Here is a 115,343-nt window from a genome sequence, read left to right as displayed (position 1 = left end):
ATACCTTCTTCTAACAAAGATTTTAAAATTCGGTTATTCTTTCTTAATCGATTATTAATATTTCTTACAATCTCTACTTTGTCTCGGTTCAGATTGTTGTTATAAGAATTTCGACAAAAGTCATTGCAAAACTTTTTGTCTTTGCGACCAAAAAGTGTTTGGTTACATTGAAGACATGTATTCATAAGATAGATTTTAGGTGTTGTTACTACAAATATATAAAAAAAGTACATCAATTTACAAATAATTAATCTTATATTGCTTTTACGCCAAATCAAAGTATTAATTATTTGTTAAATGTTTTGAAAGTTATTTATTATTTTTGCTTAAATTATATTGATTTTGAAATTTTTAAACAAATTACCTGATCCTTTTATCCTTTTTTTATTTATAGCTATTTTAGTTGCTTACATATACCCAAATATTAGTTTGTGGTCGTACAGCAATATTAACCTTAATACAATAATAGATATAGGTATTATTTTAGTTTTCTTTTTTTATGGGTTAAAATTAAATTGGAAAGATTTTTTCAAGGACTTGTCCAACTGGAAAATGCATTTATTAATCCAGTCTATAACGTTTATATTTTTTCCAATACTTGTTCTTTGTTTCTATCCACTCATTAAGAACTATCCTGCATATTTCACACTTTATGTCGCTATTTTTTATCTTGCGGCTTTGCCAAGTACTGTTTCTTCATCTGTAGTAATGGTTTCTATTGCAAAAGGAAATATACCCAGTGCCATTTTTAATGCGAGTATCTCTGGTTTAATCGGTATTATTATCACACCGCTTTGGATGAGTTTATTTTTATCAAAAAGTGATGGAGAATTTGATTTATTAGGAATTTTTTTAGATTTGGTTCTAAAAATTATTTTACCTGTTATTATTGGTGCTTTATCTCAACCTTTTTTGGGTAATTTCTATCATAAATACAAAAAACAATTTTCTAACTTAGATAAGTTAACCATCATTTTAATTGTCTACAATAGTTTTAGTCACACATTTTTAGATGGAATTTTTGACAAATTAGGCTTGATTCCTCTTTTAATTGTTTTCGTTGTAGTGGTTACTTTATTTTTTATGTTTTTTAATTTTTCTAAATGGATCGCACTAAAAATGAATTTTAATCGAGAAGATGATATTACAATTCAATTTTGTGCAACCAAAAAATCGTTGGTTCATGGCTCGGTAATTGCTGCAGTTATTTTTTCTGGTGACATCGGTATATACTTGATTCCAATTATGCTTTACCATACTTTTCAATTAATTTATATTAGTTTTATAGCCAATCAATATGCAAAAGAAGTTGAATAAAACCATCATTTCGTTTTTAGTATTAATTGCACAAATTATTCTCTTTTCTGTACTATTCTTATCTGATAATTTCATTGATTTTATCGTTCAAAGGATAACATTCCCCCTATCTGCTTTTGTAGCTAAAATGACCAATTCTGTTCAATTACCATTAGGTGATATTTTTTATTTAATGATTGGTATTCTTGGTTTCTTTCTTATACTCAGAGTGATTAGAAGTTTTTTTTACAAAAATCGTGAAACTTCAAAATCTATTTATCATCTATTGATTTTTGTAAATAGCTTCTATTTTATTTACATATTCGCTTGGGGAGTTATGTATAAAAAAGACACATTAACTTTTCATCAAAAAGAAATTGCAATTCAACCAAAAATTCTAAAAGAAATTTATTGTATCGAATTAGACAAAGCAATTATTGCCCGTAATAAAATAGAACACAATGATTCTACAACAACCATTCAGTTTAAATCTAATCTCAATGATTATAATGAAGAATTTTACTCACTACAATCTTCTATAAAAGATTTGAAATGGTTGAAAAATTATCGATTGTTAGAAAATGTTCATTTCAAATTATCTTGGATTTCGAAAATGCAAAATTATATGGGGATTTTAGGCTATTACAATCCTTTTACAGTTGAAGCAAACCTGAATCGTTACAATACAAATCTAAAACAACCTGCTACTCTTTTTCACGAATATGGTCATCAAATGGGATTTGCATCAGAAAGTGAAGCAAATTTTTTAGCTTATTATTTAGGCTCAAAATCGAAGAATCCCGAAATTAATTATTCTATTTATTATAAAAGTATTTATACGCTTTTGGGTGCAATTTACAAGTCTGATCCTTATTTTGTAAAAATGGAATTGAATAATATGTATCCAAAAATCAAGCTTGATCGTCAAGCAGAATTAAATCATTATTTAAAATATGAAGGAAAAGCAAGTGATACGTTTTCAGAATTAAATAATCAATTCTTAAAAGCAAATAATCAAGAAGGAACAATAAGTTACAACAAGTATGTAGAATTGATTTACATTTTATACCAAACAAAAAAGCGAAATCAATATACACTGCCCCCAAAAAGTTAGACACTTTTGGGGGCATTTTTTATGACAAGAAAAGTAAAATATGGTGTAGCATTTAAGTTACGCTGTGTGAAAGAAGTTTTAGAAAAACATCGAACAATACGTTCAATTAGTAAAAAAGAAAATATACATGCTTCTTTATTAAAGAAATGGGTTTCTGATTATCATAATCAAGGAATTTCAGGTATAGAACCTAAAAAAAACCAAACGTATAGCGTTGAATTTAAGTTGAAAGTTATTAAGTCTATAACCAAACAGTTTCTTAGTTTGCGTGAAGCCAGAGTTAAATTTAATATTCCAAGTGAATCGGTTATTATAAAATGGCAAAAAGATTTTGCTACCTTTGGAATAGACGGATTAAAACCCAAACCAAAAGGCCGTCCCAAGACTATGAGCACATCTAAAGGTAGACCTAAAAAATCGAAACAACCGTTAACAAGAGAAGAAGAACTATTGTTGGAGATTGAACGTTTACGTTGTGAAAATGCACTCTTAAAAAAGTTCAATGCCTTAATTCAAGCCGAGGAAGAAAAACAAAAGAAACTTGGACACAAGCCATAAATGAATTAAGGCCAGAATTTCATCTAAATTTACTTTTAGATTGTACACATATGGCTAGAAGCAGCTTTTACTATCATATTTCACGTAGTAAAACAGATAAATACGAGGAATTAAAACTTAAGATAAAATCCATTTATCATCAGCATAAAGGGCGATATGGCTATCGACGAATTACCGATGAATTAAGAAAATCAGGAACTATCATCAATCATAAAACTGTTCTTAAACTGATGAATAGCTTAGGATTAAAGAGTTTGATTCGAAGAAAAAAATACAAATCTTACAAAGGAGAACAAGGAAAGATTGCACCAAACATCTTGCAAAGAGCATTTAAGGCTGATAAACCCAACCAAAAATGGGTAACAGATGTTACCGAGTTTAAAGTAAAAGATAAAAAACTATATTTATCACCAATAATGGATCTGTACAATCAAGAAATTATCAGCTATGAGTTAAGCGAACGACCTGTTTTTAATCAAGTAACTCAAATGCTTAAAAAGGCATTTAAAATAACGAAAGACACTAAAGATTTGATATTACATTCAGATCAAGGATGGCAATATCAAATGAAACAATATCAGGCTTTATTAAATGAAAAAGGAATCATACAAAGTATGAGTAGAAAAGGAAATTGCTTAGATAATGCTATTATCGAGAATTTCTTCGGAATACTGAAATCGGAACTATTTTATTTACAAAAATTTAATTCTATTGAAGAGCTAAAAAAAGAAATAAAACAATACATTTACTATTACAATAACGATAGAATAAAATCGAACTTAAATAAAATGAGCCCGATACAATATCGAACTCATTTTTATAATTATTAATTTTTAATCTGTCCAAACTTTTGGGTGCAGTCTAATAAGATTTCGCTTTTTGTTTATTAATTAGAATTTATTTCCAAATATATTTTTCACCTAAACTCAAAGTAGATTTGATTACATAGTTTCCTTCATTATTCTTCTCTGTCAAAACCAAAATTGGATAATATTCACCCGCAGGAACTAACTTTGTGATGTTAGTTGTAAAATCAAGATTACTTAATTTTGTTAAAGCGGCAACCGGAGTAATATCAAAATTAAGCAATTCAAATCCATCTATTTTTTTTGCATCTGTAATATTTTGTTTTGAAAAATAGACTAATAATTTCAAGTCATTTGTTGGTTTAGAATCTAAATTCTGAATAGAATTATTAATACCATCAACTGTAACCATTAATGTATTAAAATCAATTTCTAATTTCCAAACACCAGCTAATTTTACTTTTTTGTTTGCATTTTCAATAGCTAATGAACTCTCTACGGGAATATAAATATCTGATAAAGTTGCGTCAATATTTTTTGTAGAAGCTAATGTATTTTTCTCCGTTAATTGTGGTAAACTAGCATCATCAATTACTTTATCAATCATAATATCATTCGATTGTAATGATATTTTATTATTTAAAATCTTGTAGTTTAAAACATTGCTTGTTTCTCTCTCTTTCAATAATAAAATTGGTGTATAATCTCCATCTGCTAATTTCTGGATATCTGCTGCTTTAAAAGTTACATTTACATTATTAAAACTTGTTCCATTCCCTTCCAGAGTTCCTAATTGGGCATTTGTTGTGATTTTGTTAGGTAAATCATACAAATCCAACGAAGATTTTGAAGGAACAAAATATAAATCAAAAAATAAAGTTTGACTAGTTTTATCTGAATAGTTAGTCAATTTTCCGCCAGAAATTTTGTAATTAGAAGTAGTTACATCATTTGAAATATTCCAAACTCCATCAAAAGAATAATCTTTATTAATAGTCGTTGGAAGATTTGTAATGTTAATGTTTTCCTGTTGAGCAGAAACAAAGCTACTCGACATTATGGCTGCACTAAAAAATAATTTAGTAAAAATATTCATAGGTTATACTTTAAGCTTTCCTACAAAAATAAGAATTATATTTACAAAAAAGTGCTTAAAATCGGATATTTTTAAAATAAAAAGATATCTATTAATTTTGATTCTTTAATTTTGTGGTGAATTAAAGAATTATGACTAAAATTTACCCAAAAGACACTGATCAGTTTGATGATTTCGTTCACAAAGAAACAACAACATTTGAAGAGTTAACTGTTTTTGATCGCAATAATTTAGCACCAATATCTATTAATGATCAATTTGGCTTAATCGATAAAACTGGAAATGTAATTATTCCTTTTGAGTACCAGAAATTAGTTCTCACAACGGTTAATGCATATAGTGCTCAGAAAAACGAAAAATGGGGATTTATAACCAAGTCTAACCAAGTTTTGATTCCGTTTGAGTATGAATTATCAAGTGATTTTATTGAGAATATTTGTGCTGTAAAAAAAGACGGAAAATGGGGATTTATTGATTTATTGAATCAAGTAATTATTCCGTTTGAATATGATGGTTGTACCGATTTTAGAGCTGGTTTGGCTGGAGTAGAAAAAGATGGAAAATGGGGAATGATTGACAAAAACAATCAATTAATTATTGATTTTCAATACGAATATTTAACACCTGTTGATCAAAATTTTGCAACTTTTGGAGAATCAACTTCTTTGAAAATTGAACGTCCTGATGTGTTGGCTTATTTTCCTTATTTTTTATCCAAAGAAAATTATTTGATGCATTTTGGTTTAATTTCGACTACAAATGAAAAAATTTTAGAACCGATTTCTGAATTGCCTATTTTAGAAAGTTTCGAAAATCAACCTGTTGTTCGTCAAAATTATCAATTAGGGTATCTGAAAGATGGAAAAGATTTTGTAAAATTTGATCAATTTAAGATAGATCCTTATGAAGAAAAAATATTAACACAATTAGGTGTTATGAAATAAAAAAAATGCGACCTTTCTTACACTGCCCCCAAAAAGTTAGACACTTTTGGGGGCATTTTTTATGGCAAGAAAAGTAAAATATGATGTAACATACAAGTTGCGATGTGTCAAAGAAGTTTTAAAAAAACATCATTCAGTTCATTCTATATCACATCAAGAAGGTATTTCAGGAAGTTTATTGCGTAAGTGGATTACTGATTATCATAATCAAGGAGCTTTAGGTTTAGAACCTAAGAAAAACCAAACGTATAGCGTTGAATTTAAGCTAAAAGTTATTAAGTCTATAACCAAACAGTTTCTTAGTTTGCGTGAAGCCAGAGTTAAATTTAATATTCCAAGTGAATCGGTTATTATAAAATGGCAAAAAGATTTTGCTACCTTTGGAATAGACGGATTAAAACCCAAACCAAAAGGCCGTCCCAAGACTATGAGCACATCTAAAGGTAGACCTAAAAAATCGAAACAACCGTTAACAAGAGAAGAAGAACTATTGTTGGAGATTGAACGTTTACGTTGTGAAAATGCACTCTTAAAAAAGTTCAATGCCTTAATTCAAGCCGAGGAAGAAAAACAAAAGAAACTTGGACGCAAGCCATAAATGAATTAAGGCCAGAATTTCATCTAAATTTACTTTTAGATTGTACACATATGGCTAGAAGCAGCTTTTACTATCATATTTCACGTAGTAAAACAGATAAATACGAGGAATTAAAACTTAAGATAAAATCCATTTATCATCAGCATAAAGGGCGATATGGCTATCGACGAATTACCGATGAATTAAGAAAATCAGGAACTATCATCAATCATAAAACTGTTCTTAAACTGATGAATAGCTTAGGATTAAAGAGTTTGATTCGAAGAAAAAAATACAAATCTTACAAAGGAGAACAAGGAAAGATTGCACCAAACATCTTGCAAAGAGCATTTAAGGCTGATAAACCCAACCAAAAATGGGTAACAGATGTTACCGAGTTTAAAGTAAAAGATAAAAAACTATATTTATCACCGATAATGGATCTGTACAATCAAGAAATTATCAGCTATGAGTTAAGCGAACGACCTGTTTTTAATCAAGTAACTCAAATGCTTAAAAAGGCATTTAAAATAACGAAAGACACTAAAGATTTGATATTACATTCAGATCAAGGATGGCAATATCAAATGAAACAATATCAGGCTTTATTAAATGAAAAAGGAATCATACAAAGTATGAGTAGAAAAGGAAATTGCTTAGATAATGCTATTATCGAGAATTTCTTCGGAATACTGAAATCGGAACTATTTTATTTACAAAAATTTAATTCTATTGAAGAGCTAAAAAAAGAAATAAAACAATACATTTACTATTACAATAACGATAGAATAAAATCGAACTTAAATAAAATGAGCCCGATACAATATCGAACTCATTTTTATAATTATTAATTTTTAATCTGTCCAAACTTTTGGGTGCAGTCTAGCTTTTTGCTCGGCTTTTTTTATTTCATAATTTAAACTATTTTAATGACTACCTTCTGATTCTAATTCATCAATATTGATTCCTTGTTTTGTTAAAAATCCTTTTACCATAATTGCGAACAAAATAAGGTAGGCAAAACAAAATAATGGGATAATATACGAATTATGAATTCCAATAATATCAGATAATTTTCCTTGAATTGGCGGGATAATTCCACCTCCTAAAATCATCATTACTAAAAAAGCAGATCCTTGCGCAGTATATTTTCCTAATCCTACAATTGATAAACTGAAAATTGCTGGCCACATAATAGAACATGCTAATCCTCCTGCTAAGAAAGCATAGATAGCTGTCATACCTGTAGAAAATAATCCAATAATCATTGCTACTGCTCCAAATATTGCGAAAATTAATAATGTACGAGCTGGTTTATCTTTTGATAAAAAGAATGCGACAATTTGTAAAGCAATACAGATAATATAATAATACAAATGCGACATATCGAAACCAGCCATTGTATTAACACCAATAATAATTGAATAAGCGATTAATGGAACAATAATTAATAACAATTGTTTTTTTGATTTAGTCAAATTGAAGGCACTAATTGCACCTGCCCAACGACCAATCATCATACTTCCCCAATACATCGTCACGTAAGGTGTAATTTGTGAAGAACTTAGGCTACCAAACTCTTTCAATGTTAATAATTCACCTAAATTAGAACCAATTGCGACCTCTACTCCAACATAAAGAAAAAGGGCTAACATTCCTAAAATTAATTGAGGATATTTCATCGCTCCCCAGCCTTCTGCCTTTTTTGAAGCGCTGAAATAAGCATACAATAATCCTACAACTACGACTGCTAAAGCACCAAATAACCATGACATACGATACATTTCTAATGGTTCTTTGATTGTTGCAATTTCTGCTTTATATTGATTGACTAATTCTACATTTTGATTAGCTTCAATTAATCTGCTTAATTCTTCAATTTTTAAAGCCTCATCACTTTTATAACTCAAAAATACTGGTAAAAACATTACAAACAATAAAATTGTCATTACAATTAATGTTGTTAATGCTTTGTTAGATTTTTCCATTGGTTCGTTATTGATACCATCTGGAACTTTTTTTGAGAAAAAGAAAATTCCTGCTGCAATAACAAACAATAATCCAACACCAATGTATAGATATTCTACTTTTGTAAGTGGTAAACTTTTTATCGCGTCATCCGAAACATGTTCAAAAGTACCAAACAATGCAAAACCAATTACTAACGGACCAATTGTTGTTCCAAAGGAATTGATTCCTCCACCTAAATTTACACGTGAAGTTCCTGTTTTAGGATCTCCCAAAAGAACAGCAAAAGGGTTGGCCGCTGTTTGTTGCAAAGAAAAGCCTAACGCTACAATAAATAACCCCACTAACATTGCTGTATATACATTAATTTGAACCGCAATAATCATTGCGCCAGCTCCTATTGCAGAAAACAAAAGTCCGTAAACAATACTTCTTTTATATCCCCATTGCCCAACAAGATCTTTACCTTTTACAACGCCAAAAATATACAAAAGCAAAGCACCTACATAATACGCAGTATAAAATGCAAAGTCGATTAATTGTGATTGAAATTGATCTAAATTGAAATAATTTTTACAAAAAGGAATAAAAATATTGTTACCTGCGGCAATAAAACCCCAGAAAAAAAAGACGATTATCAGTGTATAGAGCGCTGGATAATTCGTTTTGATTTGGTTATTTTCCATTATTACGTTTCTTTATAAGTGCTAAATTTATAATTATTCTTTAACAAAAAATTAAAAAATAGTCGAAAATGAAAAACATTTAATTGAAGTGTTTATAACAAATTAAAAACCAATAAAAAAGACCGTTTTACAAAAAACGGTCTTTACTATAATTTTTATTCTTAGAAATGTTTATTTATAGGCTACATCAAAAACTTCAGCAAAATGTTTTTTCGTAAACGCTTTTACTTCGTTCATATCTACCTGATGACCGAGCTCTCTTTCTAATGACGCAACGGCTTTATCTTGGATTCCACATGGAACAATATATTCAAAATAACGCATATCTGTATTCACATTAAGAGCAAAACCATGCATCGTAACCCAACGAGAAGCTTTAACTCCCATTGCACAAATTTTGCGCGCATAAGGTCGACCAACGTCTAACCAAACACCTGTTTCTCCTTGAGAACGAACACCTTTTAAACCATATTCTGCAATTGTTTTGATGATTACTTCTTCCAAATTGCGCATATACAAATGAATGTCGGGTTTAAAATTTTCTAAATCCATAATCGGATACCCAACCAATTGTTGCGGTCCATGATACGTAATATCGCCACCACGATTCGTTTTAACAAATGTTGCTTGAATTTCATTTAACTTATCGCTCGACGCCAACATATTTTCTAAATGACCACTTTTCCCAAGTGTATAAACATGCGGATGTTCTACGAAAAGCAAATGATTTTTGGTATTCTTAAAATCAGTTCCTCCCTCCTTTTCTTGTGCTCTGTTGTATTGTTTTGCGGCTATATTTTCGGCTAAAAGACTTTCTTGATAATCCCATATTTCTTGGTAATTTCTGTTCATTCCCAAATCTTGGAACTCGACAATTTGTTTCATTTTACAATGTGTTTCGAAAATCAAATTTACGAAACTATGCGTTTAATAGGTAATTTTGGCTGATTTATTCTTACCCGAAATAATATCATTGAATGTAAAATTTAGTCGAATCGTTTTTTGGTCCAAGGAGAAATTGGCATCTTCAACTGTACTACTTACTATTTTAGTTGGCGCATGAATAATTAATTGATAATTAAACATATTATTATACACCATATTATCTCCCATTCCAGCATCAAAATTCGGCATTAAGCCACTGACTAAAGTCTTAAAATCTTCTTTATTAAATACAATTTCGGTACTGGTTGAATTTATATTCTTCTGATTATTTAAATAATTTGTATTGAATGGATTATCAATCGCTATAAACAAATTGAATAAAAACGTATTCAACTCTTCACTTTCTTTACTGATGACAGTTGATACTGAATTTAACTCGGTTGAATACGTTAATTCATTAAAATCAATATATACTTTATGCTGTTTAAATTTTTCATATAGTAATTTATTTTCCTCAAAATAAGCGATTGCATTACTCCTTTTATCATTCAAAAAATCTTCATCTTCAATCATTATTTTATGCAATGATTCAATTGTTAATCCTTTTTTTAAGTTCTCTACCACCTCTTTTTTTTCATTCAAAAGTGAATTGTAACCACCTTCATCTTGAATATATGATTTTAAATCATTGCCATTTAACGAATAATTATAATCAATTTTTCCATCTTCATAAATAACATATTCTTCTTTTATAGTGCACGATTGCAATCCTAAAGCTATTAAACCAACTAACAGTACTCTTTTCATTTATCTACATTTAATGCTCAAAAATATTAAAAATTAATCCTTAAAAACTCACTATTTACAATGGTTTTAAGAAATCAAGTTGGTTTTATGTAAATTTCTTTATCTTTGAAAATCTAAGAAATCGATACAATAAAATAATCAAATAAAAATGAAGAAACTATTCGTTAAAGGGTCTATTTTAATGGCTTTGTTTGCAAGTTTCAATGCGTTTGCACAACAAGGTGGAGGAATGTGGATTCCGACAGAATTGAATGAAAAGGAAATGAAAGACATGGGATTGAAAATCTCATCAAAAGACATTTTCAGTACTGGAGATAAAAGTATCAATAATGCAGTTGCGCATTTTGGTGGTGGTTGTACATCTGAAGTTATTTCTCCAAATGGTTTATTATTAACTAATCATCACTGTGGTTATGGAGAAATTCAAGCGCATTCATCTTTAGAAAATGATTATTTAACAGATGGTTTTTGGGCTAAAGAGTTGAAAGACGAATTACCAAACGAAGGGTTAACAGCGACTTTTATCATTGATATAAAAGATGTAACTACAGCTATTTTAAAAGGTGTGAATGAAAATATGTCTGAAGAAGAACGTAACAAAATCATCAAAAAAAATAGCGAAGATTTTAATGCAAAAAGCAAAAAAGAATCGTACCAAACAGTTTTCATTAAACCTTTCTATAAAGGAAATAAATACTACCAATTTACAACAGAAACGTTCAAAGACGTACGTTTAGTTGGTGCACCACCGTCGGCAATTGGTAAATATGGAAATGATACCGATAACTGGGTTTGGCCACGTCATACTGGAGATTTTGCTATGTTTAGAATCTATGCGGATAAAAACAATAAACCTGCAGAATATTCAGTAGACAATGTACCTTACAAACCAAAACATCACTTACCAATTAATATTTCGGGAATTAACGAAGGCGATTTCACGTTTGTTTATGGTTTTCCAGGTGTAACGGACGAATATTTACCAGCTTCTTCTATCGAACAAATCAAAGATGTTATCAATCCGGCACGTATTAATGTTCGTACAATTGCATTATCGCACATCGATAAAAAAATGCGAGAAGACAATGCAACTCGTATTGCGTATGCGTCTAAACAAGCACGTATTTCGAATGCACACAAAAAATGGATTGGTGAAGTTTTAGGGCTTAATCGTTCGAAAGCGGTAGAAAAACGTCAACAATACGAACAAGAATTTATGAATCGTATTGCTAAAAATTCGAAATTAAACGCTCAATATGCGAACATTATTTCTGAATTAAATGACGTGAATAAAGCAAATCAAGATTATAATTTAGCGAACATTATGTTCTCTGAGTCGTTTTTCTCAAATTCAGAAACGTTCAGAATGGCTTTAACGTTGAATAATATTTTGAATGCTGTAGGGCAAAAAAATTATGCTGAAACAAAAGCAAAAGCGTTGAATACGGTAGCGTCTATGCACAAGGATTATAATCCAGAATTAGACAAAACAATTTCTTCTGATTTGGCTGATAATTATTTCAAAGTAGTTCCACAAAAATTATTACCGAATACAACTGCAGCAAACATTAAAACTGCTTTAGGAAACTCGGTGATTAACGGAACGAAAAAAATGAATGGACAATCTCTTTTAGGTAATATCAAAGCTTTAGCTGAAAACGATGCTGAATTTATTAAAGCGCTAAAAGAAGATGCATTGATTAGTCAAGTTCGTATTGTTTTAGAATCGAATCAAACAAATGTAACGCCTACCTATTTAGCGAATCAAGATAAGATCAACAAATTGATGCGTACCTATATGAAAGCGCAAATGGATGTATTTACAGATAAAAAAATCTTCCCAGATGCGAATTCTACTTTACGTGTAACATATGGTAAAGTTGATGGTTATCAACCTCGTGATGCGGTTTATTACGAACCTGTAACACACATGGATGGCGTAATGGAAAAATATGTTCCTGGAGATTACGAATATGATTTACCAAAACAAATGGTTAGTTTATATGACAACAAAGACTATGGTAAATATGCTGATAAAGACGGTAAATTAGCTGTAAACTTTATCGCAACCAATCATACAACAGGAGGAAACTCTGGTTCTCCAGCATTAAATGCAAAAGGAGAATTAATCGGATTGAACTTTGACCGTGTTTGGGAAGGAACTATGTCAGATTTAAATTATGATCCAGAAATTTGTCGTAATATTATGGTTGACGCTCGTTATATTTTATGGGTAGTTGACAAATATGCAAATGCACAACGTTTGATTGATGAAATGACTATTATTGAAGAAAATAAAGAGACGAAGAAAAAATAATCATCTTTCATTATATACTGAAAACCACGTTTTTACAACGTGGTTTTTTTAATGAAATAAACTATACAATCAAATATTATCTAACAAAATAAAACTATATTTATAGAATCAATTTTATAATATTGTCAACATAAAATACTTTACATTATGGAAGTCATTAGAAAATGGCCTTTTTATTTAAAACTAACTTGCACATTATTGTCAATCATTTGTTTAACATTTATATCAATAATAGGTAAAGCGATTTTAGTTCCATTAATTTTAGGCTTCTTAATTTCGATATTACTATCGCCTATTTCTACTTTTTTCGAAAGATATTTGTTTCTTCCAAGAGCAATTTCAAGTATCATAACAACTCTATTATTTGCAGCATTTATATTAGGAATTTTCTATTTAATCGCCATACAAATGGCTGATATAGCGAATGAATGGCCTGTTTTTCAGATGCAGATAATTGAAGCTTTTATCGATTTACAGAAATGGATTCATCACACGTTTGGTATTAATTCGCATGCGCAAATAGAATATTTGACAAAAAATGTAAAAACCACTATCGAGACAAGTACAATTGTCATAGAAAAGGTACTTTCTATCGTGTCGTCAATGACTGTAACCGTTTTATTTACTTTTTTATACATCGTTTTCTTGCTTATTTATCGTGGACATTTGGTTAAATTCCTTTATTACGCTTTCAATTCGAATACGCACGATCAAGTATATAATGTGATTACATCTATTCAAAAAATGGTCAAACAATATTTAATTGGCTTATTCTTACAAATGCTAATAGTTTCAATTTTATCATTTATTTCATTTTCGATTCTTGGGCTCAAATATAAATTTGTATTGGCTATTTTAACAGGAGTACTTAACGTTGTTCCGTATGTTGGGATTATTATTTCATTAATCGTAACGCTTATCATCACCTTCGCAACAATGTCTACCTCAAAATTATTTTTTGTATTAATTGCTTTCATTGCAATTCACGCAATTGACGGAAATGTTGTGATGCCAAAAATTGTCGGATCTAAAGTAAAAATAAATTCACTAATTGTCATTATTGGTTTGGTTATTGGCGAAATGACTTGGGGAATTATGGGAATGTTGTTATCTATACCAATCCTTGCGTTGATGAAAATTGTTTTTGATAATGTGACCGAACTAAAACCTTGGGGCTATCTTTTGGGTGATGAAAATTCTACTGAAATTGATGAAGATTTGAATTCATTCTTAGCAAAAAAGAAAGCTCTTCGTTTGAAGAAAAAGCCTAAGAAACTGGACGAAACAATCGAATAGTTTTATTTCTATTTTACATAATTGTATAATTAACTTAATTAAGTTTACTAAAAAAGTCTATAACAAATTGTTATAGACTTTTTTGATATGTATTGATTTAGTCAATTTTATTTTAGATATTCTGCAAATATTTTTTTTCCAAGAAATAATATATTTTTAGGAATATGATAGAGAAAAATACACCGATTAAGGTTCCGAAAAATATATCACCTGTAAAATGTACACCAACATATACTCTACTGTAAGCAACCATTAATGCCCAAACAATTAAAACATACAATAACCATTTGTAATAGCGTCTTAAAATAATTCCCATAAAAATAGCAATCGCCATGTGATTAGAAGCATGAGCAGATGTAAAACCAAAACGACCTCTCCCCTCACAATCTATTGGACGGAATAAGCCTTGAATAGATTCTGTATAACATGGTCTATAACGTTGGAAAGAATTTTTTAGGATATTGGTAAATTGATCAGCACACGTTATCATTAACGCAACACAAATTCCGGCTAATAATGTCTTTTTCCATCCAAGTTTAATGTACAACAAAACAAGAAATATGACATAAAGCGGAATCCACGTTTTTTTATTGGTAACCAATAACCAAAACCAATCCCAACTTTCTGTACCTAAATTATTGAAATACAAAAATATTTGTACGTCCCAATCAAAAAAATCTTGTATCATTATCTACTTACTGATCCACCTAATCCTAATGCTTCATCGACAGTTTTTGGTTCCTTGATAATCGTAGGTTCTTCAACAACTGGTTCTACAGGTTCTTCTGCAATTGGTTCAGTTGAAGTTGGAGTTTCTATATCTTGAACTGGATCTACAGGCTTCATTGTTGGTGCATCTGTATCTCTCAAAGCTGTTTCGACAGTATTCTCTTGATGAATGGCATTGTGTAATTTATCAACTGGATTACTTAGCTCTTCAAACGATTTTTGGAAATCTTCCATTGGATTAATTTTTTGAAAAGTTTCTTTCACTTCTTTCAATGGATTTAATTCATTAATTGTATTTTGAATGTCCTTTGTTGGATCTACTTCCTGAACAGGATTCATAATTTCTTGTTTGATATCTTCTGAAGCTTCTTTCAGTTTTCGTACTGCAGCTCCCAAACCACGTGCAATTTCCGGAATTTTATCTGGTCCAAAAATTACCACGGCAACTACCATAATAATCACGACTTCTTGAAAGTCTAAAAACGCTGGGTATATTACTAAACTATTCACGAAACAAATGTATAAAATCTAAATGGAGTAAAAGAAAAAAAGCCATCAAATTTCTCTGATGGCTTTCTTAAAATTTATTTAAAATTGAATCTTATTTATTCATTTGACCTTTTTTCGTAAAGTCGTACAATAAAGGAGATGCAACGAAAATAGATGAGAAAGTACCAATTACGATACCGATCAATTTCGCAAACATAAATCCTTTGATTGATTCTCCACCAAATGCAAAGATGATTAATACGATTAAGAACGTTGATAAAGACGTATTGATTGTACGAGATAATGTTTCTGATGTAGAAATATTAATAATATTATACAATTTATGGTTTTTCTCAACTGTTAAGTTTTCACGAATACGATCCAAGATAATAATCGAGTCATTCATCGAATAACCAATTACTGTCAAAATCGCAGCAATAAAGGCTTGGTCAATCTCCATATTGAATGGTAAAACACCTTTAAATAAAGAGAAAACACCTAATACAATAATTACGTCATGCGCCAAAGCAATGATAGTTGATAATGAGAATTGCCAACGTTTGAACATGATGATTAAGTAGAAGAAAATTGCTACTAATGCTAAAGAAACTGCAATAAATGAAGCTCTTGTCGTATCATCAGCAATTGTAGGACCTACTTTTGCAGAAGACATTAAACCTATTGTCGCATTATCTTCTGAGAAATCTTTCTCAGACATATTTGCTGGTAAATAAGATTTAAGCCCTGTATATAATTTATCTTTTATTTCGTCATCTACATTAGTTCCATCCTCATCTGCTTTGTATGCAGTTGTAATCTTTACTTGATTTTGACCACCATATGTTTTTACTTGAGGTTGCATTTTTTCTCCGTCCAAAACAAAGACATCACCTAAACTTTCAGAAATTTGCTGAGGATCTACATGTTTATCAAAACGAACTGTATATGTACGTCCACCTTGGAATTCGATACCCATATCAAATCCTTTTGTGAAAATAGAAATCAATGCTACAGTAGTTAAAACAGCTGAAATCGCATACGAAATCTTTCTTGTTTTTAATAAGTCAACTTTGATATTTTGTAACCAATGCGCTGTAAAAGATGTATAGAAAGGAACTGATTTTCCTTTTGCTAAACGACCTTCTACAAAATAACGTGTAATAAAAATCGCTGTAAATGTAGAAGTAAAAATACCAATCATAAACGTTGTTGCGAAACCTACAACTGGACCTTTACCAAAGAAGAATAAAATTAAAGCTGTGATAAATGATGTTGAATTCGCATCAATAATTGCAGAGAAAGCACCTTTCCAAGAGTAAGCAAAATCTACTGCTTGTCGTAATGATTTTCCTTTTCTTAATTCTTCTTTTACACGTTCGTAAATTAAGATATTTGCGTCCATTCCTGTTACCAACGTCAAGATAATCCCGGCGATACCTGGTAAAGATAAAGTAGCTTTTAATGAAACTAAGAATCCTAATAAGAATAATAAGTTAACGATTAATGCTATGTTCGCATAGATACCTGCACGGCTGTAGTAGAACAACATCCAGATTAATACCAATGTAAACGCACAACCAAATGCAATCAAAGAACTGTTAATTGCTTCTTGTCCTAATGAAGGTCCTACAACCTCCGCTGAAACAATTTTAGATGAAGCTGGTAAAGAACCTGCTTGTAAAATATTTGCTAAATCTTTTGCTTCTTCTAACGTAAAGTTACCCGAAATTTGAGAGTTACCTCCTGTAATTTGGTTTTTAATATTCGGTGCAGAATACACCATATTATCTAACACAATTGCAACACCTTGTCCGTCACGATCAATTGCAGAAGGTTTTAATTCGTCCGTAATACGTGCCCATTCTTGTGCGCCTACTGGATTCATTTGCATCGAAACTACTGGTTCATTTGTAATAGAGCCTGGGTTACGATCTGCAGAAGCTGAAACTACTTTATCACCTTCAATTAATGGCTCTTGAGAACCATTTTTCCCTTTTAAAACATAAAATTCTAATAATTTAGGCGCTGATTTATCATTAGCTTGATTTCCTAAATTCATTGGCTTATTCGCCCAAGAATATTTATATCCTCTGATGTTTGCTGGTAAACCAGGCACAAAACTTTTGTCTTGTAACACACGATTTACAACAGCGGTATCTTTAACATTTACAACAAAACTCGCATTAGAACCTGTTGGTTGCATAACTTCAGCTAACGATTTAATCGTTTGTCCTTTGTCATTTTTTACATTGTACTTTTCTGTATTAACACCAGAAAAATATTGTAAAACTGTTGGATCTTGACGAACAACCTGCCAAAACTCTAATTTTGCTGTAGATTGTAATAATTTTTTTACACGGTCAGTATCAGAAACACCTGGTAATTCTACCAAGATACGTCCATCACCTTTATCTCCTAATCGTTGAACAACTGGTTCTACAACTCCAAATTGGTCGATACGAGACTTTATTACATCATATGCAGTGGCAACTTTAGCTTCGATATCTTTACGAATCACCTCTTTTACCTGATCGTCAGAAGCGTTATAAGCAATTTTATCTGCATTGTTTTTGTTACCAAACAAATCCGCAGCTGCATATTTTGTTCCTCCTTTTATTTTATCAAACTCTTGAAAAAATAATTCTACATAAGGTACGTTACCGTTTGTTTTTTGGGCTTTATCAGTAGCGTCCAAAGCTGCTGCCAACATTGGATTTTGACTTTTCGCTGATAAATTTAGTAATAAATCTCTTTCAGAAACTTGTAAAATTACGTTAATACCACCTTTCAAATCTAATCCTAAATTGATTTCATTGTTTTTGGCATACTCGTAATCGTACTTGATAATTCCTAAATCAAGAGGATGCTGAGCCAAGCTATCTAAAATTCTTGGTTCGTCTTCTGGCTTACTCGCCAAACGCGCAGCCTCATTCTCTACTTTAGTGGTGTACCAAGTATAACTTAGTTGTCTGATACACAAGAGACTTAAAATGATTGCAAATGCTGCAATGAGCCATCTTCCTCGCATAATGTTTAATTGATAAATAAATTTTGACGGACAAATATAATAGTCTTGAAAATACTTTCACAATTTTTTAAGAATAAATCGAAAATCAATGTCCGTATTTTGATCATCGTTATTCTAAAATTTAAAGTTCTTTTTGATATTTGTAGATATAAATCGATGCATTTTTCGAATCATCATCATTATCTTCGCACAAATACAAGGTATAGTTTTTTCGAGATTCTTTGTATAACGCTAATCCTTCGATTTTCTTATCGTCTGATATTTTTTGCCAACGTGTAACCTCCATAATCGCTAAATCCAACTCGCCAATAATAGAACCTTTTATTTCTCCATTAAACTGAGTTGTACTTTTAGATTCTACCGTTGCCGTAAACAATATTTTACCATCAACCATAATCGCATCAGAAAAAGTTGTGATTTCGTTATTTAATTTTGGTAATGTAATTGGAAAATAGTCAATTGGTTTATTTTTCAAATCATTTAAAGCACCTCCCACTCTATAAATTCCATTTGCAGCAGCAGGTCCATTTCCTCTGTTAAAAAAATAAGTACAATATCCATCTGTAATGATACCTTCGATGTTAAAATCTTTTTTAGATAATTTCGAAACACTTAAAAACTTTTCAAAAAGATCACGATACGTTTTATTTTCTACTTGCTTCGTTTTAAGATTATATGAAATCAAATCGAAACGATTTTCTTTTGATCCTGAACCTAATATATATAAATGATCATTGTATTTCGTAATTGCTTCAAAATCTGGTTTATCTTTTTTATGGCTTCCTTCAGACTTTACTTCAGGATTCAAATTTATTTTTTCAACTTCTTTTTTCTTCTTATCGTAGATAAATAGATGTGGATCATCATCAGAAATAGTATAAACATAGCGTTTATCTACAACCAATCCAGAGGCAGCTCCAAGCCCATTGATTACAATTAAGATCTTTAGAATGAAGTGATAAAATAGCATAGTGATGAGTTTATTTTCTTAGTGGTCTCAAAAGTAATCAAAGAATATCAGAAAGCTTGATAAATAAACGAATTTTTGCGAAAAAAGAACTTAACTTTGTACCACTTTTTTAAAGAAAATGAGGAGATGAAAAAAATTCTGAAAATTTACATTGACGCTTATAGTGGATTATCGAAGGAATCTTGGATGTTAGCCATCGTCATGTTGTTAAATCGGATGGGTTCGATGGTTTTACCTTTTTTAGGAATTTATTTGATTTCTGAACTTGATTTTAGTTTAGAACAATCTGGAATTGTTTTAAGTTGTTATGGAATTGGAGCAGTTTTAGGTTCATGGCTTGGCGGATGGATTACTGATAAAATTGGTAACTTCAAAGTACAAGCTTTAAGTTTATTTTTGAGTGCGCCCTTATTTTTAATCTTGCCTTATTTTTCAACGGTCTTATCGTTTTCAATCATCATGCTTATTTTAAGTACAATAAGCGAAATGTTTCGTCCAGCTAACTCGGTTGCCATTACACGTTATGCTAAAAAACAAAACATTACCCGTGCATTTTCTTTAAACCGTATGGCAATTAATTTAGGCTTTTCTATTGGACCATCGATGGGTGGATTCTTATCCAATTATTCGTACGATTTGCTCTTCTATTGTAATGCAGGAGCAGCACTTATCGCAGGAATTGTATTCGTTTCTTTTTTCTATGGTAGAAAAGAACGAAACATGGTAGAAGACGATGTAAAAGAAATCGAACAAAAAGAAGTGAAAGAACGTAATGCATATACCGACATGCCTTTTATTTTATTCAATATTATATGTTTATTATTTTCGGTTGCATTTTTCCAAATTCTAAATACACTTCCGCTCTTCTATAAAGATGTTGTTCAAATGACGCAATCAGAAATTGGACTATTAATGGGATTCAGTGGAATTATCATTGTGGTTTTTGAAATGTTATTGATCCATTATACCGAAAAAAAATACACCATTACTAAACTCTTGGTATTTGGTTCTTTTATAACCGCAATTAGTTATTCTATTTTCAGTTTCAATCATACCATCGGTATGCTATATGTAGCCATTTTTATGATGTCTATTGGTGAAATGTTGGTTTTACCCTTAATGTCTACCGTTACGGCTTTCCGAGCTCAAAGAAATAATCGTGGTGCTTATATGGGCTTAAATGGAATGTCGAATGCAGCTGCATTTATAATCTCTCCATTCCTCGGAACGCATATTGCAACATCGTACGGATTTGATGTTTTATGGATTTTAACTTCAGTTGTATTGATTGTTGTTGCAGTTGGGTATCACTTTTTAACAAAACCTCTTTTACCTAAAAATTTGCAATAAAATGTTTATCTTCGATAATTATTAGTTAGTTGAAATCACATGAAAGTATATACAAAAACAGGAGACAAAGGAACAACAGGTTTATATGGTGGAACTCGTGTCTCAAAAAATAGTTTAAAAATTGATTCATACGGAACAGTTGATGAATTAAATTCTTATTTAGGGTTAATCCGTTCTTATGAAATCGATCCTGCATTGGAGGAAGAAATTATAATTATCCAAAAAGATTTATTCAATCTTGGTGCAGAATTAGCTACACCAGTCGATAAATTATATTTAGCAAATGGTAAACCTCGTATTCCGAAAACTATTTCCGAAGAAGATATTGTACAATTAGAAGAATGGATTGATGATTTGGAAGGACAATTAGAACAATTGACACATTTTATTCTTCCAGGTGGAAACCAAGCTGCATCACACGCACATGTGGCACGTTGCATTTGTCGTCGCGCAGAACGTTTAACAGTTGGATTAGCTGAAGTAGAAGATATTCGTTCTGAATTACAAAAATATTTAAATCGTCTTTCTGATTATCTATTTGTATTAGGTCGTAAAATTGCCGCAGACAATAATCACGAAGAAGTAAAATGGATTCCAGGTGAATAACAAAGCACTTTTATTTCTGAATGGTGAAATTCCAACCATTTTTCCAACTGCTACAAATTATGATCTTATTTTTTGTACAGATGGAGCTTTTCATTATTTACAGCAATTAAATATAACGCCCGATGTTATTTCGGGCGATTTTGATTCAACACAGCACAATGATTTTCCTGCTGGAATTGAGGTTATATCGACACCAGAACAAAACGACACCGATTTTGCAAAAGCATTGCAAATCATTATTGATAAAGGATTTGAACATGTTGATGTTTTTGGTGCAAGTGGTCGACAACAAGACCATTTTATGGGAAATTTAAATGCTGCTTTTCGTTTTAAAAATCAAATCAATATTTTATTTTACGATAATTATAGCCATTATTTTTTCGCAGAAAAAGAAACAAAATTAGAAGGTTATTTTGGAAGAACAATTTCACTTCTACCCTTTCCTGAATGTAAAAATATAGTCACAAAAGGTTTAGAATATCCATTAAACAACGAAGATTTAAACTTACTTTCTCGTATTGGAACGCGCAATAAAGCTACAGAAGATTTAGTGACTATTGATTATTCTGAAGGAAATTTAGTCATTTTTATTATCAATCAAGATTTTCCTATTTTATTGGCATAACTTCACTATTAGTAGTGAATAATCGTTTTTTATTTTTTCGTATATTTACTGAAAACCATATTATTATGAATAAATTTTCAGTTATTGTCGCTTCTATTTTAGCCGTCGGATTAATTGCCGCAGCTTGTATTTTAGGAAATGCCTATAAATATAAATTCAAAACAACAGAATCCATTAATGTGACAGGAAATGCATTGAAAAACTTTGATGCTGATTTAGTCAAATGGCGAGCTACTTTTAGTCGAAAAGATTTTGATTTGAAAGTTGCATCGGATCAATTAAAAACTGATCAGGTCATTGTAAAAAACTTTCTCATTTCGCAAGGAATCAAACCAAATGAAATTGTATTTGAAGCGGTGAATATCACAAAAGATTTTCAATATGGAAGCGATTCTAATGGTAATTCTTTCAGTCAATTTACAGGCTACAATTTATCGCAAGACGCCACAATTGAGTCAAAAGAATTGGATAAAATTGAAAAAGCTTCGCGCGAAATCTCAAATTTAATTAGTCAAGGAATTGAATTAAGTTCTTCGAGTCCTAATTATTATTACTCAAAATTAGAAGATTTGAAATTAGAATTAATTGCACAGGCTTCTGAAAATGCGAAACAACGAGCTGAAAATATTGCTACAAAATCTGGATCGAGTTTAGGAAAATTAAAACAAGCCGATTTAGGAATTTTCCAGATTACAGGAAAAAATGACAATGAAGAATATTCGGCAGGTGGATCGTTTAATACAATTTCTCGACAAAAAACAGCTCAGATCACAGTGAGAGCGAGCTACAATTCGAAATAAAAAAAATCAGCAGTAATGGTTATTACTGCTGATTTTATAAGATATTTCACTAAATCATTTATTGATTAAGTAATAATTGTAAATATTAGTTCCAAAAATTCAATTATTTCTAATTGAATTTTCATAAGGTATGGGCATTCAAATTTAATCATTTGAAAGAAATATCATAAGAAAATATTAACATAAATAAATGTTAACACCATTAAAAACACTCTAATATATTGTTTTTTTTATAACGTTAACACTTATTTAAAATGATTTAAAAATCATATTTTAACTTTTTATTAAGATTTGTCAAATAATTTCATCTCTCCCAATAAAATTGTAAATTTGCAATATGCTAAACAACGATACAATTTGTGCATTGGCAACAGCCAATGGAATGGGCGCTATAGCGGTTATTCGTATTTCTGGACCAGAAGCAATTTCTAAAGTTGCTCAGATTTATCAATCAAAATTTAATGCTACTAAATCTTTGAATGAAGCTTCTTCTCATACTATACATTTGGGTTATGTGATGGACGGCGATACCATTGTTGATGAAGCGCTATTTTCTATTTTCAAAAATCCGCATTCTTATACAGGTGAAGATGTTGTCGAAATTTCGACACATGGCTCAATTTATATCCAACAAAAAGTATTAGAACTATTAAATAAAATTGGCATTCGTAATGCCAATCCAGGAGAATATACATTCCGCGCTTTTTGGAACGGCAAAATGGATTTAACACAAGCAGAAGCTGTGGCCGATTTGATTGCTTCGGACTCGAAAGCATCACACGAAATTGCCATCAAACAAATGCGTGGTGGTTTCTCGAATCAAATCAAAGATTTGAGAGAACAGATGATCAACTTTGCTGCTTTGATGGAATTGGAGTTGGATTTTTCTGAAGAAGACGTCGAATTTGCAGATCGATCGCAATTTTATAATTTATTAAACCAATTACAATCGATTCTTAAACGTTTAGCTGATTCTTTTGCATTTGGAAATGTGATTAAAAATGGAGTTCCTGTTGCTATTGTCGGAGCACCCAATGCAGGTAAATCTACTTTGTTGAATGCTTTATTAAACGAAGAACGTGCCATTGTTTCGGACATTGAAGGAACAACACGAGATACAATCGAGGAAACTATTTATATTGACGGTGTTGGATTTCGTTTCATTGATACCGCAGGGATTCGTGAAGCTGGTGACAGTATCGAACGTATTGGAATAGAAAAAACATTTGAAAAAATTGACAATGCAACAATTATCATTTATTTGTATGACGCGAATATTACAGCAGATAACCAAATTGCCAATCAATTAGATGATTTGCAACGACGTGGTAAAATTTTGTTTAATGTAGCGAATAAAATAGATGTAAACAATAACGAATCATCCATTTCTGATGCTATCAAACAGGAGTTTAAAGATGTTGTACATTTAGAAATTTCGGCAAAAGACCACTACAATATCGAGGCTTTAAAAGAAAATTTGATCCATCAAATCAAATTAAAAGGAAGCAATCAAGATGACACGATTGTAACCAATTCGCGTCACTTAGAAGCACTGCAAAATACACTTTCACAAATCGGAAAAATAAAACAAGGTATGGACATGGGACTTCCTGGCGATTTATTAGCCATGGATATTCGTGAAGCCTTAACTTATTTAGGTCATATTACAGGAGAAATAGATGTTGACCAAGATATTCTTGGGACGATATTTGGCAAGTTTTGCATTGGCAAATAATACTTATTAGAAATTATATAATATAGAAAAAGGTTTTCAATTTTTAATTGAGAACCTTTTTCATTTTTTGGTTTTACGATTTCATCTTAAAAGCAATCAAAAATTCGTCAAATGTAAGGAAGTCACTTTTTTCTTTTCCGATTAACTGCTTGGCTCTATTGAGTAAGCGTAGACTTTGCCTATACCCCTTTCCCGTAATAATTGATACATCTTTTGGATAAATCACCATTCTTTGTAATTCGTTATTTTTCATTTCTGTAATAATTAGTATTACCTCAATGAAACTTAAATGAATGTTGTTAAAATTTACATTAATAAATTAAGATTACCAAATCTTATTTCTAATCATACACTTAATCTTCGTCGAAGGGGTTGTTTTTCTTATGCAATAAATATGATGTTCCATAACTGCAAATTGCACCAACTATTCCCATACAAATCGTATAAACAAGTTGTTCCCATTGAATGGTCGCTACCAAACTTGTCACAGTTCCTCCTATTGTCCCAACAATTAGCGATGTATTACTATTATTCATCATCATTACTATAGTTTTTGTCGTTTACTGTTAATTGACTCACTGCTGATAAAACACCACCAGCAACTGTTAGGTAACCACCTATTGTTATAATTGTTGTTGGTAATGCAATAGGTGCAGCTATTAATACACCTCCAATTGCAGCTAAGGTTAATCCAACATTTCGTATTCGTTGGAACAATTTAGGTGTAGGTGCTGTAAAACGATTAAGAATTGTCATATTCTTTATTTTTAATCTTTACATTTACTTTTTGATTACGATCAAGTTTATCATTTACTAAAGCTTTAAGTTTTGTAAATGCTTTTCTTGATAACTCTCCTCTCCCTTCACCTGTTAATTTTGTTACAGGAGCAATACATCCCTTCAATTCTGTTTTTGCATTATTGGCAGGATGAATTAAGATCAATGAACGATTGGGTACATTTGCAATCAGAAAATGTTGACCAAATTTTGGTGAGCTTCTCTTTTGGATTGCATAATATCCTTCTGGAATACATGAATTGCGTGGTTCGTTCTCTTTCCATGGTAACTCTATAGTATAACAAATAAACTTATCGTTAAGGAATAAGCTACCATTTGTACCATTTGGATAATACGTTCGTTCTACTACAATTGTCGTCATGGTAAATTGATTTCGATTAAATGTGCCGCATTAAAACTTCCATTTTTCAATGGATATAAAACGGTATTCACCTCTTGATAGAATTCGATTCCAATTGCTAAAGCGATTGTATGCTCTGAATTTGGAGAAAGATTGTTCAACAATTCTACATCATTCACTTCAACCTCATCATAAGGATAATAATCTGTATACGATGTTTTTGTAATGTATTCGTTTTTCTCAAAATCTATCTCTGTAGAAGCTGCTACAAAACGATAATTGGTTGCTCCTTGTGGTGCTATTATCACATCTAAGGGTTTGTATGCTTCTAATGTAAATTTTGTTTCACCAGAAATACGCTCTATTTCTACTTGTACCGGAATTAAGACTGTTTTTAACCATGATGCCCCTGCATTAAAATCAAATCCTTTCATCAATAATTGATTTCCTTTGTGTACATTTCTTTGTCCACGAGCATTTGTAGTATCTTCTTTTAGGATACCATGCATTACTTTTGTGAGACGACTGGATAATCTGCTGTCTTTTGCATTTTTTATGATCGCATTGAATGCGTTTCGTAATGTTTTTCCAGCAGTACCTGCATTCTTAAATTCTTGCATATTTTCTCTGGTACGCTGAAAACGCGGATCACTCATTATGGTATTACGGTCTATAGAACTTTTTTCTCTCACCATATAACCATCTTTTGATTTGTAGAAGTTTAAATCTCCGATTGAACCTCTAAGTTTTAAAAAGCCTTTTTGCTTTGCCATTTTTTTAAATTTTAAATTAAACATTGATCTCCATTGCGCAATGGTTTTGTAAAGTTGCAACAGCAATATGTTTAAAGCAATAGCTAAGTCTTTTTTAGCACCTGTATGTCAATAAATTACATTAATAAACCATTATATACTCTCGTTATTTTTTTGTTTTTGAATTTTTATAAAATCTAAAGGTCGTAAACCTGTTTCACTGTAAAATACATTTGAAAATTGTCTTGGATTCATATAACCTACTATTTCTCCTAATGCCCCTACACTATAATTAAGGTATTGTGGTTGTTCTTGTAATAAATCAGTAATAAATTTTATTCTCAACCGATTGATGTAAGAAGGAAAATTAATTCCTTTGTACTGATTGACACATTTTGATAAATAAGTGGTGTTTGTTGAAAATGATTTTGCCAAACTTACTACTGTTATATTAGGGTTTAAAAATTCTCTGTCCCGCTCAAATTCTTCAAATTTTAATAGTAAACTTTCAAATGCTTCTTTATTCAAATCCTCTTCATCTTTAATCGATATTCTCCGTTCTGTGTAACTTGATTGAGCAGATTCTTCAATAAACAGATTGTACTTTTCGATTAAATGTTTATTTTTATTTCTAGTTTTTACAATTCCTACGATCAATACTATTATTCCAGTAAAACACGCTGCCAATACGTAATATAATTTTTGAGACTTATTCAATATTTTTTCCTTTAATTTGAGCAATTGCACTGTGTCATATTCTTTGTATACAACTTGACTCATTTCTGCATCTAGCTTATAATTTAACTCATCCATTTTTAATAATTGATTGATTACATATAGTTGTCTGTTCGTATCAGAAGCTACCAATGTTTCCTCTAAAATGTTTTCGTATATCGGTCTATATTTAATTTCTAAGAAGTTGTATTCATTGAAAATACTATCTATTTTGTTAAAATATATTATTTTATGTTGTTGATTATTCAATTTATCAAATGCCTTTGCTTTGTAGTAATAAATTTTGGTTAGTGTATTAAAATCATTCGTTTTTATTAAAATATCTTCTTTAGTTGATAATAATTGAATAGACGTCACAAATTGATCATTTAAAAACTCATCAATTGCTTTATTTATCGTAAAGTATCTATGGAAAAATTCGTTATTTTCAAGTTTGCTTTTATTTAATCCTAATTGATTCAATTCTTTCGCTTTTGCTTTGTTACCAACTTCTTGATGGAGAGATGCTAATTGATATATTGTATTTAATAAATAGGCTTGGTAATCTTTGTTCTCTGGTTTTGATTTAAAAAAGGTTTTACATTTAAGTAACAATTCTTCTGCTTGGTTATATTGATGTAATTTTATTTTTATCATCGCCATGTTAAACGTTACTTTATGTAATAAATACTGGTCTTTTGAATATTTTAACTCCTGATCAGCATTTAAGTAATTTTGCAACGCGTCTCTATAATATTTTGCTTTGTAATAGGCTAATCCTTTTGATAATAAAGCTGATGCAACTAATTCTTTGTTTTTTAATTTTCGTGCAATAATTATTGCACTATCTGCATATTCTAATTGAATATTTAATTCCTTTGAAAAAAAGATTCCTTCTTTATAGGCGTAAAACAAATTTAGCTTATCCTTTTCTTTTTTAGCATTTCTTATATACGCTTGCACATATAGCATCGCATTTGGATGATTTTTTTCTTGTATTAATGCATCCAATCTTTCGATTAAATAAGTATTATCTTTTGAGGATAAAGAATCAATTTGATGACCCTTTGATATAAATGGTAGTAGTAAGAGTATGCATGTGTAAATTACAACTCTTTTCATGATATAGATCTATTGATTACTACTAAAATACTTTATTTTAAATATTAAATCGTTTATTAAGTACTTAATCGTTTAAAAGTGTATAATTTATAAATTATACATTCTTTTTATAAAATATACCTGTTGTAATCTTTATTGTTCTATGAATTTCTTTAGTTTTGAGTGTCTTTGAGTATATAAGTCTAATCGATTACTTCAAAGAAACTTAAATGATGAATAAAAAAGAGAAGTAAAACTTCTCTTTTTTATTACCTCAACTTTATTGCCACTCTACTGCCACTATGTTGCCTTCATCTTGCCTTTATCTTGCCTTCATCTTGCCTTCATCTTGCCTTCATCTTGCCTTGATGTTGGGAGTATGTGGTAATGTGGTAATGCGGTAATGTGGTAATGTGGTAATGTGGTAATGTGGTAATGTGGTAATGTGGTAATGTGGTAATGTGGTAATGTGGTAATGTGGTAATGTGGTAATGTGGTAATGTGGTAAGCAAAATTAAAATTTTGAAGTAAGGTTTGTTTGTTTTTTCTTATTAATTTCTTCGTTCTCTTTCGTGATGGATTTTGTGATTCTGGGGTTGTCGAAGAATCTCTTCTTTTTTCATTTTTTATTCATGAACTATATTATTTTATGAATATTGAATTCATATGCTCTTCGGGGAAATGAGCAAAAAAGTAATCAAAAAAGTCAAGGCTGTAAACCTCTCTACTAAAAATGATCTCATTTCACTAAAGATTTTAAAAACCCTACGGGCTAAAACCTTTTTAACGCTACATTCAAACATTTTTTAACGTGAGAGTTTTAATGCCAGTTCTTTATTCTTTTTCTAAATTCAAATTCACTTTTAACAATGGATTTTGTCATTCGTTATTTATCGTCTAAGTCTTCGATACAACGTTTTGTAAACGCCACTCTGACTGACGATAATAAGAAGCTGAAATGAATTCAGCTTGACGATTTATTTAGATTCATTCTGGGTTTGTCGAAGAATCTTATTTTCATTTTTATTCATGTTTTTGTTAATTCTATTTTAAATGAATTCATGTACCCTTTGGGGAAGTCTTGACACAAAAACATTTGAAATTAAAAATTTGAGATTAAGAGGAGAAGCTCCAGTGGAGCTTAGGTATTCCTTTTCATTAATGTCACTTTTTACTTGACTAAAAAGTAACCAAAAAGTCAAGGCCGTAAACCTCTCTACTAAAAATGATTTCACTCCACTAAACTTTTTACAAACCCTACGGGCTAAAAACTTTTTAACGTTACATTCAACCATTTTCTTAACGTGAGAGTTTTAATGCCAGTTCTTTATTCTTTTTCAATATTCAGATTCACTTTTAATACGGGCACTGAGGCACTCGAAGTGCAGAATCGCATTCAATATGTCATTTTATGAAATCTTCTTTTCATTTTTTATTCATAGCTTATGTATTTTTATTGTCGGTATTCATATGCCCTTCGGGTAAGAGCATCCAAAAAAACATTTGAGATTAAGAGGAGGAGTCACGGTGTGGCTCAGGTAATACTTATTTCTTACTTTCATTTTTTTATTCATTACTTATCTATTTTTATTGTCGGTATTCATATGCCCTTCGGGGAAGTCTTGACACAAAAACATTTGAAATTAAAAATTTGAGATTAAGAGGAGAAGCTCCAGTGGAGCTTAGGTAAAATTGTTACAAGTTGATTAATAATTATATGTTCATTTTTATTCATGAGTTATTATTGTTTTTAAATGAATTCAGCTTGACGATTTATTTAGATTCATTCTGGGTTTGTCGAAGAATCTTATTTTCATTTTTGTCTTGACACAAAAACGAAACAAAAAAGTCAAGGCTGTAAACCTCTCTACTAAAAATGTTCTCATTCCACTAAAGATTTTAAAAACCCTACGGGCTAAAACCTTTTTAACGTTGCATTCAAACATTTTCTTAACGTGAGAGTTTTAATGCCGGTTTCTCCATCCTTTTTCAATACTCAGATTCACTTTTAACAATGGTTTTTGTCATTCATTATTATCGTCTAAGTCTTCGATACAACGTTTTGCAAACGTCACTCAGACTGACGATATTAGAAACTGAAATGAATTCAGGTTGACATTTTTTCGGTTTTCTTAAAAACTTGAAGTGTATGAATTTATAAATTAGACATGCATTTTATGTTTTTGACGCATTGACATACCTCCTATTTATTACGCTAAACCTAATTTCGATACAAACTTTAAAAATAATAAACTATGAAATCTATTTATTTAATCGTACTTGGGTGTTTTGTATTCAATAGCTGTATAGAAGATGAAAATATTCTTATTGAAACCCCGATTCGTTCAGAACGTATTACTATTACTTCTTCTAAAGATAGTATTAAGGATAGCATTCCTTTTAAAAACGACCCACCTCGTGATAAAGATCCCTATACGAGAACTATTGATGAAGATGAAAACTGATATTAGATGTTAGATGTTAAAAAGCTATTTTTTATAAATTAAAACTTCTAAAAGATGAGAAAAATTGCACCGTTTGTACAAACACTCATCTGCTACCTATTTATTATTTTGTTTATTTACGCAGCAGTCAGTAAGCTTATCGATTTTGAAACCTTTCAAACACAGTTGGGACAATCGCCCTTATTAGCCAGTTATGCGATTCCTATTTCGTATGGAGTTATAACAATAGAACTGGTAACAGCGGTTCTTTTGATGTTTGATCGATTCCGAACAATTACTTTACTAATTTCACTTTTATTGATGGTTATGTTCACTACTTATATAGTCATTATTCTACATTTCACAGCATTTACACCATGTTCTTGCGGTGGAGTTTTAGAAAAAATGGGATGGACAGAACATTTGATTTTTAATCTCGTATTTGTTGGATTAGCTCTAATTGCCATTAGGATAACAAAATCCTCTCAAACATGGAAAGGCTATATAATTGAACAAACTACTCTTACAATAATCGGAATTGTTAGTGTAACCATTATATACGGTTTATCTGAAAAAAAATCTCAATATAATAATGCTTTTACACGTAAATACATTCCGCATTTTGCAGAAAAACTAACTACACTCAATCTAGAGTCCACAGGATATTATATAGCAGGTATTGATAGTTGCTATGCTTATTTAGCTCATCCTAATGCACCTTTATTTCTTAGAACTTATGATTATAATACACAAAATGTGACTAATAATCGGATCAAAATAAAAAATGAGCTACTCCCTTATAAACGAATAATAACATACGTTAACTCCCCTTATTTCTACTTAGGGGATGGAACAGTAGGAATTATAGAAAAAGGAATATTATATGATTACACGACTTCTCTTGAAACTATTGATAATGCTTATTACAATCAATATGTTCCTGGAAAAGATGATCATTTTGGTCTTTCTGTAACAAGTCAAAAAACTAAACAAACAGCACTCGCTTTATTGTATAAAACAGTAGATGGATTTCAACTAAAAATAAACGATACAACTCTAAAAAGCCAACAAAATGGAGCATTTGATTTGGATGGATTACTCATTTGGAATGAACAACATCAGATTTTTTTATATGTCTATTATTATAAAAATGAAATTATCATCCTTGATTCTATGATGAATGAAAAAAATGTTATGAAAAGCATCGATTCTTTAAATGAACCAGAACTTGATGTTGCTTTTTATAAAAAAGACCAAAACTATCGATTAGGTCCAAAGACAATTCGAGTGAATGAAACGATAGCTACCTATGGTGATTATCTCTACATCCACAGCAAACGACTGGGAAATTTTGAAGAAGAACACCAAAGTGCAAGCATCATAGATGTATATGATCTTGTAAACAACCATTATCTCCACAGTTTTTACCTCTATCATAAACATAAACAACAACTTAGGGATTTTAAAATATACCAAAACTCTGTTTTTGCTGTAATTGATAATGAAATTTATCGCTATCAATTGAAAAAATAAATCGTTGCGCAGCGCAGGGGAAGACTGAAAACCTGTATAATAGAGTAAGTCACCACATTAAAATTATATAAAATGAAAACAAATTTTCTAAGAAAAACGCTACCTATCGGGGTAGGAATGATGGCTGTTGCTTTTGCATTTGCCACTGAAGGTAAATCTTCTTACAAATCTACAGAGTATGCAACTGCATATATTTACAATGATTTAGAAGAATGTGAACAGGTAGATGCCACTTGTAATAACATAGGAACTGTAAGTTGTACAATTGGTTCTAAAGAAGTATTTGAATTTAAAAATGGTACTCAATGTAGTCAAAACTTGATGCATTGGCAACCATAATTTAAAGGAAAGGAGCGTAATAGCTCCTTTCTCTTATTTTAAATATGTATTAAACCAACTTAAGATTGAATTATATAACATTTCTTGATTCTCTTTACGAGTTAAATAATGACCATCGTTATTAAATAAAATCAATTTACCTTCTTTATTTAATTTTTTCATTGCCATATACATATATATGCTTTGATACCAATTTATATTATAATCAGATTTACCAGCCCACAACAATAAAGGCGTTTTCATGTTTTCCACCTGATAGAAAGGTGAGTTTCTTATGTAGTTATTTTTATCCGTATAATAACTATCTTTCATTCGAAACTGCTGACTTTCTAACCTCCATGCTTGCTCTCTAAACCAACCTTCCCATTGTACATCATGCGACCAAGAAACCAAATCCATCACGCCAGAACCCGCTACAATTGCCTTAAACAAATTGGAATGTGTTGCTATAAATGCCGCTTCATAACCACCAAACGAATGCCCTATTAGTCCTAATCTATTCTTATCAATATAAGATCGACTTACTAGTTCTTCTACACTATTTTCTATATTCACGACAATTGATTCACCTAAATTCCCTATTTGATATTCTAAATTGGGTAAAAAAACAAAATACCCATCCAATATATAATTAAGAATGTTAAAACCGTCCTCCGTATGTTTTGTTGGACTTGCAAACTGATTTACTTTATACGTCATATTCTCGTATATATAGTAAATAACAGGATATTGTTTGGTAGGATTAAAATTAGTTGGGTAAAGTAAAATCCCTTTCGATTTGTTTCCTTTTATGTTCTTGTATTCTATACTTTCACTTTTACCTAAATCTAACTTTGCCAAATTGGGATTACTTTGATATACTATCTTTCTTTTTTTCGTAGCCAAATCTACACGCTCTATAACAGGAGATACGTTATACCTAAACTTCTTAAAAAAACACGTTTGCTTATTAATACATACAGCATTTTCAATCGTATTGGATTCTAAGACAATTGGTATAATTTTACCTTTTTCAAAAAAAGCAAAACCATTTTGCTCATCTTTAGTCGATAGATCTAACATCAACTTTTGATTGATATCAATGTGAGAGGTATTTTTTCGTTCTTTTTTATTAAATCTATAACTTATATCCCCTTTACTAGCTGTTAACCTTTTAGCAGTACCATTTTTTATATTGTATATCCAAATATCAAACTCATCATACACAAATACTTCATTTTCATATATAGACCACCCTTCTACTCCATATGGTGTTGGATGTTTATAATACATATCGTTTGTTTTATATAAAGAATAATTTGATGGTATGGTAATTTTAATGTGCTCATCATTTTCTGTATCATACCCCCACCAGTTTTTATCTTTAAAATACATGATATATTTTCCACTCGGTGAAAATGAAAGATAGTCGTAAGAAAAATAATGTGCAGGAACAATTAATTTCTCTTCTCCTTTTTCATAATTTTTTAGGTATAAATCGGCAACTGTATATTGTTCTGTAGAAGGTTCATTTTCTAAAAAGTCATACGCTAATGCATAACTATAGTTAGGTTTAATGATAACAGCATTCAATTTATTTGAAGTAATGATAGAAAATTCATTCGTTTTTGTATCCCATCTTATGCTCTGTTTATTCAAAACATATTCTTCAGCAACAGCTTTTCTAGGTGCGATTAAAGCATCTTGGGTATCCCAAATACTGTAATTATCATTTTTACTCTTTACGATATCTACATTAAAAAAGACTATTCCATTACGATCACTAGTAGTATCAAAACCATTTATTTTACGAACTACCTCATCAGAAAATAATGTTTTACAAGCCAAAGATTTTACCTCCTTATTTTGGGTATTAATCGTGTAAAGTATCCCTCCGTCGACCGTGTCTTCTAATAGAAGTATACTTTTTTGATCGCTTTGCCACCCTAATATCTTCACTTCATTTTTTGGAGTTATAAAGAGAGACTGCTGATTTTCTGAACCCGATTCCCATTTTTTTAATGTTTTAGTGTTAGAATCCATATTTGATGTTAGAAAAATTAACTCATCTTTGGCAGGATGCCACTGGTAGTTTTCAACATCGTGTATCGTATATGACTTGTTACTTTTCAAATCAAGTAACTGTAAATCTTTTTTCTCTTTTTCGCCCTTTCTTAGGTATGAAATTATCGTTTGATTATGATTTGTAAAATATCTTTTATGTAATACCTCAACTTGCAAGATTATTTTTAGTGTTTTTAAATCAATTAGATGCAAATTTGATTTATCATCAACAAAAGATAGTATATCATTATTTTTCAAAAATTTCAAAAGAATGATTGGCCCCAATTCTTTTCGAAAACCAGATTCTGTCTGTACAAGTATAACATTATTTTTATCTTGCATATCATTTACAACAACCCACTTTCCGTCGCTACTTACGTCTGTAAATAAAGTATGTTTAGTCCAATTCGAAGTTTTTTGATTCTCTTGCGCGTTTGCAAAGTATCCCGAACAGACAAACAGCATAACTAGTATTGAATTGACATATTTAATAGCCATCGTTTTGAGGATTTAGATTAGGATTAATCAATAATTCGCTTTCTGGAATTGGTAAAATTAAATCTCTTGGTTTCCAATTTGATTTTATAGGTTTTAGGGTTTCCTCGGCTATTTTCCAACGTTTCAAATCAAACCATCTATTTCCATGTTCTGTAAACAATTCTAGTTTTCTTTGAAGTATAAGTTCTTTTTTAATCTCATTTGGATTAGAAGAATTAAACGGATTTAACCCTGCTTTCTCTCGAATGATATTAATTTCTTTCACTGCCATGCCAATTCGTTTGTATGCAAATAAGCTTCTGCTCTCATCAAGACTATTTCTGACAAACCAAATACAATAGAAAACTCTTTGCTTGAACCTGTATTTGCATTTTCTTTATATTTATACGGTATATACCAAGATTGTGTATTTGTTGTATTGCTTACTTTCTTTGTCCAAAATGTAAACCTTTTATCCTGTGTATGTATCAAACTGATTTATAAAATCTTGTCGTAAAGCTACCCGAGTTGGAGGTCCGGTATTAATAATAAAATATGATCCTTCTAACGTATTTTCACCATTTATTGTCGATGAAAATTGAAATATTGTAGACTTGCTTTCTTTTTTATATTGATTTTCTATTGGTTGTTGAAATGAAAAGTTCTGATTTTGAACAATTCCTTGCGTTTCACTCACTACTTTGTCCCATTTTTCTTGGTATAAATACACCTTACTTAATAGGGTTGATACTGCATATATAGTTGCTCTGTTATTCGCATTAGACGCCACATTATTTACCAATAAACCTTTTGCTTGGAGCAAATCTTTTTCGATATTATCGTAAACAATCTTTATTTCATCACGGTAAACATATCGATTGATCTGATAATTGGGTGTAGTGATATAGGGTATTTTACCATATACATTCATTAAATTAAAGTGCGTAAATGCTCTTATAAACAACACTTCTGCTATCAATTTATTTTTTAACTCAAGGGATAAATTTGTTGAATTATTTAATGCCTCTATAGCTAAATTTGTTTCATAAATAATTCTATAATTATTTGCCCATATAGACGTTACCAGTGTATTAGAAGGCAATAATTGATGGGTATAAAACATTGAAAGGTTATTGCTCGTAGAACCATAAAAATCAAGTTCATCTGCATACAAACTAAATAATACGCTTGATCCATTTGTACTTCCCGACAACAAACCATCATTTTTCATGTCTTTGTAAATACTCGCAATTGCTGCATTAGCAGTTTGCTCGTTATTGTAAACCTTTTCAATTTTTATTTCTCCCTTAGGATCATCAGTTTCAATCCAATCATTACAAGCAGCCAATGTAAATATGGCAACTAATAGGATGAATCTATTTATCACATATATTGTTCTATTATTTTTCATGGTTTCAATTTTTTAAAATGAGATAGTTGTTCCAAATGCGATACGTTTTAAAGGAGGTAAAAAATCTTCAATTTGTTCGGGATCCCCTCCTTTGTATTTCGTAAGCGTTAGCAGATTAAAACCTTGTGCATACAAAACGACTTTATAATTTTTCTTAAGAGGAACATTGTAGTTTATCGAGAGTGATTTTAACCTCACAAAAGAAGCATCACTTACAACTCCAGTACTTGTATAAAAATAATTTTGAGCAACAACAGCATTTGTATTAGAGCCTGTTGTATAAATTTGCGTACGACCTTCATCCATAACCGAAACAGGTTGATTGAAGAATGTACCTGCTGCATTTAGTGTATGCAATTCGTTGTAGGCTTTCTTTTTCGAAAATTGAAAAAGTACCTCAAGATTCCAATTGTTATAACGAATGGTATTTCCTAAACTTCCGTACCATTTGGGATTGAAATCCGTATATACTTTACGATCATCGGCACTACTTATTTTTCCATCATTGTTATAATCCTCGAACATATAAGTTCCGTTTACAGGGTTTATCCCTATAAAATTGTATAGTTTTGTGATATTTATAGATTGCCCAATAACATATTGGTTGCTATAACTGGATTGAGCTAGATTTTCGAACGCTTTTAATTTATTCTTTGGAAATGTAATTAAAAAGGATGTTTCCCATTGCCATTTATCTTTCTTAATATTGGTTGAATGGAGAGCAATTTCTAATCCTTTATTAACCACTACTGCATCCAAATTTGCTTGAATTGTTTTAAACCCTGTTGTAGCAGGTAACGAATAACCTATTAGCTGATTATTGGATTGATTGTGGTAATAGTTTACTTCAAGATTTAATCTATTTTTCAGAAAAGCCAATTCTATTGCTCCTTCTATCTTTCGATTTTTCTCCCATGAAAAATTCGGATTATGTAAACGAGAAGGTGTTAAATAGGTTGTTCCATCATAACCGTCTTGTTTTATAGAATACGTACTCAAATACTGATAATCCCCTATTTGATCGTTTCCAGTAATTCCATAACTCCCTCTCAATTTTCCGAAACTTAACCAAGATGATTCGTTGAGAAAGTTTTCTTTCGAAAAAATCCAAGCAGCGCCTATTGCACCAAAATTTGCTAGTTTATTGGCTTCTCCAAATCGACTTGATCCATCTCTTCTTGCTGTAAGATTAAGAATATATTTTTGATACAAACTGTAATTAAATCGTCCATAGATCGCATTGTATTTATATTGTGAAGAAATATCTTGCAGAAATTGAAATGTTTTTGCTGCGCTCATCACATTCATTAATGCATTATCTGCAAAGCCAACTCCTCTTGTAACCAACTGATTTTGTTCGTTCATCATAAAAGTTGCTCCTACATTCAAGGTAATTTCACTATTTGTCCAACTTAAATGATAATCCAATTGCGGTTCTATTGACCATACTTCTTTTTCATTTTCATTCATTATGACACTACTATCAGCACTTGTATTACCATAAGCAGGGTTTCTTACTGTATGTAGATTGAAACTTTTATCTTTTAAAATTGAATGATTATAACCTAAATTCGTTTTAAATGTAAATTGATCCGTTAAAGCATAGCTCATATTAAAGCTAGTATTCAACACATTTGCATGACTACGATATGTACTATAAGTAGATGCTATAGGGTTTGTCCATGTATTATTTTCCCAATTTAAATTTCCATTTTCATCGAATAAAGCGGGTGCATTGGGAGCTAATTTTTTAGCTGTACGCGCTAAATTTTCTATTGGTAATACATTGTTATCATCTCCATAAATTAGGACAGTACCTACTTTAAATCTATTGTCTTTAGAAGAATGATTAAGATTGACAAAGGCATTCAATTTTTTATACTTATAATCCCCGTATAAAACAGAAGTTTCTTTCATAAAATTGGACCCAATCATAAAACTTGTTTGCTCGCTACCGCCCATAATATTTAGTCTTGTATTATTGGTTGTACCTGTATTCCCTATTAGTACTTTTTGCCAATCGGTGTATCGTGTTTGATCCCATGCTCCATTAATATCATACGCATTTGTTGGGTAGTTTGTAATACCATCGTTTTCAAATGCTTTCTTTCGCATCATGAGGTATTGTTCTGTATTTAGAAGATTTACTTTTTTTGTAATGGAATTGACACTAATTGAAGAATCTATATTAAATGTAGTTTTTCCCTTTTCTCCCTTTTTAGTGGTAATTAAAATCACTCCATTGGCACCACGCGAACCATAAATTGCTGTGGCATCCGCATCTTTTAGAACTTCAATCTTCTCGATTGATTTTGGATCGATAGAATTCAACGGATTAATGTTTGAATTGGGCATTACGGTATTGGAGATACTGGTGTAAGACATAGAATTCATATCAAACGGAACCCCATCTATTATAAACAATGGATCATTCCCCGCATTTATACTATTCTGTCCTCTTAACCGAATGGTATAACCACCACCTGCTGTTCCTGTAGTTGGGGTAATTTCTAAACCTGCTACTCTACCTTGCAAGGCATCTAACACATTATTCACAGGTTGATTCTCAATTTCCTTTGCTGTAACACGTGCTATAGAACCTGTACGTTCTTTGTCTTTTACGGAGTAGTATCCTGCATTCACCACCACATCTTTTAGCTGAATCCCCTCCTCTTCTTTTGTGAAACGTACATTTATCACGTTTCTATTCAACACCTCTTCTTCTCGAATTGGGAAATCCAATTGCTCAAAAATCAGTTTAGCATCATCCTGTTGTAAAGTCAACGAATACTGTCCATTTGAATCAGTAAAAGTGGAATTATCGGTTCCCTCCTCCTTTACCATTACACCCACTAGTGGGACTTGAAGTTCTTTTACCGTTCCAGTCACGGTTTTACCTGTTTGTGCTAACAATGGTGTTGCACAAAACAATCCCAATAATACAGTAAATGACTGCCTACTGAGTTTGAAGTAAAATTTTTTCATAATTTTACATAAGTTTTTTAATTCAACATTAGTTTTAAAAGCCACTCCTTTTCCTGTACATCGCGCCAACTTTGTTTTAGGGAAAGGAGGTTTTATTTTTTTTACGTTATAAGTTATTTTTTAACCACAATAGATACATAGGTTTTTATCTTTTTTTATTTTAGAGATTCCATAGTTCAGTAAACAGAAACATAGCGAGCTGCTAACTATGTTTAATAGATTTATCTTCTCTATTGCTCTTTATTTTTCATCATTCAGTTCTATGTATCTATGTGGTGAATATTATTTTCTACCATTCTAAACATGGGCACTGAGGCACTCGAAGTGCAGAATCTTTCTATTTTTTTTCTTCTAACTTTTACCTTAATGCAAAGTCTGTGCTAACAGAGTATGTGATTACAAAACATCAAGTCTTTGATTTTCGACGGTCAAAATAAGTTTCAGCCATTCAATGTTTTAAATCATTTGCTACACAAACAGTAAAACATTTTAACCATTCTCTTCAACTTTTTGACACTCGCCTCCAAATCATATGACATTTTTTTTCATCCTTTTTCAATATTCAAATCCACTTTTAACAACAAATTTCAAAACCGTCATTGCTGAAAAGTCGAGCGTCAATTCGGCGTAGTGAGAGTTAAAAATGATTTACTGTTCGCATTTCATATGCGAATGATTTAAAGCATTTAGCGAATAGCCGTTATTGACCGACTTGTAACAATTTTACCTAAGCTCCACTGGAGCTTCTCCTCTTAATCTCAAATGTTTTTGTGTCAAGACAAAAATGAACGTAATAAAATAATAACTCATGAATAAAAATGAACGTAATAAAATAATGAACTTCTAATTATCTTCTTATTATCACAAATTCCATTTAGAATTTCATCTCTATTATCACGCGCGCGTGAGCTCGTCTACTTTTATCCTATATTCCTCTTAAAATATCCCCCTCCGACAGGTTTTAAAAATTACATTAATAAATGAAAACTAAAAATTAACACTAATCATTTTATGAAGATCATTTATACTCTTTGAGTTGTCTTCGGGGGATAGAGTGTGAATCTGTTTACTCTTTCATAATTTTACATAAGTTTTTTAAATTCAACATTAGTTTTAAAAGCCACTCCTTTTCCTGTACATCGCGCCAACTTTGTTTTTGGGAAAGGGGTTTTTGTTTTTACGGTTTATGTGATACGCTTAACGTTTTACGTTTTTATTCTTATTATATTCAAATTCACTTTTTATAACGGATTTTAGAGTCGACATACGATTTGCAGACGAGTTTCAATCCATTGAAACAAGCGTAAAAAAGATTAGTGAGCGTATGCGAAACATTTAATCTTTTTAGTGCGTGAAATGGGAATTGAACGTCGAAAATCGCGGTCTTGATTTTTTTGGTTCGTTTTTTCATCAAGGAAAAAATGAATGTAAAATACTTTCTATCACTTTTTTATTCATTACTTATCTATTTTAATTATCAGTATTCATATGCCCTTCGGGGAAATGAGCAAAAAAGTAATCAAAAAACTCTTGGCCGTAAACCTCTCTACTAAAAATGTTTTCACTCCACTAAACTTTTTACAAACCCTACGGGCTAAAAACTTTTTAACGTTACATTCAACCATTTTCTTAACGTGAGAGTTTTAATGCCAGTTTCTTCATCCTTTTTCAATATTCAAATTCGTTATCACTTTCAACAACTCTAATATCTCAATTCTCAATTCTCATATCTAACATCTAATCTGTACTTATTACATACTACAATCCTCTCAATACTAAAATCTCACGTCTCATATCTAAATAAAAGGTAGCAGAACCCCAATAAATTTGGAAAATGATATGAAAGGCATTACTTTTAATGTGCGAAAAAAAGAGTATAACCTAGCTGTCAAAGTCTCCTTACCGAGGCTCTGATAGAGAGCGTGTAAAGAAAGGTTAGCCCTTTGCTTTACGTTCCGTTAAATGTTATAAAACGGAGGTTTGTTCTTTAAAAAAAGAAGTAACACCAACAGACTTTGTCTGGCGGTTTTTTACGGATGAATGGAAATTGTTTCGTTCTCATTTTGTGTTGGGTTTTATGGAACGATGTTTCTCGTGTATGAAGAAATACTTGCAAAAAAAGCAAGGCGGCTTCACACTTTAGACTCAAGGGCGACCAAACCCTACTTAAATAAATTTAAGCTTCTACCTAAAGCATATGTGAGAACCGCCCATGCCATATGCGAAAGTACAAAACTTTTGAGACATGGAGCGATTTCACGATACTCTCGATAGAAAATTGGTCGTTTTGAGTCGAGATTACATCGTTTAATTATGACTATTAAAAGTCTAATTATCAATTCGCTTATACAAATATAACAATAATTTTTAACTATTCGCTATGGCGAACACTTTTTTTTAAACAAAATGGAAAAAAACGATTATAAAAGTAACCTCAATAAAAAATTATGTGAATATATCACAATTCGCTTTTTATCCAATTTTAATAATATAAGCAATAATAATAGCCAAAATAAATACGCAAAAGCAGTCGGAGTAACATCTTCAACAATTAGTAAAATATCTAAAGGAGATGGGTACAATATTCCATTATCTACTATAGCTTTAATTTTAAAGTATGAAAAAATTAGCTTGTCAGATTTTTTTGAAGACTTTAATAAATTTTATAATAATTAATTTAAATAAGTAAAAAGGCTTCAGATGAAGCTTTTTTTATTCAATTATTATATATACAACAATGGTTATAAATTAGATTAATTTATATATTTGTTATTTATGCGAAATGTAAATATAGGGGATATTTAACGAAACTATATTTTACTTCGTGAAAAACAATGTTGTGTGCAATTTAACTTAACAAAATTCTATAAAAATATGAGATTAATTTTTTTTAATCATAAAGGTGGTGTTAGTAAAACAACCACTTCTTTTAATTTAGGTTGGAAATTAGCAGAATTAGGTAATAAAGTTTTACTAGTTGATGCTGACCCTCAATGTAATTTAACTGGTCTTATATTAAAAGATTCATTTGAAGAATACTACATTGAAGACATTACAAAAAATAACAATTTAAAAGATGGAGTAAGTCCAGCTTTTGAAAGTAAACCTGAAGCAATATCTTCGTTTGATTGTTATCAAGTTCCAAGAAATCAAAATATTTATCTTTTACCTGGGCATCCTAATTTAACTGAACTTGAACCTCAATTAAGTTTTGCACAAAATTCAAATAATGCATTTTCTACAATGCAAAATCTTCCAGGGGCTTTTAATTCTTTAATTGAATTGATGGTTGAAAAATACAATATAGATTTTGTAATATTTGATGTTAATCCAGGATTAGGAGCTATTAATCAAAATTTATTTTCAATTTCTGATTTATTTTTAATTCCTACTAATCCAGACCCATTCTCTTTGATGGCTATTAAAACACTTTCATTTGTATTGCCTAGATGGGGGATTCAAGCTCAACAAATGCATACTATGTTTTCCAATTCTTCTTATCCATTTCCTCAAAAAACACCGAAACTTGGTGGATTATTAATCCAAAGATTTAATATACGAAATGGTAAGCCAAATGCTCCATTTAGAAATAATATGGATGAAATTTTAGAAGAAGTAGATTCTTCTCTTGTTCCTGCATTAAATAGTTCAAATATGCTATTAAATAATGATGCGTACCTGAATAATATTATTCCAAATCATTATTGTATTGCTGAAATTCCTGACTTCCAAAGTTTAATTCAAAAATCAAGTCAATTAGGAATACCTGTATTTGCTATTGAAGATGAGGAAATGGGTCATTCAGGCACAGTTTTAAATCAAATGAAGGATAAAAGAGACTTCTTTAACAATATGTTCAATGATTTCGCTCAACAGATAATTCATATAAAAAATTATGTTTCAAGCCAAAACACAATTTGATAAAAACATTGTTAGAATTAAAGAGATTCATGATTTATATAATCATTTAAAAAATGATTTACATTTTAATAGTTCTTTTTTAGATGACCTTCTAAGAGGAGAAATTGTATATGCTGTTTCTGGTTTAGATAAATTTATTCACGATATAGTTAAAGTTGGAATTTTAGAAAGTTATAATCATTTGAGGCCTACCACCCCTTCATTAAACAATTTCACTTTCAATTACGCACAACTTAAACTTATATCATCTCCAACACCAACAATTAATATTAACAATGAAATTGAAAAGATAATAATTGAAAGTCATAAACATTTGTCATTTCAAGACCCTGAAAAAATTTCATCAGCATTAAGTTTAATTTGGTTGGAAAATCATAAATGGCAAAAAATTGCTTCAGCTATGGGTATGAATGAAAGTAATCTTAAAATTGAACTTAAAAATATAATTATCAGAAGAAATCAGATTGTTCACGAAGGTGATATCGATTTATTTAGTAATACAATACAAACAATTAATCAAATTGACGTGGAAAATTCTGTAAATTTTATCGATAGTTTAGTAAATGAAATATATAACTTAGTTAAATTATAAACTGCACACAACATCGGTAACTGTTGCACAACTCTAATTTTAGGTACAAAAACACAAAATAGTATAAATAACAACCTCTTTAAAAGAAATTTTAGAGAGGTTTTTTGTTTTACGTGAAACCGTAATTTATTGTTAAATGGTTGTTGTATGTTTAAGAAGTATTGTACAAAATGTAGATGTGTTCTCTAAAACTTTAGTATCTTTAATTTTAGAGAAAAAGAGAATATATAGCATTAATTATGAAAGGTAAATAATGAATGAACTAGCTAATAATATATATGAAATTATTAAAGATTACAGAAATCACGATGGTATTTATATAACACCTGATTATATTATAGAATGGGCAAATCAATTTGGAGGTGATGCTTTGCTTGTATTAACAGAATTAAATAAAATTTTGCCTGAAACATATATATCAAGAGATAAGGCTAAACAAAATATATTGAGTCATTTAGAATCTTATTTAAAATTATATTCATACACTAATATAACTACTTTTCTAATAGAAACTCAGTTCATAGATTGTCAATTACCACATAAAAGTCAACCAGCAATTTTAAATTTACTTGAAGAAGTTCTAATGGAGAACTATCAAGAATCCTATAAAAAATATATTGATTACCCTAAAAAAAATTATATATATTTTGATGATGTTTTAGCTTCTGGAAGTACCATTGGCAAGCATTGCGTAGAATTTTTAATCACAAAAGATGATAAAGAAATATCATTCGCGCAAAAACTAGAAAATAATGAAATAAATTTATCTATTAGTGTCTTTTGTATGCATATTTGGGGATTTGAATTTCAGAAATTTAGAATTTCAAAAACACCGACACTTTCAGAAAAAATTTCAAAAAAGATTAATTGGTTTTGGAATTATGAAGTTCAAAATCACGCCAAGTTTAATCATCAATCCTTAAATGTTGCTCGGCCAATCAAATTAGCTAATAGTAAAATTAACAGGTATTTAGAAAATCTTGATGCTACTAAGTATGAAGATTATGCTTATCGAAAAATTAACACTCCAGTTAAAGAAGTATTTTTTACAACTCCTGAAAATAGAATTAATTTTGAAAATATATTAATAGAAAAAGGAATTGACATTATAAACATGATACAAGGCGATGTGAAGCCAAATATAAGACCTCTAGGTTTAATTAATCCAAATTATAAAATATTTGGATTAGGTACACATTTTTTTACGTGGAGAAACATTCCAAACAACTCACCATTAGTATATTGGTGGGAAGTTTCAGGTCACAACTGGAAACCATTATTTTCAGTTGCAAATAGAGGATAACTAATAATTATTCATTAATTTAGCAACATGGACACGAACTTCAGAAAATATGATTATAATGATATAATTACATTTGCCAAAACAGATGGTAAATTTGGTGGACTATCTAATATGTCTCCTGGTTTTACCTTGTTTATCAATGAAATTAATATTCAAAGTTCTGAAATATTATATCAAGCTTGTAAATTTTCTTTATTTCCTAACATTCAAGAGGAGATAATTAAAACACAAAACCCAATGGATGCAAAAAAAATTAGTCGTAAATACAATCAATATGTACGTCAAGATTGGGAAAAAATAAAATTTAAAGTTATGAGGTGGTGTTTAGAAATAAAACTAATACAGAACTTTAATAAATTTTCTAACATATTGTTATCAACAAATGATAAGATTATTGTTGAATTTTCTAAAACAGATAATATTTGGGGGGCTATTCCAACAGATAATAAAAATGTTCTTGAAGGAAAAAATGCTTTAGGAAGATTATTAATGGAATTGAGATCAAAGATTCAATCAGGTATTCTTAATGAAAATTCAATAATTTATCCATTACCTATATCAGGTTTTAATTTATATGATTATCCTATTGAGGAAATTAGAGGTATCGATTACTTTATAAATGATTTAGACGAAATATACGCATATTAAGCATATATAGGCTTCCTCTTTTACGAATTAAAAAAAATAAAATATAAACCTCGCTTAAAAACTCTAGCGAGGTTTTTTTACATTAATAACTAAAAATATAGTTAGATAATTTAGATGATTCCCTAAAAATCTGATTTATATGCTAATACTTCTGGGTTGTTTTTTATAAAAGATGTTACTGTTAATCTATGTACTCCTAATATGCGACCAATGGCACTGTATGAAACATTCTTTTCTAATAACTCTATAATTTGTTTTTCTTGCCCTGTTAATTTCGTTTTAGACGACTTTCTGCCTTTAGGGCGTCCAAGTATAACACCTTCTGCTTTTTTGCGTGCTAAAGCTTCTTTGGTACGTTGAGAAATTAAATTACGTTCTATTTCAGCAGAAAGACCAAAAGCAAAAGCTAATACTTTTGAATTAATGTCGCTACCTAATCTGTAATTATCTTTAATAGTCCATACTTGTATGTCTCTATTCATACATTCGTTTAGTACCCCCATTATCATTAGTAAGTTACGTCCTAAACGAGATAATTCGGAACATACTAAAATGTCGCCAGGTTTCATTTTTTTTAATAATTTACCTAATTTACGATCTTCTACTTGCTTGGCGCCTGATATTGTTTCTTCTATCCATTTGGTTACGAATAATTGTTGATTATCGCAGAACTGATTGATCTCGAATCGTTGATTTTCTACTGTTTGTTTGTCTGTACTTACTCTGATGTATCCGTAAATCATTCTTCATTAAAATTTTTGCAAAAATGATGAGAAATTGTCTAAAAAAAATAAAGACTATTTTTTTATACAGAAATAAAACTACTTTAATTATTCAATAAAAAACTGATTAAAATAATCGACCGTTACTACGTGGACGTGATATTAAGCGTTATTATTATGATTTTGCGGATTTATACATTATAACAACCTTTCCTAGCCTAAAAATAGATATTGAACTATATCCTGCTGTAAAAGAGCATCTTTTAAGTTTTGGATACGATAGATTAAAACAAACTGGAGATAAAGGAAGTCGAAAAAAGACAAATAATAAGTGGTTTGAAACCCAAGATAGTATAAGTTATTGGGACGATTTTTCTATACAAAAAATTATATATCCTAATATGACAAAATTTTTACCTTTTGTATATGACTTAGATGGTGTTTATGTAAATCAAAAATGTTTTATTATCACTGGGAAAAATATAGCTTATCTGACTGCATTTTTTAATTCTAAAATTTTTAAATGTTGTTTTAAGGATAACTTCCCAGAACTTCAAGGGGGAACTAGAGAATTAAGTAAGATTTTTTTTGAAAAAATTAAAGTATTAGAAGTTTCAAATAATATCAATTATGAAATTAATGTACTAATTGATAAATACAGAAATAATGAAATTAAAACAGATGAATTGGATTTAAAAATTGATAATTTATTGTATAATCTATATAATTTAAATGAAAATGAAATAGAATTTATTGAGAGTCTATAAATTCTATTTCATTTGAATCAAACTCAAATTTTTGATATATAAAATAATTGATATCTGATTCAATATTCTTTCTTTGATTCTTAATCCCATTATATAAATCATCTACTTTTGATTCATCTTTATTATCAAATAAAGGAAATTTTAAAGGTTGTATAGCTTGAACACTAATAAGTAAATCACCAGTTCCTGTTTTGGGTGCATCACGTAGTTGATAATGCCCTATTTTAGAATTCAATAATAGAACTAAATATTTAAGATTAATATTACCTGTTAAGATACAAGTACTGTCAAGTCCGTAATTTTGATTTTCATCGAAAGAAAATCGTATAATAGAACCTATTCTTTTCCATATGATTTTCTGCATAAAAAAATCGTCCATATAAGCACAGTTCCTTAAGTTGTAAGGTGTATCTCCTTTATCTGATCTTTTTTCAAGTTGAGAATAAAATTGATCTAAATGTGCTTTAATCGCAGGGTAATTATTTATATCTATTGGTTTTATGCCCTTTTCTTTGATCCCATTATGGGACGTAATTAACCATAAATCAGCAAAATCATAACTGTATTTTTTGATGTCCCTGCCTCGTAAAATAGGTCGTATAATTTCGGCAGATTTTGGGTCTTGCTTAATCAGTTCTTCACGCTTTTTTCCATCAATAATAAAGGCATCATTAAATCCAGTTTTAATCCCGTAATTTATTCTAATATCCCAATCCTTTAAAGGTGTGCCAACTGCCTCAATTTTAGCTTTTATGCTTTGCTCTATAGGTGATAAAACTACCCAACTGTCAGATGAATTGAAGTCGATTAATGTTTGGTTTTGTCTAAAATAATCCCCCAAATTATTTATTACTTTTTCTTTTACGATACAAGCAAGAGTTCGGTATTGATTCTGTTGTTTTTTAAACATTAGAATATTAGTATCAACTGTTGCAGAATCAAATATTTGAATTCCTCCAAAATCAATTAAGACTTTAGGATTTGTTTGCTCAATAAAATATTTTCTTAAACTCTCTCCATAGGCAGCACGCATCCACTTATTGGAAGTAATAAAAATTAAGCATCCATTTTGTTTTAAAATATTATTTCCTAATTCGTAAAACAAACTATAGATGTCTCCCGTTTTTGCAAATGAAGCATAATTTAATTTTTGAAGCATATTACTTGCTTCTTTCATTTTTTGTAATTGAATATAAGGCGGATTCCCGATGATGACATCAAATCCAACATAAGAACCATCATCTGCTAATACTTCAGGAAACTCGAAGCGCCACTCGAAACTATTCTGAAACATGACATTGTCCAAAATTTCTTGTTTCTCTTTGGTTAATTTCTCTGCTTTTAGTTTCAATTTTTTTAAATTGTCTCTATCTGCTTTTTTAATCTTTTCTCCGAATAATGTTAAGTTATCTAAACGTGATTTTTCGTTTTCATATTCACCTACGGCTTTAGATATTTTTTCTTTGATTTTAGCATCTAAAGTTGTTCTAAAATTATTTTTGATGTTTCGGATAATGGTTTCTACTTCAGCTTTTTTTGCTTTACTATTCGTGTGTTTGTACTCACTAACCGCAGTTTTATAGTCGTTTATTGAATATGTAACTTCTTTATTTTTAAACGCTTGTTTTAAACTGTCGTCTAGCTTAAATCGGTGAACTAACGAATTACCACATTTAATATTGATATCGATATTTGGTAATGTTTGCAATTCGCCTTCAGTTGTGTAATATGCATTCTTTAACAGCTCTATCCATAAACGTAAACGACAAATATTTACTGAATTGGGATTGATATCTACTCCAAATAAACAATTCTCAATTAGGGTTTGTTTTTCATGAAACAATGTTTTTTGAATATGAAGACTATTTACATCTTGTCGATTATACTCGAATAATTCACCCTCGTTATAAGCAATATATAACTCATCATTTTCAATTGAAACTTCACACGGTATTCTTTCACCTTGTTCATTAGAAAGGATTCCTAATTCACTTTTTACAGCAATTAATTCATTTAAAGCAGAAACTAAAAAGTGCCCAGAACCTACAGCGGGATCACATATTTTTAAAGTATTGATGGTATTATTTAACTTGATTCTATCCTCTTTTTTAAAGAAACTTTGACAATAAGCTTTTACATCTTCAAAAGTTTCGATAGAATGATGGTATTCTGCTTTGAATTTATCCACCACAGCCTCTCTAATCGCTTCTTTACACATAAACATTGTAATGTACCCAGGTGTATAGAATGAGCCGTCTTTGTATCCATTAATTTTCTCGAAGATTAGACCCAAAACCGAAGCATTAATTAAGGTTTTTCCATTTTGTTCATCTTCAATATCTGTATTGGCATCAGCCGAAAAATCGTATGAATCTAAAAATCGGAAGATATAATCGAGCGTATTTAATTTACCATTTAATTTTTTACCGTTATTATCTTTTAAAATTGTACCTGAAAAAACTTGCATTTCTTCATCTTTCAGTGCAGTAATATCAAATGTTAAACGCTCCATTTCACTATGTTCAAACAAACTACTGTTTAGATAAGGGATATTCTTGAAACGTTCCTTGTTTTTATCGTGTCTTTCATTTAATGGTCTTGCTAATGCTGAAAAGAATAAATCGTTTAAAGCATCATAACCATTTAGAAAATTAAAATTTAAGAATTTGTATTCTTTGGATTTGTTATAACTGACTAACTGTGATTCTAGTAATTTAAGAAATAGAATACGGTTGATCCAATTAATACATAACTCTAACCCTACATTGAAAGCTTTCTCTGGAGAATTTGGTATATTCGTTATACGATCTAGATAACTTTTATCTTCTAATGTATAAATTGTATTTTCTAGTATAGAAGCATAATCACGTTCTTTAGGATCTTTTCTTACAATTATCTTTTTAGACCCTGTTTTCTCTTTTATTTCTTCTAAACCGATAATATGAAGTAACTCTTTGTAGAAATCATTGTTTAGCTTATTACTATCATTACCAAATGATTTACCTAATAAATGCGTATCAGAAAATAATTTATATAGGTTACTAATTTTAGTATCATTGTATTTTGTTATTTCTTTCGTGTCTAATTTAATGTGTACATAGGGAAGTTTGTCTTTTACCTTCTCAATATAAATTGCGGCTATTTCTTTATAGAATAGCTCGTTTTTAGCAGTGTCTTTTAATCCATCACGGAAACGCGCATATTCTTTTATTAATTCTGTATTTTTATAAAAATAATCGTAAAAGTCTTCCCCTTTGAAAAAGAACCATTCAATCCCATTGGTAACTATAATTTGCTTTATGTTATTATTCTTATAATCGATCCGTTCGCGTAAATAATATAATAAAACTTCTTGTAACGCTTTTTTATTGATATTATTCGTTGAAATAAATTCGGCTTTATTACTCGGTCTTTTGGCTTCTATAATAACACCAACATCACTTTTAGCTGTCTTATCTAAATAAATAGCTAAATCAATTCGATCTTTGGTATTGATTAAATTCTTTTGATAAAATGTATTGGTTAAGAACTTCTTTATAGGTTCTTTTAAATGTTCTTCAGATTCATTTCTACTATCACTAATTCCAATCGATTCTAAGCAAGCTAATAATTCAGATTTGAAATTTTCAACTTCTTTGCGGATTGGCTTAAATTGGCGATAAGCGGGATTTAATGCTTTAACGATAGATATCATTTCATATTAGTTTAGTTATTAAATATAACAATATATCTATAAAGAAATAAAATTTTAACATATAAAACTATCTAATAATTACTTATAAAGTTTAGTGTTTTTAAATATTTATCTCTATAATAATATTGTTATAATATTTTGGCCGCATCAAGAATGAATAAAACTAAGATTTATATCAAAAATGCTTAAAAAGCTCTTATCCTATAATTTTTTAGATATTCATCATAATTGGTGAGTTTGTTTAAAATGCACGAATTACATCAAACTCGTTGGAAATTCTTCTTCAATCATTTCAATTGATTCTATAGTTGATTTTCTTTTTCTGTTTTTATATAGTATTCTACATCTATTATTCCGTTATATCTAGTTAGATTAGAGTTCAATTCAGAATTACTATTTTCTAAACTAATAATCTTTTTTTCGAGTTCAGAAATTTTATCAAATTCTTTCTTTTTTAAAAAATCAAATATTCCCATCGCAATTAATTTTCTTGATACAACAAAACTACATAGAGCGTTACAATCTGATTTACGTGAAACCGTAAGTTTATAAAAAATTCGTTTTAATTCTTCTACAATCATTTTAATTGATTCAATTTTTAATTGTTCTTATAGTCGTAATCATTACCTTTATTCCAAAGTAGATGCTATGTGTTTTCATGTAAAAGTTACCAAAACAAAAGAACAGATTGAAAAGAAATCGAGGTTGAAATTCAAACCCGAGGTTACATTTACGCCAAATCCTCATTTCAAAGGTTTTGATCATCCAAAGTTGCCTGTTATCACCAATCAACAAGATTTTATTCATTTGTTGGAATGGGGTTTAATTCCGCATTGGGCTGGAAATGATTTTAATTCGAATAACACCTTAAACGCACGTATTGAAACTATAGATGAAAAACCATCTTTTCGAGATGCTTACACCAATCGTTGTGTGATATTGGTTGATGGTTTTTATGAATGGCGACACGAAGGCAAAGACAAAATCAAATATGATATCGGAATCAACAATAATTTGATGTGTTTAGCAGGATTGTATTCAGATAACACGTTTACGATTGTTACGACTGAAGCTGTCGGCATTATGGATTATATCCACAATACAAAACATCGAATGCCTGTTGTATTTAATGATGGTGAAAACTTAATGAATTGGCTTAATTGTAAACCTATTGTACCATTTACAGATTTCAGCTACCAGCGTGAAGATGGTCAAGTGAGTTTATTTGGATAATTCGGATTTTATATGTCGAAATAAGATTTTTCGGACATCCTTATTATCTTGTTTTTGTTCAATAAATGATTTCATTTCGTCTAGATTATCAAGTAAATGATCGCAATAGCCAAAACCTTTGTAAACTCCTTTTTCAATTAATACAATACCTTTTTCATTTTCAGTTCTTCCAACCAATTCAAATAAAAAGTCCTTTTTAGGTAAATGCACTGTTTTCAAAAATTGACGAACTCTTTTGTTGTAAAGTTTCACATCTTCCTTATTTACACAAGCTCCATTACATTCTTCTAAACTATATTGAAAACAACTTGATTTGGTTTTATATAAACCATTTACTTTTTGACAAAGCTTATATTTATCTGTAATGTAAAATAAATAATCTTTTGCTTCATTTTGTGATGTAAATGAAATGATTTCGTTCCCAGAGTTATCAATTTTCTTCACAATTAATGCATGATAACCATCCGAATTTATTTCTTTATATAATGCGTAAAAGAACTTAATCTTGCGTTGAGCTCGATTAAATATTGGCAGATTTTGTTTGATTAATTCAGATTCTCTCAACAAAGCAATCAATTCATTTCCTGTATTTTCAAATTGTATAGAATGCGTAAAATGCTGAAGTTTAATTTCCTTTTTATCAAGTGATTTGAAATGCTGAATCAATCGTTTTCTAATGTCAATACTTTTTCCAATGTAGATAATATCTTGCTTGTCGTTGTATAAATAATACACGCCACAAATATTTTTTGGAACTTGGTCAACCAACATTTTCAATCTATCATTCAGTACCATGGCACAAATTTACTGAATCAATTTCTAATTATTATTTTTTAACACTTTTCCGCGACACCTTGTAGCGCTTTATTTGCTCAACTTTGTAACATGATGTATGCTTTAGTTGACTGCAATAATTTTTATGCTTCGTGCGAACGAGTATTCAATCCGACGCTGAATGGAAAGCCAGTTGTGGTACTTTCTAACAATGATGGTTGTGTGATTGCACGCAGTAATGAAGCAAAAGATTTAGGAATTCCAATGGGTGCTCCTGCTTTTGAATACGAGAATAATTTTAGATTAAATAAAATCAATGTTTTCTCTTCAAATTATGCTTTGTATGCGGATATGAGTAATCGTGTGATGACTATTCTGAAATCCTATTGCCCTGATATTGAAATTTATTCGATTGATGAATCTTTTCTTCTTTTCAAAGGCTTTGATAACTATGATTTGGTGAAATGTGCACAAGAAATTAAACAAAAAATATATACCATTACCAAAATTCCAGTTTGTATTGGTATTGCTCCTACAAAGGCTTTAGCTAAAGTAGCAAATCGAATTGCGAAGAAATTTCCGAAACATCATAACGGCGTTTATATGATTGATTCGAAAGAGAAAATAAACAAAGCTTTAAAATGGTTAAAATGTGAGGATATTTGGGGAATTGGACGACGTTTAGCTAAACGTTTATCTTATATCGGATGTCGTAATGCATATGATTTCACCTTGCTTGAAGATGAATACATCAAACGAAATTTCTCCATCGTCGAATTGCGTTTGAAAAAAGAATTATTAGGCGAAAGCGTTTTAAAATTAGATGAAGTTCAACGCAAAAAATCAATTGCCACAACTCGAAGTTTTGAGAAAACAATCAATGATTATGAAAATCTGAAAGAGCGTGTTTCTACTTTTGCTGTTTCTTGTGCCGAAAAGCTTAGAAAAGAACAATCAAAATGCAACATTATTACTGTTTTTGTGATGACCAATCGTTTTGATGAAAAGCAATCATTTGTTTCAAACTCATTAAGTACAACCTTAGATTTTGATTCGAATTCGAGTATCGTTTTGTCAAAAACAGCTTTATTTTTATTGGATAAATTGGTTCCTGCAGAAGGCAAAGTTCCTGATTATAAAAAAGCTGGCGTTATCGTTTCCGCTATTACGCCCGATAATCAAGCACAGATGAATTTATTTCATACAGAATCTCCAAAACATAAAGCGTTGATGAGTGTGATGGATCAATTAAATGCAAATTATGGCGATCATATGCTTAAATTAGCTTCTCAAGATATACATAGAAAATGGAAAATGAAGCAAGAACGATTGTCACCTTGCTACACAACAAGATTTACAGATATTTTAAATGTTTATTAAATGGTACATTTTATTCAAGTTCCGAAATTCTCAGAAGAGTTAATCAATATCCCTATCAAAACAGATGGTGAAAAACGATTTGTTCAATTTTTTGGTGATGTTTCAGCAGGTTTCCCCTCTCCTGCTGCTGATTTTGTACAAAATAATATTAGTTTAGATGAAATTTTACTGAATCATCCCGAAGCAACTTATCTTAATCGTGTGGGTGGCGAAAGTATGTATCCTGAATATCTGAAAGGTGATTTACTTATCATTCGATCTGATATCGAACCCAGACATCATGATGATATTGTGGTATCGGTCAACAATTCCGAATACACGTTCAAACGTTATGATGACATCAACAAACAATTGATTTCTCTAAATCCGAAATACAAAAATTGTATTCAATTACAAGATGAAGATGTTGTCATTATTTTGGGTGTGGTTACCGATTTGGTGAGGCATAAGAGGAATTAAAAAAAACTATAAACTATTTTGATAATTTATATATAATCAATAATTTTATATCATAATTCAATCATCAAGAGTACATAAGGTACACCAACCGAGTTTAACAAACCACGGTGGTAAAGCGATGAGGGCTGTTCAGTCAAAATATTGTTACTCCCTTTATTCTTAATGATTGATACTGTTTAATAAATTAAAGTATCAAAACAATGGAAAATTTAACTGAAAAATTTGAAAAAAACTTGATTTCACTTTCAGATCAAGAAGTAATTAACTCCTTCAATAAAGAGGTGGGTAATACTGGATGGGTTGCTGCACGAGCTCACTTTCTAAAAGCACTAACTAATCAATTCGAATCAAGAGAAATTGACTATTCAATCATTAAAAATGAAAATACAATTTCTTTCGCGAAAAAGGTTTTACTAAAGGAAAAAAAATTACACTATTAAAAAACATGAGCCGATTAGCATAAATAATCGGCTCATTTTATAAATTTATAACAATTCGTAAAGCTTTACCTCTCCTCCATTTTTTTCTTCGTAACTATTCGCCCAAGTAAAATAATCATATTCAATTTCTGACCAACTATTAGCTTCATATTCGAACCCATAGTTTAGGTTTACTTGATTCAATTCAATCGAAACTTGCAACCGATCTTTGTCTTCAAAATCAATTGATTTATCAAACAGCGTATTGTTATTTAGTTTTTTTAGTACAAGTTCAACCAAATTATTTGGATTATACTTTTTAATAACATCATCTAACATTATTTCGCCGACAATTACAAGGTCTAACGCTTCATTGTAACGATACAAAACCCAGTAATTTTTTAATGATTGAACTTGATCGATTTCAAAATCAGAACAGGTACAAAACGTGACATCAGAATAAACTTGACACATCAATTTAAGTTTTGATAAATATACTTTTTTATTTCAAAAGCTTCTATCCTATTCTATCTCTTTGTTATACATTTATTATCCAAACGACTTATTTTGACGTTGTGAATATTTATGTTTGTTATTATCATTACAAATAGGCTTAATAGGAAGTAATTATCTTTTGTTATGATTTTATTAGCAGTAAAACGATTAGTATATTTACAACTTTAGTACAGAATAACAATATGGCGAAGAAAGTACAAACCAAAAGTACAGAAGAAATCCTGTGGGATGCAGCAAATAAATTACGTGGTTCGATAGAACCTTCAGAATATAAACACGTGGTATTGAGTTTAATCTTCTTGAAATTTGCAAGTGATAAATTCATCAAACGCAGAGAAGAATTGATTGCAGAAGGTAAAGAAGCCTTCTTAGAAATACCAGAATTTTATCAGGCAGAAAATGTATTCTATTTGCCTGAAGAATCGCGATGGGATTACATTATTGAAAACGCCAAACAAGAAGATATTACGCTTAAAGTAGATACGGCACTTAAAACCATAGAGCGTACCAACAAATCATTGGAAGGTGCATTACCTGATAATTATTTCTCTCGATTGGGATTAGATCAATCTAAGTTTTCGGCTTTGTTGGATACCATCAACAACATCGATACGCTTCGTGATGAAGCTCAAGATATTGTGGGACGTGTGTACGAATATTTCTTGAGCAAATTTGCCATTGCCGAAGGAAAGGGAAAAGGAGAATTCTATACCCCAAAGTCGATTGTAAACTTGATTGCCGAAATGATTGAACCCTACAAAGGAAAAATCTATGACCCTTCTTGTGGTTCGGGTGGTATGTTTGTACAATCGTTGAAGTTTATTGAGAAACATCAAGGAAACAAAAAAGATATTTCCATCTACGGACAAGAATTAACGAATACAACGTTTAAACTGGCAAAAATGAACTTAGCCATTCGTGGGATTTCTGCCAATTTAGGAAACAAAGCAGCCGATACGTTTGGTGACGATCAGCACAAAGAATTGAAAGCCGATTACATCATGGCAAATCCGCCCTTCAATTTAAAAGATTGGCGCGCTGAAAACGAATTAACAGACGATCCGCGTTGGACGGGTTACGAAGTTCCTCCAAAATCCAATGCCAACTATGCGTGGATTTTGAATATGATTTCGAAATTGTCGCAAAACGGTGTCGCTGGTTTTATCTTAGCCAATGGCGCCCTTTCGGGTGGTGGTGAAGAATACAAAATCCGTAAACAAATTATTGAAAACGACTTGGTTGAAGCGATTGTGATTTTACCAAGAGCGATGTTTTACTCTACAGATATTTCGGTAACACTTTGGATTTTGAACCGTAATAAAACAGAACGCACCGTAGAAGTAAACGATGGGGTGAAAAACTATCGTAACCGTGAAGGTGAAGTCTTGTTTATGGATTTACGCCAAAAAGGAGAACCGTTTGAAAAGAAATTCATTCAGTTTTCGGAACAAGATATTGAGCAAATAGCCGCAACGTATCATAACTGGCAACAAAAAGAGGTTGAAACCACTTACGCGAATGAACCTGAATATTGTTACAGTGCTTCTTTAGAAGAAATTCGTAAAAAAGATTATTCGTTAGTACCAAGTAAATACATTGCGTTTGTCAACCGTGACGAAAACATCGATTACGATTCCCAAATGCAGTCGTTGCAAACCGAATTGAAAGACTTGTTTCAGCAAGAAGAAGTCTTGAAACAAGAAGTAGCAAACGTATTTAAATCGTTGGGCTATGAGTTATAAAAAGTTGGGTGATTATATTCAACAAGTAAATAATCGTAACAGAGATTTACAAGTTGATACATTGCTTGGTGTAAGTATTACAAAAAAACTGATTCCATCCATTGCAAATACGGTTGGAACGGATATGTCTACATATAAAATTATTGAAAAAGGACAATTCGCATACGGAACCATTACATCAAGAAATGGAGATAAAATATCTATTGCTTTAGCTGATGAATATGAAAAGGCTTTAGTTTCTCAAATCTATATTGTTTTTGAAGTAGTTAATACAAACGAATTACTACCTGAATATCTGATGATGTGGTTTTCTCGACCAGAGTTTGACCGATATGCTCGTTATCATTCGCATGGAAGCACAAGAGAATCTTTTGATTGGGAAGATTTATGTGAAGTAGAATTACCTATTCCATCCATCGAAAAACAACGCGAAATTGTAGCCCAATACCAAGCGGTAGCAAACAAAATAAAAGTCAACGAACAAATCTGCGAAAAGTTAGAAGCAACGGCTCAAACGTTATACAAGCATTGGTTTGTGGATTTTGAATTCCCTAATGAAGAAGGGAAACCTTATAAATCTTCGGGAGGGAAAATGGTTTTTAATGAGGAATTGGAAAAAGAAATTCCGGAGGGATGGGAGGTTGTAAAAGTAAAAGACTTTTGTGATGAAATGAAAAACGGAGCTACTCCTAGTAGAGATAACTTAGATTATTGGAATTCAAGAGATATTCCTTGGTTAAAAACAGGTGAAATATCAAACAATGTAGTATTAGATTCAGAAGAATACATTTCAAAGGAAGGGTTTAAAAATAGTTCTACTAAAATAATTCCGTCTGATTCAGTTTTAATGGCAATGTATGGTGCAACAGCTGGTCAGTTAGCGTATTTAAAAAAGGAAGTAACAACTAATCAAGCCTGTTGTGCTATGATAAGTAAAGATAAGAATAAAATGTCTTTTTTATATTATGCTTTATTAAATCAGCAAAATCATATTGTTACACTTGCTAATGGTGGAGCACAAGCAAATTTAAGTAAACAAATTATTGAAGAATTAGACTTGATATTACCACAAGATATGGATAAAATTCCACTAGAAAAATTTTCATATCTAATTGAAGAAAAAGCTATAAAAACACAAGAAAACCAAAAACTCACTCAGCTTCAATCGTTGTTGTTAAGTAGGTTGGCGAGGTTGGAGGGGTAAAGGAAAACTAAACTACTAATAACTAAAGGAAACGCTATAAATTATGGAAAGTAAAACTGAAGAGGAAATAAACTATTCATTTATAAAAAACCAACCATTAGGTGAAGATCTTTTTGAAAACAAATCTCAGGAAAAAATTGCAAAAGTAATTAGTGATAAAATTATAAATGATCCTAATTTCAAAATCATAGGTATTGATGGTGAATGGGGAGCTGGAAAAAGTAATTTAGTTAGATTAATAGAAAAAAAATTAGATAGTTCTCATAAGTTCTTTGTTTATGATGTTTGGGGACATCAAGAAGATGAACAAAGAAAGGCTATTCTTGTTGAATTAACTGAGTTTATAAAAAATGAAACGGACTTATTAAAAAAAGACAATCAAACATCATGGGATAATAAATTAAAAGGTCTTTTAGCTAAATCAAAAGAAACAACAACAATAAATCAACCTTATTTAAGTGTTGGTTTCATATTTAGTTTACTATCAATTGTATACATTCCAACAGTAAATGTATTTAAAGATTCAATTAAAAATTTCTTTGAAATTGAGTCTTGGTTTTGGAAATTAGTGCTAGTAGCTTTCCCTATATTTATTGTAATTGGTATTTATTTGTGGAATGTAATAAAATATTGTTGTGGTAAAAAGGGATTTTTGAAGTCTTTTAAATTAGCTGCAGAAGAAACATTCCAAGTTTATACTAACAAACAGAAAGAAGAAACAAAAATAGAAACTGTCTCTGAAGAACAGCCATCAGTAAGAGATTTTCAAAATTGGATGGAAGATATAGATAATGATTTAAATAAACCTATCGTTATCGTTTTTGACAATTTTGATCGATTGCCTAAAAAACATATACTAAGTATTTGGTCATCGATACATATTTTTTTCGCTGAGAAAAACTATTCAAATATTAAAGTCATTATACCTTTTGATAGAGAACACGTGCAAAATGCTTTTAAAGAATTAAATGGAGATGATAAAAAATTCGGAGATGACTATATAAATAAAACATTTGATATCGTATTTAGAATTACTTTACCAATTATGTCTGACTGGAAAAAGTTTTTTGAAGAACAATGGAAAAAAGCATTTAAAAATTATGATGAGGAAGAATATAGGTTGGTAGTTCAGGTTTATGAATTTTTAAATAGAAGAATTACTCCTAGAGAGATAATTTCATTAATAAATGAAATTTTAACAATAAAACTTTTAGACAATAATTTTAAAGAAAGGTATATAGCAATATTCGTACTTAAAAAAGATGAAATTTTAAAAGATCCGCTTAAAGCTGTAACTGACTTTAAAGATATTTTGAAAGGTTTAACATCTATTTATGCTAACGATCCTAATTATGCAAAACAATTAACAGCAATAATATATCATATCAATGTTGAAGATGCTTTAGAATTAATTTATAGACAAGAATTAAAAGATTCTCTCATAAAGAATGATAGCGAACGATTTAATTCTATTTGTGAATCAGATTTTATTGATTCCATTTTTATTTCGGCTATATCTGAAATAGAAGTTTTTGAAAATCCAATTATAACTTTGGTTTCACTTAGAGACGATTCAAAGGTGTCATCACAACATATAAAACAAGTTTGGGAGATATTTTACAATAAGGTAATTCAATCAGAAGCTCCGGTCAATACATTGAAAATTTCTGAATGGCAAATTGCATTGATTAAGAACAGTGCCAATAATAGATATCTGTCTAATTTGTTAGAAGGCTATTTTAAGTTAATTGATGACTCTAATATTGAGCATTATATTGACCTAATTGATGAATTAATAATAGATTTTGGAGAAGAAAAAATCTCAGGTCTCTTATTTAATAGAAATATATCAGATAAAAATTACATAAAATCAATTGAATATTGTGGTTCTTCATTCAAAAAATACAAATTATCTACTGATTATAAATTACTTGATCAATATCTTTCTAATTTAACTATTGATGATATTTTAAAATTTAGAAATATTAAATTTTTACCGAAAAATTATGAATTTAAAAAATTACACGAATTATTAAAAGCAAGTTTAAATAAATTTATAGATCAAAATAATATAGGATCAGCAAATGATACATTAATAAAGCTAAAGGAAAGTTCAAATCTATACGGAGATTTTAAAAATATCCTAGATGATAGTAAAATTTATAATTTATACGCTAACAACCCATCATCACAACTACCTATTATAGATGATTTAATAGCAATGAGAATAGCTAAAGGTAATAGCTTTAATGCCTCTTATGCATATTATTTTACAGATATGCTTAATATAGAGGATGAAAAAAGAGCTGATGCGGTTGCAAATACTATTTTGAATTATATCAATTATGGGGATTTACTTCTGTCTTCTAATCATTTTAAAACTTATCCACTTTTTAAACAAATTATTTTATTAATGTTTAAAAAGTCTGATTTGCGCAAGTCGGCTAATATTATTTCTTTAATCGAAAAGTATTCAGAAATCAAACATAACCTAGAAATTAAAGATTATTCTTTAATTAAAGAATTGAATAAATGGGAATTAGATAAAGATAAATTAGATGTCAATAAATTAAATGATGAGTTTATCAATGACTGCCTTCATAATATTTCATTGAGAATTTCGAAAGATTTCTTAGAAGTTTTTAATAATGAATTTAAAATATTAGATAAAGAAGGATATGAAACTGTTTTTAATGATGGTAGTGATATTCATTTTAAATACTTCAGTAATATAGAATTAGAAAATCATACTCAAGAATCACTAACTGTATTTGAAAATAAACTAATTGAAAAATTAATATCTACAAATGACATTAATAAACAGTGGTGGAATATTTTAGATATATATGAATCTAATAATTACAATATATCTATAGTTAATACTTTTAAGAATATTTTAGATAAAATTTTAACATCTAAAATTGATTTAAAAGTTGAATATGCTAATATATTATTACCATACTTTATTAAATATAATCTTTTGGATAAACACAGTGATATTTTTAGACTTCTTATTAAAAATGACTTCTTATCAAATTCAAAATTTCTTCAATTATTGATTTCAAATTCTGACTATATTAAAACTCTTTATTCAAAAGCTATTAAATCCGATAAGGATAATTTTAGAAATTTATTGAATGAGAAACGAGAAGATAATACAGAATTTGAAACTTTAGCAAAAGTATTAGATATCAGAAAAAGTAAAAGTAAATCTGAATAAGATTAAGATGAAATACACCGAATCACAATTAGAGCAAGCTTTTATTAACCTTCTTGAAACAGAAGGTTATCACTATATTAACGGAAAAGAATTAACAAGAATATCCAACCAAGAAGTGCTGTTGAAAGATGATTTACGTCTTTTTCTTTTCAAAAGCTATCCTGATTTAGAAGAAGTAGAAGCTGAAACGCTAATTAATGAATTAGCTTATCAGTCCACTTCTACCTTATACGAATCAAATAAATCAATATGTAAACTCTTAGCTGATGGTTTAATTTTTAAACGAAATAATCCCAGCAAAAAAGACTTGCATATTCGCTATATTGATATCAATATTGTCGAGAACAATACATTCAAAATCATCAACCAATTGGAGATACAAGGATCAGAATTACGTATTCCTGATTTGATTTTATATATCAATGGTATTCCAATTGTTGTTTTTGAATTTAAGACAGCTATCGAAGAAGAAATAACTATTCACGATGCCTACAAACAATTAACGACTCGTTATCGTCGTGATATTCCTGAATTAATGAAATACAATGTATTTTGTGTAATCAGCGATGGCGTAAATAATAAATCAGGTACAATCTTCTCGCCTTACGAATTTTTCTATGGTTGGAATAAAATAACAGGAGACGAAAAGAAAGCGTTATCAGGGATTGAAACGACAACTTCTATAGTACACGGTATGCTAAACCAAAAGCGTTTGGTAGATATTATCCATCATTTTGTTTTGTTTCCTGATACATCCAAACATGAGTTAAAAGTTTTGTGCCGTTATCCGCAATATTATGCAGCCAATAAATTGTATCAGAACATTAAAGCTCATCGTAAACCAGAAGGTGACGGAAAAGGTGGAACTTATTTTGGAGCAACAGGCTGTGGGAAAAGTTATACGATGTTATACCTTTCTCGCTTGTTAATGCGTTCTACTGATTTTGCTAGTCCTACGATTATTATTATTTCTGATCGTACAGATTTGGACGATCAGTTATCCAAAGATTTCACCAATGCAAAGAAATTTATTGGCGATGAAAATATTATTAATATTGAATCAAGAGCGGATTTAAGAGACCGCTTGCGTGGAATTGAAAGCGGTGGAGTTTATTTAACAACCGTTCAAAAGTTTGCCGAAGATGCAGAAATTCTATCCAATCGTACCAACATTATTTGTATCTCGGATGAAGCCCATCGTTCGCAAGTCAATTTGGATTTAAAAGTTAAAATTGATGATGAAAAAGGAGTTACAAAATCTTATGGTTTTGCCAAATATTTACACGATTCTTTACCAAATGCAACTTATGTTGGTTTTACAGGGACGCCTATTGATAAGACTTTAGAGGTTTTTGGAGATGTGGTCGATCAATACACCATGTTCGAATCGGTTAATGATGAAATTACAGTTCGTTTGGTCTATGAAGGTCGAGCTGCAAAAGTGAATTTAGACTACAATAAAGTTCAAGAAATCGAGAACTATTATGAAAATGCAGTAGCTGAAGGTGCATCGGAATATCATGTAGAAGCCAGCCAAAAAGCTATTGCCAATATGGAAGTGGTTTTAGGCGATACCGATCGTATAAAAGCCATTGCAAAGGATTTTATCGAACATTATGAAAATCGTTTAGAAGAAAATGCAACCGTTGCAGGAAAAGTAATGTTTGTATGTGCTTCTCGCGGAATTGCCTATAAATTATATCAAGCTATTTTAGCTTTACGTCCTGAATGGGGAGAAATAATACAGTCTGAAGGTTTAAATGAAAAAGAACAAAAGGAAATAAAACCGATAGAGCGTGTAAAAATGATTATGACACGCAACAAAGACGATGAAAAGGAATTGTGGGATTTATTAGGCAATAAAGAAGATCGTAAAGAATTAGATCGACAATTCAAACAAATCAAATCCAATTTCAAAATTGCGATTGTGGTGGATATGTGGTTAACAGGATTTGATGTACCGTTTTTAGATACTATTTACATTGACAAACCTTTACAAACCCATAATTTAATTCAAACGATTTCTCGTGTCAATCGCAAATACCAAGGAAAAGATCGTGGTTTGGTAGTCGATTATATTGGTATTAAAAAGAACTTAAACAAAGCTTTAGGCATGTTTAATAATCAAACGGCTGATGATGATTTTGAAGATTTAAGCCAAGCCGAAACTATTGTTCGCGATCAAATCGATTTATTGCGTCAGTTTTTCCATCAATTTGATACGACTTTGTATTTTCACGGCAATCCTGTTGAGCGATTAAACTGTTTGAATAAAGCATCTGAATTGGTTTTGCAAACCGAAGATTCTGAAAAGTTTTTTGTAAATATCACAAAAAAACTGAAATCAGCTTATAATTTGGTTAGCGGATCTGAATTATTTACAACAAAAGAAGTGGATGAGATTCATTTCTATTTTGCCGTAAAATCAATTGTGGTAAAATTGACAAAAGGTGAAGCGCCTGATACCGCTCAAATGAATGCTAAAGTGGCTAAGTTGGTAGAAGAAGCCATCATATCGGAAGGCGTTGAAGAAATCTTTAAACTAGACGATAATAAAGCTAATGCGATTGATTTATTCAACGATAAATTCATTGAGAAAATCTCAAATTTAGAACTGCCGAACACCAAAATTAAAATATTAGAACGTTTATTAAAGCAAACTATTACCGATTTTAAAAAGGTAAATAAAGTAAAAGGTCAGGATTTTTCGGAGCGTTTACAATCGATTATCAATCGTTATAATGAACGTAGTGAAGGGGATATCTTGGATTATGAAGGTATTCAATTTGATACTGCCGAACAAATGTTGGATTTAATAATCAAACTTCGTGTTGAAATGGATTCGTTCCAAGATTTAGGTATTGATTATGAAGAAAAAGCCTTTTACGACATCTTGGATATGATCTGTAAACAATATGGTTTTGAATTCGACAATGACAAAATGCTGGAATTAGCTCGTGAAATAAAAATAATTGTAGAAAATACAGCTAAATATCCTGATTGGAGCGATAGAGATGATATCAAAGCGCAATTAAAAATGGATATTATTATCAAACTTCATGAGTTTGGATATCCACCTATCACGCAGGAAGATGTTTACAAAAATGTATTAGAACAAGCGGAGAATTTTAAGAAAAATAGGTAAAAATGGAACAGAAAAAATTACTTGAGATTTCAGATGAATTATTGGATTTACTTCTTGATTTTAAGAAAGATCATCCAGATTTTACTTTTTCACTAAGAGAAAGAGATAGCCCGCAAGCAAAAGATGTAAAACGATTAGAAAAAGGTCAATGGTTTCAAGGTTCAAACTATATTTATGTACCACTTTTCAGAAAAGGGGATAATGCGCGTAAAATAAAAACAATTGGATTTGTTGTAGGTTCAAATAAAGAAGGAGAACAGACTAATTATATCGAAGTTTCATTTAAAAAAGGAGATTTTACAAACGAAGAAATTAGTTTCCATAAAGAACTCTCCGAAATTTTCGACATAAAGCTAAATAACGAAAATGTTGGATATTTTCAATTCGACGATCCTAAAAACTATATTGAAAATCTTGGCTTTTACTTAAACGAGTTTAGAACTACTGCTTTTGAGTTATTAAAATCATATAAATTAGAAGATCGATTTTTAATCACAGAAGATAATTTTCAAAAAAGATTAAAGAAGATTTATGAAATTAAGAAAGTTTTAGGTGATCCTAGTTATAGTGTAAACAATCTAAATACAATTATTAAAGAATCTGAAGAAAAAATAATGAAACAGCCTCTCAACCAAATCCTTTACGGACCTCCTGGTACTGGTAAAACGTATAATACAATTAATAAAGCGATTGAAATTGCGAATCCAAAATTTAAAGCAAACGAAGAGTTGGATGAAAAAGCTATTAGAAACGCTTTTAAAGAAGAATATAAAAGATTGGTAAACGGAGGACAAATCTTATTTACTACTTTTCACCAAAGTATGACGTATGAAGATTTTATTGAAGGTATAAAGCCTGAAACAAAAGATAACAACGTTATTTATAACATTAAAAATGGGATTTTTAAAGAAATTGCAAATAAATCTCTTGACAATTGGAAAAGTGCTACATCAGGCAAAACCAAAATAAAACCGTTTGATAAAGTATTTCAATTATTAAAAGATGAATGGGAAGAAAATCCTTCCATGTATTTTGAAATGAAAAGACAAGGCTATGATTTTCAAATTCTTGGGTTTTCAGATAGTTCTATTAATTTTCTTAAATCAAGTGGTACCAGTAATCATACATTAAGTATTGATACTCTTAGAGATTTATATTACGGGACAAGAGAATTTAAAAGCTCTGGAATTGGTATTTACTATCCTTCTATCGTAGATAAATTAAAATCATATGATGCTGATTTAAAAAAAGAATCAGTTACTAATGAAAAGAAAAATTATGTTCTTATCATCGACGAAATCAACCGAGGAAATGTTTCGCAAATTTTTGGTGAATTAATAACGTTGATTGAAGAAGATAAACGCTTAGGAAATGATGAAGAGTTAGAAGTTACTTTACCATATAGTAAAGAGAAATTTGGAGTTCCTTCTAATCTACATATTATCGGGACGATGAATACCGCCGATCGTAGTGTTGAAGCTTTAGATACTGCTTTGAGAAGACGTTTTGTGTTCGAAGAAATGCTTCCAAAATACGAATTGGAAGAACTTCAACAAAATCTGTATGGTTTTTCCGCATCTGATATTTTGAAAACAATCAATCTACGTATTGAAAAATTACTGGATCGAGATCACCAAATTGGTCATGCATATTTCATCCATAAAAATGAAATAACAATTATTGATTCATTCTATAAAAATATAATCCCATTATTGCAAGAATATTTCTTTGGAGATTATGGCAAAATTGGATTGGTATTAGGGAAAGGATTTATTCAGGAAGATAGCGATTTTAAAAATAATAAAATTGAAACTTCATTTTTTGCTAGTTTTAATTATGATAATGCTGAAGATTTCGAAAACAGAATATCTTATAGAGTATTAGGCTTAAATGATAAGGACTTTGATTTCGAAAATGCGATCAAATTATTAATGAATAAGAAATGATTGTGATAAAAGAAAATCGTATTACTGTTTTCGAACATGATAAGCTTTTCTTTAATCTGAAAAATGACAAAGAAAAACAACTTCATGATGCTTTAGAGCTCTATCACGGAAATTATACACCATTTTTTAAACTCATTAGAAATGGTGTGCAATTCAATGAAAATGTTGGGGTTATTCAAATAGGGAAAATAACCATTGAAGTTTTGCCCAAAGTCGATAAATCAGGTGAAGAAAAATGGCGTAATTTATTGATTGGAATGATCAAAACGGTATGGGGATTTGATGTAAAATCAACAGGTTGTAGTTCATTAAAACTAAAATCAAACTCTATGTTAGAGCTTTATTTTGAATTATTTATTTCTGAGGTTGAATATTTATTGCACAGAGGTCTAATCAAAAGATACCGAAAGAATGAAGGAAATCAAACTTCATTAAAGGGAGCTTTACAATTTTCAAAGCATATTTCGCAGAATTTGGTTCACAAAGAACAATTTTATGTAAAATATACGCAATATTCTAATGAACATACGATTCATGAGATTCTTTTTAAAACAATAAAATTATTAGCTAATCTTAATTCAAACCCACAATTGAAAGGAAGAATTGGATCATTATCTCTTAATTTCCCTGAAATGGGAGAGATAAAAGTAAATGAATCTACTTTTAATAAAATTGTATTAGATCGAAAAAACCAACACTACCAAACGGCTTTAGAAATCGCCAAATTATTATTGTTAAATTATCATCCTGACGTTTCTAAAGGGAGAAACGATGTATTGGCTTTAATGTTTGATATGAATAGTTTGTGGGAACAGTTTATTTTAGTGACTTTAAAAAGAAAACTAAAAACACATAATGTAACTTCTCAAGTGACCAAGAGTTTTTGGAAACCTGATTCTGGTTACTCATCCAAAATGCGTCCTGATATCATTCTAAAATGCAAAGAAAATCATCAAATTTTTGTTTTAGATACAAAATGGAAAAATCTAAATGGTTATAACCCTTCACCTGAAGATTTGCGACAAATGTATGTGTATCACAGATTTTATCAAGCTAAAAAAGTTGCTCTTGTATATCCTTCAGATCAACATTCAATTCAAAAAGGAAATTATTTCAGTTCAGAAAATCATTTAGAAATGTCTGATAAAGAATGTAGTATTATGCAAATTGCAACGGCTTCAGATATTAAAGTTTGGCAAGAGGAAATTGTAAATCGAATTAAAATATTATTAGATTAATCTAATTTTTTGTCACAAAAATCAACAAAATTTGTGACAATTATTACAGTATAAATATGACAGAAAAATCTAAAAATCAAATAGAAACAAAAATTTCAAAATCACCTTTTGGCGAAATAATTTTTTGAGTTTACAATATTCAAAATTTTAAAATCCATAACTTAAAATGTCCGTTATTTCATACAATTTAATATGTTTTGCATGTAATAACGGACATTTAATATTTGAACATTAATTACTTCTTAAATACCTTATAAATTAACTAATTGATCTAATTGTTTCTGAATTTCTTCATTTTTTATTTTACGATGCGATGCATTGTACACACATTTTCCATCTTTTATAATAAGGATTTGCGGTGATTCGTGCTGAACATTGTATCGTCGTTCAATCTCATTAGAGAGTGGTCTAAACGCTAATAAATCTAAATAATTCAGTTCAAAGTCGCTTTCTTTTACAATATCCCAAATAATATCACATAATCCACAAGTTGTGCTGTGTTTATAAATAATTTTTGGTTGATTAAAAGATGCTTGATCAATTTGATCTAAGTGATCTAAAGTTGTAATATTTATTTTTTTCATTTTTATTTCTATTATTTCACTTATAAAATTACGTCGAAAAGAAGGAATAACCTACTCTATTTTCCTTATATGATAAATTATAAAAAATGCGCTAAGGAAATCTTCTTGTTCATTTTTTTTACTCTGTAACTATTCTTAATTTCTTCAATCGATGCTGATAACTTTGCAAATAATTACGTTTTAACTTTTCTGATAAGTACGATTTATCAATCAAATCTTGTACTTTATCTTCTTTGGATGTTAAATTTTGAATGACTTTTATAATTGATTTTTCTGTCATTTCAGCTTTCTCTCCTAAAATAAATAATTGGTCTATTATTTTACCTTTTGAGATTGATTTTGGTAATAATCCTTCTTTTAATGCAAAATCTGCATCGTCAATATGAATTTTGGTATTCAATAAATCATAAGCTGGACTTAGTTTAAAATCGCCTTGCTGAGTTTCTATTAAAGAAAAATTCTTTAAATGAGCATCTCCATTTGAAAACAGGTAATTGAATACGATTAATGTATATAGCTTAGGTGCTTCTACTTTCCAAGCTGGTACATATTTTTTCAAGGCATCAAACAATTCTAAGTAATTACCTTCGTACTTGTATTGTTCTCCATCTGTCGCAGGTGATTTCCCTAATAAAGAAGCGAAATCCTCTACTGCTAATTTATTTCCATATCCATCATAATCAAATCGTTTAGTAAAGTATGCTGGACTTCCATCTTTAAAAAAAACTAACGCATTTTCTGCTGTTTCAATTTTAAAAATTTGTTTAGCAATTTGCATCGTCAAATGTTCGTTAGCTGGTGCAAATTCACTGTTTTTAGGTAAATCAGAAATCGGTTTCAGTATATATTGACCGCTTTCCTTTTCATTCGTTAATCGTAATTCATTTCCATCAAGAATTAAAGAATATTTCTCTTGAAATCCCGAAATAGAAATATGTGTTTGATTTTGGTTAAAACTACTTTTATCCTTACGATCAGTTGGCGAAGTATAATTTAAAAATGGACTTACCTTTTTACCATTAAACATTTTCTTTAGAACAACAGGACTGTACGCATTAAAATTTTCTTTTAAAGAACCTGGGCAATTATTTAATTCTATTTTCATGTTACATTCTTTCTATTGTTACTGCACCCACTGTATCTACTTTAGATGCTTGTAGTAAAATACCAAAAGCATCATCTTCGTCGATCTTGAACGTTTTACAAATCATTCGTTTATTTACACCTTCAGGTAATAGATGATAGAAAAAAGGAAATAATGATTCTGATTCGAATTCAATTTGATTTTTAGGCAATGTTAAACTTATAGAAGGTTTAGAATCATCCGATAACCAATCTTGAATATAGCTAAAATGAAAGCTACCATTATCTAATTGAGATAATATGCCTGCTTTTTTGCCTTTGTATAGGATATTTGCTACTCTCATTATTCAATCGTTTTAACTTCTAATTTCAACTCTAATCCCAATGCATCACACAACTTTTGAAGCGTTTCTAAAGTTGGATTACCTTTACCACTTTCAAATTGTTTTAATGTACGTAAACCTACACCCGAAATATCTGCTAAAGTTTCTTGTGATATCGCTAAAACTTTACGTCGTTCTTTTATTTGTTCAATTAACAATAGTGTCATATAAAGCACTTTTAATGTAAATTTAGAAAGAAATTTGATACAAAACAAGAAAAGTGCAACTAATTGCACTTTTTGAAGAATATTTTAGGTTTGATATGTAAGAATCAATAAATAGTGCAATATATTACACTTAATAAATCTTAATTTGAAAACAGAACAAAATAATGGGGAGGTTAGATGGATTTGAAAAAGCTAACCCAAGCTATATTTGTAAACTTATACACTTTAAAAGACAGTGCATTTTTAAAGAAATAGGCCAAAAAAACGTGAAAGATGAATTCATAAATCTAATACATTCTACTGTGCTACAATTAAATAATGTAGTCATTCAAAAAACAATTAAAGTACACCCCTAGGTTTACAAGATGATCTTTTCAAACTAGCAGCAGATGATGAATTTGGGCGAAAATTACAAGATATAGAATTACTATATTTACATTTTTAAAATTAAATTTTGTCACAAATTTTCACTAAATTTGTGACATAAAATTAACCAAAAACAAAATGAAATCAGCTAAAAATCAAATAGAAACAAAGATTTCAAAATCATCTTTTGGCAAAATATTTTTTTTAGCTGATTTTTCAAAATATGGCTCTTCAGATAACATCCGTAAAGTACTTTCTCGTTTAGAAAAAGAAGGTTTAGTTGAGCGTTTAGCTCAAGGTATTTATCTTAAACCTAAAAAAGATCCGTTGTTAGGTACTATTTATCCCACAACTGAAGAAATAGCGAAACAAATCGCACAACGAGATAAGGCACGTATTTCTCCCTCAGGAGTTTTGGCTTTATATTTATTAGGATTAACAACTCAGGTTCCTTTAAAAGCTGTATATCTAACTGATGGATCACAACGCGAAATAAAAATAGGGAATCGTACCATTCAATTCAAAAAAACAGTTCCTAAAAGCTTTGTCATTAAAGATGAATTATTACACTTAATTGTTCAGGCTTTTAAAGAAATAGGTCAAAAAAACGTGACAGATGAATTCTTAATTCAAATACAACCTAACGTGCAACAATTAAATAATGAAGTGGTTCAAAAACAATTAAAGTACGCTCCTGTTTGGATTCAAAAACAAATTATTAATATCATTAAAGAGCAAAACAAATCAAGAATTATTTAATCAGTAATATTAAATTGTAATAATTAAGATTGATTCTTTTATCGGATATTGCTAATATTTCGTTAAAATATTAATACTTTTTGTACACCAATAGTACACCACACTCCCCTACACTATTGATAAATAAAGGCTTTTATACTTTCTGCATCGGGAAGTAACACTTATTAAAAATTATGTTATGTCGTACTTCATGACTTCGTAGACTTTAAATATAATTATTTTAGTTTAGATTTTAGTATTTCATAAGGTGTTTATCCTTTAAATGAAAAATGTGGTCTATTGAAATTATAAAATTTTTCCCATTGTTCTAATTTTTGATTTAGATCGACATCATCAGTATAGCTTAAAAGTTGATAAAACTCTTTTTTATCAGTTAAATGAGATCGTTCAACTTTCCCATTTAACTGAGGCGTTCCTACTTTTATAAATCGGTGTCTCATTCCTAAATCTTGAACATGCCAATGAAATTTTGATTGAAATTCATGTCCGTTATCTGTTTGAATTGTATTAATTCTGAAAGGAAATTTATCTACAACATAATTTATGAAATCAATTGAACTTAATTGATTGTGCTTTTCATAGATTTTAAGCGCTCTAATTCGTGTAGCATCATCAATTGCTGTATATTGAAATCTCTTGATTTTATGGCCATTTGCATCTTGAAAAATTAGAAATTTAACATCAACCTGTACATGATGACCTGGTGTTTCTTTTTCATATCGAATACTATGCATAGCTCTTCTAGTTGCCTTTCTGTCTAATCGACCTACATTATTGCGTTTTAGAATACGATAAACACTTGATTCTGATATTAAAATATCATGATAACGTTCTAAATACCATTTAATTCGCCAAGTCCCTAATTTATGTTCTTTTCGAAGTTCTAATACTTTATTTACAATTTCTTGCTTGATTTGATTGGGAAATGTACGAGGAGTTGGTTTTTTTCTAAGTAAACCTTCTTCTCCATGTTCATCATATGCCTTTTTCCATTTATAAAATGTACTCTTTTTCACGCCAAAAAATTTATATGCTATAGAGTTATTTCCATATTCTTTGGCATATTTTAGAACTTGTAGTTTTTTACTATAAGTTAAATAAGCTGCTATTTCTTTTGTCTTTTTAATCATCATAAAGCTATATTAGTTTTTTACTAATTTAGTCTACGAGGATATGACGTACCCACAATGATTTACATCAAAATTCTGTTTGGATTGATTATCAACATTATTGTTTTGATCAAAAACTAAAACAACCTTCTACATAAGTTGGTATTTTTACTTTTCTAAAATTAAGCCAAGCATAGCAAAGTCCTCCTAAACCAGCAATTGCCAAACTAGAAACAATTGTTTTATTTACTTTTCCCATCTTCTACTCTTTTTTATGTTCGATATTTAACAAAAACTCAATCAAATCCATATTCAACTGTTCTTTATGAGTTATATTCAATCCATGCGGCGCATCGTCATACACAATGTAAGTCGATTTCGCGATCAATTTTGCAGCTTGATCTCCAGCTGTTTTAATTGGTACAGTTTGATCCTCTTTTCCATGAATAATTAATGTTGGAACATCTATCATTTTACATTCAGCTCTAAAATCTGTGTCCATCCAAGAGCGTGCAGCTCTCAAAGTTGCAATAGGTGAAGCATGCGAAGCAACCGAAAAATCAAAATCTAATTGTTCTTTGCTTACAGATTTTTTTAACAAGCCATGATTATAAAAACCTTTATGAAAACCTTCTAAAAATTCTAAACGATTTGTTTCAAGTTGATGAACAATCTGATCTAAGTCTTTTTGTGGAACGCCGTATTCGTTATCATCAGTTTGTTTTACGAGTGGAATAATTGAACTGATCAATGCTATTTTCGAAATATTACTGTTTCCATAATTGGTAATATAACGCACAACTTCTCCTCCACCCATCGAAAAACCTACTAACACAACATTTTCCAATTGTAAATCATCAATCAAGGCATGTAAATCTTCAGCCAATGCATCATAATCGTAACGATCCCATGTCGCACAAGATTTTCCAAAACCTTTTCGATCATAGGCAATACAACGAAAACCAGCTTCTACAATTTTAGGAATTTGATATTCCCACGATTGTAAACTAAGCGGCCAACCATGAATCAAAATAACGGGTTGAGCAAGTTTATTACCGTAATCGATATAATTTAGTTTATAATCTTTTCGTTTTAATTTAGCCATAATAATATTTTTAAGTGGTTTATAAATAATAATCTAACTGATAGATTATGATCATATTCATCACAATCATTAAGCCAATTATGAAATATTAGCGATTTCTGTAATAAAAAAGTCAACAATCAAAATTTGGCTTGATTTTTTAGGTAACTAAATTTCAACTTAAACAAGTTCGCAACTATGGATTTACATTCTGGATTACCTTATTGGATTGTTAAAAACGAATTTTTTGATTTATATCATCCTCTTCGAAATGATTTTAAAATAGATGTTGCTATAATTGGCTCCGGCATTACAGGAGCTTTAGTTGCGCACGAATTATGTGAAGCAGGTATAGAATGTGCTCTTATCGATAAACGAACAATTTCTACAGGAAGTTCTGCAGCAAGTACTGCTCAATTACAATATGAAATTGATACCCCGTTAAGTAAATTAGTAAATATTGTTCCCGAAAAAATTGCTATTGATGCTTATTTTAATTGCTTGGATTCTATTACAGTTATAGAAAATATATTCAAAAAAACTAATATTGATGCTGATTTTACACGTGTTCCTACAGTTTTATTAGCGAGTAATCAGCAAGGTGTGAAATTGTTAGATGAAGAATATACAATAAGAACAGAAGTCGGTTTGCCTGTCAAGTATTTAGATGCTAAGCAATTGAAAACTTACCAAAATATTGACGGAATTGCAGCATTGCAAAATGATACTTCTGCTCAGATGGATGCATATAAAGGCGCTATCAATTTATTAAAGTATCATCAAGAAAAACATCAATTACAGATTTTTACCCATACAAAAGTGGAAAAAATAGACGAAAATAAGAACAATTGCGAACTATTGACCGAGCATGGACATACTATTTCGTGCAAATATGTAATTGTTGCTACTGGTTTTGAAGCAGGTCAATTTCTACCTAAAAAAGTAATGAATTTATTATCTACTTACGCAATTTGTTCGGCTCCCATTGATAAAAAAATGGTTTGGCCAAATCGTAGCTTAATATGGGAAACAGCAGAACCATATCTTTATATGCGAACAACAAAAGATAATCGATTGATAGTTGGTGGTGAAGATGAAGATTTTCAAAATCCTGATAAAAGAGATGATTTACTTCGAGCAAAAATTAGAACTCTTGAACGTAAATTTAGCAGATTATATCCAGAAATTGAATTTAATACTGAAATGGCTTGGTGCGGAACTTTTAGCTCTACAAATGATGGTTTACCTTATATGGGTCCTTGGAAAAAAGGTGACCGAACATTATTTGCATTAGGTTATGGGGGAAATGGGATTACTTTTTCGATGGTTGCAGCTCAAGTTTTAAAAAATATTATTCTTAACCAAAAAGATAGTCGCTTAGAAACTTTTGGTTTTGATCGACCAACTAAATAATTAAAAGTAAATTTCTATTCTTATTTTATAACTACATTCATAAAATTAGAAAGATTATTTGATTTAATTGGACGGCAAATACTAAATAAAATATTATTATGAAAAAGAAAACGAAACAAAATATAGCTCGTTATAGCCTAGGTGCTTTTTTAGTGGTAGCGGGTATTACACATTTAACAATTGCGAGAAAAGAGTTTAAAGCTCAAGTTCCTAATTGGGTGCCCTTAGATAAAGATGATACTGTTGTATATTCAGGAGTGGTAGAAATAGCACTTGGTAGTTCAATTATATTAGTATCGGACAAAAAGAAAGAACTTGTAGGTAAAGTTATTGCAGGATTTTTTGCTGCTGTATTCCCTGGAAATTGGGCACAATATAAAAATCATAGAAATGGATTTGGTCTAGATACGGATCAGAAGCGTTTAGCAAGACTATTTTTACAACCATTACTCATGCTTTGGGCAATCAAATCAACTCAAAAATAACCATATTCAATAGAGATCAATATATGAATACATCAATATTTTAGAAAATATTAATATGTAAATGATGTATTTGATTCGAAAATTCAACTTATTATTTATAAATAAAATCATCAAAATGAACACAACTAGAATTTCTAACACATTACAAAAAGCTCTAAATGATCAAATCACTTTAGAAGCCTTTTCTGCGCAAATGTATTTGATGCTTGCTTGCTGGGCAGACGAAAATCAATTAGATGGAATCAAAAATTTTATGATGAAACACTCACAGGAAGAGCGTGTACATATGGCTAAAGTTATGGAATACGTTCAAGAAAGAGGAGGAATTGTAAAAATCGAAGCTATACAAAAACCTGGTCCTGAACCAAAAAATGTATTAGAGTGTTTTCAAGCTGTTCTAAAACAAGAAATTGAAAATACAGAATCCATTTATAAAATTGTCAAAATGAGCATGGATGAAGAGGATTGGGCTACATGGAATTTCTTACAATGGTTGGTTGCTGAACAAAGAGAAGAAGAGAAATTAGCTTTAGACTTGCTAGATAAAGCTAAATTAGCTGGTGGTGCTAATATGTCTGATGCTGCAAAATTTGATTTGAATAAGACTATTGGTCAAACAGGACAGGAATTTCCTACTGCAGACCAAATCAACCCATTAGCAGAATAAATTAATTCTTGTAAAATCAAAAATCCCTTAATTTTAATAAAACTTAAGGGATTTTTGATTGCTAGAAAATAAAGAGAAAATATTAGGTATTTTCTTCATCACTGGATTATCAACCAAAGAAGGTAGCAACAAAATTATTTTTCCATCCAAATGCTTTTTGTCATCACGTAAATCTATTGTTTTGTACTCAGGTAATGTAACACCAACACTTTCGTAAGCCTCATTCAATTTTGCAATGGAATAATGGACATTTAACTCTCCAATACCCTCCAATGCTTTCATAATACGCTGCGATTTCCCTAAAGAATCCCCTATAAAGACCGAAGTTTTTCCTTTCGCTCTATTATGATCTACCCAATCACGTATGTTTTTTTCTTGTTCTGCCACAGAAAGCCAATTGTAAACAGGAAGACCGAAGGTACTTTCGGTAATGAATTCGTGGCATTTTACAGCTTCAAAAGCCGTAGAAAGCCCATCATCTTGCAATTTATAATCTCCAGAAATTACGCTTACATAACCTTTATACTCTATCCTAATTTGTGCTGAGCCGATTATGTGACCTGCAGAATGTAATGAAACTTTAACCCCATTTATAGTTAGTTGTTCGCCATAACCAATACTTTCGCATTCGATATTTCTACCAATTCTTGAAAATAAAATAGGTTTAGTGAAATGATGACACAAATATTTTTTCATTCCACTTCGGGCGTGATCGGCATGTCCATGCGTGATAACTGCTAAATCTACAGGTCGCCAAGGATCAATATAAAACTTCCCTGGAATGCAATAAATACCTTTGGATGTGAATTTTAGCAGTTTCAAATTAATTTGTTTTTTTTGATTTATTTTTTAAATGTTTCGCTACAAAAAATCCTGCAGCGAATACTAGCGATGTTCCGATGATTTTTTGATTTGTTTTTGTTGGTACTGGAATAGCCATCTTTCCATAAACAGCATGTGGATCCGTAGAAGGTTGTAAAACATTACCTTCATCAGCCTTTCCTTTTTTCACCTTCATCATCAGCCTTAAAACACCTGTTGCTAAATTGGTAAAGGTTTCTGGAAAAGCTCCATGTGCAAGCTTTAAAATAAATGATGTGGCGTCTGGAAAGGTATCATTTTTAGGTTTGTTTATTAAATTATATATCACCTTTGCGGTATCTTTAGGATCGGCTGCAAACGGAGGTATTTTAAAATCTAAACCTGAGAATTTAGCGGAATGCATATTTCCTGTAGATTGTTGAACTTGTGGATAAACGTTGCAAATATGAATTTCGGGATACACACTATACTCACTTTGTAAACCACTCATCAACCCTTTTATTCCTGTTTTAGTTGCCGAATATACCGAACTAAATGGAGCTGGCATATATCCTCCAATGGAAACATTATTAATTAAAATGCCTTGATTTTGTTCTTTAAAAACGGGTAAAACGTAGTACGCTCCGTGCATATACCCCATTAAATTGGTTTTGATTACTTGTTCGTTTATGTCCATAGGAATTTCCTCAAATTTTCCACTTGCCATAACACCTGCATTATTCACCCACACATCTATGCGTCCAAATTCTTTCAGAGCAAATTCAACTAAATCTTTTACTTCATTTGCATTAGAAACGTCAGTTGATTTATAAACCGCTTTTCCACCGAAAGCATTGCATTCTGAAACCGCCTTTTCTAAACCTTCTACACCTCGTGCTGCCAAAACCAATTGATATCCATTTTGAGCAAATAAGTGTGCTGTAGCTAAGCCAACACCACTAGAAGCGCCAGTAATTACCGCTGTTTTAGTAATTAAATCAATGACTGTATTTTTCATAATTATAAATAGTAATATTAAACAAAAAGTCTCAGCGCTCTGAGACTTTACAGTATTTTAATCGTTAATTAGACAGTCTATTTTTTCGAAATCATTCTATACACTGCTAGACATAAAACTGCTCCAGCAATTGCAACTAAAAAACTAGAAATATTAAATCCGCTTACATCGACACCTAAAAGCATCGATCCAAGCCACCCACCGACAACAGCTCCAATAATCCCAATAATTATTGTTACTATCCAACCACCTGGATCGTTACCAGGGTGTATTGCTTTTGCTATTGCTCCGGCTATAAGGCCGAAAATTATCCATGTTAGAATTCCCATAATGTGTGATTTTTAAATATTAATAAATTGCGTTAATAAAAATAATATTTCAAATGCAATGCCATAAATAGTTTGTTTCTGCATTTTTCTTTAATTAATTAACATTGTAGAAGACAATAATTTATTCTTTATAGTTTCAGTTCTCCTTCAATTCCTCCGTCTTCAATTGTACTTCCTGTAACGGCGGCAAAAAGCATTTTCGACATGGCAATAAACTTATTGTCTTTGGTTTCGTAATAATACCCATCGTTTGGCGAAACTTTTATTAGACTGATATTAGGATCGTCTTTTCCATCAAACCAAGCATTTGCAAAATTGGTCCAATATTTATCAATTAAAGTTTTATCTTTTGAAACACTGGCTTTTCCTTTAATAAAGATGTATTCGTATTTAGAATTATTCATAAAATACAGTTCTACATTAGGATTGGCTTCAATTTCATCATTTTTCAGTGAACGAACATCACTCAAAAACCAGAGGTTACCAACCTCATCTACTTCTTGAAGAGCCATTGGTCTACTTGTAGTATTACCGCCAATATTGGTGGTAAAAAAGCAAGTTCGGGCAGTTTCAGCAATAGTTTTTATCTTTTCAATGGCTTTATTTCCGCTCAAATTTTCTGTCGGTGACTGTGCATTTCCCATAATTTTATTTTTTTATATCTGAATTGTGATTAAAACAATTTTTCTCCTCATTGATATGAAAAGTAAAATTTGTACAAACTATAATGTCATTGCTATCAAAATGTTTTACAATGCCATTTTTTTCCATCGTTACAACCCAACACGAATTTTGATGCATACCATAATCAATTATAAAAATAGTACGACCTCTACCAATAGGGGTATCAACAAGTATTGTAGGACTAAGTTGTAATATCATTCGTCTAAATTTTATATTTATATCACGTTAAACATTTTATTATGAAGGAACCTTCCTTTCTTCTTCACGGTCCCAAATACGATGTAATTTCATTACTTGAATAAAATCCGCAATCCAATTCTCATTTTCATCTTCTAAAATCACTCCTCTATCAAGTTTAACAAATGAATTATCCATTAACGAACCTGCTCCTTTTGCAAATGCTAATATTTTACAATGTCTGTAAGAATCATTGATAAATTCATAATAATCTGGATTCAATTTTAAAGATTCTATTGATTTGCCTGATGGTGTAAACACTGCATCATAACAAACAGATGGATCTGTAAGATAACTATGGGAAATCTTTTCTTTACTTCCTTCTTCATAAGTTAGCTCTCCAACTTTAGATGAAATTAATACCGCTTGAGCTCCCTCTTTTTCCAATGCTTTTTTTAATTGATCTACACTTTTTTTAGAAACACCATTATCTACTAAAAAGGCTACTTTTCTGGTTTTAATATTCCCTTCACCTTCTTTTACTTTCATACTCAGTGCATCAGATGAATTTATTTCTTGTTTTTTAGGCTTCAGAGGATAATTGGGATGATTTTGCCTTGCAAAACTTAATGTCAGCTCATCCAACTTTTTTGGAGGGATAATACCAAGACTATCTCCTACTTTTTGCGCTAAAGTTTTATCAATTTGATAAAGTATAGCAACTTGCCTCTCTCTAATTTTTGGATCAGAAACCTTACTCAATTCAAAACTAAAAGCATCTATAATATGTTGTTTCTCTGGTTTGGATTGAGAATTAAAAAACAAAGTTGCTTGCGAGAAATGATCAGCAAAAGAATCAGATCTAGCCCTTACTTTCTTCCCTTCTACCTTTTGTTCATGAGATTGAAAACCTTCCTCTCCCTTTAACATTGCATGATATGGGCAACCAGAAGCTTTGCTGTTAGGAAAATAACTTACACCTCCTTTCAGTATATCAATTCTCCCTGTTCCATCTTTTTGATTATTATGCTTTTGGTTTAATGATCTATTAATAGGTATTTCATGGAAATTTGCTCCACCTAATCTATAATTCTGTGTATCCATATACGAAAAAATACGACCTTGCAATAAAGGATCATCAGATAAATCAATACCTGGGATAATTCTTCCAGGGTCAAAAGCCACTTGTTCAGTTTCAGCAAAAAAATTGTCGGGATTGCGGTTAAGGGTCATCGTTCCAATGATTTTTACAGGAACTAATTCTTCTGGAACCAATTTCGTAGCATCCAAGATATCAAAAGAATATTTTAATTCATCTTCTTCAGGAATTAGCTGAACACCTAAATCCCACTGCGGAAAATTTCCTTCATCAATAGCTTCCCATAGATCTAGACGGTGAAAGTCAGAATTAAATCCTGATATTTTTTGAGCTTCATTCCACGCAACAGAATGCACTCCTAATTTAGGTTTCCAATGGAATTTAACAAAAGTTGCTTTACCTTTCTCATTAATCAATTTAAATGTATGTACACCAAACCCCTCCATCATTCTAAGGCTTCGAGGAATTGCTCGGTCAGACATCGCCCACATTATCATATGTGCAGATTCAGGCATTAATGAAATAAAATCCCAAAAAGTATCGTGCGCTGAAGCAGCTTGGGGAATTTCTTTATCTGGCTCTGGCTTAACAGCATGTATTAAATCAGGGAAATTCATAGCATCTTGAATAAAAAATACAGGAATGTTATTTCCAACTAAATCATAATTACCATCTTCTGTATAAAATTTTACTGAAAATCCTCTAACATCCCTAGCTAAATCTGTTGATCCTTTAAATCCTGCAACAGTTGAAAAACGAATAAATAGTGGTGTTGTTTTACCTTTTTGAAGAAAATTTGCACATGTATATTCACTTATATCCTCATGTATTTCTAATATTCCGTGAGCTCCACTACCTCGAGCATGTACAACTCGTTCAGGTATTCTTTCTCGATCGAAATGACCCAACTTATCAAAGTATATATGGTCTTGTTGTAAGGAAGGTCCTCTATCTCCAACTTTTAAGGTGTTATTATTATCATAGATAGACACACCATCATTAGTCGTCAATTTTTGATTCGAATTATCAATTGTAAATTGACTCATTTGTTCTGATTTAAGGTCTGATTTTTTTGATTTTTTCATATGCTAATATTAATTAATGAATTAGAAATGACGAATAGAACGTAATAAGAAAAAATAAAATCAACACAAAACTTATAGCTTTATTGTTATTTATTTATATTATACATAAATTTATTATGACATAAATCAATTAAAGTGCCATTTTTTCTTAAAATGATAAAAAAGCACCTTTATAAAAACAATAAACTATTTAAAAAACCCCTTGTGAATTTTAAATAATTTGAGTTTTTAGATTTTTAATATTTCAATTAAAGTAATTTTATTAATGTACTGAATCACTATTAGTGCAGTAATTTTAGCTGGAATTCTGGTTTTAAACCTTTCAAAAGTCGTTGCATAATTGCGTCTAATCATAAACTGATCGCATAGTTGAGATTTATATCATTCAAAAAATGAATATCATAAACAGATGCGTGATTGATATCAATCCCCTGGAAAACACCAGCTAAATTTCAATAGATCACATGGATCATTTAAAGGAAAAACTCCATATGAAATACTGAAATCAATACTAAAATAATTATATTTATTGTCTACGAAGTGATGAAATACAACAATAATAACCCTGCATTAAAGTTTCTCCCATTCCATTTTGCCAGAAGTAAATAACAAACTATAAGAACAACAATAATAAACATTGTTCTTGAAACTATATACCAATTTGATATATAAATTTCTTTCGCTTTGCGCTTAGCAATTGTTTTGTAAAAAATGAAAATGGTTCTATTATAAATCCTTTATAACAGAACCATTCTTATATTAATATTTTTGATTTATATACACTTCTCTGTAAATAGCTAATCTTTTAAAAACATTTTAAGAATCTTATATGCAAAATTTAGATCTATTAGCTTAATAGCATACTAATAACTGATAGAATCACTTTTAACAATTAAAAGTCTATGTAGAATATTTGAATTTAATCTATAATTGTTAAATGTTTAAGATTATAATAAATAAAAATCATCTATTTTTTCTTCACATAAAGTTTTGATTACATGTATCCATGAATCATTATCATTTAGACATGAAATATACTCATAAGCTTCTCCCCCATTATCAATAAATATTTCTTTTCCTTCCATTGCTATTTCCTCTAGAGTTTCCAAACAATCAGATACAAATGCAGGGCAAACAACTGCCAATTTTTTTATTCCTTTTGATGGTAAAACTTTTAAAGTAGAATCTGTATATGGCTCAATCCATTTATCTTTTCCTAGTCTAGATTGAAATGAAACAATTGTTTTTTCGCGAGATAAATTTAATTTTTCTATAACTTTTTTTGTTGTCTCAAAACATTGATGACGATAACAGAATTGATGACTTGGATTAAATTCTCTATCACAACAGTCACTTAAATTACAAGTCCTTGTAGGATCTGTTTTATAAATATGTCTTTCTGGGATACCGTGGTAAGAAAATAACAGCCCATCAAAATCATTCGAAAACTTGTCTTTTATACTTTCAACAAGACAATCTATATATATATCTTTATTATAAAATGGTTCCACATAATTTATTTTAATAGATGGAAATTTCTCTTTTCTTACTTTTTCTGTTTTTACAACTACAGATTCTGTTGTACTCATAGCATATTGAGGATACAATGGAAATAATACAATTTTATCTACACCTTTCTCAACTAGTTTAGAAATTCCATTTTCTATACTAGGCTCAGCATATCTCATTCCTATTTCAACAGGAATATCAACAATATTTTGTAATTTATTTTTTATTTTTTCAGTAATGACTATTAAAGGAGATCCCGCATCTGTCCAAATTTTCTCATAAGCTTGTGCGGATTTTGAAGGTCTTGTGTTTAATATAATTCCTTTTACTAAAAGTGTTCTTAGAATCCAATTATAGTCAATAACTCTTTCATCCATTAAAAACTCTCCAAGATACTCTTTTACGTCATTTACGGATGTAGATTTAGGTGATCCTAAATTAACTAATAATATTCCTTTTTTACTCAATTTATTTACTTTTATGGTTACTAATTTTTTTTTAATCTAAATCTTTGATAGAAAGTTTTTACAAACCTCACTTTTACTAAAGACAATAAGGTGCTTAATTGAATCCAGCTTGAAATTTCAGTATGGATGTAGATACCTTCTAGTGAAGTTTTGATATTAATTCTTCAGAAGCAGAAAATGTGGAAAAATATATTATAATCGTTTAATATTTTAAATCATTATTATTCTTTCATTTTAATCCTTCAATGCATCGTTAAAAATGCTTAAAACTCTGTTTCGAGCAAAATTATGAGGAACTATAGGAGAAGGATAATCATCAGTTTCAAATTCTGAGACCCACTTTTTGATGTAAAGATATTCTTTATCAAATTTTTCTGTCTGAAGTGTTGGATTAAAAACTCTGAAATAAGGAGCTGCATCACAACCTGATCCAGCGACCCATTGCCAATTTCCGTTGTTTGCAGACAAATCATAATCGTTTAGTTTTGACGCAAAATAAGCCTCGCCCCACCGCCAATCGATGAGTAGATGTTTGCATAAAAAACTTGCAGTTATCATTCTTACTCTATTATGCATAAAACCAGTTTGATTAAGTTCTCTCATTCCTGCATCTACAATAGGATAACCTGTTTTTCCATCGCACCACAGCTTAAATTCTTGTTCATTATTTCTCCATTTTATTTCATTGTATTTAGCTTTAAAAGGTTGGTGAACAACATATGGAAAATGGTAGAGTATTTGCATAAAAAATTCTCTCCAAATTAATTCATTGAGCCATGTTTCATTTAGCTCTATCGCTAACGCAACACATTTTCGTACACTAATCGTTCCAAATCTAAGAGCTATACCTAATTGGGTCGTACATTGTAAAGCAGGATGATCCCTATATTTATGGTAATTTTGAATAATTTCCTTATCTAGCTTTGGCTGTTTGAATAAAATTGATGTTTTTAAAAAACCAATTTCTTTGAGTGAAAGAATCGTTTTGAATTCTGTTTTCAAAAATTTGCTGTAATCAGGGTCATAACATTTATAATCTTCTGTTTTCAAAATTTGTTTCCATTTTTTTGCATACGGCGTATATACTGTATAAGGAGAACTATCTTTCTTTAAAATATCTTTCTTGTCAAAAATTACCTGATCTTTAAATGCTTTAAACGAAATGTTAAATAACTTAAAATAATTGTAAATCGAAGTATCTCTTTTAATTGCCAAAGGTTCATAATCACGATTACAAAATATAGAATGAATAGCAAACTCAGTAGAAAGTTGCTGAAAAATTTTGAGAGGATCACCATAATATACATTGAGACTTGTCCCAAAAGATTTTAATTGATTATTAATCTTTTGAAGCGCTTGATGAATATAATCCACCCTCCTATCTTTCTTGTCATCCAGTTGTCGTAAAATACCTTCATCAAAAATAAAAATAGGTAACACAGGAACTCCAGATGAAAGAGCGTGGTACAGCCCAACATTATCTTCTAAACGAAGATCTCTTCGAAACCAAAAAATGGAAATTTTATTTTTCATTTAAAAATGGATTATCATTTCTATTATGTTCTACCCAAACCAAATTGGATATATCATAACCAATTTCTGAAGCTAATGCAAGAAAGTTTGTTTTAATATTCTCTGGAATATCTTTCGTCCTAGATAAAATCCATAAGTAATTTAGATTTTTACCTATAACCAATGCATATTGATAGTTTTCATCCAAAGCAATTACGTTATATCCAGCATAGAAAGGTCCAAAAAAGCTTACTTTTAGCTTTCCAATTTGCTTACCGTCTCTAAATTTTGCTTTACCTATAGCTTGCTTCCATACTTGTTTATCCTCATTAAATCCGCTATTTGAAACCACTATATTCCCTTTTTTATCAAAACTGTAGTTAGCGGAAACATTATCCAAGTTCTTCTCAAAACGAAAATCTAAACGAGCGATTTCATACCAAGTACCTAAATATCGATCAACTTCAAAATTTTGAACAGCTTCTGCCTTTTTAGGAATCGAGGAACATGAATTTGAAAGTATCAGTAAGCCTACACATACTACAATTAATAGTGTTTTATTTTTTATTTTCATGTGATTTTGATTTAAATTGTTTAAAAAAATAGAGAACTAAAAGAAATTGCGTATATCCATACACAGAATCTTCTATTGGTATAGTTCCCATTCTGATTCCCAAAAAATCATCAGGATTATAATTTACAATTGGTGATTCTAATCCTGTACCTGTTAGAATACCATTTACAGGAAAAAAACCAAGCATAAGAATAGTGAAAACAAACGAAGCTTTTCCTATCCAATCGACACGACGAACAAAGTGTAAGTACATTAAAACAACCAATGTTATAACAGCTGTTAATAGTGTATAAATTCTATCATAATAAAGTAAAGCGACAATTGAACAAACAATCACACTAAAAAAAACAATCAGGTTATTAAAACTGGAAAGCCAGTCTAATTTAAAAAATTTATCAAAACAGAAATAGGTAAATATACATGAAAAAGGAATACAAATAAAAAATAACCACTCTTCTATGGGTAAGCCTCCTATTACAAAACCAAGTGTATAATCAGTATTAAACCACCATACACCCAAAGATGTAAACCAAATATCCCATGCTATAAATGGAATAGCTACTACACATGCAGCTTTTATAAATGAACCAAAATGACGGTTAAAAAGAATACGAGAGTCAAAGGATGATATGAAACAAATGATTATTGTAAAAAATAAAATCAAAATATAAGTATAAGACATCATTTTTGAGTAGAATTAAAATACATTTTAAAATATTTGAAAGGAACATAAAGAAATCCAAAACATTCACCATCTTCTTTAGTAAGGTGTTTATGATGTTGTTTATGAGCCCTTCGTAGAGCCATAAAATAAGGGTTTTTTACTCGAGTAAAACATTTCAGTCGTTGATGAATAAAAACATCATGCACAAAAAAATAAGCCATACCATATAGCATAATACCAATCCCAACAAAAAATAAGTAATTATAACTATTGATCGAACCAAAATACATCAAGGTAATTGTCGGAATGGCAAATATCACAAAAAAATAATCGTTTTTTTCAACTGATCCTTTATGGCTATGGTCATGATGATCTTTGTGGAGAAACCATAAAAATCCATGCATCACATATTTATGAATAAACCATGTAACAGGCTCCATAAGCACAAATACTAGCAACACCAAAAATAAATTCATACACCTACTTATTAAATAATTGCTTTAAGACTTGATGACGATAATCAAATATTTTATTCAATTTTTTTTTCACCAAAAGAGAATGAACAACATTTCCAAAAACTCCAAAAGGAAGCTCGTATTCTACTGTATCTTTCATTAAAATCCCCTTTTCATTGGGAATAAATTCATGAAAATGTTTCCAATATTTATATGGTCCTTTTTGTTGAAAATCTGTAAAGCTTTGCTGCAGATCTACTTGAATAATCTTTGTCTGCCATTTCAAAGGAATACCCAATAGTGGTGACACACTATAATTGATGAGCATACCTTCAAAAATTGGCTGATCCTGATCTTCTGACAAAACTGTAAAAGCCATATCTTTTGGTGTAATTTCCGAAAGATTCATTGGAGAAGAAAAAAATCGCCAAGCTGTATCAATATCACAATACAGCTGTTGTTCTCTATACAAACGGTACTTCATCACTTATTCGTTTAAAATTTTTTCAATATTTCTAAGCAAATTTATAGACGATATTTTATGCCTGTTTTCCGATAAGATTTGCGTATCTTCTTCAACCTTTGAATAGTAGTTCAAAAATGAGGGTGTGTTTTTTTGTACTGATAATCTAATAAACCTCAATTCTAAATTTTCAGGTTCTATACGTATAGCCTCCTCTATATTCTTTTTACCTTTATTAAAAGTTTTAAGCTTATTTAATGGATTAGACACGTGCTTGGAATTAATTGTTTGAGCACCACCTAAATACCCCAAATAAATAGCAGATATATTTTTTATATGGTCCAATTCAACTATTACATTTGCACATAATTCTTTGTCATTAGATAACTTAGCATAATTAGCCCTTAGCTCTTCTAGAACTACCTCAGTTTGATTTATAAAACCTATAAATCCCACCATGAGAAACCCTAACATTTTAATCATAACCAAGCAGCTTTATATCTTATGTAACTTTTAAACGCAACAAAAACTTTTTCAGAATTAGCTATTCTAATTCTTCCATTTAAAATTTCTTTGGATGATTTTTTTTTGATCTTCTTAAACAAAGAAAGATAGTATTTATATGCTAGATAAACACCAAAAATTGAAGAAGCTGGAAGTTTTTTAATCCCAATCAACGCTTCATCAAATTCTTCTTCTATTTCTTTTTCAATTGCGTATTTTATCTTATTATCAAAACCACTTATATCCACATTCGGAAAATAAGTTCTTCCCAAAATATGATAATCCTCTTTTAAATCTCGAAGAAAATTAATTTTCTGAAAAGCAGAGCCCAATTTCATCGCATAAGGTTTTAATTCTGCATACTTATCTTTATTACCATCTGTAAAAACCTGTAAACACATGAGTCCTACTACCTCAGCAGAACCTAAAATATAGGTTTTGTATAAGTCCGAGTCATATTCTATTTGTTGCAAGTCCATTTCCATACTACTCAAAAACTGATCGATAAGCTCTTTATCAATCTTATAATTATTTACAGTCTCTTGAAATGATTGTAAGATGGGGTTAAGCGATATCCTCTCATTTAATGCATGCAAAGTTTCTTTTCTCAATCTTTTTAAAAGTTTCTCTTTGTTATATCCATGAAAACTATCTACGATTTCATCTGCCAACCTTACATAACCATAAATCGCATAAATAGCCGATCGAATAGAAGGTTTTAAGGCAAGAATACCCAAAGAAAAACTTGTGCTATATTTTTGAGTTGTCATCTTACTCACCGAATAAGAAAGCTCATCAAATAATTGTTTCATACGGATTTAATTTTTTATTTTGTTGATCTCATTGGCCACTATTTTACCAGATATAATAGAGGGAGGAACTCCTGGTCCAGGAACAGTTAACTGACCAGTATAAAATAAATTCTTTAGCTTTTTATTTCTTATTTTAGGTTTTAGTACTGCTGTTTGATTAAGTGTATTAGCTAACCCATAAGCATTACCACCATAAGCATTATAATCGGACACAAAATCTCTGACACAATAGCTTTTTTTAAAGTCAATTTTAGACTGTAAATCTTGAGTACCTGTATGCTTTTCTAATCGCAAGAGCATTTCCGTTAAATACTTCTGACGTACAAATTCACTGTCATTTATTCCTGTAGCAATCGGCATTAGTAAAAACAAATTTTCTTTACCATTAGGTGCTACTGAATGATCTGTTTTTGAGGAACAACAAGCATAGAACAAAGGTTTTTCAGGCCATCTTTTATCTTCGTATATACTATCTATATGCAGATCTAAGTCATGTTCAAAGAATAGTGTATGATGTTTTAAATGCGGAATGGTTTCGTTAAAACCTAGATAAAAAATAAGACAAGACGGTGCAAAAGTCCTTTCTCTCCAATAATCAGCGGTATAATTTCTGTACTCTTCGTTCAAAAGTGTTTCAGTATGATGATAATCAGAAGAAGCAATTACTTCATCAAATTCATGGATTTTACCATTTATAAGAAGCGAACTTACTTTTTGATTTTTTACATTTATTTTTTCAACATTCGAATTAAAATGAAAGTTCGCCCCTTGTTCTTCTGCTACTTTTTTCATTGCTAATACCAGTTGATAAAAACCTCCTTTGGGATAATAAGTACCTAGTACATAACCGCCATAATTCATCAAGCTATACAAGGCTGGAATCTTTTCAGGAGATGCACCCAAAAATATTACGGGGAACTCCATTAAAGCTCTCAATTTCTTATCTTTAAAATACCGTGCAACATAGGCTCTAAAATTAGATAGTAAATCTAATCTCAATGCACTTTTAGCAATTTTAAGAGAAATAAATTCACTCCAATTTGCACAAGGTTTATGTACAAAATCCTTCATTCCTACTTCATATTTGAATTTGGCAGATTTCATAAATTTTTCTAATTGAAAACCAGCACCTTTCTCTATTTTTTCGAAGGTTGCTTTTAGTGCTTCAAAATTTTCAGGTACATCTATTTTTTCATCGGAAAAAATCATCTCAAATTGAGGATTTAACGATATCAATTCAAAAAAAGAAGAAGTAGTATAACCAAAATCCTCAAAGAAATCTTGTATAACATCTGGCATCCAATACCAACTAGGTCCCATATCAAATACATAACCTTCTTCTGTTTTTAATTGTCTTGCTCTTCCGCCTGGCTGATTATGTTTCTCAAATACATGTACTTCGTGTCCTTCTTTTGCTGTATAAGCAGCAGCTGATAAACCAGAAAATCCAGATCCAATAATGGCAATTCTTTTTTTCATATCTCGTTTTTAACTTCCTTTATATGTAGAATAACCATATGGAGATACAGTCAATGGTACATGAAAATGATTATTCCCTTTAATACGAAAAACAATCTCGATGAAAGGATAAAATGTTTGCAATTTTTTACTATCAAAATAAGATTCAATATGAAATACGAGTTTATAAACACCGTCATTATTCTGACCATAAGGTAAAAAATTCCCTATTCTACCATCTTTATCTGTAATTTGTGTACTTACCTTAGTCCACGAATTGTCCACATTCATTTTCTGTAATGTAACTGAAACAGATGGTGCAGGCTCTCCAGTAGAATTATCTAAAATATGACTGGACAATTGATATGTTTTCGTTTGTGAAAAACAGTACAAAGAACAACAGAAAATTAGAAAGAAAAATACACTCTTTTTCATAGTAGTTATTTTTTTAATTAATATATTTGTAAGCCTCATCTAATAAATCTTCTGTATCAAAATTCTTTTGATAAATATCTTGATGAAAAGCTTCAAGTTTGTTGAGTAGATTTATTAATTCTATTTTTTCAGCATAAGTTAAATTACCTGCTACAATTTGTGTTGCTAGTCTAATTTTTTCCATTTGTTCTTCTAAAATTTCTAAACCTACGGGACTAATCTTAATAACTTTGCTTCTTTTATCAAGCTCAGAAGAAGCTTGATCAACCCAACCCTTAGCAATTAAACGATTTATAATTTGCATCCCTACAGGTTTTTCATGTACATTTTTCTTAATCAAATCCATCTTAGACATTTCTCCAAATGCCTTTAAATTAATTAAGTAAATAAAATCTTCTTGAGAAGAAAAATCTGATCCTATAATAGCAGACTTTGAATAACTTTTTGCATATCTATTCATATGAACAAGTAATGTACTTATAACACTTTCAGCCGATCTCATTTTTTCTTTTCCAATCCAATGAGGTACATCACAAGAACTTTCTAGATGATTATTTAAAATAATCCACTTTTTAAAATCATCAATAGAAGCATTAGAAATAAACTTATTTTCTTTTTCAAATTCTTCTATTAAATCAACTACATCTTTGATTAATTTGAAATTCATTTCTTGTATTTAGTTTACAAATATACCATTTTAAAACAAATAAAGAATAATATTATACTAAATATTAAAAATAATATCCGAGCTTATTAAAAAACTATGTCATTTTATAATTATAATTCTAATTTATTTTAAAGATTTATTTTTGTGAAGTCGGTATTAACATTATAATTTAAATAATCGTTAAAAGTTTATAATTAAGAAAGGAATACATAGTTTCACTTTTTTATTTGATGTCTCAATTAAAATTCCATAGATTTAAAAGAAAAAAAAATCAAGTTAGAAGCTCAAGCACTATTATTTTATTAGTAAGTCAAACATTTTTTATAAAAATTAGTAAAGATATTTTATTTCAATATGTTAAATTTTTAATAAACTTAACTACACCAAAACTACACTACACCCCCTTACACCATTGATAAATAAAGACTTTTACACTTTCTGTATCGGCAAATAAGAGCCAAATACCGCCTTTGAATGCCACTTTAAAAATATTTTAAGTATGCGGATATGTTAAATCTTAATGTAGTAAAAAACTAGAATATTGTAATTAAATTATCCAATAGTAGGGATTAGCCCACTATTGAGTAAAGTTTTTTTATAGTTAAAGTATTGTTTGTGTGTTTTTTACGAGTCACCAACACATCTGATACACAAGGTTATCAAATGAATTGATTTTAGCTGTTTTAAGAGCATAAAAATACCCAATAGTAGAGATTATCCACTATTGGGTTAAGTTATTTAATGGTTAAATAATTGTCTTTGTGTTAGTTGTGTAATAACAACATATTTGGAACACTGCCGGTTGCATCTTTTCGTGCTTGTATCATAATAAGTTAATTATTTTTACGTTACTAATGTTGTGTATTAATCACATAGAATTTGTAAGATGGAAGGAAAACTCCTAAGTTAAACGATTTGAAATACTTATCCTTAACTCCTTTTTAAATTATATATTTTTTTATGACTTAATTCCATTGGAAAAACATGGTATCGAAACTACTTTCTAAAAATAAAGACTTAAAAAATGCTCTTAAAAGCCCGATGTCGCGGATTTGCAATCCGTGACTTTATCTATACAATTCTACTGTTGTTATGGTTATAAAATATACACTGCTACTATCGGTTGCTTTGTATTTTGTTGACATACTACACTTTTATTTCAATGAACTTATTTTCTATTTTTATGTAGCACGGATTGCAAATCCGCACGATCGGGATTACCTTTTTTTCCATTAAACATCTTCTTTACTACAATAGAACTGTAGGTATTAAAATTTTTCGTACTTCATCACTTCGTAGACAATAGAATATTTTTTATAAACTTAACAAAAACATTATTATACATAAAAAAATCCATACATATTCGCATGGATTTTATATTTTAATCATAATGAAAACGGCATTTAGCAATAAGTATTTGTCCGTCTTCATATTTATATATTAAACGATGTTCATCATCTATTCTTCGTGACCAAAACCCCGAATACTTATGTTTTAAAGGCTCTGGCTTCCCTATTCCTGTAAAAGGTGTTCTAGAGATGTCTTTTAATAGATCATTGATTCGTTTGACTTTTTTTTTGTCTGTTTTTTGCCAAAACAAATAATCTTCCCAAGATTCATCTACGAATATGTATTTCATTTATTCTTCGATTAATTCTTTTTCGAAAGATTGATTACTTTTTAATTTTTCAATGGCTGAATCAAGTCTTGATTCATTGATACGAGAAGATAATTCATAGTTTGTCGCCATTAATGAATTGTATTCTTCAAGAGACATTACAACAATACCAGAATCTTTTCCTCTGTTGATAATTAAAGTTTCAAAATTTTTTGAAACTCTATCTAAATAAGATTTTAAATCTTTTCTAAAATCTGAAACACTTGCTATTAACATATTCATGTATTTTATTATGTACAAATATATGTACAAATTATGAGATATAAAAACATTCACTGAATTCATAATACGTTTTATTATATTTAAAAATTAATTATTTTTACATCAGTGATTTTATTTAAATAATTTGAATTCGACATTTCTTATTTTATTTTATAATTTTATCAACTGATATTTGGGCATAAGTGTTAAAATTTTTATAAAATACACAAAACCAAAACTACACCACACTCCCCTACACCATCGATGAATAAAGACTTTTACACATACTGTATCGATTAGACAGCTAAATACTGCCTTTGACTACCATTCTATAAAATATTTTAAGTATGCGGATATGTTAAATCTTAATGTAGTAAAAACTAGAATATTGTAATTAAATTATCCAATAGTAGGGATTAGTCCACTATTGAGTAAAGTTTTTTTATAGTTAAAGTATTGTTTGTGTGCTTTTTACGAGTCACCATCACATCTGATACACAAGGGTGTCAAATGAATTGATTTTAAATTTTAAAGAGCTTAAAAATACACAATAGTAGAGATATAGTCCACTATTGAGTAAAGATATTTTATAGTTAAAATATTGTTTGTGAGCTTTTACGAGTTACATACACATCTGATATACTACTAAACATTATAAACAGTGAGATTATCACCTTCTGCATTGGCAAATAAAACTTATTAAAAATTATATTATATAGAAAAAGGTTCTCAATTGAAAAATTGAGAACCTTTTTCATTTTCTGGTTTTGCGATTTCATCTTAATTCAATTTAAATCTACTCTAAATATCAATATTTTAGAAAGTATTAACATTTAAATTAATAGTTTGGTCTGAAAATTCCAATCTAAAATATCATAACTAAATAATCACAAAAATGAATACAACTAGAATTTCAAAAAATTTACAAAATGCTTTAAATAAACAAATTACACTTGAAGCTTTTTCTGCTCAAATTTACTTGATGCTTGCTTGTTGGGCAGATGATAACCGATTAGATGGTATTAAAAGTTTTATGATGAAACATTCGCAAGAGGAACGTGTTCATATGGCAAAAATTATAGAATATATACAAGAACGAGGTGGTAGTGTAAAAATTGAAGCCATACAAAAACCTGGTCCTGAACCAAAAAATGTTTTACAATGTTTTGAAGCAGTTTTGAAACAAGAAATTGAAAACACTGAATCTATTTACAAAATTGTAAAAATGTGTATGGATGAGGAAGATTGGGCTACTTGGAATTTTTTACAATGGTTAGTAATGGAACAACGTGAAGAAGAAAAATTAGCTTTAGACTTGCTAGATAAAGCTAAATTAGCTGGTGGTGCTAATATGTCTGATGCTGCAAAATTTGATTTTAATAAGACTATTGGTCAAACAGGACAGGAATTTCCTGTTGCAGATAATATTAATCCTCTAACTGAGTAATTTATTTTTTGTATAATAAAAACTAAAGAATTAAAAACCCACTGAATTTACTAAAAAATCATTGGGTTTTTAATTAGGAAATTAATCACACATCAATCTTGTTTTGTCCACGTTAATTGGGAAACATCATAACCTTTTTCTTCTGCATATCTCAGGTAATTTTGTTTTATATTTTCTGGTATGCTTTTCTTTCGGGATAATATCCACATATACTCGTGGCTTTCACCAAAAACTAAAGCTGTTTCGTACGCTGGATCCATCATCACAATATTGTAGCCTGAATAAAACGGACCAAAAAAAGAAACCTTCAATGCTCCTCTTCCTTCTTCTCCGTTAAAAGTTGCTTTTCCGTGTGCTTCTTTCCACTTCTCTTCTTTAGCATCATACCCACGATTATGAAATTCAATTTTTCCATTTTTACTCAGAAAATAAGTTGCTGTAACTTGACTTAGATTTTTTTCATACTTAAAATCCAAACGAGCCATTTCGTACCATTTTCCCATGTATTGTTGTGGATCAAAATTCTCTACGACCTCAACAAAATCTGGTATTTTTACTTTTCTACAATTTAACCATGCATAACAAAGTCCTCCTATTCCTGCTATTGCTACCCCAGAAACAATCGTTTTATTTATTTTTCTCATTTCTAATGTTTCTTATGTTCGATACTTAAAAGAAATTCTATCAAATCCATATTCAACTGTTCTTTATGCGTAATATTCAGTCCATGCGGTGCATCGTCATACACGATATAAGTTGAATTCGAAATCAGTTTTGCCGCTTGATCACCCGCCGTTTTAATGGGAACAGTTTGGTCTTCTTTACCATGAATGATTAACGTTGCCACCTCAATCATTTTACATTCCGTCCTAAAATCAGTGTCCATCCAAGCGCGTGCAGCTTTCAACGTTGCAATAGGTGAAGCGTGCGAAGCAACAGAAAAATCAAACTCTAATTGTTCTTTATGAACCGATTTTTTAAGTAATCCATAATTGTAAAATCCTTTATGAAAACCTTCTAAAAACTCTAATCGATTTGTTTCAAGTTGCACCACAATCTCATCCAAATCCTTTTGTGGAACACCATGTTCATTATCGGGTGTTTGTTTTACAAGCGGAATGATTGAACTGATTAATGCAATCTTCGAAATATTCTGATTTCCATAATTCGCAATATAGCGTACAACTTCTCCTCCTCCCATCGAAAAACCTACCAACACGACATTTTTTAGTTGTAATTCGTCTATAAGCGCATGTAAATCTTCTGCCAACGCATCATAATCGTAACGATCCCAAGTAGCACAAGATTTCCCAAATCCTTTTCGATCATAGGCGATACAACGGAAACCAGCTTCTACAATTTTCGGAATTTGATATTCCCATGATTGTAAACTCAGCGGCCAACCATGTATCAAAATAACAGGCTGTGCAAGTTTATCACCGTAATCAATATAATTCAGTTTATAATCTTTTCGTTTTAATTTAGCCATAATTTTATTTTTAAGTGATTTATAATTAACAATCTAACCGACAACTTCTTATTTACTACATCGCAAGCATTAAGCCAATTATAAAAAACTAAATGTTAAAGTACTTTTGTACCCGAAATATTTTGGCTCGATTTTTTCGGTAAATGATTTGAAACCAAACAAGCTCGCAACAATGGATTTACATTCTGGATTACCTTATTGGATTGTGAAAAATGAATTCTTTGATTTATATCAACCACTTCGAAATCATTGTAGCATTGATGTTGCGATAATTGGTTCTGGTATTACAGGTGCTTTAGTTGCTCACGAATTGTGTGAAGCTGGAATAGAATGTGCATTGATTGATAAACGAACAATTTCTACAGGAAGTTCTGCCGCAAGTACAGCTCAATTACAATATGAAATTGATACACCTTTGTGCGAATTAATTAAAAAAGTTCCCGAAAAACATGCTATAAATGCTTATTTCGATTGTTTACAATCCATTACAAGTATTGAAAATATTTTTAAAAACACCAAAATTGATGCTGATTTCACAAGAGTTCCGACTGTTTTGCTGGCAAGTAATAAAGCGGGTGTAGAGTTGTTAGACAGAGAGTTTGCCCTTAGAAAAGAAGTGGGATTACCGATTAACTATTTGGATGCACAACAATTAAAAACATATCAAAATATAGATGGAATTGCTGCGTTACAGAATGATACTTCTGCCCAAATGGATGCTTACAAAGCTGCAATTAGCTTACTAAAATACCATCAACAAAAACACAGCTTAACAATCTATACGCATACAAAAGTGGAAAATATACAGGAATCAAAAAATGGCTGTAAGCTTTTAACAGAGCATGGGCACATTATTTCTTGTCGATATGTAATTGTGGCTACTGGTTTTGAGGCTGGTCAGTTTCTTCCTAAAAAAGTGATGAATTTACTTTCTACTTATGCAATAATTTCCTCGCCTGTTGATGAAAAAATGGTATGGCCAAACCGTAGTTTAATTTGGGAAACAGCTGATCCTTATTTGTATATGAGAACAACAAAAGATAATCGTTTGATTGTTGGAGGGGAAGACGAAGATTTTCAAAATCCTGAAAAACGAGATGATTTACTTCGTTCGAAAATCAAGGTTCTGGAACGAAAATTTAAGCATTTATATCCTGAAATTGAATTTAAAACAGAGATGGCTTGGTGCGGAACTTTTAGTTCTACTGATGACGGTTTGCCTTATATAGGTCCTTGGAAAAAGGGAGATCGTACTTTGTTTGCTTTAGGCTACGGTGGAAATGGAATTACTTTTTCTATGATTGCAGCAGAAGTTCTAAAAAATAGTATTCTTAACAAAAAAGATGAGCGATTAAAAACGTTTGGCTTTAATCGATCATCTAAAAAGTAGATCTTTATAAAATTACTTCATTTTCAAGGTAATCATTAATCAACTTAAAATGAGATGATTAAGAATCTTTATCTAAATGAAATTGGACGACATCAATAGCGTTAGAAACAGCATCACTTAATGCGACAATAAAATCACCTTTTTCGGCTTTTTTTATGGTATGTTCAATGGCTTCAATTTCGTTGGGTATGATTTCGTAAGGAAAATCCTGTTGAACTTCGTTGATCCCTTTTACAAGCAACTGTATTATTTCTTTTTCTGTTCGCCCTCTTAGGTGTCGTTCTTGTCTAATAATGATATAATCAAACATTTCGGCAGCAATTCTTCCACAAGATTGGATATCTTCATCTCTGCGATCGCCTACCCCAGAAATAATACCAATTTTTTTATTCGCTTTTACATTCGATAGATAATCTTTTATAGCGATATATCCGGCAGGATTATGGGCGAAATCAATTAAAATTTTAAACTCTTTAAATTGAAAAATATTCATTCTACCAGGAGTTAATTTTGGGCTTGGAAAAAAAGTCTCCAAAGCTGTTCTAATCGTAGAAATATCTATACCTGATAAATACGCTGCCAATACAGCTGCCAGCACATTCTGAATCATAAATGCAGCTTTGCCATTCATCGTCAATGGAATATTACTTACGTCTGCAATACATATTCGTTCTGTTTTGGTTTGGATTACAATGGCATCTTCTGTATAAAATGCAACTGTACTTCCATTTCTTATATTGTTTTGAATCTCTATATTTTTTTCATCCAAAGAAAAATACGCAATTTGACATTCTAATTTTTTAGAAATCTTCATCGAATACTGATCTTCAGCATTTAAAATGGCCCAGCCCTCTTTTTTAACACTTTCTACTACCACAGACTTTACTCTCGCTAATTGTTCTAAAGAATGAATATCCTTTAACCCCAAATGATCTTCGGTAATATTGGTAATGATTCCTATATCGCAAGTGCGAAATGCAAGTCCTTCTCTAAGAATTCCTCCTCTTGCTGTTTCTAAAACTGCAATATCTATGGTTGGATCATATAAAATTTTTCGTGCACTAATCGGTCCTGTTGTATCCCCTTTTTCCATCAGCTTATTTTGTATATAAATACCGTCTGAAGTTGTATAACCGACATTTTTTTTATGTTGTTTAAATAAATGAGCGATTAGTCGTGTAGTCGTAGTTTTACCGTTGGTGCCAGTAACTGCAATTATGGGAATAGTGGTGGATTTTTGAGGAGGGAAAAGCATATCTACAACCGAAGAAGCTACATTTCGAGCAATCCCTTTTGTTGGAGATAGATGCATTCTAAAACCTGGCGCTGCATTTACTTCAATTACAACTCCTCCGGATGAATACAAAGATGCTGATAAATTGGAAGCAATAATATCTATTCCGCATATATCTAAATTAATAACCTTAGCAATTCGTTCGGCTAAAAGAATATTATCTGGATGAAGTTCATCTGTTACATCAATTGATGTTCCGCCTGTACTAAGGTTAGCGGTTGATTTTAGATAAATGATTTCATCCTTTTTTGGAATAGATTGTAAATCGTAGTTTTTTGATTTTAATAATGAAATCGTATGTTGATCAACTTTTATTTTTGTTAAGACTTGTTCATGGCCTTCTCCTCTATTAGGATTGTTATTTTCAATCAGAATCAATTCGTTGATGGACAGTTTACCATCTCCTATGACATGAGCTGGTATCCTCTTCGCTGCAGCCACTACTTTTTTATTGATGACCAATACTCTAAAATCGTGACCTTCTACAAATTTTTCTACGATGACTTTTTGACTAAATTCTTGTGCGTATTGCAATGCTTTTTCAGCAGTTTCTAACAGATTGATATTGGTGGTTACGCCTCTTCCATGATTGCAGTTGTAAGGTTTGATGACAATAGGATAGCCTATTTCTTCGATTATACTTTTTAACTCTTCTTGATTTTTACATAATCCTCCGTCTGCAATAGGGACAAATGCATCTTTCAACAACTGCTTGGTTCGAAATTTATTACATGCAATTTCTACAGCCATGTAATTGGTGTTTTCTGTAATCGTTGCTTCTAATCTAACTTGATTTTTCCCATATCCTAACTGTATATATGAATGTTGATTTAGTCTTGACCAAGGAATTTTTCTCTTCTCTGCTTCATTAATAATACTTTGTGTAGAAGGCCCCAATTTATTCGCATTCCATATTTTAGCCATTGTTTCAACATCTGCTGAAATGGAGTAAGATGAATTAGAAATTAATGCTTCGGCTATTCTTACGGCTGCTTTTGCAGCATATACCCCTACTTGTTCATCTTGATATGCAAAAACAACATTGTACGTTCCTGATGTGTTAGTTTCGCGTGTTCTTCCAAATCCCGTATCCATTCCTGCCAAAGTTTGTATTTCCAATGCGATATGCTCAATCACATGCCCCATCCAAGTACCTTCTTTTACGCGAGTAAAAAATCCACCCGCAACCCCTTCCGAACAACGGTGTGAGTGCATGGAGGGTAACCATGATTGTATGCGATCTGAAAAACCATTAATTTTATTGGTGGGAAATTGTTCTAAACGACCCAAATTTAATCGCATTTGGATTAGTTTATCTCGTTCTATGCTCCAATAATTTGGACCTCTAAGTATTGATATGTTCTCTATTTTCATTTGTGGTAAGTGTTAAAAAATTTAATAAATCATTACAATAACTAGACCTATTTGTCCTATTAACACGACTTTATCATTTTTTTATGATATAATCTGTACCTGTCTGTTTTATATTAATTAAATTGAATATAAAATTTTTTATAATGAGTATAAAAGGAAAATTAATTATTGTTGGTGGTGGTATTAATACAGCTGAGAACATTCCACCTCATTTACCAAAACAAGAAGTACTGAATGATTTCTTTTATCAAAATGGTATTCTAAAAAAAATTATAGAAGAATCTAAACATAAAGAAAATTCGCGAATTGAGATTATTACAACAGCTTCACAAACGCCTAAAATTGCAGCTGAGTCGTATATTAAAGCTTTCAGTCTTTTGGACGCACACAATGTTGAACATTTAGACATCAATACACGTTTAGATGCTATTCATCCTGAATCACTGAAACGATTGGACGAAGCGGATGTTGTTTTATTTAGTGGTGGCGATCAACTCCGATTAACTTCTACCATAGGCGGTACCCCTTTTCAACAAAAATTACTTCAAAAATATTACCATGAAGAATTTATTTATGCAGGTACTTCTGCTGGTGCTGCGGCTGTTTCTTCCAGCATGATTTATCAAGGAGTGAGTTCAGACGCATTACTGAAAGGAGCTGTAGAAATGAATAGCGGTCTTGGATTAATTGATTCCATTTTAGTGGACACACATTTTATTCAAAGAGGAAGAATTGGACGTTTATTTCAAGCTGTAACTGGAAATCCAATGAAAATTGGGATTGGTCTAAGTGAAGATACAGGGTTAATCATTAGCGAAAATAACAACAAAATGACAGCAATAGGTTCTGGATCTATCATACTGGTTGATGGACGAGAAATTTTAGACACCAGTCTTTCTCAAATTGAGATTGGGTATCCGATTTCGATCAGTCATATTATTTGCCATGTGATGACGCGAAATGACGTTTTTCATTTTGATCAAAATAAAATTTCAATCAAAGATTCTCAATACAACAATCAATAACTATGAAGTTAATTATTCACGGTGGTTTCTTTTCCGAATCATTGACAGATCCTGAAACCAAATTTCAAAAACAAAATGCATTAATTAAAATAGTTCAAAAAGGCTATGATTATTTAACCACTCATACCGCTACAGAAACAGTCGTTTATACAGTCAGTTTATTAGAAGATGATCCGTTATTTAATGCAGGATTAGGGTCTCAAATACAATCTGATGGTAAAATAAGATTGAGTGCAGCTTTAATGGATGGAAAAACACTTAAAATGTCTGGTGTTATCAATATAGAAAATGTAGAACATCCTATTTTGGTGGCCGAAAAATTGATGTCTTATGAAGATCGCATTTTAGCAGCTAACGAAGCAACTGAATTTGCTCGTAAAATTGGATTTGATTATTTTGATCCTGAAATTAAACAACGTAAAAAAGAATACGAAGAAAAATTAAATTCAGCTAAAACAAGTACTGTTGGATGTGTCTGTTTAGATGCCGAAAATAATATTGCTGTTGCAACCTCAACTGGAGGAAAAGGTTTTGAACTACCTGGTCGTGTTTCAGATTCTGCAACTGTTGCTGGAAATTACGCCAATCAATATTGTGGTATTAGCATGACTGGCGTTGGAGAAGAAATTGTAAGTGGCGCAATGGCTGCAAAAATTGTTACCCGCGTAACGGATGGCATGAGTATGGAAGATGCATTTGCCAAAAGTTTTGATGAACTAAAACATGTGAATGGATTTGCAGGTGCAATTGGTATAGATCGCAATGGAATTATTTTTCATCAAGATAGCTTTCCAACAATGGTTTTTGCATCATTTGATGGAATAGAATTAAACTATTTTGTTTGATTTTTTATAGCTCATCATTCAATAAATCAAACAATTTTGTTTGGATATATTCTACTACCTCCATTTTTTCTTGATTAGACAATTGTACATCAACATGATCATTTACATCATTTACATCACCTCCGTCACTTATAATCACTCCTTCTCGCGTATCAGTTTTACAATTTTCTGACAACTGGTTTTTATTATTCTCGTAGCCTTTTTTGTAAGCTCGGTTGTACAATTCAATTAATAATTCTTGAATTTCGTCTGATTTTAACTCTTTTAGTTTCATTTGAATATATTTTTAATTAATATTTTTTCGAATTCTTGTTGCTGTATAAAGTCCTATGCCTATAATTAGACCAATTGAGACTAATCTTTTGGTAGAATCTGAAAGAAGTACCGTACTTGTCTCTCCATAGACTTGATGCGGTTCTTTTGAAGGTTTTAAAATATTACCTTCATCATCTTTCCCTTTTGCTTGCTTCATCATTCCTCTCATCACAGCAGTTATAAGATTTGTGAATGTATGCGGAAAAATCCCGTGAATAAGCTTTATCATATAAGAACTAACGTCTGGAAAAGTATCTTTTTTAGGTTTTAATGTCAACTTGTAGATTACTTTTGCTGTTTCCATTGGATCGGCAGCAAATGGAGGAATTTTAAAATCTAATCCTGAATATTTTGCTGAATGCATATTCCCTGTAGATCGTTGTATTTGAGGATAAATATTACAAATATGAATTTCTGGATAAATACTTAATTCGCTTTGTAAACCACTCATTACGCCTTTAATTCCAGATTTTGTAGCCGAATATACAGCACTAAATGGTGCTGGCAAATAACCTCCAATTGAAACATTATTAATTAAAATGCCTTGATTTTGTTGTTTAAAAACAGGTAAAACATAATAGGCTCCATGCATATAGCCCATTAAATTTGTTTTAATTACTTGCTCGTGAATTTCCATCGGAATATCTTCAAATTTTCCACTCGCCATCACTCCCGCATTATTTACCCATACATCAATTCTTCCAAATTGACTAAGACAATATTCGACCAATTCTTTCACCTCTTCAGCAGAAGACATATCTGTTGATTTATAAACAGTATGACTACCTAAAGCATTACATTTTGAAACAGCCTTTTCTAAAGCTTCGACACCTCTTGCTGCTAAAATTATATTGTATCTCTTTTTTGCAAATAACTCGGCAGTTGCTAAACCAACCCCACTTGAAGCTCCAGTAATGACGGCTATTTTTGTTGTTAATGATGTTTGACCTCTATGTTTCATATTTTTTCTTTTAAGAATATTATTAAAAAAGTGAATCAAATTTAAAGGCATTGAACTTCGTAATACACAGTATAATTGAATATTAGTGCTTGTAAAAATTTAAAAGTATTTCAATAAGATGTTATTCAAAAAGCTGCATTGAAATTTATTTATTTGATAAATTATTGTAGAAAAAATCTCTCGTTATGATGGAACTTTTCTTGCTTTTTCGCGGTCCCAAATACGATGTAATTTCATCGAATTAATAAACTCATCTACCCAGTTTTGGGTTCCATCTTCTAATACAACTCCTTTATCTTTTTCAACAAATGATTTTTTTAATAAATCTTCGGTTCCTTTTGCAAAAGCTAATATTTTACAATGTCTATAAGCCTCATTAATAAACTCATAATAATCTGGATTTGAAATTAACGAACTAAGAGATTTACCTGATGGAGTAAACACTGCATCATATAATACAGAAGAATCCGTAAGATACGAATGGTAAATATTTTCTTTATCACCTTCATCATAGATTAACTCTCCAACTTTAGATGAAATTAAAACACCTACTGCGCCTTCTTTTTCCAATGCTTTTTTTAATTGATCTACACTTTTTTTAGAAACACCATTATCTACTAAAAAGGCTACTTTTCTGGTTGTTATAGTTCCTTCACCTTCTTTAACTTTCATACTCAAAGCAACAGATGAATTTATTTCTTGTTTTTTAGGCTGCAGAGGATAATTGGGATGATTTTGCCTTGCAAAACTTAATGTCAGTTCATCCAACTCTTTTGGAGGTACTATACCAAGATTATCACCAACTTTTTGAGCAAGAGTTTTATCAATTTGATAAAGGATAGCTACTTGTCTTTCTCTAATTTTTGAGTCGCTCACTTTGCTTAATTCAAAACTAAAAGCATCTATAATATGTTGTTTTTCTGATTCAGATTGAGAATTAAAAAATAAAGTGGCTTGAGAAAAATGATCCGCAAAAGAATCAGATCTTCCTCTTACTTTCATTCCTTGTACTTCTTGTTGATGAGATTGAAAACCTTCTTCACCTTTCAATATAGCATGATATGGACATCCTGATGCTTTACTATTTGGAAAATAACTTACATCTCCTTTTAAAATATCCATTCTATTTGTTCCATCCTTCTGATTGTTGTTTTTTTGATTGATTGATCTATTAATTGGTATTTCATGAAAGTTTGCACCACCTAATCTATAATTTTGAGTGTCCATATATGAAAATACTCTACCTTGTAATAAAGGATCATCTGACAAATCAATACCTGGAATAATTCTTCCTGGATCAAATGCAACCTGTTCAGTTTCTGCAAAAAAATTGTCTGGATTACGATTAAGTGTCATTGTCCCAATAAGTTTTACAGGCACTAACTCTTCTGGAATAAGTTTCGTAGGATCTAATAAATCAAATGGATAGTTCATCTCGTCCTTTTCAGGTATCAATTGAACACCCAAATCCCATTGTGGAAAATTTTCTTTTTCAATATTTTCCCATAAGTCTTGTCTATGAAAATCAGAATTAAAACCTGAAATTTTTTGTGCCTCGTTCCAAGCTACTGAATGAACTCCCAACTTAGGTTTCCAATGAAATTTAACAAATGTTATTTCACCTTTACTGTTGATTAATTTAAACGTATGAACACCAAAACCTTCCATCATTCTAAAACTTCTTGGTATCGCACGATCTGACATTAACCACATAATCATATGAGAAGATTCTGGCATAAGTGAAATAAAATCCCAAAATGTATCATGGGCAGAAGCTGCTTGTGGCATTTCAGTATCTGGCTCAGGTTTTACAGCATGTACTAAATCAGGAAAGTTCATGGCATCTTGTATAAAAAATACTGGAATATTATTTCCTACCAAATCGTAATTTCCTTCTTCTGTATAGAATTTGACTGAAAAACCTCTTACGTCTCTGGCTAAATCGGTTGAACCTTTGAATCCTGCAACTGTTGAAAATCTTGTAAAAAGAGGTGTAATTGCTCCTTTTTGTAAAAACTTTGCTCGAGTAAATTCAGAGATATCTTCATGAATTTCTAATATCCCATAGGCTCCACTTCCGCGAGCATGAACCACTCTTTCTGGAATTCTTTCTCGGTCAAAATGCCCTAACTTATCAAAATAAATGTGGTCTTGTTGTAAAGATGGTCCTCTAACTCCCAGTTTCAACGTATTGTTGTTGTCATGTATTGCAACTCCATCATTTGTAGTTAAAATCTGGTTGCTATTATCTACAATATATTTTTTTATTTGTTCAGTTTTCTTATTTTTCTTCATTTAAATTTGGTTTAATTAACTAATAATCAAAGATTAATCCATTTACAACTTTTAGATAAAATGATTTATATTTTGAACCTCTCCGTGTGATTAGCAGAATCTGAATAATTTGCTGTCATTTCTTTTGTTTTCTACAACTTATTCTTATGACACCAAATAAGGGTACAAGGCAGGTAATAATTTTGATAAAATATATTTCTTGTGTTTAAATAAAATGACAATCGATTTCGTCTTTATATTTTCAAAATTAGAAGGAGAAAAATGCTAAGAATATGATTACAATCATATTAGACTTTAATAAAATGATGTATTTAATAATCATTGGCGATAGCTTTTATTTCTTAAGACTAAAAAAGTAAATACCAACATGATCCTACTCATAAAATGAAGTTTAATCTGATATTACCTTAGATAGACGCTAATCAAAACTTTTTAATATGCTAATTAACAATGAATTATTACTAAAATTTGGAGGTGTAAAAAAAACATACAAACAAGGCGATATAATAATGAAAAAAGGGAAATATGCAGAGTTTTATTATCAAATTTTAAAGGGGAAGGCTATTAGAAATAACTTTTATCAAGAAAAAATTATTCTAAAATCTATGCTTGTAAAAGGACAAAGTTTAGGAGAAGCTTTTTTATTTACCAATAACTCTTATTCGATTACAATTCAAGCGATTGATGATTGCCATATTATTCGATTAGAAAAGTATAAATTTTTCAATCTTTTAGAAGAACATCCTCATTTATATTTGATTTTATGTCAATGTATGAGTGAAAAATTAGTTTACAAATTCAGCAAAATACAATCTATATCTACTAACACATTACGCAATAAATCTCGATAATTTTTAAAAAATTAATCTTATGAAAAAAATAAAACACGAAAAACAACAACAAAATAGACCTGGTATTGAAGAAAACATGAAACCTATTCCCAAAACGGATCCTATAATTTATGCGAAAGAAGGAAAATTAAAAGGAAAAGTAGCGTTAATTACTGGTGGTGATAGTGGAATTGGTAAAGCAGTTGCGCTGCTTTTTGCGAAAGAAGGGGCTGATCTTGCAGTAGCTTATCTTAACGAAGAAATTGATGCGAAGGCAACTAAAAAAGAAGTTGAAAAGTATAACAGAAAATGTTTACTGATCAAGGGGGATTTATCAAAAGAAGAAAATTGTCTTGCCGCAGTAGAAAAAACAATTGAATATTATAAGCAGATAGATATTTTAGTCAATAATGCTGCATTACATTGGGAAAGCGAATCTTTGGAAAATATAAGCAGCGAACAATTGATTAAAACATTTCAGAACAATGTGTTCTCATACTTTTGGACAACTAAATTTGCTTTAGTTTATATGAAAAAAGGAGGTTCTATTATAAACACCACATCTGTTACAGCTTATCGAGGAAGTCCAAAATTAATCGATTATGCTGCTACAAAAGGGGCTGTTGTTTCATTTACTAGAAGTTTATCGTCTAATTTGATAGCAAGCGGAATTCGAGTAAATGCTGTTGCTCCAGGTCCAGTTTGGACACCTCTTATCGTTTCTTCTTTTGATTCTGAAAAAGTAGCCAATTTTGGTACTGATTCTCCAATGAAAAGAGCAGGAATGCCAAATGAAGTAGCTCCTTCGTTTTTATTTTTAGCTTGCGAAGATTCTCAATTTATAAGTGGACAAGTCTTGCACCCGAACGGTGGAGAAATAATAAATGGTTAAAAAAAAGATATGCATATATATAAACTGGAAATAACTCAAACAGAACACGAATTTTTAAGTTTAATTCATGAATTTATATTCGGATCAGCAACAGCGCATTTATTAATTGATCCTCCATTTATCATTCAATCTATTGATAAAATTAGTCAAAAGACGAACTGCACACAGAAAAAAGAATTTCTAAATCAACTGATTGCAGAATACAAAATAAATGCTCTTGAATATGTTAATCAGAACAACATTTCAGATGAAGGAACTCTTTTTACAAAAAATATGCTTATTCGTTTTTACTCAAAATTCTCTTATTATAAAGTCCAAAAAGAACAGGAATTAATTCGGATCATCCATAACGAGTTCTTAGAAATATAATGCATTAACAAAAATTAGCCAATTATCACATAACAATGATAATTGGCTAACACAATAATCAAATTATTTTCTTTTATTTCTATTCTTTTTTCGCTTTCTGAGCCAAAAAAATAGAAAAATCCATCCACCTATAAGCAAAATTATATAGGCGAAAATATGTAAACTTGATATAAAAAATTCTTTAAATTGTGGAAACATAATCGTTGATTTAGGATGTTAAAAAATTTACTTTTTAATAGAGTATTTTTCCTTTATGCAACCGTAGCATGTCTTGAGATTCCATTAATTTTACTGTGCGTATAACAGTTTCGACACACATTCCAGTTAAACCAGCTAATTGTTGACGAGTAAGCTCTACTTTGAACGAAAAAGGTGTTTTGATTTCTACTGTATCATTTTTTAAATAATCTAATAATCCTTTTAACCTTACAATAGGACTGTTAATAGAATTATTTTGCATCATCAAAAACTTGTAATATAACTTTTCTGAAATACATCTACTCAGATTTTTATACAAGTAGGGATTCGAATTTAATAATTCTAAAAAAACAGATTTATTTAATCGTAAAAGAACTGTATCTTCTAAAGCCTCTGCATTTGTTGGATATTGATTATCCAGAAACAAGAAACATTCTCCAATACTTTTGCCTGGCGAAAGAATATTTTGAATAGATTCTTTGCCTTCTTCATTAAAATGGTTAAGTTTTACTTTTCCGACAAGGATTTGAAAATAAAAAAATGGATAACTACCTTCTTTAAAAATATATTCTCCATTTTTAAACGAGACCCTTTCTGCTCCATACTCGTACAATAGTTTTTCATCAATCAGCATAGTGTTAATTTTTGTGGTTTGTAATTTTTTATAGGCTGTTGAGAGAAGATAAAAATATCACATATTATTTTCAATAAACATACCATACAAACAATCAATTTGTTAAACTTTATCGATGTAATGTGTAAAAAACCAACAAAAAAGATCTCTTATCATAATTATTTATCATAAATAGTCATAAGAGATCTTATTTCAGCACTAATTTTCTTCTGCTTCTGCTTCGAAATTGATTAAAGTTTCAGCAATATCGGTTAGGTCATCATCCGTTTCCTCCTCTTCAACCAATGTTTTTTCAAGTAACTCAGCTACTTTATGATGCTCCATTGTAATTGCCAATTGTACCAAACCACCATAAGTTGCAATTTCATAATGCTCTATCTTTTGAGCAGCAATTATTAAAGCAGCATCACGTGTCATTGATCCATCTTGTGTCGATTTAATCATTTCTTCTGCTTCTTTAATTAGCCCCTTTATCGCTTCACATTCTTTCTTCTCTGTCTTTTCATCCAATAATCCAAATATTTTGTCTAATCGACTAATATGTTTTTTGGTTTGTAACTGATGATCTTCAAAAGCATCTTTTAACTCCTCTGTTGTTGCAAATTTTTGCATTTTTTCCAAACTATCAATTAATGCGTGCTCTGCATAATAAATATCTTTTAATGCAGAAATAAAAAATTTGTGCAAAGCTGACTTTTTCATTTTTTCATCAATATTTTCAGTTGATTTATCCATTGTATTATTTGGATGAGATTCTTTCTTTTCCATACTTTTTTATTTTTAATAAAATTGCCCCTCCGAAAAGAGGCAAAACAAAACAATTAATCATTTCTTCTTCCCCCGAATCCAGAACGACTCGAATTTGAAGATCGTCCTCTTCGATTTGAAGAACGCCCCCCTCCATGAGATGCTTTACCTCCCATGCGAGCTATACGTGTACGTTCCGCTTTACTCATAGATGCAAAACCTCTTTTTGAAGTTCCTGATTCACTATCCGAATTTCTGTTGTTTCCGCTTCGAGAAGAACGATTATGAGAAGAGGAATTAGAAGATGATCTTCGGTTATTAGATTGTGATGAAGAAGAACGACTTCCACGGCCAGAAGAACGATTATTAGAAGAAACAAATCGACCCATACTATCTCTTTCTGGCATATTTCTTCTGTTATTTCTTCTATAATCTTGATAATCATTGTCATTATAATCATCATCATAATCGTCGTCATAATCGTCGTCATCATAATTATCTTCTTGATAACCACTTGTAAAATTATCATAATCGTCTTCATAATCAGAAAAATCATCATCATAGTCTTCGTCTTGCGAAGCATCATTAAAACCATGATCATAACCCAGCTGATAGATTTCTTCTAATGTAGATTTTGAATTGTGCGAATTGTGATTGTTTGAATTACTCCTTTTCATAATTGTAGTTTTGTAATTTACTACATAAATAGACTAGTATTATTCATGTAGCAAATTGGATTTAACTTTTATTGAAATACTAATTAGATTTCTTTCTATGGCTAAATTATTCACATAAAGATTGCAATATTATGATTCAAATCATAAGCGTTTACAATCGTTTATAAATCTTAAAACCAGTTAAATAAACAAATACCCGTCATAAATTACGGGTATTAGAAAAGAATAAAACATTAATAAGTGTGATATGTAAAAGTAATTAATTTAACCTTGATTTTTACCAATAAGGAGACGTAATACTAATGAAATAAAAGCCATAAACAATAGAAAATGTACTACACCATAATACGAAATTCGCAATACTAAAAATAAAAAAGCCCAAAAAATGACTAAAATAACTGCTATTAAAATAAATGAATTTTTCATCATGAAGTAATTATTTAGACCAAAATTAACCTCATCTATTTCTTGTTTTTATGATTCAGGTCATATTTTATTAAGGAAAATTTGAATTTCTTACTTCGAGTTATTGTATAAAAAAATAAAACAAGCAAAAACGATTTATACAAATAATTTGTAGATTTTTAGGTCTAAAAAAAAAGAAATAAAGGACTTTTTAATTAAAAGAAATTCAAAAATGCATTCTTATATCTGCAAAAATCACCTTGCAGTTTGTTGATTTCAATACGTAAAATAAAGATACTTGAACCTAAAATAAAGTAACCAAAGATTAGTTTTGAACGCATCAATTAAACTATTTTCAATAGATTATTTCACGTTTATTATAGAACTATTTTCATCATAATTTAGCTTCTAATTCAATGAAAATTTTAAATCCATAAGCGATAAGTTTCTGCCACAAAATTTACGTTTTACATGATTAATGATTATTTTCTTACTGAAAGTGTATAAACCGTATAGGGAAAAATCCTTTTTGATAAAAAATAACTGACAAAAGTTAAGGCAATTAAAGGCAACCAAAGTACATACGAATTAAAAATTCCGAAGGTTAAAAATATAGCAGTGAAAGGAGCGTGCAATGTAGCTCCTACTGTTAATGCTACGCCTAATATTACAAAGTTTAAAACCAATACATCAGGCACAAAATACATTTTAGTCAACATTCCCACAATTAAACCTAAGCAAGCACCTGCAAAAATACTTGGCGCAAAAACGCCACCATCACCACCTAACTTCAGTGTTAAACCAGTTGTAAAAGGTTTTATAATGACCAAAATTAACGCAAGCAACGCTATGCTAAGTATATAGCTTTTTTCTTGTGTAAATTGAATAATGGTGTGATATCCTGATCCATATAATTCGGGTAAGAAATACAAAATACTTCCCAAGAAAATAGAACCGATAAGTAATTGCAATAATGGTCTGTGTTCAAAAAAAGAAGCCTTCTTTGAATATGTCACAACCTTTGTCATATATACACCGTAAACTCCCGATAACATACTTAATACAATAAAAAATGGTAGAGCTTCATACTTCCAATCGTGAACATACTGACTGAGATCGACCAACGGATGAACATTCATTAAGAAAAGTATGGCGGTTGCAAAAGCCACGCTAAGAATATGTGTAATCCAAAACACTTTTGTTTTCTGTTTCCTTATGGTTTCATACGAAAAAAACAAACCTGCCAACGGACTACAAAACAAAATAGTGACACCACTGGCAATAGCGGCTCCCATAAATTCTTTTCTGTATTTTTTAAAAATCACATCTTTTCGCGATGCCATATCACCCAAAGTTGCTGTTGCCACAACGGTTGAAACTTCTATTCCTGTGGTTCCACCAAAAACAACGGTAAGAAATCCATTAAAGAAATGCGACAACACTTTATATGAAGGAATCTTTTTCTTTGATTGAACTGCTTCTAATACTTCTGAAATTCCTTTATTCTTCTTTTTATTAAATACAAATTGACGTAAAACATAAATCAAGGCTAAACCAATAAAAGGAAAAACAATAAAAAACAATTGAAAATCTTTTGCTTTGTGTAGCAATAAATGTTCGTATTGTTCCACCAAAGTTTTAAACATTAACGTTAGCAAACCTACTACTATACCTACCAATGCAGAACACAAAGCAATACGACTCCATTTTACCCATTGGTAATTTTTTCTGGATACGTGCGTTTTAAAATTCATAAATACAAAAGGAGAAGCTTAGCTCCTCCCTACTTAATTAAACTTTATTATAAAGATTTTGGCCCAAATTCTTCAAAGAAAATTTGTTCCTCATTAACTTGGTTCGTTTTTAAATCGCCAATCATTTTTTCGATAAATGGACGAGGTCCGCATACATAATATTCAGCGTCGCTATCAAATTTCCAATCTTCTATTTTTGTAAAATCGATATGACCTTTCAAAACACTTGCATCTGCTACCGACTCTTCTACTATATCGTAAAATTGATATTTACGAACGTTGGGATGATTGTTTTGAATATTTTTGATTTTATCAGCAAATGCATGTACTTCTTTGTTACGACACGCATGTATCCAAACCAAATCTTGTTGCGCTTCTTCGTTCAAATCTAAAGTTTCTAACATAGACAACAAGGGCGTTTGACCAATTCCACCGCTGATAAATACTTTTTTGTTTGTATTTTCTTGTAACACAAAATTACCTGCAGGAGCGCTCAGTTCAACTTCACTACCTTCAACAATATGATCGTGCAAAAAATTACTAATCATACCATTTACTGCAATGTTTGGCCCTTGTTCACGTTTTACAGAAATACGGAAATACTCAGCATTTGACGCACAAGAAATGCTATATTGACGAATTTGTTCCAAATTCATTTCAGGTAAAAACACTTTGATACTTAAATATTGCCCTGGTAAATGATTTGGAATTGCTTTTCCGTCTTTTGGTTTTAAGTAAAAAGAAGTGATTTCGACAGATTCTTCTACTTTACTTTTCACAATAAATGTACGCCAACCTATCCAGTTACCCGTTTCTTCTTTTTTGTTTTGATACATTTTCTGTTCGTGCCCAATCATCAAATCTGCCAATTGATTATACGCTATAGTCCATGCTTCAAGTACTTCCTCTGTAGCTGCGTCCTGTAAAACTTCTTTAATCGAAGCCAACAAATGTGTACCTACGATCTCATATTGTTCAGGTTGTATATTTAAACTGCTATGTTTGTGCCCAATCATATCTATAACAGGCATTAATACTCCTGGATTTGCAATATTTTCGGCATAAGCCAAAACCGCCATTGCTAAAGCTGTTTGTTGTTTTCCCGAATGCTGATTTCCCATATTAAACAGGTTTTTCAATTCAGGATGATGTGTAAACATTCTCTTATAAAAATGTTTGGTAAGTGTCACTCCGCCTTCTCTTAATAAAGGAACAGTTGCTAAAATTATTTGTTTATTTTGATCTGTAAGCATAATTAATTTTATAATTGTGCGGCAAATTTAGGCTGACAATTTATAGTGCTTCTATGACTGCAATCATAAAAACATGTTGATATTTTTAATTACGACCATGGTTGAATTAGCTGTTAAAATGAGTGGTGAACGTGTATTAGTTTCAGTTTTATAAAGAGATATAAATGACAGTGTTGAAATGTCTTGATAGATAAATTTGATGTGATATTAATAAAACAATTGATCTAAATTTGAAAAAATAAAGCGATTATATGAAATATATCACCAGAAGTACAATTATGATTAAAAGACTTATAAAAAAAATCCGAAGAAGTAATAATTTCTCCGGATATGATAGTTAAAAATATAGTGCTTAAAAACGAAATTAATTCATTTTTTCTTTTATTGAATCTACAACATAATACACCATAGGTACTAAAAAAACTGTCAATGCCAATGATGAAAGTAAACCTCCGATAATTATCCACGCCAAGCCATTTTTCCATTCTGATGCTGTTCCACTCGCCAATGCAATAGGCAACATCCCAATCGCCATAGATAAAGTTGTCATCAAAATTGGTCGCAAACGTTCTTTTCCTGCTAAAATCAAAGCTTCTTTGTAATGTATTCCACTGCTTTTTAGTTGATTTGTAAAATCTACGATTAAAATTGCGTTTTTTGTGACTAATCCCATTAGCATAATCAATCCAAGTAAAGCAAATAAACTCATGTTATTTAAAGACAAATTCAATGCTAAAAATGCACCAATAATTGCAACAGGTATAGCAAATAGCGCCACAAAAGGATAAATAAAGCTATCATATAAGGCTACCATAATCAAATAGATAAGTAAAAATGAAATCAATAAAACCGAACTCAATGCTCCAAAACTATCATTTTGTCGTTTAATTTCGCTTCCCCAAGTGAGTTCCATATTTGCAGGTAAAGGGTTATTTTCAAGATAAGCGACAACGTCATCTGCCACTGTTCCAGAAGGTCTACCTAAAGCATCTGCCGTTAAGGTTACTGCTGCTTGTCTGTCTTTTCGTTCTAAAAGTGAATGCGAATTATCTCTTTCAATTGCTGCAAACTGAGAAACCTCGATCGGAATACCCATTGGATTAATTATATGAAGTTGGTTAAGGTCATCATAATTTTCTCGACTAAATTTACCCAACCAAATACGAACAGGATATTCTGTTCCATTTTCAGTTAAAATAGCATCGTCATTCCCCGTAAAAGCTGTGCGCAAATTTGTACCCACATAAGCTGTCGTTAAGCCTAAACGTTGCATTTTATCTTTATCTGGAATTATTTTCAACTCTGGACTTCCTGTCTCGACTGATAATCGAACATTATCTGCGCCAGGAATCTTTTCAATCATAGCTTTTAAATCATGACCTGATTGTAAAACTTGCTCCAAGTCGCTTCCACTCAAAGTAATTTCTATCGGTTCTGTTTTAGGGACTAAACCAATAACTGTAATAGAAAAACTAATACCTGTATATTCTTTTTGCAAATCTTCCCTTAAATTTTGCATAAATTGTTCTGTAGAGAGGTTATTAATTTGATTTTTAGGTTTTAACTGAATATTCAATTCGGTTTTGTTGACAGCACCAACTCCAATGCTTCCTATACCTGTACTTGGTCCACCTACATTACTAAAAACAGCTGAAACTTCGGGTTGATTTAGAATATAATTTTCTATTTTTTGTGACACTAAATTATTTTGTTGAATAGAGGTACTTTTATCAAACTCCAATGCCAATCGAAACTTTCCTTGATCGCCGGTAGCGATTAATTCTTTTCCTATAATTCCTTGTTTCATCATTACCGCAGTTCCTACAAATAGTAACAAAACAAATCCTGTAAAAAGCAATTTATGACCTAAAACCCAATTTAAAGTTTTGCCATACCAATTGATAAATTTGTCTAA

The 115,343-nt window shown here is 30.4% G+C and carries 105 protein-coding genes, 1 pseudogene and 1 riboswitch (2 of these 107 running past the window's edge); of the genes and pseudogenes, 42 read left to right on the top strand and 64 right to left on the bottom strand.

Annotated features, from left to right (window positions below):
- Nucleotides 1–185: the 5' portion of a hypothetical protein gene (locus NZD85_RS01355; RefSeq protein WP_171623612.1), read on the bottom strand. 154 nt of this gene lie to the left of the window's left edge; 185 of the gene's 339 nt are visible here — the first part of the coding sequence; the start codon lies at nucleotides 183–185; the stop codon falls past the left edge of the window.
- 151 nt (nucleotides 186–336) lie between these two features.
- On the opposite strand from NZD85_RS01355, the gene NZD85_RS01350 reads away from it, so the two are divergent.
- The 3 genes from NZD85_RS01350 (at nucleotide 337) to NZD85_RS14715 (ending at nucleotide 3,798) form a co-directional block, all read left to right on the top strand.
- A complete protein-coding gene (locus tag NZD85_RS01350; protein WP_317619460.1) occupies nucleotides 337–1,317 on the top strand; it encodes a bile acid:sodium symporter family protein in 981 nt (326 codons plus the stop codon).
- Complete coding sequence (locus NZD85_RS01345) at nucleotides 1,298–2,410, top strand: DUF3810 domain-containing protein (protein ID WP_260542913.1); 1,113 nt, start codon at nucleotides 1,298–1,300, stop codon at nucleotides 2,408–2,410. Before NZD85_RS01350 ends, NZD85_RS01345 begins: the two co-directional genes overlap by 20 nt.
- Before the next feature lie 21 nt (nucleotides 2,411–2,431).
- A protein-coding gene (locus NZD85_RS14715) for an IS3 family transposase (protein WP_396127076.1) occupies nucleotides 2,432–3,798 on the top strand; the annotation gives its coding sequence in 2 pieces (ribosomal slippage) (nucleotides 2,432–2,894 and nucleotides 2,894–3,798; 1,368 coding nt in all).
- A 67-nt stretch (nucleotides 3,799–3,865) separates the two neighbouring features.
- On the opposite strand, the gene NZD85_RS01330 is transcribed toward NZD85_RS14715, so the two are convergent.
- Nucleotides 3,866–4,870 (bottom strand): hypothetical protein, encoded by a 1,005-nt coding sequence (locus NZD85_RS01330; protein WP_260542909.1) that lies wholly within the window; start codon nucleotides 4,868–4,870, stop codon nucleotides 3,866–3,868.
- A 131-nt stretch (nucleotides 4,871–5,001) separates the two neighbouring features.
- Between NZD85_RS01330 and NZD85_RS01325 the strand changes: the two genes are divergently transcribed.
- Both NZD85_RS01325 and NZD85_RS14710 read left to right on the top strand, forming a co-directional pair.
- Nucleotides 5,002–5,814 (top strand): WG repeat-containing protein, encoded by an 813-nt coding sequence (locus tag NZD85_RS01325; RefSeq protein WP_260542907.1) that lies wholly within the window; start codon nucleotides 5,002–5,004, stop codon nucleotides 5,812–5,814.
- A gap of 61 nt (nucleotides 5,815–5,875) precedes the next feature.
- Nucleotides 5,876–7,242, top strand: a protein-coding gene (locus NZD85_RS14710) for an IS3 family transposase (protein ID WP_396127075.1) whose coding sequence is annotated in 2 segments (ribosomal slippage) — nucleotides 5,876–6,338 and nucleotides 6,338–7,242 — 1,368 coding nt in all. Because the reading frame shifts where the segments join, the coding sequence is not laid out codon by codon here.
- A gap of 75 nt (nucleotides 7,243–7,317) precedes the next feature.
- Here the strand turns inward: NZD85_RS14710 and NZD85_RS01310 are convergent.
- From NZD85_RS01310 to NZD85_RS01300, 3 genes are all read right to left on the bottom strand, one after another.
- Nucleotides 7,318–9,045 (bottom strand): MFS transporter, encoded by a 1,728-nt coding sequence (locus NZD85_RS01310; RefSeq protein WP_260542903.1) that lies wholly within the window; start codon nucleotides 9,043–9,045, stop codon nucleotides 7,318–7,320.
- A 171-nt stretch (nucleotides 9,046–9,216) separates the two neighbouring features.
- Entirely contained in the window at nucleotides 9,217–9,930 is a 714-nt protein-coding gene (lipB, locus tag NZD85_RS01305) for a lipoyl(octanoyl) transferase LipB (protein WP_171622140.1), read from the bottom strand.
- A gap of 42 nt (nucleotides 9,931–9,972) precedes the next feature.
- Nucleotides 9,973–10,737 (bottom strand): hypothetical protein, encoded by a 765-nt coding sequence (locus NZD85_RS01300; protein WP_260542900.1) that lies wholly within the window; start codon nucleotides 10,735–10,737, stop codon nucleotides 9,973–9,975.
- A gap of 148 nt (nucleotides 10,738–10,885) precedes the next feature.
- Here NZD85_RS01300 and NZD85_RS01295 point away from each other — a divergent pair, with 148 nt between their 5' ends.
- The gene (locus NZD85_RS01295) at nucleotides 10,886–13,054 is read left to right on the top strand and encodes a S46 family peptidase (protein WP_260542899.1); all 2,169 of its coding nucleotides are present in this window, start codon (nucleotides 10,886–10,888) and stop codon (nucleotides 13,052–13,054) included.
- Between the two features lie 147 nt (nucleotides 13,055–13,201).
- On the top strand, nucleotides 13,202–14,350 hold the full coding sequence (locus NZD85_RS01290) for an AI-2E family transporter (RefSeq protein WP_260542898.1): 1,149 nt from the start codon (nucleotides 13,202–13,204) through the stop codon (nucleotides 14,348–14,350).
- A gap of 112 nt (nucleotides 14,351–14,462) precedes the next feature.
- On the opposite strand, the gene NZD85_RS01285 is transcribed toward NZD85_RS01290, so the two are convergent.
- The 4 genes from NZD85_RS01285 to NZD85_RS01270 all read right to left on the bottom strand — a co-directional run bounded on the left by NZD85_RS01285 (nucleotide 14,463) and on the right by NZD85_RS01270 (nucleotide 19,566).
- Nucleotides 14,463–15,038: a phosphatase PAP2 family protein gene (locus NZD85_RS01285; protein ID WP_171622145.1), complete on the bottom strand. Its 576-nt coding sequence runs from the start codon at nucleotides 15,036–15,038 to the stop codon at nucleotides 14,463–14,465.
- The gene (locus NZD85_RS01280) at nucleotides 15,038–15,589 is read right to left on the bottom strand and encodes a twin-arginine translocase TatA/TatE family subunit (protein WP_260542897.1); all 552 of its coding nucleotides are present in this window, start codon (nucleotides 15,587–15,589) and stop codon (nucleotides 15,038–15,040) included. The genes NZD85_RS01285 and NZD85_RS01280 overlap by 1 nt, the downstream gene beginning before the upstream one ends.
- A gap of 91 nt (nucleotides 15,590–15,680) precedes the next feature.
- Nucleotides 15,681–18,596, bottom strand: a complete 2,916-nt coding sequence (gene secD, locus NZD85_RS01275; RefSeq protein ID WP_260542895.1) for a protein translocase subunit SecD — start codon at nucleotides 18,594–18,596, stop codon at nucleotides 15,681–15,683.
- Between the two features lie 121 nt (nucleotides 18,597–18,717).
- On the bottom strand, nucleotides 18,718–19,566 hold the full coding sequence (locus NZD85_RS01270; protein ID WP_260542893.1) for a DUF6929 family protein: 849 nt from the start codon (nucleotides 19,564–19,566) through the stop codon (nucleotides 18,718–18,720).
- 126 nt (nucleotides 19,567–19,692) lie between these two features.
- Between NZD85_RS01270 and NZD85_RS01265 the strand changes: the two genes are divergently transcribed.
- From NZD85_RS01265 to mnmE, 5 genes are all read left to right on the top strand, one after another.
- Entirely contained in the window at nucleotides 19,693–20,916 is a 1,224-nt protein-coding gene (locus tag NZD85_RS01265) for an MDR family MFS transporter (protein ID WP_171622148.1), read from the top strand.
- 39 nt (nucleotides 20,917–20,955) lie between these two features.
- On the top strand, nucleotides 20,956–21,522 hold the full coding sequence (locus tag NZD85_RS01260) for a cob(I)yrinic acid a,c-diamide adenosyltransferase (RefSeq protein WP_171622149.1): 567 nt from the start codon (nucleotides 20,956–20,958) through the stop codon (nucleotides 21,520–21,522).
- Entirely contained in the window at nucleotides 21,515–22,147 is a 633-nt protein-coding gene (locus NZD85_RS01255; RefSeq protein ID WP_260542889.1) for a thiamine diphosphokinase, read from the top strand. The genes NZD85_RS01260 and NZD85_RS01255 overlap by 8 nt, the downstream gene beginning before the upstream one ends.
- Before the next feature lie 65 nt (nucleotides 22,148–22,212).
- Nucleotides 22,213–22,947, top strand: coding sequence for an SIMPL domain-containing protein (locus tag NZD85_RS01250; protein WP_171622151.1), 735 nt, complete (start codon nucleotides 22,213–22,215; stop codon nucleotides 22,945–22,947).
- Nucleotides 22,948–23,284: 337 nt separating this feature from the next.
- On the top strand, nucleotides 23,285–24,682 hold the full coding sequence (mnmE, locus tag NZD85_RS01245) for a tRNA uridine-5-carboxymethylaminomethyl(34) synthesis GTPase MnmE (protein ID WP_171622152.1): 1,398 nt from the start codon (nucleotides 23,285–23,287) through the stop codon (nucleotides 24,680–24,682).
- Nucleotides 24,683–24,755: 73 nt separating this feature from the next.
- Here the strand turns inward: mnmE and NZD85_RS01240 are convergent, their stop codons facing one another.
- The 6 genes from NZD85_RS01240 to NZD85_RS01215 all read right to left on the bottom strand — a co-directional run bounded on the left by NZD85_RS01240 (nucleotide 24,756) and on the right by NZD85_RS01215 (nucleotide 28,408).
- Nucleotides 24,756–24,935: a hypothetical protein gene (locus NZD85_RS01240; RefSeq protein WP_225539210.1), complete on the bottom strand. Its 180-nt coding sequence runs from the start codon at nucleotides 24,933–24,935 to the stop codon at nucleotides 24,756–24,758.
- A gap of 100 nt (nucleotides 24,936–25,035) precedes the next feature.
- On the bottom strand, nucleotides 25,036–25,224 hold the full coding sequence (locus NZD85_RS01235) for a hypothetical protein (RefSeq protein ID WP_225539211.1): 189 nt from the start codon (nucleotides 25,222–25,224) through the stop codon (nucleotides 25,036–25,038).
- Nucleotides 25,211–25,438, bottom strand: a complete 228-nt coding sequence (locus tag NZD85_RS01230) for a hypothetical protein (RefSeq protein ID WP_225542522.1) — start codon at nucleotides 25,436–25,438, stop codon at nucleotides 25,211–25,213. The genes NZD85_RS01235 and NZD85_RS01230 overlap by 14 nt, the downstream gene beginning before the upstream one ends.
- Nucleotides 25,425–25,841 carry a DUF5675 family protein gene (locus NZD85_RS01225; protein WP_260542883.1) on the bottom strand — a complete coding sequence of 139 codons (417 nt, stop codon included), beginning with the start codon at nucleotides 25,839–25,841 and terminating at the stop codon, nucleotides 25,425–25,427. Before NZD85_RS01225 ends, NZD85_RS01230 begins: the two co-directional genes overlap by 14 nt.
- On the bottom strand, nucleotides 25,838–26,593 hold the full coding sequence (locus NZD85_RS01220) for a hypothetical protein (protein WP_260542881.1): 756 nt from the start codon (nucleotides 26,591–26,593) through the stop codon (nucleotides 25,838–25,840). Before NZD85_RS01220 ends, NZD85_RS01225 begins: the two co-directional genes overlap by 4 nt.
- A 132-nt stretch (nucleotides 26,594–26,725) precedes the next feature.
- Nucleotides 26,726–28,408: a helix-turn-helix domain-containing protein gene (locus NZD85_RS01215; protein WP_260542879.1), complete on the bottom strand. Its 1,683-nt coding sequence runs from the start codon at nucleotides 28,406–28,408 to the stop codon at nucleotides 26,726–26,728.
- A gap of 2,234 nt (nucleotides 28,409–30,642) precedes the next feature.
- Here NZD85_RS01215 and NZD85_RS01210 point away from each other — a divergent pair.
- From NZD85_RS01210 to NZD85_RS01200, 3 genes are all read left to right on the top strand, one after another.
- On the top strand, nucleotides 30,643–30,852 hold the full coding sequence (locus tag NZD85_RS01210; RefSeq protein WP_225542526.1) for a hypothetical protein: 210 nt from the start codon (nucleotides 30,643–30,645) through the stop codon (nucleotides 30,850–30,852).
- Between the two features lie 54 nt (nucleotides 30,853–30,906).
- Complete coding sequence (locus NZD85_RS01205) at nucleotides 30,907–32,364, top strand: MauE/DoxX family redox-associated membrane protein (protein WP_260542877.1); 1,458 nt, start codon at nucleotides 30,907–30,909, stop codon at nucleotides 32,362–32,364.
- 72 nt (nucleotides 32,365–32,436) lie between these two features.
- Nucleotides 32,437–32,703 (top strand): DUF6520 family protein, encoded by a 267-nt coding sequence (locus NZD85_RS01200; protein WP_260542875.1) that lies wholly within the window; start codon nucleotides 32,437–32,439, stop codon nucleotides 32,701–32,703.
- 33 nt (nucleotides 32,704–32,736) lie between these two features.
- Here the strand turns inward: NZD85_RS01200 and NZD85_RS01195 are convergent, their stop codons facing one another.
- The 5 genes from NZD85_RS01195 to NZD85_RS01175 are packed head-to-tail and all read right to left on the bottom strand — an operon-like array spanning nucleotide 32,737 to nucleotide 39,619.
- A complete protein-coding gene (locus NZD85_RS01195; protein WP_260542873.1) occupies nucleotides 32,737–35,244 on the bottom strand; it encodes a S9 family peptidase in 2,508 nt (835 codons plus the stop codon).
- Nucleotides 35,234–35,515, bottom strand: a complete 282-nt coding sequence (locus NZD85_RS01190; RefSeq protein ID WP_260542872.1) for a RagB/SusD family nutrient uptake outer membrane protein — start codon at nucleotides 35,513–35,515, stop codon at nucleotides 35,234–35,236. The genes NZD85_RS01195 and NZD85_RS01190 overlap by 11 nt, the downstream gene beginning before the upstream one ends.
- Entirely contained in the window at nucleotides 35,506–35,715 is a 210-nt protein-coding gene (locus NZD85_RS01185; RefSeq protein ID WP_260542871.1) for a hypothetical protein, read from the bottom strand. Before NZD85_RS01185 ends, NZD85_RS01190 begins: the two co-directional genes overlap by 10 nt.
- Nucleotides 35,696–36,634, bottom strand: coding sequence for a RagB/SusD family nutrient uptake outer membrane protein (locus NZD85_RS01180; protein WP_260542870.1), 939 nt, complete (start codon nucleotides 36,632–36,634; stop codon nucleotides 35,696–35,698). The genes NZD85_RS01185 and NZD85_RS01180 overlap by 20 nt, the downstream gene beginning before the upstream one ends.
- A gap of 12 nt (nucleotides 36,635–36,646) precedes the next feature.
- A complete protein-coding gene (locus tag NZD85_RS01175) occupies nucleotides 36,647–39,619 on the bottom strand; it encodes a SusC/RagA family TonB-linked outer membrane protein (RefSeq protein ID WP_317619459.1) in 2,973 nt (990 codons plus the stop codon).
- A gap of 2,406 nt (nucleotides 39,620–42,025) precedes the next feature.
- Between NZD85_RS01175 and NZD85_RS01170 the strand changes: the two genes are divergently transcribed.
- The 5 genes from NZD85_RS01170 (at nucleotide 42,026) to NZD85_RS01150 (ending at nucleotide 46,083) form a co-directional block, all read left to right on the top strand.
- Nucleotides 42,026–42,295, top strand: coding sequence for a helix-turn-helix domain-containing protein (locus tag NZD85_RS01170; RefSeq protein ID WP_159155289.1), 270 nt, complete (start codon nucleotides 42,026–42,028; stop codon nucleotides 42,293–42,295).
- Between the two features lie 198 nt (nucleotides 42,296–42,493).
- The gene (locus tag NZD85_RS01165; RefSeq protein ID WP_260542868.1) at nucleotides 42,494–43,540 is read left to right on the top strand and encodes a ParA family protein; all 1,047 of its coding nucleotides are present in this window, start codon (nucleotides 42,494–42,496) and stop codon (nucleotides 43,538–43,540) included.
- Nucleotides 43,515–44,132, top strand: coding sequence for a HEPN domain-containing protein (locus tag NZD85_RS01160; RefSeq protein ID WP_260542866.1), 618 nt, complete (start codon nucleotides 43,515–43,517; stop codon nucleotides 44,130–44,132). Before NZD85_RS01165 ends, NZD85_RS01160 begins: the two co-directional genes overlap by 26 nt.
- Before the next feature lie 253 nt (nucleotides 44,133–44,385).
- Nucleotides 44,386–45,435: a phosphoribosyltransferase-like protein gene (locus tag NZD85_RS01155; protein WP_260542864.1), complete on the top strand. Its 1,050-nt coding sequence runs from the start codon at nucleotides 44,386–44,388 to the stop codon at nucleotides 45,433–45,435.
- Nucleotides 45,436–45,462: 27 nt separating this feature from the next.
- The gene (locus NZD85_RS01150) at nucleotides 45,463–46,083 is read left to right on the top strand and encodes an NADAR family protein (protein ID WP_260542862.1); all 621 of its coding nucleotides are present in this window, start codon (nucleotides 45,463–45,465) and stop codon (nucleotides 46,081–46,083) included.
- A 122-nt stretch (nucleotides 46,084–46,205) separates the two neighbouring features.
- Here NZD85_RS01150 and NZD85_RS01145 read toward each other — a convergent pair whose 3' ends face one another.
- Entirely contained in the window at nucleotides 46,206–46,826 is a 621-nt protein-coding gene (locus tag NZD85_RS01145) for a master DNA invertase Mpi family serine-type recombinase (protein ID WP_260542860.1), read from the bottom strand.
- 140 nt (nucleotides 46,827–46,966) lie between these two features.
- Between NZD85_RS01145 and NZD85_RS01140 the strand changes: the two genes are divergently transcribed.
- Complete coding sequence (locus tag NZD85_RS01140) at nucleotides 46,967–47,572, top strand: TaqI-like C-terminal specificity domain-containing protein (protein ID WP_317619464.1); 606 nt, start codon at nucleotides 46,967–46,969, stop codon at nucleotides 47,570–47,572.
- Here the strand turns inward: NZD85_RS01140 and NZD85_RS01135 are convergent.
- The gene (locus NZD85_RS01135) at nucleotides 47,556–51,266 is read right to left on the bottom strand and encodes a type IIG restriction enzyme/methyltransferase (RefSeq protein WP_260542858.1); all 3,711 of its coding nucleotides are present in this window, start codon (nucleotides 51,264–51,266) and stop codon (nucleotides 47,556–47,558) included. The genes NZD85_RS01140 and NZD85_RS01135 overlap by 17 nt on opposite strands.
- 302 nt (nucleotides 51,267–51,568) lie before the next feature.
- Nucleotides 51,569–51,847 carry a hypothetical protein gene (locus NZD85_RS01130; protein WP_038330380.1) on the bottom strand — a complete coding sequence of 93 codons (279 nt, stop codon included), beginning with the start codon at nucleotides 51,845–51,847 and terminating at the stop codon, nucleotides 51,569–51,571.
- 67 nt (nucleotides 51,848–51,914) lie between these two features.
- On the opposite strand from NZD85_RS01130, the gene NZD85_RS01125 reads away from it, so the two are divergent.
- Nucleotides 51,915–52,499 carry an SOS response-associated peptidase gene (locus tag NZD85_RS01125; protein ID WP_260542855.1) on the top strand — a complete coding sequence of 195 codons (585 nt, stop codon included), beginning with the start codon at nucleotides 51,915–51,917 and terminating at the stop codon, nucleotides 52,497–52,499.
- On the opposite strand, the gene NZD85_RS01120 is transcribed toward NZD85_RS01125, so the two are convergent.
- Nucleotides 52,488–53,294 (bottom strand): GIY-YIG nuclease family protein, encoded by an 807-nt coding sequence (locus NZD85_RS01120; RefSeq protein WP_260542853.1) that lies wholly within the window; start codon nucleotides 53,292–53,294, stop codon nucleotides 52,488–52,490. The two genes, NZD85_RS01125 and NZD85_RS01120, sit on opposite strands and share 12 nt — an antisense overlap.
- 90 nt (nucleotides 53,295–53,384) lie before the next feature.
- Between NZD85_RS01120 and NZD85_RS01115 the strand changes: the two genes are divergently transcribed.
- The 3 genes from NZD85_RS01115 (at nucleotide 53,385) to NZD85_RS01105 (ending at nucleotide 55,552) form a co-directional block, all read left to right on the top strand.
- Entirely contained in the window at nucleotides 53,385–54,653 is a 1,269-nt protein-coding gene (locus tag NZD85_RS01115) for a Y-family DNA polymerase (RefSeq protein ID WP_317619458.1), read from the top strand.
- A complete protein-coding gene (locus NZD85_RS01110; RefSeq protein WP_260542851.1) occupies nucleotides 54,654–55,112 on the top strand; it encodes a LexA family protein in 459 nt (152 codons plus the stop codon).
- A gap of 56 nt (nucleotides 55,113–55,168) precedes the next feature.
- A riboswitch (SAM-I-IV-variant riboswitch) is annotated at nucleotides 55,169–55,263 on the top strand.
- 49 nt (nucleotides 55,264–55,312) lie between these two features.
- Entirely contained in the window at nucleotides 55,313–55,552 is a 240-nt protein-coding gene (locus NZD85_RS01105) for a hypothetical protein (RefSeq protein WP_038330370.1), read from the top strand.
- 45 nt (nucleotides 55,553–55,597) lie between these two features.
- Here NZD85_RS01105 and NZD85_RS01100 read toward each other — a convergent pair whose 3' ends face one another.
- Nucleotides 55,598–56,005, bottom strand: a complete 408-nt coding sequence (locus NZD85_RS01100) for a hypothetical protein (RefSeq protein WP_260542849.1) — start codon at nucleotides 56,003–56,005, stop codon at nucleotides 55,598–55,600.
- Nucleotides 56,006–56,229: 224 nt separating this feature from the next.
- Here NZD85_RS01100 and NZD85_RS01095 point away from each other — a divergent pair, with 224 nt between their 5' ends.
- From NZD85_RS01095 to NZD85_RS01070, 6 genes are read left to right on the top strand one after another with little or no spacing between them, the layout of a single operon-like run.
- Entirely contained in the window at nucleotides 56,230–57,789 is a 1,560-nt protein-coding gene (locus tag NZD85_RS01095; RefSeq protein WP_260542847.1) for a type I restriction-modification system subunit M, read from the top strand.
- The gene (locus NZD85_RS01090; protein WP_260542845.1) at nucleotides 57,779–58,993 is read left to right on the top strand and encodes a restriction endonuclease subunit S; all 1,215 of its coding nucleotides are present in this window, start codon (nucleotides 57,779–57,781) and stop codon (nucleotides 58,991–58,993) included. Before NZD85_RS01095 ends, NZD85_RS01090 begins: the two co-directional genes overlap by 11 nt.
- A 43-nt stretch (nucleotides 58,994–59,036) precedes the next feature.
- A complete protein-coding gene (locus tag NZD85_RS01085) occupies nucleotides 59,037–62,213 on the top strand; it encodes a KAP family NTPase (RefSeq protein ID WP_260542844.1) in 3,177 nt (1,058 codons plus the stop codon).
- Nucleotides 62,214–62,220: 7 nt separating this feature from the next.
- Nucleotides 62,221–65,358, top strand: a complete 3,138-nt coding sequence (locus tag NZD85_RS01080) for a type I restriction endonuclease subunit R (protein ID WP_260542843.1) — start codon at nucleotides 62,221–62,223, stop codon at nucleotides 65,356–65,358.
- 2 nt (nucleotides 65,359–65,360) lie between these two features.
- Nucleotides 65,361–67,304 carry an McrB family protein gene (locus NZD85_RS01075; protein ID WP_260542842.1) on the top strand — a complete coding sequence of 648 codons (1,944 nt, stop codon included), beginning with the start codon at nucleotides 65,361–65,363 and terminating at the stop codon, nucleotides 67,302–67,304.
- The gene (locus NZD85_RS01070) at nucleotides 67,301–68,542 is read left to right on the top strand and encodes an McrC family protein (RefSeq protein ID WP_260542841.1); all 1,242 of its coding nucleotides are present in this window, start codon (nucleotides 67,301–67,303) and stop codon (nucleotides 68,540–68,542) included. The genes NZD85_RS01075 and NZD85_RS01070 overlap by 4 nt, the downstream gene beginning before the upstream one ends.
- Nucleotides 68,543–68,793: 251 nt before the next feature.
- Here the strand turns inward: NZD85_RS01070 and ytxJ are convergent, their stop codons facing one another.
- From ytxJ to NZD85_RS01050, 4 genes are all read right to left on the bottom strand, one after another.
- A complete protein-coding gene (gene ytxJ / locus NZD85_RS01065; protein ID WP_260542840.1) occupies nucleotides 68,794–69,126 on the bottom strand; it encodes a bacillithiol system redox-active protein YtxJ in 333 nt (110 codons plus the stop codon).
- 118 nt (nucleotides 69,127–69,244) lie between these two features.
- The gene (locus NZD85_RS01060) at nucleotides 69,245–70,231 is read right to left on the bottom strand and encodes a type II toxin-antitoxin system HipA family toxin (RefSeq protein ID WP_260542838.1); all 987 of its coding nucleotides are present in this window, start codon (nucleotides 70,229–70,231) and stop codon (nucleotides 69,245–69,247) included.
- A 1-nt stretch (nucleotide 70,232) separates the two neighbouring features.
- Nucleotides 70,233–70,553 (bottom strand): HipA N-terminal domain-containing protein, encoded by a 321-nt coding sequence (locus NZD85_RS01055; protein ID WP_260542836.1) that lies wholly within the window; start codon nucleotides 70,551–70,553, stop codon nucleotides 70,233–70,235.
- Nucleotides 70,553–70,759, bottom strand: coding sequence for a helix-turn-helix transcriptional regulator (locus NZD85_RS01050; RefSeq protein ID WP_260542834.1), 207 nt, complete (start codon nucleotides 70,757–70,759; stop codon nucleotides 70,553–70,555). The genes NZD85_RS01055 and NZD85_RS01050 overlap by 1 nt, the downstream gene beginning before the upstream one ends.
- 504 nt (nucleotides 70,760–71,263) lie before the next feature.
- Here NZD85_RS01050 and NZD85_RS01045 point away from each other — a divergent pair.
- Nucleotides 71,264–71,884 carry a DUF6088 family protein gene (locus tag NZD85_RS01045; protein WP_260542832.1) on the top strand — a complete coding sequence of 207 codons (621 nt, stop codon included), beginning with the start codon at nucleotides 71,264–71,266 and terminating at the stop codon, nucleotides 71,882–71,884.
- 251 nt (nucleotides 71,885–72,135) lie between these two features.
- Here NZD85_RS01045 and NZD85_RS01040 read toward each other — a convergent pair whose 3' ends face one another.
- The 3 genes from NZD85_RS01040 to NZD85_RS01030 all read right to left on the bottom strand — a co-directional run bounded on the left by NZD85_RS01040 (nucleotide 72,136) and on the right by NZD85_RS01030 (nucleotide 74,098).
- A complete protein-coding gene (locus tag NZD85_RS01040) occupies nucleotides 72,136–73,014 on the bottom strand; it encodes an IS481 family transposase (RefSeq protein WP_260544523.1) in 879 nt (292 codons plus the stop codon).
- Between the two features lie 109 nt (nucleotides 73,015–73,123).
- Complete coding sequence (locus NZD85_RS01035) at nucleotides 73,124–73,252, bottom strand: hypothetical protein (RefSeq protein ID WP_260392044.1); 129 nt, start codon at nucleotides 73,250–73,252, stop codon at nucleotides 73,124–73,126.
- A gap of 3 nt (nucleotides 73,253–73,255) precedes the next feature.
- Nucleotides 73,256–74,098, bottom strand: coding sequence for an alpha/beta fold hydrolase (locus tag NZD85_RS01030; protein WP_260542830.1), 843 nt, complete (start codon nucleotides 74,096–74,098; stop codon nucleotides 73,256–73,258).
- Between the two features lie 177 nt (nucleotides 74,099–74,275).
- On the opposite strand from NZD85_RS01030, the gene NZD85_RS01025 reads away from it, so the two are divergent.
- From NZD85_RS01025 to NZD85_RS01015, 3 genes are all read left to right on the top strand, one after another.
- A complete protein-coding gene (locus NZD85_RS01025; protein WP_260542828.1) occupies nucleotides 74,276–75,490 on the top strand; it encodes an NAD(P)/FAD-dependent oxidoreductase in 1,215 nt (404 codons plus the stop codon).
- A gap of 98 nt (nucleotides 75,491–75,588) precedes the next feature.
- Entirely contained in the window at nucleotides 75,589–75,975 is a 387-nt protein-coding gene (locus NZD85_RS01020; RefSeq protein WP_260542826.1) for a DoxX family protein, read from the top strand.
- Between the two features lie 115 nt (nucleotides 75,976–76,090).
- On the top strand, nucleotides 76,091–76,642 hold the full coding sequence (locus NZD85_RS01015; protein ID WP_125350637.1) for a ferritin: 552 nt from the start codon (nucleotides 76,091–76,093) through the stop codon (nucleotides 76,640–76,642).
- A gap of 33 nt (nucleotides 76,643–76,675) precedes the next feature.
- Here NZD85_RS01015 and NZD85_RS01010 read toward each other — a convergent pair whose 3' ends face one another.
- From NZD85_RS01010 to NZD85_RS00915, 20 genes and pseudogenes are all read right to left on the bottom strand, one after another.
- The gene (locus tag NZD85_RS01010) at nucleotides 76,676–77,464 is read right to left on the bottom strand and encodes a DNA ligase-associated DEXH box helicase (protein WP_260542824.1); all 789 of its coding nucleotides are present in this window, start codon (nucleotides 77,462–77,464) and stop codon (nucleotides 76,676–76,678) included.
- A 1-nt stretch (nucleotide 77,465) separates the two neighbouring features.
- Nucleotides 77,466–78,461 (bottom strand): SDR family NAD(P)-dependent oxidoreductase, encoded by a 996-nt coding sequence (locus NZD85_RS01005; protein WP_260542822.1) that lies wholly within the window; start codon nucleotides 78,459–78,461, stop codon nucleotides 77,466–77,468.
- Nucleotides 78,462–78,538: 77 nt separating this feature from the next.
- Nucleotides 78,539–78,790, bottom strand: coding sequence for a GlsB/YeaQ/YmgE family stress response membrane protein (locus NZD85_RS01000; protein ID WP_019976198.1), 252 nt, complete (start codon nucleotides 78,788–78,790; stop codon nucleotides 78,539–78,541).
- 128 nt (nucleotides 78,791–78,918) lie between these two features.
- Nucleotides 78,919–79,434: a pyridoxamine 5'-phosphate oxidase family protein gene (locus NZD85_RS00995; protein WP_260542820.1), complete on the bottom strand. Its 516-nt coding sequence runs from the start codon at nucleotides 79,432–79,434 to the stop codon at nucleotides 78,919–78,921.
- Nucleotides 79,435–79,438: 4 nt separating this feature from the next.
- Entirely contained in the window at nucleotides 79,439–79,672 is a 234-nt protein-coding gene (locus NZD85_RS00990; protein WP_221856903.1) for a hypothetical protein, read from the bottom strand.
- A 39-nt stretch (nucleotides 79,673–79,711) separates the two neighbouring features.
- Nucleotides 79,712–81,835 carry a catalase gene (locus tag NZD85_RS00985; RefSeq protein WP_396127074.1) on the bottom strand — a complete coding sequence of 708 codons (2,124 nt, stop codon included), beginning with the start codon at nucleotides 81,833–81,835 and terminating at the stop codon, nucleotides 79,712–79,714.
- 211 nt (nucleotides 81,836–82,046) lie between these two features.
- Nucleotides 82,047–82,210, bottom strand: a pseudogene (locus NZD85_RS14830) (IS982 family transposase); the annotation flags it as partial.
- 572 nt (nucleotides 82,211–82,782) lie between these two features.
- Nucleotides 82,783–83,811, bottom strand: coding sequence for a ferrochelatase (gene hemH / locus NZD85_RS00975; protein ID WP_260542818.1), 1,029 nt, complete (start codon nucleotides 83,809–83,811; stop codon nucleotides 82,783–82,785).
- Between the two features lie 234 nt (nucleotides 83,812–84,045).
- Entirely contained in the window at nucleotides 84,046–85,344 is a 1,299-nt protein-coding gene (locus NZD85_RS00970) for a cryptochrome/photolyase family protein (RefSeq protein WP_260542816.1), read from the bottom strand.
- Entirely contained in the window at nucleotides 85,334–85,897 is a 564-nt protein-coding gene (locus NZD85_RS00965) for a lipocalin family protein (protein WP_260542814.1), read from the bottom strand. The genes NZD85_RS00970 and NZD85_RS00965 overlap by 11 nt, the downstream gene beginning before the upstream one ends.
- Nucleotides 85,881–86,582: a lycopene cyclase domain-containing protein gene (locus tag NZD85_RS00960; protein ID WP_260542812.1), complete on the bottom strand. Its 702-nt coding sequence runs from the start codon at nucleotides 86,580–86,582 to the stop codon at nucleotides 85,881–85,883. The genes NZD85_RS00965 and NZD85_RS00960 overlap by 17 nt, the downstream gene beginning before the upstream one ends.
- Nucleotides 86,579–87,037 carry a sterol desaturase family protein gene (locus NZD85_RS00955; protein ID WP_260542810.1) on the bottom strand — a complete coding sequence of 153 codons (459 nt, stop codon included), beginning with the start codon at nucleotides 87,035–87,037 and terminating at the stop codon, nucleotides 86,579–86,581. The genes NZD85_RS00960 and NZD85_RS00955 overlap by 4 nt, the downstream gene beginning before the upstream one ends.
- Before the next feature lie 4 nt (nucleotides 87,038–87,041).
- On the bottom strand, nucleotides 87,042–87,500 hold the full coding sequence (locus tag NZD85_RS00950) for an SRPBCC family protein (RefSeq protein ID WP_225539249.1): 459 nt from the start codon (nucleotides 87,498–87,500) through the stop codon (nucleotides 87,042–87,044).
- A gap of 3 nt (nucleotides 87,501–87,503) precedes the next feature.
- Complete coding sequence (locus NZD85_RS00945; RefSeq protein WP_260542804.1) at nucleotides 87,504–87,962, bottom strand: hypothetical protein; 459 nt, start codon at nucleotides 87,960–87,962, stop codon at nucleotides 87,504–87,506.
- The gene (locus NZD85_RS00940; RefSeq protein ID WP_125350625.1) at nucleotides 87,959–88,795 is read right to left on the bottom strand and encodes a phytoene/squalene synthase family protein; all 837 of its coding nucleotides are present in this window, start codon (nucleotides 88,793–88,795) and stop codon (nucleotides 87,959–87,961) included. Before NZD85_RS00940 ends, NZD85_RS00945 begins: the two co-directional genes overlap by 4 nt.
- 6 nt (nucleotides 88,796–88,801) lie before the next feature.
- Nucleotides 88,802–90,274 carry a phytoene desaturase family protein gene (locus NZD85_RS00935; protein WP_125350624.1) on the bottom strand — a complete coding sequence of 491 codons (1,473 nt, stop codon included), beginning with the start codon at nucleotides 90,272–90,274 and terminating at the stop codon, nucleotides 88,802–88,804.
- A 9-nt stretch (nucleotides 90,275–90,283) separates the two neighbouring features.
- Nucleotides 90,284–90,688 (bottom strand): hydroxyisourate hydrolase, encoded by a 405-nt coding sequence (gene uraH / locus NZD85_RS00930; RefSeq protein ID WP_260542803.1) that lies wholly within the window; start codon nucleotides 90,686–90,688, stop codon nucleotides 90,284–90,286.
- Nucleotides 90,689–90,701: 13 nt separating this feature from the next.
- On the bottom strand, nucleotides 90,702–91,355 hold the full coding sequence (locus tag NZD85_RS00925) for a MarR family winged helix-turn-helix transcriptional regulator (RefSeq protein WP_225541517.1): 654 nt from the start codon (nucleotides 91,353–91,355) through the stop codon (nucleotides 90,702–90,704).
- Nucleotides 91,356–92,736: 1,381 nt separating this feature from the next.
- Entirely contained in the window at nucleotides 92,737–92,994 is a 258-nt protein-coding gene (locus tag NZD85_RS00920) for a Txe/YoeB family addiction module toxin (RefSeq protein WP_171622163.1), read from the bottom strand.
- On the bottom strand, nucleotides 92,995–93,249 hold the full coding sequence (locus NZD85_RS00915; RefSeq protein ID WP_171622164.1) for a type II toxin-antitoxin system Phd/YefM family antitoxin: 255 nt from the start codon (nucleotides 93,247–93,249) through the stop codon (nucleotides 92,995–92,997). It lies immediately after the preceding gene.
- Between the two features lie 880 nt (nucleotides 93,250–94,129).
- On the opposite strand from NZD85_RS00915, the gene NZD85_RS00910 reads away from it, so the two are divergent.
- Nucleotides 94,130–94,681: a ferritin gene (locus NZD85_RS00910; protein ID WP_038330349.1), complete on the top strand. Its 552-nt coding sequence runs from the start codon at nucleotides 94,130–94,132 to the stop codon at nucleotides 94,679–94,681.
- A 92-nt stretch (nucleotides 94,682–94,773) separates the two neighbouring features.
- On the opposite strand, the gene NZD85_RS00905 is transcribed toward NZD85_RS00910, so the two are convergent.
- Both NZD85_RS00905 and NZD85_RS00900 read right to left on the bottom strand, forming a co-directional pair.
- A complete protein-coding gene (locus NZD85_RS00905) occupies nucleotides 94,774–95,325 on the bottom strand; it encodes a lipocalin family protein (RefSeq protein ID WP_260542798.1) in 552 nt (183 codons plus the stop codon).
- Nucleotides 95,326–95,327: 2 nt separating this feature from the next.
- Nucleotides 95,328–96,170 (bottom strand): alpha/beta fold hydrolase, encoded by an 843-nt coding sequence (locus NZD85_RS00900; RefSeq protein ID WP_260542796.1) that lies wholly within the window; start codon nucleotides 96,168–96,170, stop codon nucleotides 95,328–95,330.
- A 172-nt stretch (nucleotides 96,171–96,342) separates the two neighbouring features.
- Here NZD85_RS00900 and NZD85_RS00895 point away from each other — a divergent pair, with 172 nt between their 5' ends.
- Entirely contained in the window at nucleotides 96,343–97,560 is a 1,218-nt protein-coding gene (locus NZD85_RS00895; RefSeq protein ID WP_260542794.1) for an NAD(P)/FAD-dependent oxidoreductase, read from the top strand.
- 58 nt (nucleotides 97,561–97,618) lie between these two features.
- Here the strand turns inward: NZD85_RS00895 and cphA are convergent, their stop codons facing one another.
- Nucleotides 97,619–100,228, bottom strand: coding sequence for a cyanophycin synthetase (gene cphA, locus NZD85_RS00890; RefSeq protein ID WP_260542792.1), 2,610 nt, complete (start codon nucleotides 100,226–100,228; stop codon nucleotides 97,619–97,621).
- A gap of 143 nt (nucleotides 100,229–100,371) precedes the next feature.
- On the opposite strand from cphA, the gene NZD85_RS00885 reads away from it, so the two are divergent.
- Complete coding sequence (locus tag NZD85_RS00885) at nucleotides 100,372–101,253, top strand: cyanophycinase (protein WP_225541499.1); 882 nt, start codon at nucleotides 100,372–100,374, stop codon at nucleotides 101,251–101,253.
- A 2-nt stretch (nucleotides 101,254–101,255) separates the two neighbouring features.
- Entirely contained in the window at nucleotides 101,256–102,098 is an 843-nt protein-coding gene (locus NZD85_RS00880; RefSeq protein ID WP_260542789.1) for an isoaspartyl peptidase/L-asparaginase, read from the top strand.
- Between the two features lie 4 nt (nucleotides 102,099–102,102).
- On the opposite strand, the gene NZD85_RS00875 is transcribed toward NZD85_RS00880, so the two are convergent.
- From NZD85_RS00875 to NZD85_RS00865, 3 genes are all read right to left on the bottom strand, one after another.
- Nucleotides 102,103–102,372: a hypothetical protein gene (locus NZD85_RS00875; protein WP_171622171.1), complete on the bottom strand. Its 270-nt coding sequence runs from the start codon at nucleotides 102,370–102,372 to the stop codon at nucleotides 102,103–102,105.
- 12 nt (nucleotides 102,373–102,384) lie between these two features.
- The gene (locus NZD85_RS00870) at nucleotides 102,385–103,374 is read right to left on the bottom strand and encodes an SDR family NAD(P)-dependent oxidoreductase (protein ID WP_171622172.1); all 990 of its coding nucleotides are present in this window, start codon (nucleotides 103,372–103,374) and stop codon (nucleotides 102,385–102,387) included.
- 183 nt (nucleotides 103,375–103,557) lie between these two features.
- Nucleotides 103,558–105,669, bottom strand: coding sequence for a catalase (locus NZD85_RS00865; RefSeq protein WP_188319935.1), 2,112 nt, complete (start codon nucleotides 105,667–105,669; stop codon nucleotides 103,558–103,560).
- A gap of 437 nt (nucleotides 105,670–106,106) precedes the next feature.
- On the opposite strand from NZD85_RS00865, the gene NZD85_RS00860 reads away from it, so the two are divergent.
- From NZD85_RS00860 to NZD85_RS00850, 3 genes are read left to right on the top strand one after another with little or no spacing between them, the layout of a single operon-like run.
- The gene (locus tag NZD85_RS00860) at nucleotides 106,107–106,520 is read left to right on the top strand and encodes a Crp/Fnr family transcriptional regulator (protein ID WP_260542785.1); all 414 of its coding nucleotides are present in this window, start codon (nucleotides 106,107–106,109) and stop codon (nucleotides 106,518–106,520) included.
- A gap of 19 nt (nucleotides 106,521–106,539) precedes the next feature.
- Nucleotides 106,540–107,391 (top strand): SDR family oxidoreductase, encoded by an 852-nt coding sequence (locus tag NZD85_RS00855; RefSeq protein WP_171622175.1) that lies wholly within the window; start codon nucleotides 106,540–106,542, stop codon nucleotides 107,389–107,391.
- Nucleotides 107,392–107,400: 9 nt separating this feature from the next.
- Nucleotides 107,401–107,760 carry a hypothetical protein gene (locus NZD85_RS00850; protein WP_171622176.1) on the top strand — a complete coding sequence of 120 codons (360 nt, stop codon included), beginning with the start codon at nucleotides 107,401–107,403 and terminating at the stop codon, nucleotides 107,758–107,760.
- Nucleotides 107,761–107,992: 232 nt separating this feature from the next.
- On the opposite strand, the gene NZD85_RS00845 is transcribed toward NZD85_RS00850, so the two are convergent.
- From NZD85_RS00845 to NZD85_RS00820, 6 genes are all read right to left on the bottom strand, one after another.
- Nucleotides 107,993–108,592, bottom strand: coding sequence for a Crp/Fnr family transcriptional regulator (locus NZD85_RS00845; RefSeq protein ID WP_171622177.1), 600 nt, complete (start codon nucleotides 108,590–108,592; stop codon nucleotides 107,993–107,995).
- 198 nt (nucleotides 108,593–108,790) lie between these two features.
- On the bottom strand, nucleotides 108,791–109,360 hold the full coding sequence (locus tag NZD85_RS00840) for a YciE/YciF ferroxidase family protein (RefSeq protein ID WP_171622178.1): 570 nt from the start codon (nucleotides 109,358–109,360) through the stop codon (nucleotides 108,791–108,793).
- Nucleotides 109,361–109,413: 53 nt separating this feature from the next.
- Nucleotides 109,414–110,016 (bottom strand): KGG domain-containing protein, encoded by a 603-nt coding sequence (locus tag NZD85_RS00835; protein WP_171622179.1) that lies wholly within the window; start codon nucleotides 110,014–110,016, stop codon nucleotides 109,414–109,416.
- 887 nt (nucleotides 110,017–110,903) lie between these two features.
- Nucleotides 110,904–112,175 (bottom strand): chloride channel protein, encoded by a 1,272-nt coding sequence (locus tag NZD85_RS00830; RefSeq protein ID WP_260542779.1) that lies wholly within the window; start codon nucleotides 112,173–112,175, stop codon nucleotides 110,904–110,906.
- 47 nt (nucleotides 112,176–112,222) lie between these two features.
- Nucleotides 112,223–113,428, bottom strand: coding sequence for an NO-inducible flavohemoprotein (hmpA, locus tag NZD85_RS00825; RefSeq protein ID WP_260542777.1), 1,206 nt, complete (start codon nucleotides 113,426–113,428; stop codon nucleotides 112,223–112,225).
- A 364-nt stretch (nucleotides 113,429–113,792) separates the two neighbouring features.
- On the bottom strand, nucleotides 113,793–115,343 hold the 3' portion of the coding sequence (locus NZD85_RS00820) for an efflux RND transporter permease subunit (protein ID WP_260542776.1). It continues 1,533 nt past the right edge of the window; 1,551 of the gene's 3,084 nt are visible here — the last part of the coding sequence; its start codon lies beyond the right edge, outside the window — the gene reads right to left on this strand; it ends in the stop codon at nucleotides 113,793–113,795.

The sequence above is a fragment of the Empedobacter stercoris genome, from assembly GCF_025244765.1.
GTDB classification, from domain to species: Bacteria; Bacteroidota; Bacteroidia; order Flavobacteriales; family Weeksellaceae; genus Empedobacter; species Empedobacter stercoris.
Note: the sequence above shows the minus strand (reverse complement) of the source record. Positions and strands in the feature narration are given on the sequence as shown.

Bases quoted from the DNA above. Each gene is read 5' to 3' on its own strand.
- NZD85_RS01345 (WP_260542913.1), top strand. From the start codon at position 1,298: ATGCAAAAGAAGTTGAATAAAACCATCATTTCGTTTTTAGTATTAATT.
- NZD85_RS01330 (WP_260542909.1), bottom strand. From the start codon at position 4,870: ATGAATATTTTTACTAAATTATTTTTTAGTGCAGCCATAATGTCGAGT.
- NZD85_RS01325 (WP_260542907.1), top strand. From the start codon at position 5,002: ATGACTAAAATTTACCCAAAAGACACTGATCAGTTTGATGATTTCGTT.
- NZD85_RS01310 (WP_260542903.1), bottom strand. From the start codon at position 9,045: ATGGAAAATAACCAAATCAAAACGAATTATCCAGCGCTCTATACACTG.
- lipB (WP_171622140.1), bottom strand. From the start codon at position 9,930: ATGAAACAAATTGTCGAGTTCCAAGATTTGGGAATGAACAGAAATTAC.
- NZD85_RS01300 (WP_260542900.1), bottom strand. From the start codon at position 10,737: ATGAAAAGAGTACTGTTAGTTGGTTTAATAGCTTTAGGATTGCAATCG.
- NZD85_RS01295 (WP_260542899.1), top strand. From the start codon at position 10,886: ATGAAGAAACTATTCGTTAAAGGGTCTATTTTAATGGCTTTGTTTGCA.
- NZD85_RS01290 (WP_260542898.1), top strand. From the start codon at position 13,202: ATGGAAGTCATTAGAAAATGGCCTTTTTATTTAAAACTAACTTGCACA.
- NZD85_RS01285 (WP_171622145.1), bottom strand. From the start codon at position 15,038: ATGATACAAGATTTTTTTGATTGGGACGTACAAATATTTTTGTATTTC.
- secD (WP_260542895.1), bottom strand. From the start codon at position 18,596: ATGCGAGGAAGATGGCTCATTGCAGCATTTGCAATCATTTTAAGTCTC.
- NZD85_RS01270 (WP_260542893.1), bottom strand. From the start codon at position 19,566: ATGCTATTTTATCACTTCATTCTAAAGATCTTAATTGTAATCAATGGG.
- NZD85_RS01265 (WP_171622148.1), top strand. From the start codon at position 19,693: ATGAAAAAAATTCTGAAAATTTACATTGACGCTTATAGTGGATTATCG.
- NZD85_RS01260 (WP_171622149.1), top strand. From the start codon at position 20,956: ATGAAAGTATATACAAAAACAGGAGACAAAGGAACAACAGGTTTATAT.
- NZD85_RS01250 (WP_171622151.1), top strand. From the start codon at position 22,213: ATGAATAAATTTTCAGTTATTGTCGCTTCTATTTTAGCCGTCGGATTA.
- mnmE (WP_171622152.1), top strand. From the start codon at position 23,285: ATGCTAAACAACGATACAATTTGTGCATTGGCAACAGCCAATGGAATG.
- NZD85_RS01240 (WP_225539210.1), bottom strand. From the start codon at position 24,935: ATGAAAAATAACGAATTACAAAGAATGGTGATTTATCCAAAAGATGTA.
- NZD85_RS01235 (WP_225539211.1), bottom strand. From the start codon at position 25,224: ATGATGATGAATAATAGTAATACATCGCTAATTGTTGGGACAATAGGA.
- NZD85_RS01230 (WP_225542522.1), bottom strand. From the start codon at position 25,438: ATGACAATTCTTAATCGTTTTACAGCACCTACACCTAAATTGTTCCAA.
- NZD85_RS01225 (WP_260542883.1), bottom strand. From the start codon at position 25,841: ATGACGACAATTGTAGTAGAACGAACGTATTATCCAAATGGTACAAAT.
- NZD85_RS01220 (WP_260542881.1), bottom strand. From the start codon at position 26,593: ATGGCAAAGCAAAAAGGCTTTTTAAAACTTAGAGGTTCAATCGGAGAT.
- NZD85_RS01215 (WP_260542879.1), bottom strand. From the start codon at position 28,408: ATGAAAAGAGTTGTAATTTACACATGCATACTCTTACTACTACCATTT.
- NZD85_RS01210 (WP_225542526.1), top strand. From the start codon at position 30,643: ATGAAATCTATTTATTTAATCGTACTTGGGTGTTTTGTATTCAATAGC.
- NZD85_RS01205 (WP_260542877.1), top strand. From the start codon at position 30,907: ATGAGAAAAATTGCACCGTTTGTACAAACACTCATCTGCTACCTATTT.
- NZD85_RS01200 (WP_260542875.1), top strand. From the start codon at position 32,437: ATGAAAACAAATTTTCTAAGAAAAACGCTACCTATCGGGGTAGGAATG.
- NZD85_RS01195 (WP_260542873.1), bottom strand. From the start codon at position 35,244: ATGGCTATTAAATATGTCAATTCAATACTAGTTATGCTGTTTGTCTGT.
- NZD85_RS01190 (WP_260542872.1), bottom strand. From the start codon at position 35,515: ATGGCAGTGAAAGAAATTAATATCATTCGAGAGAAAGCAGGGTTAAAT.
- NZD85_RS01180 (WP_260542870.1), bottom strand. From the start codon at position 36,634: ATGAAAAATAATAGAACAATATATGTGATAAATAGATTCATCCTATTA.
- NZD85_RS01175 (WP_317619459.1), bottom strand. From the start codon at position 39,619: ATGAAAAAATTTTACTTCAAACTCAGTAGGCAGTCATTTACTGTATTA.
- NZD85_RS01170 (WP_159155289.1), top strand. From the start codon at position 42,026: ATGGAAAAAAACGATTATAAAAGTAACCTCAATAAAAAATTATGTGAA.
- NZD85_RS01165 (WP_260542868.1), top strand. From the start codon at position 42,494: ATGAGATTAATTTTTTTTAATCATAAAGGTGGTGTTAGTAAAACAACC.
- NZD85_RS01160 (WP_260542866.1), top strand. From the start codon at position 43,515: ATGTTTCAAGCCAAAACACAATTTGATAAAAACATTGTTAGAATTAAA.
- NZD85_RS01155 (WP_260542864.1), top strand. From the start codon at position 44,386: ATGAATGAACTAGCTAATAATATATATGAAATTATTAAAGATTACAGA.
- NZD85_RS01150 (WP_260542862.1), top strand. From the start codon at position 45,463: ATGGACACGAACTTCAGAAAATATGATTATAATGATATAATTACATTT.
- NZD85_RS01145 (WP_260542860.1), bottom strand. From the start codon at position 46,826: ATGATTTACGGATACATCAGAGTAAGTACAGACAAACAAACAGTAGAA.
- NZD85_RS01135 (WP_260542858.1), bottom strand. From the start codon at position 51,266: ATGATATCTATCGTTAAAGCATTAAATCCCGCTTATCGCCAATTTAAG.
- NZD85_RS01130 (WP_038330380.1), bottom strand. From the start codon at position 51,847: ATGATTGTAGAAGAATTAAAACGAATTTTTTATAAACTTACGGTTTCA.
- NZD85_RS01125 (WP_260542855.1), top strand. From the start codon at position 51,915: ATGTGTTTTCATGTAAAAGTTACCAAAACAAAAGAACAGATTGAAAAG.
- NZD85_RS01120 (WP_260542853.1), bottom strand. From the start codon at position 53,294: ATGGTACTGAATGATAGATTGAAAATGTTGGTTGACCAAGTTCCAAAA.
- NZD85_RS01115 (WP_317619458.1), top strand. From the start codon at position 53,385: ATGATGTATGCTTTAGTTGACTGCAATAATTTTTATGCTTCGTGCGAA.
- NZD85_RS01110 (WP_260542851.1), top strand. From the start codon at position 54,654: ATGGTACATTTTATTCAAGTTCCGAAATTCTCAGAAGAGTTAATCAAT.
- NZD85_RS01105 (WP_038330370.1), top strand. From the start codon at position 55,313: ATGGAAAATTTAACTGAAAAATTTGAAAAAAACTTGATTTCACTTTCA.
- NZD85_RS01100 (WP_260542849.1), bottom strand. From the start codon at position 56,005: ATGTGTCAAGTTTATTCTGATGTCACGTTTTGTACCTGTTCTGATTTT.
- NZD85_RS01095 (WP_260542847.1), top strand. From the start codon at position 56,230: ATGGCGAAGAAAGTACAAACCAAAAGTACAGAAGAAATCCTGTGGGAT.
- NZD85_RS01090 (WP_260542845.1), top strand. From the start codon at position 57,779: ATGAGTTATAAAAAGTTGGGTGATTATATTCAACAAGTAAATAATCGT.
- NZD85_RS01085 (WP_260542844.1), top strand. From the start codon at position 59,037: ATGGAAAGTAAAACTGAAGAGGAAATAAACTATTCATTTATAAAAAAC.
- NZD85_RS01080 (WP_260542843.1), top strand. From the start codon at position 62,221: ATGAAATACACCGAATCACAATTAGAGCAAGCTTTTATTAACCTTCTT.
- NZD85_RS01075 (WP_260542842.1), top strand. From the start codon at position 65,361: ATGGAACAGAAAAAATTACTTGAGATTTCAGATGAATTATTGGATTTA.
- NZD85_RS01070 (WP_260542841.1), top strand. From the start codon at position 67,301: ATGATTGTGATAAAAGAAAATCGTATTACTGTTTTCGAACATGATAAG.
- ytxJ (WP_260542840.1), bottom strand. From the start codon at position 69,126: ATGAAAAAAATAAATATTACAACTTTAGATCACTTAGATCAAATTGAT.
- NZD85_RS01060 (WP_260542838.1), bottom strand. From the start codon at position 70,231: ATGAAAATAGAATTAAATAATTGCCCAGGTTCTTTAAAAGAAAATTTT.
- NZD85_RS01055 (WP_260542836.1), bottom strand. From the start codon at position 70,553: ATGAGAGTAGCAAATATCCTATACAAAGGCAAAAAAGCAGGCATATTA.
- NZD85_RS01050 (WP_260542834.1), bottom strand. From the start codon at position 70,759: ATGACACTATTGTTAATTGAACAAATAAAAGAACGACGTAAAGTTTTA.
- NZD85_RS01045 (WP_260542832.1), top strand. From the start codon at position 71,264: ATGAAATCAGCTAAAAATCAAATAGAAACAAAGATTTCAAAATCATCT.
- NZD85_RS01040 (WP_260544523.1), bottom strand. From the start codon at position 73,014: ATGATTAAAAAGACAAAAGAAATAGCAGCTTATTTAACTTATAGTAAA.
- NZD85_RS01035 (WP_260392044.1), bottom strand. From the start codon at position 73,252: ATGGGAAAAGTAAATAAAACAATTGTTTCTAGTTTGGCAATTGCTGGT.
- NZD85_RS01030 (WP_260542830.1), bottom strand. From the start codon at position 74,098: ATGGCTAAATTAAAACGAAAAGATTATAAACTAAATTATATCGATTAC.
- NZD85_RS01025 (WP_260542828.1), top strand. From the start codon at position 74,276: ATGGATTTACATTCTGGATTACCTTATTGGATTGTTAAAAACGAATTT.
- NZD85_RS01020 (WP_260542826.1), top strand. From the start codon at position 75,589: ATGAAAAAGAAAACGAAACAAAATATAGCTCGTTATAGCCTAGGTGCT.
- NZD85_RS01015 (WP_125350637.1), top strand. From the start codon at position 76,091: ATGAACACAACTAGAATTTCTAACACATTACAAAAAGCTCTAAATGAT.
- NZD85_RS01005 (WP_260542822.1), bottom strand. From the start codon at position 78,461: ATGAAAAATACAGTCATTGATTTAATTACTAAAACAGCGGTAATTACT.
- NZD85_RS01000 (WP_019976198.1), bottom strand. From the start codon at position 78,790: ATGGGAATTCTAACATGGATAATTTTCGGCCTTATAGCCGGAGCAATA.
- NZD85_RS00995 (WP_260542820.1), bottom strand. From the start codon at position 79,434: ATGGGAAATGCACAGTCACCGACAGAAAATTTGAGCGGAAATAAAGCC.
- NZD85_RS00990 (WP_221856903.1), bottom strand. From the start codon at position 79,672: ATGATATTACAACTTAGTCCTACAATACTTGTTGATACCCCTATTGGT.
- NZD85_RS00985 (WP_396127074.1), bottom strand. From the start codon at position 81,835: ATGAAAAAATCAAAAAAATCAGACCTTAAATCAGAACAAATGAGTCAA.
- NZD85_RS00970 (WP_260542816.1), bottom strand. From the start codon at position 85,344: ATGAAAAATAAAATTTCCATTTTTTGGTTTCGAAGAGATCTTCGTTTA.
- NZD85_RS00965 (WP_260542814.1), bottom strand. From the start codon at position 85,897: ATGAAAATAAAAAATAAAACACTATTAATTGTAGTATGTGTAGGCTTA.
- NZD85_RS00960 (WP_260542812.1), bottom strand. From the start codon at position 86,582: ATGATGTCTTATACTTATATTTTGATTTTATTTTTTACAATAATCATT.
- NZD85_RS00955 (WP_260542810.1), bottom strand. From the start codon at position 87,037: ATGAATTTATTTTTGGTGTTGCTAGTATTTGTGCTTATGGAGCCTGTT.
- NZD85_RS00950 (WP_225539249.1), bottom strand. From the start codon at position 87,500: ATGAAGTACCGTTTGTATAGAGAACAACAGCTGTATTGTGATATTGAT.
- NZD85_RS00945 (WP_260542804.1), bottom strand. From the start codon at position 87,962: ATGATTAAAATGTTAGGGTTTCTCATGGTGGGATTTATAGGTTTTATA.
- NZD85_RS00940 (WP_125350625.1), bottom strand. From the start codon at position 88,795: ATGAAACAATTATTTGATGAGCTTTCTTATTCGGTGAGTAAGATGACA.
- NZD85_RS00935 (WP_125350624.1), bottom strand. From the start codon at position 90,274: ATGAAAAAAAGAATTGCCATTATTGGATCTGGATTTTCTGGTTTATCA.
- uraH (WP_260542803.1), bottom strand. From the start codon at position 90,688: ATGAAAAAGAGTGTATTTTTCTTTCTAATTTTCTGTTGTTCTTTGTAC.
- NZD85_RS00925 (WP_225541517.1), bottom strand. From the start codon at position 91,355: ATGAATTTCAAATTAATCAAAGATGTAGTTGATTTAATAGAAGAATTT.
- NZD85_RS00920 (WP_171622163.1), bottom strand. From the start codon at position 92,994: ATGAAATACATATTCGTAGATGAATCTTGGGAAGATTATTTGTTTTGG.
- NZD85_RS00915 (WP_171622164.1), bottom strand. From the start codon at position 93,249: ATGTTAATAGCAAGTGTTTCAGATTTTAGAAAAGATTTAAAATCTTAT.
- NZD85_RS00910 (WP_038330349.1), top strand. From the start codon at position 94,130: ATGAATACAACTAGAATTTCAAAAAATTTACAAAATGCTTTAAATAAA.
- NZD85_RS00905 (WP_260542798.1), bottom strand. From the start codon at position 95,325: ATGAGAAAAATAAATAAAACGATTGTTTCTGGGGTAGCAATAGCAGGA.
- NZD85_RS00900 (WP_260542796.1), bottom strand. From the start codon at position 96,170: ATGGCTAAATTAAAACGAAAAGATTATAAACTGAATTATATTGATTAC.
- NZD85_RS00895 (WP_260542794.1), top strand. From the start codon at position 96,343: ATGGATTTACATTCTGGATTACCTTATTGGATTGTGAAAAATGAATTC.
- cphA (WP_260542792.1), bottom strand. From the start codon at position 100,228: ATGAAAATAGAGAACATATCAATACTTAGAGGTCCAAATTATTGGAGC.
- NZD85_RS00885 (WP_225541499.1), top strand. From the start codon at position 100,372: ATGAGTATAAAAGGAAAATTAATTATTGTTGGTGGTGGTATTAATACA.
- NZD85_RS00880 (WP_260542789.1), top strand. From the start codon at position 101,256: ATGAAGTTAATTATTCACGGTGGTTTCTTTTCCGAATCATTGACAGAT.
- NZD85_RS00875 (WP_171622171.1), bottom strand. From the start codon at position 102,372: ATGAAACTAAAAGAGTTAAAATCAGACGAAATTCAAGAATTATTAATT.
- NZD85_RS00870 (WP_171622172.1), bottom strand. From the start codon at position 103,374: ATGAAACATAGAGGTCAAACATCATTAACAACAAAAATAGCCGTCATT.
- NZD85_RS00865 (WP_188319935.1), bottom strand. From the start codon at position 105,669: ATGAAGAAAAATAAGAAAACTGAACAAATAAAAAAATATATTGTAGAT.
- NZD85_RS00860 (WP_260542785.1), top strand. From the start codon at position 106,107: ATGCTAATTAACAATGAATTATTACTAAAATTTGGAGGTGTAAAAAAA.
- NZD85_RS00855 (WP_171622175.1), top strand. From the start codon at position 106,540: ATGAAAAAAATAAAACACGAAAAACAACAACAAAATAGACCTGGTATT.
- NZD85_RS00850 (WP_171622176.1), top strand. From the start codon at position 107,401: ATGCATATATATAAACTGGAAATAACTCAAACAGAACACGAATTTTTA.
- NZD85_RS00845 (WP_171622177.1), bottom strand. From the start codon at position 108,592: ATGCTGATTGATGAAAAACTATTGTACGAGTATGGAGCAGAAAGGGTC.
- NZD85_RS00840 (WP_171622178.1), bottom strand. From the start codon at position 109,360: ATGGAAAAGAAAGAATCTCATCCAAATAATACAATGGATAAATCAACT.
- NZD85_RS00835 (WP_171622179.1), bottom strand. From the start codon at position 110,016: ATGAAAAGGAGTAATTCAAACAATCACAATTCGCACAATTCAAAATCT.
- NZD85_RS00830 (WP_260542779.1), bottom strand. From the start codon at position 112,175: ATGAATTTTAAAACGCACGTATCCAGAAAAAATTACCAATGGGTAAAA.
- hmpA (WP_260542777.1), bottom strand. From the start codon at position 113,428: ATGCTTACAGATCAAAATAAACAAATAATTTTAGCAACTGTTCCTTTA.